Source organism: Rubricoccus marinus, assembly GCF_002257665.1.
Lineage (GTDB): Bacteria > Bacteroidota > Rhodothermia > Rhodothermales > Rubricoccaceae > Rubricoccus > Rubricoccus marinus.
The window spans coordinates 601,188-712,715 of record NZ_MQWB01000001.1 but is presented as its reverse complement, the minus strand read 5'-3'; the positions used below and the strand labels follow the sequence as shown (position 1 = coordinate 712,715).

Below are 111,528 nucleotides of genomic sequence, written 5' to 3'. Positions count from 1 at the left end.
ACGCCGTCGCGCGCGTGAGCACGCCATTAGCGCCAGAGCCGCTTCTGGACGTGCTGCACCGCATCGAGCGCGAGGCCGGGCGCGACCACCAGGCCGAGCCCTGGAGCCCGCGGCCGCTCGATCTCGACGTGCTCCTGTGGGGTGACCGCACCCTCGCGACCGACCGCCTCACGGTCCCACACCCTCGTCTTCGCCAGCGGCGCTTCGTACTCGCGCCGCTGGCCGACCTCGCGTGCGATCTTGCCGTCCCCGGAACGGGCCGGACCGTTCAGCAGCTCCTCGCCGAGACGCCCGACGACGCCCGCGCCGAGCGCTCGCCAGAGGCGCTTTCTGCCCCCGCCTCTGGCGCGCCTGACACGCCGGCGTCACCGGCGCTGCGCCATTCTCCCCTCCCGCCCCCTGCTGGTTCTATGTCCCTGGCCCTCCCCGACCACCTCCGCTACATCGCGGTCGAAGGCGTGATTGGCGCCGGGAAGAGCACGCTGGCGCGGATGCTGGCCGAGAAAACGGACGCCCGGATGGTGCTCGAATCGTTCGAGGACAACCCGTTCCTGGAGCGGTTCTACAGCGACCCGGAGCGGTGGGCGTTTCAGACGCAGCTCACGTTCCTCGCGAGCCGCTTCCGGCAGCAGAAGGCGCTCGCCACGCGCGACCTGTTCCAGACGAGCGTCGTCTCGGACTACACGTTCGACAAGGACCGCATTTTTGCGCGCGTCACGCTAGACGGCGACGAGCACCAGCTCTACGAGAGCCTGTTCTCGCTCATGGAGCCTACGATCCCCGCGCCGGACCTCGTGGTATACCTCCGCTCGTCCGTGGACCGCCTGATGCACAACGTGGCGCTCCGCGGCCGCTCCTACGAGGCGCAGATGGACCCCGCCTACCTCGCGGAGCTGACCGACGCGTACGACCGCTACTTCTTCCACTACACCCGGAGCCCGCTGCTGATCGTTAACGCGACGCAGATCGACTTCGTGAAGGAGCCCAGCCACTTCGAGGAACTGATCCGCGCGATCCGCCAAATGCGCGGCGGCACGACGTATTTCAACCCGCCGGGCGAGATGCAGCTCTCGTTCTAGGGACTGGGGACTGGGAGCTGCGCGTTCGCGGCCTCTTGCGCCCGGCGCACCATCCTCGCGAGCAGCACTCGCATGGGCCTCTGGCGCCAGAGGCGTGCTACGCCAGGGGCCAGTCGCAGGCGGGGACGCCGGGGCGCTCGCCGTCCAAGAGCGCATCCAGCAGTCCGAAGAGTTCGCGGCGGCGGCGCTCGCGCGGGAACGTGTCCGCGATGTGGGCGCGGGCGCGCCGCCGCAGAGCCTCTGGCGCGGCGAGGGCCTCGCGGACCGCCGCAGCGATGGCGAGCGGATCCGGGTCATCCACGATCCAGCCCGCATCGCCGATGGCGTCCGGGATGCCGAAAACGTTGCTGCCGACAGGCGCACACCCGCAGAGCATGGCCTCGCAGAGCACGTTCGGCATCCCTTCGGCGCGGGAGAGTTGGAGGTAGACCGAGGCCTGCCCGTACACCGCGGCCAGCATCTCGCGAGGGAGCGCGCGGATAAACTCAACGTTGGCCGGCGGGTGGTACCGCTCGCGCACCGCCGCCTCGTCCATCCGCATCCCGACGACCTGAAACGGCACGTCGGGCATCGCGCGGGCAACCTCGATCAACACGTCCAGACCCTTGCGCAGAAACGTCGTGTGCGAGTCCACGGTCGCGACGGAGAGCACGGACGGCTTCCGGTCTATTGCGCCGAGCGGCCACGCGTCCGGGTCGTAGCCCGTCGGGACAACAGTGCATTTCGTCTGCAAGCGCGGCACGTGGACCGCGACACCCTGCGCCTCGGCGCCAGAGGCGCGGAGAAAGGTGTTCTGGGACCGGACCAGAGAGCCCGAGACCGGGAAGAGCGCGTCTGCAGCACCCAGCACGCGCTTCGCCAGAGGTCCGCGCCAGGACGAGGCGAAAACGCCGTAGCCAAGGTCCGGAAGGTCCATCGCGTCGTAGCCGCCCATGGCGAGCGCGAGCGGGATCGGGCGCCTCTGGCGCACCAGAGGCCAGATGTGGTAGTCCGCGAACCAGCCGTAGAGGAGGTCGGCGGTCGCGGCCTCGGCGGCGGTCCAGGCGCTGAGGCGCGCCATGCCGCGGACGAGCGCGGCGGCCTTGCCGAGTGAGCCTCTGGCGACATCGACGCCGAACTCGTGGCTGCGCACATCGTAGCGCTCGGCGAGGAGCGAGAGGTCGTCGCGGACGAACGAGGTCGGCTGGAGGTACGAAAAAAGGATCCGGGGGCGTCGCATGATGGGAAGCTAGCGAGCGCCGTCGCGGACCAAGGCCGCCACCTCCCCCGCCTGCGCCCGCCGCGAGAGAGTCCCCAGCGCCTCTGGCGCCGCGCCCGCCAGGGGCGATCCGGCTTCCCACGCGCGGTAGTGCTCCCGCACGACCTCGGCAGCGCCTCTGGCGTCGTCGCGCGCGACGAGCGTGCCGCCGCCGGTCTCACGCAAGAGGCGGTCTGCGTCGGCGCCCACCGGGCCGAGCGCGAGGACGGGTCGCGTGCTCGCGAGGTACTCGTAGAGCTTGCCCGTCAGGATGCCTTCGTCCTTGCGCACCGGCTCGATGGAGAGCACGAGCAGCCCCGCGCGGGCCATCGCGCGGACCGCCTCGTCGTGCGGAACCACCGGCGTGCGGTCCACGATCTCCGTCAGGCCGTGCGCCGCCAGCGACGCCTCCACCACACCATCTACGCGACCGACGAGGCGAACGCGCAGCTTCGGGACCTCGCCTCTGGCGCGGAGGTCGGCGATCGCGCGCCAGAGGCCTTCCGGGTTGCGCGGGCCGTAGAGGCTGCCCACGTGCGCGATCTCGAACGCGTCGGTGCGCACCGGCTCGTCCACGTCCGCAAAGTCGGCGGGATCGAAGCCGTTCTGGATGATCTCGACGGAGTCCGATCCCAGCCCGCCCTGTTCTTCCAGATCGCGCCCCCACGTCGGGCTGACGGTGATCACGCGGTCGGCCTCGCGCAGCACGCGGCGCTCCAGCGCATGATCCAGCCGCCGCGCCAGAGGCGTCATGGGGAGCTCGTCGTAGAACGTGATGCCCGTCCACGGATCGCGAAAGTCCGCAATCCACTGGATGCCGAGCGCCTGCCTCTGGCGGCGAAGGCGGAGCCCGACGAGGTGCGCCGAGTGCGGCGGACCGGAGGTCAGCATGGCGCCGACGTCGCCTCTGGCGAGGCGCTCACGAGCGGCGCGGACGGCGAAAGGCACCCAGCCGACGCGGGCGTCTGGCAGGAACACGTTCGCGCGCGCCCACAGCCCCAGCTTTTTCCCCCACGAGTCCGTATCCGCCACGCTGCCGACGGCGACGGCCTCTTTCCGGCTCGTGCCCGTAATGGCGCCGTACAGCCCGAACGGGTCCAGCGCCTTCGTCCGGATCACCTCCACGCCCGGGGGCACGTCGGTCTCCAGCGTGGGGTCGAGGCTGGGGTACGCCCCGGCCTCGACGGTGAGCACGATGGGCTCCACGCCGTACTCGCGGAGGTACTTCGTGTACTTCAGCGTCCGCTGGACGCCCGCGCCGCCCGAGGGCGGGAAGTAGTAAGTGACGAGGAGGAGTTTCAGAGCGGGTGGGGAGCGGTCGGAGGCAGGCCTCTGGCGCCAGAGGCTAGTCCTCGGTGCCGTGGCCTCGGCGGTACCACAGGAGCCCGCTGAGCGCGATCACGCCGAGGTACGTCAGCAGCGTCGCGATCCAGGCGATCGTGACGCCCTGCTTGTGCGATTCGGGGCGGAACCGCATCGTCACGACGTGGCGGCCTTCAGGCAGCGGGACGCCGCGGAGGAGGTAGTTCGCACGCACGATGGGGGCCTCCCGAGAGTCCACCGTCGCCGTCCAGCCCGCCGGGTAATAGATCTCGTTGACGACGAGCAGGCTCGGCGCGTCGGCCGCGACGGTCCACACGATCTCGTCGGGTGAGAAGCGCACGAGCGAGACGCCCGGCGCCAGAGGCCGCGCCCCGAGCGAGTCCATCGCGGTGTCGACGGCCAAGGAGTCCGCCAAGAGCGAGTCGGCCGCTGGCGCCAGAGGCATCCGTCCGCCCGCGAGGGCGAACCCGTCGGGCAGCGGCTCGTGGAGCAGCGCCGTCTGGCGGAGGTCGACTTCGCCGGAGCGGATCCGCGCGATCATCGCCGGATCGTCCTCGATCACCTCGGCGTCCTGCACCAGGAAGGCACGCGGCAACGCGTCCGGGTTCTCCGCCACGACGAGGCCTGTGGCCGGGTCTTGGAACAGCGGCGTCGTGCTGGGTAGCGCCCCGCCGGGCAGGACTACGTAGCGCGCCGCTAGCAGGTCGATCGCCGTCTCGTTCAGCCCCGTCGAGTCGTCGGGCAACAGGCGGTCGAAGTAGTCTTGGATCAGCGCGAGCTTGGCGCCGTGGTAGCCGCCGACGGACTCGTAGAAAGCCGAGGAGTACGCGTTCTGAGACGGGTTCGGGGGCAGTACGCGGAACGTGCCGGGACCGCCGGCTTCGATCACGCGCTCCTCGATAAACCGGTCCGCGTCTCCCTCCGGGACCGCCACGGCGAGGTCGGACCGCCGCCGGAGCGCGTCCACGTCCTCGTTGAAGTACCGCCGCCCGACGCCCCACAGGTCAATCGTCACGAGAAGCGCGAGCCCGGTGAGGGCCGCCCACGATGGGATCTTGCCCCAGAGACGCGCCGCGACGAGCGTGAGGGCGAACGCCAGAAGCAAGAGCGCCCGCCACGCGTCGCCCGTGAGCATCTCGGCGCGTTCGGAGCGCGTCTGCGAAAGGATCTGCCCGATCTGCTGTCGCACCGCCGGGTCCTGCGTGTCCAGCCCCTGCTGAGCCGCCATCTGCTCGATCTGCACTCCCTCGCCCTCTTTCTCTAGGGAAAGCAGGCTCGGCCCCGCCACCGCCAGAAGCCCAAGGATCACCGCGAAGGCGCCGGCCGTCGCCAGGGCGGTTCTCCGCTTGCGCGTCTCGGCCTCTGGCGTCGCCTCGCGCCGCTGCACGTAGTAGGCGCCCCAGCCCGACAAAAGCGCGAGGAGCAGCGCCGTGGCTGCAAGCCACGTTTCCGGCACGCGGAACGAGCTGAAGAGAGGGAGGAGCTCAAAGGCCGGGCGGTTGAGCAGCGAGAAGTTCTCCCCCAGCGCGAAGAGGATCGTCAGCACGCCCGCCCCCGTGAAGGCGAAAACCGAGCGCCGCGCGACCCCGGCGATGCCCAACACGGCGAGGAAGAGAACCACCGGCCCGACGTAGTGCGGCCCGGACGTGAACACTTTGGGTCCCCAGTACGTCGGGCTCGCACCGCCGTAGGCGCCCGAGACCAGCAGCGTCAACGTCTCCCCCACGCCCTGGCTCCAGTTCATCGCGTACTGCCACGCGAGGCCGCCGCCCGGACCCGCGGAGCGCGTCGTGAAAGCTTTGTACTCCCACTGCACGAGGTATGGGTGTGCCACCATGAGAAGCGCCAGAACCGAGCCTGCGAGCAGGAACAGCGTTGACAGGCCGTACGCTTTGAGCTGCCCGGTTTTGACGTCGGCGATGCCCTCCGCCACCCACCATATAGCCGCGATGATGACGACGTAGTAGGTGATCTGCACGTGCCCCGCGCGCAGGTTCACGGCCGCCGCAATCGCGAACAAGCCTGTCAGGAGCGCCGCCAGCTGCCAGCCGGACCCCGCAGGCCTTCGGATCAGCGCCCCGAACGCGAGCAGGAGCCACGGCGCCCACGCCAGCGCGATAAACTTCGAGTTGTGCCCCGCCACGAGGATGATGGGCAGGTACGTCGAGAGCCCGTACCCCACGGCCCCGATCACGCCCGCCAGAGGCGTTCGCGTGAGGAACACTACGAGGGCGTACGCGCCGAAGAGCAGCACGACGAGGTGCGCCAGAGGCCACAGCCCCACCTTCCGAAGCGCGCTCGGAATGGAGTCCACGCTGGGCGGGCCGGCGGTGTCGTGGATGAGGTAGGCCGGCATCCCCGCAAACACGTTCGGGGTCCAGAGCGCCCGTTTGCCGCCGGTTTCCTCCCAGTCCAAGAGTGCTTCGGCAGTCGCTCGCCACCGAACGGTGTCATCGCCCGCGAGCTTCTTGCCGCCGAACGTCGCCGGCGCCGTAAAGCCCAGCGCTACGATGAGCAAAAAGCCGAGGCTGATGGCGTGGCGCCCCCACGCGGGCAGGTTCTCCCACCACGTCTTCTCGCCCAGCGTAGGTCCCACATGGCGCACGCGGCCCCGCTTGCGCCACTCCTTGTTCCCCTCCAACGGAGCGGGTTTGTTCGTTTTGCTGGTGGGCGTGCTACGGGTGGACTTCGCCATGACGGGGCGCGCCTCTGGCGGCGCGATTCAAGAGGGGGTGTCGGCGCCAGAAGCTCGGGGTCTCCGCGCACCGGTGCGAAGATACCCGTCCTCTCCCCTCCTCCCACGCCAGAGGCCTCTGGCGCTACCCGCGCGCGGTCCGAGCCGGCGCGTCCGTCTGCGACGCGGACCACAACGGCGCGAGGCGGCCGGAGACGTCGCGCGTGAGGTACCGCACGGCGCGGACGCCCTCTGGCGCGTTCGTCCCGATCACGAAAAGCTGGAGGTTGGGCGGCGCCAGGGAGCACACCGGCTCTACGATGCCGTCGCCCTGGGCGCAAGGCGGTGCCGCAGCAAGCGTTTCCACGAACGCGCTCGGCACCACGAAAAGCGTGTCGCCGGCCGCTTGCGCCGAGAGGGGCGGGACGCGCTCAGCCTCGTAGTCGCTGAACTCCGCGCGCAAGACCACCTCTGACTGGGACGTAGAGGACACGCCCGGCGTCTGCGCGCCGAGGCCAACCCACACGTTCTGCGCGACGCCGCCCTCTTCTAGTTCAAACACGACCGTCAACGTGTCCGATGGCTCGGGATCCGCGCGCAGGATCAGCGTGTCCTCCACGAACTCATAGTCGGGGAAATTGCAATCGAAGCCACCGCATGCCGCCAGAGGCATTGCAAGGGCGAGAAGGGCGGTCGGGATGGCGAAGCGGTTCATGAGCAGAGGGTGCGTGTATGCGGGGTACGGACGTTGCCGGGCAGGTGCTGCACGCCTCTGGCGCGAAAGAGACCTCGGCCTTCCATTCCTGCTATTCGCCAGAGGCCGGCACGAGAGGCGCGACGGCCTCCATCTCCGCGCGGATCCACGCCTCAACACGCTCTGAGAGCGCGACGGCATCTCGGCGCGTCATTCCCTCGGTCGAAATAGGCTCTCCCAACACGAGACGGACTTCTCCTGAGCTGGAATACAGGCCCTTCTCGTCCAGCACGCCCGCGTTGCCGATGATAGCGACCGGCACGACCGGCACGCCAGACTCGATGGCGAGCACGAACGGGCCGCGCATGAACGGCAGCAGGCCGTGCCGCCAGGACCGCCCACCCTCGGGGAAGAGCAAAACGGAGGCGCCCCCACGAATCCTTTCCGCGCACTCCTGCAAACTCGCGAGCGCCTTTTTAGGCCCGCTGCGGTCGATGAACAGGCACGCGGTCCGCTCCAGCACCCATCCGACGAACGGCCACGACCGGAGGCTCTTCTTGGCGCCGAACACGAACGGGACAGGAATCCCCGCCGAGAGGACCGGCACGTCCATCGAGTTCTGGTGGTTGCTCACAAACACCACCGGCTCCGGCACGGCTACGCGGACGTCCACACGCAAGCGGATCCCACACATCCCGAGGATGAAGCGCGCCCATGGATCCATCCACGTCCGGAACGTCTTCGCACCCGGCTTGAACGCCGAATGGATCACGACGCACGGGCTCATGGTGGCCGTAAAAAACCCCATGACCGCCAGAAGCCATCCGAAGTGTGCCCGGTGGGCGAACGAAGGCGTGAGGTCCGTCCGCACGAGGCTCGGCCTCTGGCGGGACGGCGGCGTGGGCACGACGGTGCTGGACATGCCGCCAAGATACCGGCGGGTTCTCACTTTGCCGCGTCGCGCGCGAGGAACCTCAGCAGGCCTCTAAGCCGCCGCCTTTCGGGCCATACGCACGTGACGGATCAACGCCGTTGCCGTTGCCAACCCCTTCTGGGGCACGCCACCGAACGCGAGGACCACGGGCCCTTCGAAACCGGCCTGACAGAGCGGGATCAATCCCGACGCCTCTGGCGCGGCTTCCGCAAACGCCTCGTCGGCTTCGATGCCCGCCAGAGGGGTGCCCACGAGTGCCTTCGCGCTCGCCAGAGGCTCCTCGCCGGCCTCTCGCGAGGCCGCGACCGACCACCAGCCGACCACCGACGGGTGACCGATGGAACCGACGAGATCCGCGAGCGCCTCCGCGCTCGCCGCCTCGCCTTCGTTGCGGACCGCGAGCGTCAGGCCGTACCCTGCCGCCACGTCTCCCGCTCGCTTCAGCACGCCAGACGCCTGAGACACCTCTCGCGGCGCGGCTCCCATCGGTCCGACGATGACGGTCCGGGTGCGCATCCGAGTGCAAAACGGCGCGAGTGCGGCGAGCGCTTCCAGATCATCCAATCCTGCCGCCGGCGCGGTCGCGTCGCCCTCAAACAGCCCGGGGTCTACCGCCTCCAGCGGCATCTCGGCGTCTTCCAGCAGGCGGCGGAGTTGCGCCTCGTTGACGTGAGGCACCCGCTGCCTGCCGACGGTGCGGAGCACGACGGCTTCGAAGCCCCAGAGCAGCGCCGAGTCGAGCGCTCGGCGGGGATCGGCGGAAACCGTATCGGTGAGGAGAGTGGGGAGCATGGAGCGAGCCTCTGGCGCCAGAGGCGAGTCGGTTACCGTGTGTACACCGAGGGAGAAGGGGTCGCGGCGAGCGAGAGCACCTCGTAGAGGCGTGCCGCGAGAGTGGCCGCGTTGGCCTCTGGCGCGAGGGCCTGAACCGGGCGTCCCGCGAGGGAATCCGGACCGGCGGTGCCGACGCGGAGGACAGACAAGACGGCCTCGCGATTCCAGAGCCGAAGCGGGGCCCGTACGTCGTCTCCGAGCACGACCAAGACGGAGCGGGCCGGGATCTGCGTGTACGCGCCAGAGGCCACGAGCATCCGTGACGCCTCGATCAGCGCGAGGTCCGAGACGCCATCGCGAGAGGCCGCCACCACGATGAGCGAATCCTTGTGGAGCGGCCCGCGCCCAGGAATCCACCCCGCCAGGGTTCGTCCGTCCACGCCTACGACGAACCGCCCGCTCTTGCCGGGCACGCGTGCGTCCGCCAGAGGCGCCACGCCAGAGGCGGCCAGGGCGTCTGCTGCGATCTGGGTTCGGGCCGCGTCACTTCCAGCCTCCGCAAGCGCCTCCGAGAGGTCGTCGAGGCGACGCAAGTCGGGCGTCAGCAGCTCCCCCGGACGTGCGCTCGGCAGCGGCAGACCGCCTCCGAAACATCCCGCCAGAGGCAGAAGGCATGCGACGAGGAGCGCCCAAACCAAGGGGGGCCGCCTGACTACTGCCAGACGGCCCCCTTGCCGGACGGTGGGGTCCAGTTGAATCACTGCGGGATCATTCGAAGCCGACAGAGAGACCGAAGGTCAGGCCGAAGGTCGGCTTAGGACCGTTCGCGCCGTCGATCGGCAGGCCGTACACGTTGTACTCGTCCTGCAGACCGCCCTTCACGTAGAGGGAGGCGGGAAGGCTCGGCGGCTTGACGCGGAGGTACGGGGAGAGCGTGCTGACGTAACCACCGATGTTCTCGGTCGTGCCTGCGGTGCCTGCACCGTTGCGGTCAACCGGCTGACGGTCGCGAGCGACGATCTGGGCTGCAACGCCGACCTCTGCGAAGGAGACCCGCAGGCCCGTTCCGAGGACGAAGTTCCAGACGCCGTCGCCCTCCTCGCCGAAGAGGTCTTCGTTGTTGCCGTCAGGGCCCGTCGAGTTGTTGCACGGAGCGGGGTACACGTCGCAGTTCTCGAGGATGATGTACCGGTCGATGCCACCGAAGACGCGGAAGCCGCGAGCCGGGTAATCGAAGTCGACGCCGAGCTGGATCGCGTCACGGTTGTCGGAGCGCGAGATGTCGATCGGGAGACCGTTCTCGTTGAACTCCTGGTCGTCACCGAGGTCGAGCATGTAGCCGCCGTGGATGCCGAGAACCTTGCCGCGAGCAGATGCGAAGATCTTGACGTTCTGAACGCTGAAATCGCTCGAGAGCTCGTCACCGGTCTGAGAGAACGGGCCAGCCGTGCCGGAGATCGTGTTCTTCGCGCCCGTCAGGACACCGCCGACGCCGACGCTGAACTTCGAGAAGCTGATCGGGTTGATCTGGAGGCCAACCGCAGCGCGCTGCGAGTTGATCTCGGCGTCTCCACCGATGATGGCGCCACCGCCAACGCTCGGCTCCTGAGCCTCGCCTGCGGTGTCGTAGATCTCGTCAGCACCGCCGAAGCCGTACTCGATCCAGAACTTGATGGGGGAGGCAGCCGAGGGGCGACCGAGAGCGTACGTGTCAACGGTGGGGGACAACTCAGCGTTATCACCGACGATCAAGACGGACTCCTGAGCGTCGGCCTTTTTGCTCTTGGTCCCGTCCTTGTCACCGTCCCCACCTGTGGGGTTAGCAGACAGGAGGGATCCGGCCAGAAGGCCGACGAGTGCAACATTCAGCATGGAAGGGGGCCTCTTAAGGAGGGTGCGGGTGAGGAAGTGCAGTAGGAAAGGTAGGAAACGCGCTAGAGCGGGGGCAACAGCGCGATATGTGCGCCGTGCTAATTCCGTGGCACGCTTCCGATCCCAACCCACGGCCCGGACCGGAGTTCCGAGAAGGGATGCCGAATTGGGACCTCAGAGAGCCTCTGGCGCGGGCCTAGATTGCCCTCCCGTCCCCGACTCGCCCCATGCCATCCGCTCCTGCTCCCCTCCCCGCCAGCCTCCCGCCAGAGGCTGACGCGTTGCTCCAGCGGGAACGCGCGCTTCTTACGGACCTCGGCGCGCTCCTCGATCGCGCGGGGGCCTCTGGCGACGAACAACGCCGCTTGGCAGACCTTGCGAGCGGCCTCGGCGAGTTGTTCCTGTTCGTCGTCGCGGGGGAGTTCAACGCAGGGAAATCCACGCTCGTTAACGCCCTGTTTGGGAAGCGCGTGATGGAAGAGGGCCCCGTCCCCACGACAGACAAGATCACGGTCCTGCGGCACGGGGACACGGAGGAGACGCATCGCCGGAGCGAGTTCGTCACCGAGCGCCGCCTACCCGCTCCGTTTCTGCAGCACCTCGCGCTCGTGGACACGCCGGGCACGAACTCCATCATCAAGGAGCACCAAGCCCTGACCGAGGACTTCGTGCCCCGCGCCGACCTGGTGCTGTTCGTGACGAGCGTGGAGCGTCCGCTGAGCGAAAGCGAGCGCCAGTTCCTGGAGTATGTCCGCGAGACCTGGGGGCGACGCCTCGTCGTCGCCGTCAACAAATCCGACCTGGCCTCTGGCGAGGAGGCGCTTCAGCAAGTCCTCGCGCACGTGCGCGACGGGCTCACGGCCATGATGGGCCAGGCGCCGATCACCTTTCCCGTCGCCGCGCGGAAGGCGTTGGAGGCCAAGCTGGAATCGCCAGAGGCCCCGCAAACGCACCCCTCATGGGACGAGAGCCGCTTTGGCGCGTTCGAGCGGTTTATCCGCGAGACGCTGACCGCTGACGCCCGCCTCTCGCTCAAGCTTTCTGCCCCGCTGGACGCCACGCGCGCGCTCCTGAGCCGCGCCCGCCAGAGGCTGGACGAGCGGCACGCTCACTTGGAAGAGGACGCGGCAGCGCTCGGCGCGTTGCAGGAGCGGTTCGCCCAGGCCGAGAGCACGATGGCCGAGGTCGTCGGCGGCTCCGTTAGCGAGGTGGACCGGCAGCTTCTGGAGATGGAGAAGCGCGGCGCCCGCTTTTTAGACGACACCATCCGCGTGAGCAAGATCGGCCTCTTGCGCGATCGCGCCGCGTTCCAGGACGAGTTCAACCGGCAGGTAGTCCGCGATGCCGAAAAGGGCATCGAGGCACGCATCGGCGAAAGTGCCGACGGCCTCTTGCGCCACGCGCACGACCTCTGGCGCGACGTCTACAACCGGCTCTCGGCGCTCCGCCAGAGAAACGAAACGACGGCCGGCGACTCCTTCATCCACGACAGAGACGCCATCCTGCGCGACGCCGTCCGCGAGACCCGGCGCGCGCTCGACACCATCGACCTCGACGAGGAAGCGCGGCGCATCCTCGAAAACGCCCGCTCGGCGCTGACCGTTGGGGGCATGACCGCGGCGGGGATCGGCGCGATCGGCGTGGCGCTCATCTTCGCGACGGTCCTGGACGTGACCGGGGGCATTCTCGCCACGGGCGCCATCGCGACGCTGGGCTTCGTGGTCCTGCCCATGCAGCGCCGCCGCGCCGTCAAGGACTTCACAGACCGCGTTTCCGCCTTACGGGAAGAGATCGGCCGCGTGCTCAGGACCGAACTCGGGCAGGAGGCCGACAAAGCAGTAGGCCGCGTCCGCGCCCTCGTCGAGCCATTGGACACCCTCGTGGCCGAGCAACGCGAGGCTGCCCGTACCGACCGCGCCGAGGCCGACCGCCTGGAAGCCGAGGCCGATGCCATCGGCGCCGAGGTGGCGCGCCGCTACGGCGCCGCCGAAGGCGTGTAGCCTCTGGCGGTTCTCCGGATCAAGTCCGGATTCCGCCTCTGGCGCCAGAGGCCTACGCCAACAGAAAGCGCCCCGGCCCTCGTGAGAGAGCCGGGGCGCGGACCCGTCGCCAGAGGCGGGGCTTAGCGGCGGTCGCGGGCGTCGACTTCGATGGGGCCCATCGTGTCGAGGTCCTCCATGCGGTCACCGGCGCCGTCGTTGAGACGGTTGAGGCGCTGGCGGACGCGGTCGCGGGCATCCTCGAGGATCTCCCCGTCGCGGCTCGGGGCACGCATCCGGGTGCGGAGGTCGTCCATGACCTCAGCCTGGAGCACGACAACGAGTTCCTTCTGCGTCTCCTGACGAGACGTGTAGCCGAAGATGAAGCTCAGGATCGGGATGTCCTTGAGGATCGGCACACCCTTACGGGAATACGTCTCGTCGGTCGAGGTCAGGCCACCGATGGCCGTCATCTCACCGTCGAGCAGCATCACCTCGGTCTGCACGTCGTTCTTGAACACGCCGACGCTGCCGTTGATGATGCGAGAGTTGCTCTTCTCCACCTTGACGTCGAGGTGGATGAACTCGATCTCCTGACCGTCGACCTCCTCCACGATCAGCGTAGGCGTCACGTCGATGATGGTACCGGTGGAAATGAACTGCGTGAGCGTGTTGCCCTGGAAGTCCCGCGTGTTGATCGGGATGTCCTCACCGGACTGCATCTTGCCCTGGATGCCGCTGCGCACGGTCACGCTTGGCGACGCGAGAGTCTGGCCGTAGCCGTTCTCCTCGAAGTAGCGGAACAGGCTCGCAAGCTGGCTCAGTGGCACGCGGTCGGAGCTGGCCTGGATAAAGCCGTCCAGCGCGTCGAAGAACGAACCAGCGTCGAGGAAGAAGGTCACGCCAGAGCTTTCACCCTGGGTGCCACCACCCGTGTTACCGCCTGTCGAGGCGCCGCTCTCAGCAGACGCCTCTCCAAAGATGGAGGCCCAGTTGGTGCCCACCTCGCGGGACTTGTTGCGGTTGAGTTCGAACACGATGGCCGAGATGTGGATCTCACGCTCTTGTGCCGAGACAGATGCTGCGTTCGAACCTCCGCCAACGGCGCGAGGCCCGGCGTCGATCTGCGTGATCGTCTGCTGGTCCGACGTCGTCGCGACGATCGTCTGGTCGATGATGACCGCAGGCTCCTCGATGATGAAGTAGCCCTCCGTCTCGCGGAAGTCGAGGTTCTGGCGGTCCAGGACGAGCTCGAACGCGTCAACGAAGTGGACGCCGTTGAGCGAGACGCCGATCGGATCCTCGCGGTCCTCGGGGTCCACCACGCTCTTCCCCGTTACACGGCGGAAGACGGGGTTGACGAGGCTGATGAACTCGTCCATCGGCATCCCAGCAGGGAACGAGACGAGCTCGTCTGGCGGGATGTAGGCGCGGACGGTGCGGGTTTGGGCGTTGGCGGCGGGCGCGGCACCGTAGGTGGCGGCGAGGCCAGCGGCGGCCACGAGGGCCACCATCGCGTATCGAGATACGGAGCGCGAGAGGCGGGTCGGGGTCATGGGTTCGCCCAGGAGGCGGTCGGGGGTGTACAAGTATCGGCGGGTGGGGCAGCGCCCTAAACCGGAGCGGTCACCTTGTGCGCCAGAGGCCAAGCGCGTGGCCTCTGGCGCCGGAGGCGCTTAGTCGTCGGAAGGCTGCGGCGTGCGCGGGATCTCCGCGCTCTGGTACAGCGAGTGCCCCTCGGCCTCTGGCGTGCCCGGGGCGGGCGGAGCGGCTTCGAGGACCGGGCCGGCGGCGGGGCCGCGGCGCAGCGAGGCGTCGCCGAGGGCCTGGCGGTACCGGGCGCCCGTGTTGAGGTCGACTTCCACGCGTTCGCGGATGCCCCCCTTGTTGAGGCTGATCACGACCCGCGCGGTGCGCGCGTCGATCGAGCTGATGCGTCCGAGGTAGACGCGGTCGCCCGTGCGGAGCTGCCGCATCTCGCCCTCCCGCATAAAGACGGCCGTTCCGCCGATCACGGCTGAGAGGCTGTCCGACTCCACGTCCACGAGGTCGTCCGAGTTGGGCGGAAGCGTCTCGAGGATGTAGGGATAGAACGGGTTCGTCGCAGCGCGGCGCGGCGGGTAGGCTGCGGCCGGGAGAGCGGTTACGCTGTCGGGCGCGGAGATCTGGCTGTGGGCGCCGTAGAAGGCGTCGACTTCCATCGAGAACTCGGCGAGGACCACCTGGCGCTCTACGTCGCCGTCGGTCACGGTCGTGACCAGCTTCTTGACGTTGAGGTCGCGGATGCGGTACATCCCGCGGTTGTTCTCCACGTGCCAGATAAACGAGAAGAGGCTCTCGAAGTAGGCCTGCCCGTTGACCGAGTACGTGTAGTAGCTCGACGTGCCGCCCTGGGTCTGGCCTGAAAGCGAGAGGTCGAACGTGCGGAAGCCGCGGGAGGACAGCGCGTTGAGGTACGCCACCACGTCGGCAGACGACAGCGACGACGGGAGCACCTTGTAGCGGGTGTTCCAGCGCTGCAGCGCGAGCGCGGCGTCTTCGTCCGCCATCGCTTGCTCGGCGATCAGGGTTTCTACCTCCGCCTTCCGGTTCTCGATGGCCTCGATCTCTTCGTCGAGCGCCTCGATCTCGGCGGGCTGCTGTTTCTGCGTGATATAGTACCCGGACCCTGCGGCGACCGCGAGGAAGGCCGCTAGGATGAGCGTGTTGAGGACTTCGTTACTCATGACCGTTGGGGTCCAGGGTTAGTTGTTGTCGGGGGTGGTGGGCGCGGGCTCGCCAGAGGCCTCTGGCGGGGCGGCTTGCGCGGCCACGGGCGCCGCGGCGTCCAGACCCGCGAGGGCGTCCAGAGCTGGCGGCACGGGCTCGCCGAGTTGTGCCCGGAGGTACTTGGCCGTCTGCGGCAACTCGATCGGCGAGGGCATATCGAGGCGGAACTCGTAGACCGGATAGCCGCGGGTGTCCTGGTACGTCACCTGTTCGATGACCGCGTCCAAGCGCTGCGCGAGGCTGACGACCCGGGCGCGGGACGTCGCGAAGCCGTGAAGCGCCACGGAGGCGCCGTTGGGCTGCCAGTCCTCGAACCAGACGCCGCCAGAGGCGCTGACGGCGCGCGAGGTGCGCACTAGCTCCTGCGTCCAGCGGTCGGTCCCGTAGAGCAGGGAGTCCATCGCCGCAAGCGCGCTGGTGATCTCCATCTGCGCCTGGCGCAGGCTGTCGATCCGCATCTGGAGCTCCGGAACGGCCATGGTGGCCTCTGGCGGGTACTCCGCCAGCGTCTGCTCCCGCTCGGCGATGTCGCTCGCCTGGGTGAAGTAGAGGCCGATAAAGAAGACGACGCTCAGGAAGAGCAGCACGCCTACAACGAGGGTGTGCCAGCCAAACGTGAGGTCCATCCGGCGCTTCTTCTTGCGAAGCGCCTTGGGCAGGAGGTTGGCGTCTGGGAAATAGCTGTTCTTCCCGCCGAGGATGGACAGCGCGGCGCCAGCGGCCTCCACGGACTCCGCTCCTAGGACCTTCGGGTCCTCGTCCGCGCCAGGGGCCTCTGGCGAGATCACGCCGAGGTCTCCGAGGAGCGCGCCGAGCGACTCGACGCGGGCGTCCGGGTAGAACGCGGAGAAGCCCTGCACCAGGTCATCCTGCCGCTCGTCTGCGAGCACGACCACGTTGTGGACCGTCCCGACGCCCTGGACGTCCTGCTGGAGCAGCACGCGCGAGCAGATCGTGTCCGGGCCGTCGTAGGCCGTCACGCTCTGCATGGGCTCCATGTGGTGGAGCTCGCCGCCGGAAAGCAGGAGCACAAGCGTGTCCTCGGCGCCCACGCGCACAACGGCGGTGTTCTCGTGAGGCTCGGAGGGGCACGCGAGGGCCGCCAAGCCCATCAGGAGCGGCACCTCGGCCTCGATGGTCTTGAACGCCGTCCGACGGTGCTTGGACTGCTCGCGGAGCATCGAGATCGCCGGCACGACGGGGTCCGTCGGCTGCGGGATGATCGCGAGGTAGCGAGGCCGGCCCTCCCGCTTCGTCATCGGCACGAACGCCACGCGGTCGGTGTCGATCTCGCGGCCGGGCTGAGACGGCGGGAGAAGCGAGACGAGCTTGTCCCGCTTTACCGTCACGGGCGCTGTCTCTTCGCCCTTCTTGCTCTTCTTGGCCTTCTTCGCCTTCTTGTCTGCCGGGACGAGCACTTCGAAGTACTCGACATCCGGCGGAGCGATGCCGAAGGCAAGCGCTGGCTTGTCGTAGCCGCTCTGCGCGAGCTCTTCCAGCATGTCGCGCAGCTCGAACACGATGGGCTGGGCCGCCGCTCTCGGCTGCCCGATGGCGCCCATGTCGATGCCTACGTCACCCGGCGTAGCGATCCCGTCGAACTCGCCCGTGAAGTCGAGTTCCTGGCCGCTGCCGAAGCGGACCGAGCCGTCGTCGAGCCCCGCGCCGTCGAGGTCGGCGATGCCCACGTCCGAAGGCGTCATCGCGCCAGAGGTGTCCTCCGCGTTCTGGTTCCGGACGCGCGAAAGCGTCTGAAGCGCCGAGTAGTTCCCGCTCCCCTCGCTCTTGAGCAACACGCCGTAGACGTGCGTCGGCGTCACGTTGATGCCGAGCACGATCTGCTGCGTCCCGCGCGAGCGAGAAGACTTACCTGCCGCTTTGCGGGCGCGTCGGCGCCGCGGGCGCGCGACGGGGGCCGCGACGAGGGCGTCGCCCTCCTCTACCGGCATCTCGGCTACGGCCTCTGGCGAAACGGCCTCTACGGAAGCCGCGTCCTCGAAGTACGAGTCCGCGCCTCCGGCGAAGCTGGCGGCTTCAAGCGCGGGCTCGAAGTCCTCGTCGGAAAACGCGCCGCCGAAGAAGTCGCTCGCGCCAGGGGCCGTGCTCTCGTGCGAGGAGCCGTCTCCGATACCCCCCGTGAACGGGTTGGTGTCGTCGGGATCGCCCTCGAAGGGGTTGGGTGGAAGGGGCGTGTCGCTCATGGGTCGGGGGGGTGCGGGGCGTTCAGCCCCGGTCGGATCGGGCAGCGGAGGGTTGCCTCTGGCGCCAGAGGCGCAGAGTCAGAGGGTGGCTCAGCCGCCGCGGACGAGCTGCTGGAAGCGGCGCTTGTTGTTCGAGTACTGGAGCCCGGTGTCGGGCGTGATCTTGCGCTCCCGGACGAGGCGGAAGAGGTCCTGCTCCAGGGTGATCATCCCCTGCTTGGTCCCCTCCCACATCATCTGGTAGATCTCGTTGGTGTTGCCGTTCTGGATGGCGGCCTTGACCGACGCGGTCACCCAGAGCACCTCTTTTGTGAGCACGCGGCCGCCACCGATCTTCGGGGGCAGCTTTTGCGAGACGACGCAGCGGAGCACGTCGCCGAGGCGGATGCGGACGCGCTCCTGCTCGGCCTGCGGGTACTCCGCGACCATGCGGTCCAGGCTTTCGACCGCGCTCGCGGTGTGGAGCGTGGAGAAGACTTTGTGACCCGTATCGGAGGCCTCAATCGCGGAGTCGATCGTCTCCGGGTCCCGCATCTCGCCGATCATGATGATGTCCGGGTCCTGCCGGAGCGCCTGCGAGACGCCCATCTTGAACGAGGGGCAGTCCGGCCCCACCTCGCGGTGGCGGATAATGCAGCGGTCCGGCGCGTGGACGTATTCGATCGGCTTGGCCACGATGACGATGTGCCCGTCGAAGTCGTGGTTGTTCGCGTCGATGATGGCGTCCAGCGTGGTGCTTTTGCCCGAGCCGGTCACGCCGGTGATAAGCGTCAGCCCGTCGCGGACGTGCTGGAACATCAGGCCGCGCTCCACGAGCGGGTGGAAGCCGAGCCCTTTGAGCGGGCGCACGTCCTCCGCGATCGCGCGGAGGCAGAGCCCGATGTGCTGGTTGTCGTAGTAGCAGGTCGCGCGGAAACGGCGGCGCGTGCCGTCCGGCATATCCAGCTGGTACGAGAAGTCCGCCGACTGCACCTTAAACAGGTCCTCCTGCTGCCGCTTGGAGAGCAGGTTCAGGACCAGAATGTCGACCTCGTCGTGCGAGCGGATACCCAGCTCGAAGTGAGGCGTCTTCTCGCCATCGCAGCGGTACCACACGCGGCCGACGCAGGCCGGGCCACCGGTGTCCATGTCGCTGGCGCCCATCTCGTGCATCCGCTCCACGTACTGGTCCATGAAGTCCCGCATCTGCTCGCGGTGCTCCACAGAGAGCCGGTCGATCTGCTCGACGAAGTAGCGGAGCCGGTCTTCGCCGATAAACAGACGCGGCGCTCCCTTGGAGATCTCGCGGATGTAGGACGGGATCCGGAAAAAGCCTTCCGCGTCGCGCTCCATCGGCTCCGGCGCCCGTTGCGGGGCGGGCGTGGCCACTGGCGCCGCGGGCGTCATCCATGCCGGGGCGCTGGTACCGCCAAGGGCGCCAGAAAGGGGAGCAAACGTCGGGGTTGCGGACACTGGAACGGAGGAAGGTGGGAAGCGGGCTTCCAAGGACTGCGCCAAGGCACCACTCTGGTGCGCGAGGCGGTCCGCGGTATCGTCCGGTCCGTTTTGCGGGCATGCGGGCGCGCCGCTGGCGCTACGATTGGTAACGCACGGTTCCCATATGCCCCCTCATTCAAGCCGCCGCCAGAGGCCGCCTCCTCGCATTAAAGCCTCTGGCGCGGCGCGTTTACGCACCGCCACGCCAGCAGAAACCGCCCCTTCGCCAGAGGCCTCTGGCGGGAGGCCAGAAACCACAGCGCCCCCTCCCGAACCGTTCCGGGAGGGGGCGCCAGAGGCCTGGGCCTCAGGGCTCAGCCGTTGCCGCAGACGAGGACGTCATCGTGGCGGGGCTTGTGGCCGTTGCGCCAGCCGTTCCGGCTGATGCAGAGCAGTTGCTCGTTGGCGGGGTTGCCCGGCGGGCGGTGAAGGATGCCCACCTTGCCCTGCTGGAGCTTTTTGCTGCTGCACGGGCAGTCGTAGACGTCGTCTTCCTCTTCCTCGACTTCGTCCGGGCATGTGCCCCGCGTATCGCCGTGGTTGAGGTGAGACTGAACCTGAGACTCCACGACCGTCCGTTGCTGGCCATCGTGGCACAGGAGCACTTCCTCTTCGATCGGGCAGACCCCTTGCGTATCGCCGTGCTGGAGGTGCCCGGAGAGCGCCGAGGCGAGGACCGTCATCTCGCTTCCGTAGTGGCAGACTTCGTACTCGCGCTCCGGGCACGCGCCTTCGGTTGCCCCAGCGTTGAGGTAGGACTGGAGCACGCTGGCCCCAACCATCCGCTGCTCGCCGCCATCACAGATCTGGATCTGCGGCTCTGGAGGCATGCCGTCCGGGTTCGTGATGCCGCAGTCGCTCCGCTCCTCGTACATCGCGTACCAGAGCGAATCCCGAGCGGCCTGCGAGCGCAGGGCAGAGATGCCCAACTCGATCACCTGATCGGAGTAGTCGGGGCGGTTGCCGTAGTCCCGCAGAGCGCGGTATCCCATGCTGTTGCGGTCCGGCCAGCCCTTGCCGTCGTATCCCAGGCGCTTGAGGGCCTGAAGGCTACGCTGCGGATCGGACGAGTTGGGGCGGTCCCAATCGCTCCGCTCCAGATCCTCCCAGCCGATCCGCCACCTCTGGCGATCACGCGGGTTCTGCTCCACCATGCCCCAGATTCCCTCTTCCATCTTGGTGATGTCGCGGGCCGGGATGTCCAAAGCGTAGTGGAGGTGATCGTAGCGCTTGTTCCGCCCGACATCACTCGGGTTGAACTTGTCGTTGAGCACGTACGACAGAGCCTGACACGTCGAGGCCGACGTCGAGAACTTGCCAGAGCAGTTCGTGTCCACCCCGATAAAGAAGTTGAGCTGCGTGCCAGCCTGCACGTAGATCGAGACCGGGGGGCGCACGCCGTCGCGGTTGTGGCCTGCGGCGAAGATCATCCGGGTGCCGACAAACTCGTCGCCTCGGTACTCGTCCATATAGATGGCGGAGCAGTACCCGGCCTGAGATTCCAGGAAGCTCGTGTCCAGCACGCCGTCCTCACGGACCTCCAGGACTCGGATCTGGAACGTGTCCCACATGGTGTAGCTCTCCCCTGTGTAGCGCTTCTCCCCTTTCGAGTCCGTCTCCCACACGCCTCCGTAGTACCCCGTCGAGGTCACCTTCAGGGTATGTCCCGTAAGGGTCTCCGCTCGAACGGCGAACATGCCGCCTCTGGCGGTACCGTTATAGAGGCCGTCGGCCTTCTCATCGGCCATGTCCACTGCGTTGGCCCCTGCGTCTAGCGAGTTCGGGTACTCCCGCGCGATGCCCATCGCCACGTTAAAGGCCGAACGAGAGATCTCGCGCGCGAGGACCTCTTCTTCGTACTCCACCTGGTCCTTGCGGGACTCTCGCTCGGTGACTTGATTGTTGAAGCCCGCGCGCGCCAGGAGGAACCCTGCGCCGAGGACAATGATGAGAAGTGCCTTTCCCATGGGTGGGGGGGTCTGTAGTAATCGAGGAGCAGGTGTCTGGAGCGGTCACCTTGCGAATGCGTGCGTGTGCAACCACACGCCAGGGGAACTGAGGATCAGGTCGAGACTTTGGGCGGCTCCCAGTAGGGGCGCACCTTGAGCGTAGTGGACCAGTAGATCTCGCGGATGTAGTTCTCCGGGTCTAGAATCCACTCCGGCACGACAGAGAACTTGACGAAGATGTAGTCCCCGCTCTCGACGTTGACCGTCCCATCGCTGTGCCGAGCAGGCCGCCCGTCGCGCTCCAGCATCTCGATGTTGAAGCTGGACAGCGTGCCAATCGTCCACCGGTCTGCGCGCCACTTGGTCTCTATCGGGTCCGGTGCGACGCCATTGTTTACGTAGGTCTCTGACACGTCCCGCTCCAGCTTCATCAGCTGCCGGCTCACGCGCTGGCCGCTGGCGTCGCGCAGGTTTGCGCGCTCTGTGGGCACGAGCCGGTATCGCGTGTGCAATCGGGCCGTATCCCCCACGGCGACGTTGACGCCGCTTGGGAAGGAGCAGCCGGATACGCAGGTGGAATCGCTGTAGAAGTGGAACGTGCTGGTGTTGCCCAGCGAATCTGTCGTCGGCGGCTTAAAGCGGAAGCGGTTGCGCCCGAGGTTCTTGCCCAGGTCCAAGATGTCCCGCTCAATCCAGTGCCCGAAAACGAGCGTTTTGGCCTTCACGCTGTGCGTGGCCACCTGCTCCACGCTCGCGTGGGAGGACCGGTGCTGCGCCACCATCAGGATGAGGATGACCGCGCTGCCGATGATGATCGAGCTGAGGTGGTCGAAGATGGAGATCATAGGGGTCGGCGCCAGAGGCGCTCAGATGGTTCGCGCCCGGTTCAGTCCTCGATGGTGCCAGAGCCCGTCGAACACGGGCTTCCTTCCAAACCAATGGCGCCGCACTCGGCCTCCATGTTGGCGTCCGCGCGGACGGGGTCATAAGAGACCACGCGGTGCAGCGTGAGCATGTCGCTGGACGCCCGAGCTGAGTGCGGGCTTCGGACCGTGAGTTCGACGCGCTTGTGGAGCGTAGGGGCATCGGAGGGCGTCTCCGTTCCCGGGTCGGTGACGTACTCCACGTTGACGTCCGCCGTAAACGTCAGCCGGCGACCGTCGGACAGCCGGGCGTAGATCGGGGCGTCTCGGATCCCGTCCAGGTCGTCTACGTCGTCGCACTTCGGCGTTTTGTACGGCTCCATCAGGTCGCACTCCCCTTCGTCCGAGTAGCGCCCAAACTCGTCGGACTCACCACCGGTGAACGTCGAGGACCCCTGCGGGATCACACCCGCCTGGAACACCTTCACAGGTGTGGAGGACTCGTCGAATGAGCGCCCGGAGATCATCTCCATCACGTGCTGCGCCGTGCCGGCCGCCGCGAGTTCGACCTCGTCGTGGATCGTGGCCTTGTAGGACTGCTGGCGAAGCCGCTGCTGGTTGAACGAGATCAACGTCGCGAGCGTCAGCGCAAGGAGGCCGAGCATGGATTGGGGCATAACCGAGTGGGGAAGGCGGTGCGTGAGCTTACCCGGCTATCGGCACGGCCTCCCCCCTAACCCGAATGGTCGGCGGGTTTTGCAACCCTACCGTGCCCACCAGACGGACCTGCAGCCCCCTCGGCTTAAGCGGGCGCCCGCGGCGGTCCTACGCGGCGGCTCCCGAACTGGCATGCCGAAAATGGGTCCATTCCTGTGCCTCTGGCGTGCCGCCATCTTTAGACGCCGATCCCGTCGCCACAGCGCGACGCGACGCCCGACAGGTCTCATCCTGGTTCTCCTGCAGACGGGGGCCTTCCAGAGCCTAAGCGTGTGTGTCTCCAAAGCCTCTGGCGCCAGAGGCTCCCGGACCTCCTCCCACGCGGAGACGCGCCCGCCACGGCTGGCCCGTGGTAGACTCCCAGCGGACTCACCCACCACATGGTTATGCCCGACGCACCCGCCCCGTTTGAAGGTCTCGGCGTCTTCTACCTCGGCAAAGAAGTCGTCCCCGCCTCTGGCGCCCCCGAACCCAGCCCCGGGAAGTCCCTGGGCGCCCCCGTCCTCTACGACTCCACCGACCTGACGACGCACGCCTTTATCGTGGGGATGACGGGCAGCGGCAAGACCGGACTGGGCGTTGGGCTGATCGAGGAGGCCGCGCTGGACGGCATCCCAGTGATCGCCATCGACCCGAAGGGAGACCTGGGCAACCTCACGCTGACGTTCCCGGACCTCTCGCCGGAGTCGTTCCGGCCGTGGATCGATGAGGGCGAGGCCACGCGCGAGGGCGTCACGCCAGAGGCTCTCGCGGAGCAGAAAGCAGGCCTCTGGCGCAGCGGACTGGAAGCGTGGGGGCAGAACGCCGGCCGCGTCGCGCGGCTCCAAGACGCCGCCGACGTGACGATCTACACGCCGGGCTCGGACGCGGGCGTGCAGGTGAGCGTGCTCGGCTCGTTGGACCCGCCTCCGCCAGAGGCCCGAAGCGGCGAGGCCTCGGTGGAGCGCGTGGATGCGACCGTCGGGGGGCTCCTCACTCTCCTGGGCGTGGAGGCGGACGCGATGAGCAGCCCCGAGCACGTCTTCCTCGCGAAAGTGATTGGTGACGCATGGGCAGCGGGTACGGCGCTCACGCTTGCCGACCTGATCGGCGCGCTCCAGAGCCCCCCCTTCGAGGCCATCGGCGTGATGGCGGTGGACGACTTCTTCCCCGCCCGCTCCAGAACCGCGCTCGCGATGAAGCTCAACGGGCTCCTGGCGTCGCCGGGTTTTGCGGCGTGGGCGCAGGGCGAGCCGCTGGATGCTGACCGGCTGTTCTACGGCGCCAGCGGCAAGCCGCAGGTGTCGGTCATGAGCATCGCGCACCTGGGCGACGAGGAGCGGATGTTCTTCGTGACGCGGTTGCTGGGCGAGGTCCTCGCGTGGATGCGCCGCCAGCCGGGGACGGGCTCGCTGCGGGCCATCCTCTACATGGACGAGATCTTCGGCTACCTCCCCCCCACTGCCAACCCCGCCAGCAAGCAACTCTTGCTCACGCTGCTCAAGCAGGCCCGCGCTTTCGGCCTCGGGATCGTCCTCGCGACGCAGAACCCGGTGGACATGGACTACAAGGCGCTCTCCAACTGCGGGACGTGGTTCGTGGGGCGCCTCCAGACCGAGCGCGACAAGGACCGCCTCCTGGACGGCCTGGAAGGCGCCGCCTCTGGCGGGTTCAACCGCGCCGAAGTCGACGCGCTGCTTTCGGGCATCGGCAAGCGCCGGTTTCTCCTCCACAACGTGCACGAGTCCGCACCGGTCGTGATGGAGACGCGGTGGGTGCTCAACTACCTCGCGGGTCCCCTCACGCGGACGCAGATCGGCACACTCATGGCGGAGCAAAAGGAAGGAAGGAAAGAGGAAGGGGCCTCTGGCGGGATGGCGGCAGCGGCACCAGAGGCGGCGCCGGTCGCGTCTCCCCACCCCCAGGCCCCCTCCGCGCCAGAGGCCTCTGGCGCCAGCGGTCCGCCCTCCGTCGACGTGCCGCAGGTCTACCTCGCGGGCTCCGCGCCGGATGAGTACGTGCCCATGCTCCTCGCGCGCGCCGAGATCCCCTTTGAGCGCAAGAGCCTCGACATCGAGCACACCGAGCGCGTCACGCTGCTGACGGAGATTGCCGGCGGCGAGCCGCAGTGGAACGCCGCCGAGATGCTGACGGAGCGGCCCGCCACACAGTCCGCGCCAGAGGCGGGGGCGGCCTTCGCCGCGCTGCCCGAGGGCGTGGACGCGAGTGGCTTCGCGCGGTGGGAGAAAAGCCTGAAGAAGTGGCTCCAGCAGGAGCGCCCGCTGACGGTATACACGAGCAAAAGCTTAAAGGCGTCCTCCCGCCCAGGCGAGGATGAGCGTGCCTTCCGCATCCGGCTTCAGACGATCGCGCACGAAGCTCGCGACGAGCAAAAGGCCGCGCTGCGTAAGAAGTACCAGTCCAAGCTCGACGCGCTGGAGAAGCGGATGCGTTCCGCGCAAGACGCGATCGACCGGGAGCAGTCGCAGGCGTCGCAGCGCAAGACGGACACGTTCGTCCGCATCGGCACCACCCTGCTGGGCGCCTTTCTCGGCAACCGCTCCGCACGCTCCACGATGAGCGCGGTCGGCGTCACGGCGCGCTCCGCCGGGCGGATGTCGAAGGAGAAGGCCGACGTGGCCCGCGCCGAGCAAAAGCACGCCGACCTCCAGAACGACTACGCGGAGTTGGAGACGCAGCTCCAGCGCGAGATGGACGGCATCGACCTCTCGCTCGATCCCACGACGGAAGCGCTGGACACGACCGAGGTCACGGCCACACAAACCTCCATGCACGTCGCCGAGATGGCGCTCGCGTGGGCCCCCTACCGCCGCGACGCCGACGGCCGCCGCGTCCGCGCCTAGCCTCTGGCGCCACCACTGCTCTCCCCTCTGGATTCCCGCGTTCGCGGCAATAACGGACTGAAACGGGCGACGCTCGCGCCTCAGCTATGAACCGAATCGCCCTTATCGGCACTGGCCTGATCGGCGGCTCTCTTGGGCTCGCCATCCGCGCGCGCCATCCCGAGACCGAGGTCGCCTGCTTTGACGCCTCTGGCGACGAGGCCGCGCTCGCCCTCGCCAGAGGCGCCGCGACCCATATCGCGCCGAGCGCGCGAGAGGCCGCCTCTGGCGCTGAGCTGGTGGTCCTCGCCGTCCCGACGGGCGCCGTGGCAGAGGTGCTGCGAGAGATCGCGCCCGTGCTCGCACCGGGCACCGTCGTGACCGATGTCGCCTCGGTCAAGGGACCAGTCGTGCGCGCCGCGCGCGAGGTCTTGCCGCCCCAGGTCACGTTTGTCGGCGGGCACCCGATGGCGGGCGCGGAAAAGGGCGGCATGGCGCACGCCGACGCGCTGCTGTTCGAGAACGCCGTGTACGTTCTCACGCCAGAGGCCCCTGGCGAGGCGGAGGGCGCTGCACAAACGCAGGGCGTCGGGTACACGCTCCCAATCCCACCCTCGCCGTTTGACCGTTGCCCCATTCCGCCAGAGGCTCTGTGGCTCGTGGAGGCCGCCGGCGCTCGCGCGGTGCGGATGGACGCCGACCGGCACGACGCGGTCGTCGCGTCCGTCAGCCACCTGCCGCAGCTCTTGGCGGTCGCGCTCGTGCAGCACGCGGCGCAGACCGGCGACGACGCGCTCGCCCTGGCGGCGGGCGGCTTCCGCGACATGACGCGCATCGCGTCCTCCCCCTTCGGGATGTGGGGCGACATCCTCGGCGCCAACCGCGACGCCGTGCTGGGCGCGCTCGACGCCTTCGCCAGAGGCCTTGGCGACCTGCGCGCGGCGGTCAGTGCGGGCGCGACACCAGACCTGCGCGAGGCGTTCGGGCAGGCCGCTGGCGTGCGCGATGCCATCCCGAGCCACTCCAAGGGTTTTCTCGCGCCTCTGGCGGAGGTGACGCTGTGGGCCGAGGACCGCGTCGGCTTCCTCGCGGGCGTGACGGGCGCGCTCTCCGACGCCGGGCTCAACATCAAGGACATGGAGCTGCTGCGCGTGCGCGAGGGCGCGGGCGGCGCCTTCCGCCTCGCCTTTGCCGACGGCGCGACGGCGGACGCGGCTATCGGCGTGCTCCGCGCCAGAGGCCTGCGCGCCGAGCGGAGGTAACGGACAGCCGGACGGCAGAGCGACACGGCTGGGCCGAGGGACTCGTGCGGCCGCCTCGCGGTAGAATTGCCTCACGCCCCTCCGCCTCTGGCGCCCGATCCGATGCGTTACCTCCTGTTGATCCTCCTCCTCACCACAGGCTGCAGCACGCTCCGCTCCGGCCTGGAGATCGAGCCCGGAGCGACGTTCGTCCTCGGCGGCGAGCAGCGCGGCGCGTTCACCGTCGAGATCCTGAACACCGGCGAGGCCGCCGTCTCGGTCTCCGAGGTCCGCGCCTCTGGCGACACGCTGCGCGTCGCGAGCGTCGCCCCGGGCGAAAGCGCGAGCGCCCGCTTCGCCAGAGGCTCGGCGGCGCTGCTCGCCAACGCGGGCCCGCGTCCGGCCTCGCTGGACGTGACCGTGACGGGCGACACCAACCTCGGGATGCGCTACACAGAATGACGATCCGCCACGCCCGCCCCTCGGACCTCCCCGCGCTTGTCGAGATCCTCAACGCGGCCATCGCGCAACGGCAGAACGCGCTCCTGGCGCCGGTCTCCGCCGGCGACCGCGCGGGGTGGCTGGACGCGCACCCGCCAGAGGCCTACCCGCTTTGGGTCGCCTCTGGCGCGATGCCCTCTGGCGAGCTGGCCGAGGGCGAGACGCGCGAGGTCGCGGGCTGGTGCTCGCTCTCGCCGTGGCGCTCGGGCCGGGGCGCGCTCGCGGCGACAGCCGAGATCAGCGTGTACATCGCGCCGGGGCGCCAGAGGCAGGGCGTCGGGACCGCCCTCCTGCGCCACGCGATTCGGCACGCGCCAGAGGTCGGGATCCGCACGCTGCTCGCCATCGGGCTGGAGACGAACGCGGCCAGCCTCGCGCTTTTCACCTGCGAAGGCTTCGCGCGCTGGGGCGCGCTGCCGGACGTGGCGCAGTTCGGGAGCGAGCGGGTCGGGCAGTGGATCCTCGGCCGGAGTGTGGCGCCGTGAGGCCTCTGGCGCGAGAGGCTGAACCCCGCGCCCCGTTGGTCCGTAGGGCGGCGGTCCTCCCCCTCCCGGCATGAAGCTTCTCCTCCGCTGGCTCGCCAGCGCCCTCGCGCTCCTCCTCGTCGCCTACCTGCTGCCCGGCATCACGGTCGCCAGTTGGGGCGCCGCGTTTGTCGGCGCGCTCGTGATCGGCCTGGTCAACGCCATCATCGGCCCGATCGTCAAGCTGCTCACCACGCCGATCCGCTGGCTCACGCTGGGCCTGTTCACGCTCGTCATCAACGCCGTGCTGTTCTGGCTCGCCGCCGAATTCGTGCCCGGCTTCGACGCCTCTGGCGCGGTCGACGTGTTCCTCGGCGCGCTGCTCTACGGCATCGCGGCAAGTGTTCTCCAGAGCCTCTTCGGCGCGAAGAAGAAGTAGCCTCTGGCGCCAGAGGCCCGGCGTACCCGCTACCAGCGGCGCTTTAGGCGCTCGTGCGTGCCCTCGCGCAGGCGGCGGACCGTGTCGGCCGCGCGAGAGGCCCGCGTCTCAGCGCGCTTGGCGCTGGTGACGGTGTAAGCGATGCCGCGCTGGAGGCCCGGCGTGAGGCCGTCCCAGACGGCTCTGGCCTCCGCGTCCGTGGCGAGCGCCGCTTCCAGTTCGTCCCCGAGGTCAATCCGGTCGGGCTCGGGATCGGCGCTGAGCTCGACCTCGACAAGGGCGCCCTGCTCCAAGTCCAGCGCCTTCATGCGTGCCTTGCTGAGCGCGAGAAACTGGAAGCCGTCGGTTTTGCTCGTGTGGAGCGCCTGCCGGAACGGCTCGCCGTTGATCGTCCCAATCATGCGCCGCGTCGGCGCGTCGCTCAGCGCCTCGGCCACGCTGTCGGGGAGCGGAAGCTTGTGCGGCGTCATGCCGCCGCGCGTGAGCAACACGGGCGCGAGAAAGGCGTGGTCGAACTCCATGCCCGGACTAACCCCCGCGCCGCGCGCGGTTCCGCCAGAGGCCTCTGGCGCGTCTCAGGCGTCCGGTCCGCGCAAGGGGAGGTCGCCTCTGGCGGCACGGAGCGTGACGAGCGTGAGCTCGGGCCGGCAGTTGATCCGCACCGGCGCGCCCGAGAAGCCGATGCCGCGCGTGACGTAGAGCCGGTTCCCCGCCGCGCCCAGGCTGTCCAGCGCCCAGCCGTCCGCGATGACCTCGCCCTCGCGCACGATGTCCAGCCACGAATCTGACCGCCCCGGGATGAGGCGAATCTGACCTCCGTGGGTGTGCCCCGCGAGCGCCAGCGGCGCCTCGCCCGCGCGCAGCTCGCGGTAGGACTCCGGATTATGCATCAGCACCAGCCGCGCGGCCTCTGGCGGCACGCCCGCCATCGCCGACGCGGGCTCGCTTTTCTCCGCCCACACGGACCCGATGCCCGCCACCCAGAGCGTGTCGCCGCCTCGCGCCAGAGGCACCGCCTCGTTTTCGAGAAGCGTCGCGCCAGCGGCCCGGAGCTCGGCGGTGAGGTAGGACAGCGTGGCTTCGTCCACCTCGCTGCTTTGGTCCATGAGCGAGTAGTCGTGGTTGCCGAGCACGGCGACAAACGGGATGCCTGCCTCCTGGAAGGCCCGCACGATGCCGACGGCGCGGTCCACCTCGGACGAGTCCGGGCTGTACACGAAGTCCCCGGCGAAGAGCGCCGCCGAGACGCCTCTGGCGATGGCGGTCTCCACGGCCTCTTGCGCCATCGCCACGTTGCCGCCCCACATCCCGACCTGGAAGTCCGAGAGCAGCGCCACCGTTTGCCCGTCCCACGACGGCGGGAGAAAGGGGACCTCGGCCTCCACCTCGGCCTCGTCGAGCAGGAACCGCGGCTCGATCACGGTGCCCCAGAGGACGAGCCCCGCCAGCAGGGCGAGAAGGGAGTAGAGTGCGTACTTCATCGCCAGAGGCTACACAAAGACCGGCCGCACCCCGAAGGCTGCGGCCGGAAGATCGAACGCGGAGTGCGATCACGTGGTGCGGCGGCGGACGGTGCCGTAGCCCTCCATCTCGCTGTAGCGCGTAAACGTGGGGCCGTCCTCGTTGACGTGGTAATCGCCGGTGACGTAGATCGCGCCGTCGCCGATGGAGATGTCCGCGGCGGGGTACTGCTTGCCGTCGCTGACTTCGATCATCGTGACGCGCTCAGCGTCGGTGTCGACGATCATGTCGGTAACAGTGGCGCCGGTGTCGGAGCCGTCTTGGTCAAGCACGCGGAAGCCGCGTACGTCTTGAGTGTCTTCGAACTGGAGTTCCCAGTCGGATGTGTTGGAGAGGGCAACGAGTGCCATAGTAGAGGGGGAGGTAAAGTCAGAAGGGAACGCCAGAGGCCAAGCGGAGGCAAGCCTCTGGCGGTAGAGGGGAGCGCGTAAGCGCTATTCGATGGTCGTGTCGTCGACCTCGACCTGGTCCAGTTCGGCGCCGTCGATGTCGAGGGCGGTGGCTCGGACGTAAGGGCTGCCGCCCGTCGCGCCAGAGGAGCCGACGTCCCACGCGGACGCCTCATCGGCGGTCAGCATCTGAACGGTCCCAACGAGTTCGACCATCTGGCCGGGGTTCACGTCATAGCGCCCTTCGACGCCCTGGACGCCCGGCGTCATCTCCTCTTCGAGGTAGACGAGCATGGTCTGATCGCTTCCATCGGGGGAGACGGTGAACGTCTTGTCGCCCGTGACTTCCATCACGCGCAGGCCGGTAAAGGTGACGTTCTCACCGACGTACTGCGAGACGTCGTCCGCAGCGAGAAACATCGCGGCGGTCAGCGGTCCCGTCGCGTCAGGCGCGTCGATGGGCTCGGCCGGCTCCAGGGGAGTCACGGCTTCCACCTCAGCGGTCTCGACGGTGTCCGGATCGTCTATCGCCTGGAAAATGAAGAACGCGACGGCGGCGAGGGCGAGAAGGCCGAGCAACCACGGGAGCCAAGCGGCGCCGGATTCGGTCTTTTCTACTGGAATGTTGGCCATGAGACTAAGAGAGGGTTGTGTGAGAAAGGAGACCGCGAGGTGCGGCCCGGGTCCAGCGCCAGAGGCGCCCGGAAAACGTCCGCGCTCAGTTGCGCGGCAGTGGGTTGAGAAGTGCTGCAGCCACCCTTGCGGTGAATAGATATCAGGGCAAGTTGGGTGGTAGCCGCTCTCTACCAACCGGTCAGTATTGCCTATGGTCCAAGAATTCCAGATTCACACACCGTTAGGGCATCTCTGCCGGCGAAACGTCGTCTACACACGCGCTCCGCCAGAGGCGCCGCTCTGCCTCTTGCGCCCGGTATCTTCCCGCCCGCACCGCACGCCCCCGACATGGCCGACACCCAGACTGCTGATCCTCTTGCGCACTACCCCGAGTGGGCGCGCAACCTCGCCCGCCGGTACTTCACCAAGACGATCAACCAGTTCGTGCTCCACGGCAACGTGCGGGACTTGGTGCGCACGATCGACGAGAAGGACCAGACGGCTTACGTGCCGCTACGGCAGTTCCTCTCCGAAGACCTGTTCGCGGGCCGCGATGTCGTCTTGTTCTACGACCGCTCCCACGGCATCCACTTCGCGGACCCGGCCTCCCGCGCCGACTTCAACCGGGCGCTCAGCGGATACGACACCATCTTCGGCACGGAGTACGCCAAGAAGATGCCCAAGGACCCGGCGCGCGTCTTTGCCCTGCTGGACAACTACATCCGCCTGCGGCTCGCCGACGGCAAGCGCATCGCGGTCGTCGTCGACTACGCCGAAACCATCATCCCGATGACCGAGGCGGCGAGCTACTCCGCCGAGGACCGGACGGCGCTGGTCTACCTCCAGAAGTGGTCCCACGACCCCATCCTGCTGGAAGCCGACTTCTCGCTCGTGCTCATCACGGAGAACCTGACCGACCTCAACCGGCAGTTTATCCAGAGCCCCTACAACGCCGAGTTAGAGATCACTCTGCCCGACGCCGATCAGCGCAGCAGCTTCTTGGACTCGTTCCTCGGCACCGGCGGCCGGCGCCAGAGGTACGAAGCCCTCTCCGACGTGCCCCCCGTGGCGCTCTCGCAGAACACGGCCGGCCTGGGCTACGTGCAGCTCCGCACGATCCTGGCGGACGTGATCGAGAACGAGCGCCGCATGACGTTCGAGGCGCTGAGCGAGAAGAAAAAGGAGCTCATCGAGGCCGAGGCCTATGGCTTGCTGGAGTTCGTGGAAACGGACTACACGCTCAAGATGGTCGCCGGTCACAGCGAGGCCAAGGCGCACCTCCGCGCCGCCGCCGATGCCATCCGCAAGGGCCGCCCCGACGTGATGCCGATGGGCTACCTCGTGAGCGGCCCCGTTGGCACGGGCAAGACGTTCCTGATCACCACCTTCGCGGGCGAGATCGGGATTCCGATGGTCAAGCTCAAGAACTTCCGTTCGCAGTGGCAGGGCGTGACCGAGGGCAACCTGGAGAAGATCCTGACGCTGCTCCGCGCGATGAACCCCGTCGCGGTCATGATCGACGAGGCCGACGCCGCGCTCGGCGACCGCAGCGCCTCTGGCGACAGCGGCGTGTCCAGCCGCGTGTTCGGCCAGATCGCGCAGGCGATGAGCGACACCCGCTTCCGTGGCAAGATCATCTGGTTCCTCGTGACGGCCCGGCCGGACCTCATGCCGGTCGACCTCAAGCGGCAGGGTCGCGCCGAGGAGCACATCGGCCTCTTCTATCCGTCCACGCGCGAGGACCGCGTGGAGCTGCTGGAGGTCATGATGAAGAAAACCGGCGTCAGAGTCGCCCTGTCCGACGTGCCCGACGCCCTGCTCGATGGGGAACGGACCTATTCCGGCGCCGACATGGAGGCGCTTCTCACGCGCGCCAAGTTCAGGGCCACCACGGACCTCGCCGAGTTCCTCGCGGCCGACAACGGCGACGCCGCTGCGGCGACGCCAGCGGCCGAGGCCTCTGGCGCGGAGCCGACCGATAACGCGGCGCCCGGCGGCGACGGGGCAGCGCCAGAGGCGGCGCCCGCCGAGCCGGCCCCGAAAAAACCCTCCCCCGCCGAAGCAGAAGAGGGCACGGTCTCAGGCGAGGTGCTCGCAGCCGTCGTGGAAGACTTCGTGCCTCCCACCTACCCGCTGCAGGTAGAGCTTCAAAACCTCGTGGCAGTCATGGAGTGCACAAGCCGCTCGATGCTGCCGGAGCGTTTCCGCGGGCTGGATCGCGAAGCGACCGTCCGGCGCATCGAAGAACTGAAGCGGCTCATCGGCGAACGATGAGCTACTTCTTCTTGGCCTTGGCGCGAGTCTTCTTCTCCAACTCGTAGAGCTCCATGTACTTCGAGTAGCCGACGAGTACGGCCACCGGCTCGTTGTTTTTCTGGATCATGATGCCAGTTTCAAGGCCGGCAGCCTGATCGATAAGGGCGGACGTTCGTGACCGCAATTCGGTCACGGTGGCGATAGCCTCAATTCCGCGTGTGCTGTACATCTCTGGAGAGTGGTTGTGTGAAAGGCGGGAGGTTGTGTGAAGGCCAAGCGGACAGGAGTGGTGGTTTGTCCGTTGGCACAAGCAAAGGTACACCACTGCGCTAGTTCGTTCTATACTCTCGACATGCGTCTCTGCCGAGTCACCGGATCCGTCGTCGCGTCCCAGAAGAGCGACCAGCTACATGCCCGCAAGCTTCTGCTCGTCGCGCCTCTGGCGGCAGACGGCTCCCTGCTAGACGGCGCGGCAGAGGACGTCGCGCTCGACCCCGGCCTGAGCGCGGGCGTGGGGGACGCCGTCCTCGTGGCCAAAGAGGGCGCCGTCGTGGCGCAGCTCCTCGACGCCGACGCCCCCCCGGAGGCCCTTCCGACGCCCGCGAACGTGGTCATCATCGCGGTCGTGGACGAGTGGGAAGCCGACGGGCAGCTGGCGCGGTAACGCCCTCGAAGCCTCTGGCGCCTGCGCGCGTTCTGCCCGCAGGCCTCTGGCGCCAGAGGCCCGCCGCTTTTCACCGCGCGTCCGGACACCCCACCGCGGCTCCTGAGTATCCTCGCTCAGTTCCACTACCCACCCCCTTCTTCCATGGCGACCTACGACGTCATCGTCATCGGTTCGGGCCCCGGCGGCTACGAGACCGCGATCCGCGCCCACCAACTCGGCCTTTCCGTGGCCATCGTCGAGAAAGACAAGCTCGGCGGCGTGTGCCTCAACGTCGGGTGCATCCCGACCAAAGCCCTCCTCAAGAGCGCCGAGGTGGCGAGCATGATGAGCCACATCGAGGACTACGGGTTCTCGGCCACAGGCCCGACGCCCACGCCCGATTGGGGCGAGGTCGTCAAGCGTTCGCGCGGGGTGGCGAACAAGATGAACGGCGGCGTCGGCTTCCTGATGAAGAAGAACAAGGTCGATGTCCACATGGGCAAGGCGACCCTTCTCGGCGGCGGCAAGGTCAAGGTGGAGCCCTCCACCGACATGGACGGCAAGGAGGTCGGCCAGGCCGAGACCCTTGAGGGCAAGCACATCATCATCGCGACCGGCGCCCGCGCCCGCGAGATCCCGCCGCTGCCGCTCGACGGCAAAAAGGTCATCGCCTACCGCGAGGCCATGATGCAGACCGAGCGCCCGGAGAAGATGGTCATCGTCGGCGCCGGCGCCATCGGCGTCGAGTTCGCGTACGTGTACCACAACATGGGGACCGAGGTCACCATCATCGAGGTGCAGGACCGCCTGGTGCCCGTCGAGGACCGCGACGTGTCCAAAGAGCTCACGCGCGCCTACAAGAAGATGGGCGTCAAGGTGATGACGGATGCCCAGGTCCAGAGCGTCGACACCTCTGGCGACGGCTGCGTGGTCACGGTCAAGACCAAGAAGGGTGAGGAGACGATCGAGTGCGATCAGGTGCTCTCCGCCGTCGGCGTCGTGGGCAACACCGAGGGCTTTGGCCTGGACGACATCGGCGTGAAGCACGAGCGCGGCCAGATCGCGGTCGACGAGTTCTACCGCACCAACGTGCCCAACGTCTACGCCATCGGCGACGTGGTCGGCGGCCCGTGGCTGGCACACGTGGCGAGCCACGAGGGCGTCGTCTGCGTCGAGGCCATCGCGCATGCCGAGGGCAAGCTGGACCACGCTCCGCACGCCATCGACTACAACAACGTCCCCGGCTGCACCTACTGCTTGCCCGAGGTGGCGAGCGTCGGCTACACCGAGGAGGCCGCGAAGGAGGCCGGCTACGACGTGCTCGTCGGCAAATTCCCCTTCGCCGCCAGCGGCAAGGCCGCAGCCATCGGCGACCAGACCGGCTTCGTGAAGGTCATCGTGGACAAGAAGTACGGCGAGGTGCTCGGAGGCCACATCATCGGCCGCAACGCGACCGAGATGATCGCCGAGATCGTGACGGCGCGCGCGCTGGAGACGACGGCGCACGAGGTCGCCGAGGCCATGCACCCGCATCCGACGCTGAGCGAGGCGGTCATGGAGGCCTTCCGCGACGCGCACGGCTGGGCCATCAACGCCTAAACCGACCGGCGCCTCTGGCGCTTGTTGCTCCCGCCAGAGGCCTCTGGCGGCGATCCGCCCCCGAATGCCTCGCGCGTTCGGGGGCGGTCTCGTTTGCCGCTGGCGCCAGCGGCGAACCACGACGCCGGAGGCCGGGTAGAACGGCTCCACTCTCCCCCTCCCCTCCCATGTCCGACATGTCCCGCAGCGAAGCCGTTTCCAAGCTCGCCGACATCATCTCCGACCATCGCTTCGCGATGCTCACCACCATCGACACCGACGGCGCACCGTGGAACCGCCCTATGGGCCTCCAGGACCCCGGCGAGTTCGACGGCACGCTCTACCTCTTCACCGGCAAGGACAGCGAGAAGGTGGCTCACATCGAGCGCAACCCAAAGGTCAGCGTCGCCTTTTCCAAGCCCGATGACCAGGAGTACGTCACCATGACGGGCACGGCCCGCGTCACGCACGACATGGCGAAGATCAAGGAGCACTGGTCGCCCTCGGTCCGCGCGTGGTTTCCAGATGGCCCGGACGACGAGAACCTCCGCCTGATCGAGGTCGACGTGGACCGCGCGGAGTACTGGGACTCCCCCGCCTCCGTCGTCGCGCACGTGTACAGCCTCGCGAAAGCGATGATCACCGGCGAGCCCGCCGACGACGTGGGCGAAAACGAGAAGGTCAGCCTGTAGCCTCTGGCGCCCGGATCTCGCCAGAGGCTCGCCGCGGCCTCTGGCGGAAACGACAACGCCCCGCTCAACCGTTGAGCGGGGCGTTCTGCTGGGGTGCGGCGCTCGCGCCAGAGGCGATCGGGCTACTCCGCGAGCAGGCGGATGTCGCCGAAGTACGCCGTCGCGCTCTTGCCGGTGTTGTCAGCATCGGTCATGATGGCGATGCCGTTGATCTTGGGCGGCTCCTCGCCGAACGCGGCGCGGTAGTCCTCCAGCACGTTGCGCTGGGCAGTCTGCCACACGCCCGCTTTGGCGGCGCCACTCTCGACCGGCACCATCTGAACCCAGTCCGTGTAGGCATTCGGGACGATCTGCGTCTCGCTGTCCTTGTTGGCCCAGATGTAGTTGAGCGCGCGAACGGGGATGTCGTCGTAGCCGAGGGCGCGGAGCGCGCGGTACTTCAGGCGGTCACCGAAGGAGAGGTCCGAGGGGTCGTAATCGAACGTGACGTAGATGCGCGCGGGGTAGTCGTCGCCGCCTTTACGGCGGACGTCGCCGCCGGGGATCATGCCGTCCACTTTCCACCGCCAGGACATCACGGGGAAGTCGTTCAGGTCTGCCTCGACGCGGCGGATCAGGCCGGAGGCGGAATCGTTGGCCTCGGCTTTGACCACAACGTCGCCGCCGTCCTCGATCAGTGTATAGGTCGTCTCACCGGCGTCGCCCAGCGTGAGCGGTTCCCAGCCGTTGATCTCGCCTCCCGCCTGCATGCCGGTAAAGGCCGCGACGATGAAGTCGGACTGCGAGGCGGTAAAGCCGACCAAGAGAAACGGAAGCGCGAGGAGGAGAAAGCGTCGGGTCGTCATCGGAGTGCAGGGATGGGGACTCTACAACGGTCCTCCTGCGCACCTGACTCCTCAGAGACCCCGACCCTGCCGTGGGATCCGGCAGAGAGAACGGGTCCGCATGCGTCCTACATCGCGGCGAGCCACTCCGCATCGTAGGCGGCGAGCAGGCGTTCCAGTCCGTCTCGGAAGGCCTCTTGCGTGCCGTCCGCCCGGCGGCGCATCCAGAAGCCCACGGCCGTATTGGCCTCGTACATCGCCCCGAAGTGCCACTCTCCCGGCCCGGCGATGTCTCGCGCGAGCGCCTCGTTGCGGTCGCTAAAGACGGTCATCGTAAAACCGGGGTAGTACTCCGTCCGCGCCATCTCCGGCACGACGCCAGAGGCGAGGTACTCCGCGTAGGCCTCTGGCGCGCCGGCGGGCGCACGGTCCGGGTAGCCCTCGGAGGCTAGGTTCTGGTACACGCTCCAGTAGACCCGCGCGAGTTGCTGGAACCGCGCCCGGTAGACCGGCGCCAGAAGCGCGCGGACCGTCGCGTCGTTCTCACCCACGATGGAGTTGTCGACGGCCCACTCGACGAACTCGGGGTTGTAGTGGCCAAAGTCGTCGCTCAGGAGGTCGACCGAGAGGCCGCTGGCGTCGAGGCTATGCGGGCCGCTGGTGTAGACCGAGCCGCTGTACCGAGCGAGCAGCGTGCGGAGCGGGATCCGCGTGTTCGTGGTGCACGCGAGGCCTCTGGCGCCGTACGTGCTGACGTAGCCCGACATGAACCCGTCGCAGGCGTCGTAGCTCGCCGTTTCGGTGCCCGAGAGCGCCGCCCACACGTCGGCGAAGGCCGGGGGCGAGTCGGCTGGCGGGGTGCTGCATCCCGCCAGAGGCAGGAGGAGGAACGTGCAAACGGCGAGGGCGAAACGCATGGGGACGGAAGCGGTGAGGCCGGAAGAGTACGCTACGCTCCCTTTCCGTTTGTGGTCCCCCGGGCCCATCGCACCTAGCGCCACGACAGCTTCCGCACGGCCTCTGAGCTAGAGACGCACGACGCGGACCAGTCCGCTATCGCCAGAGGATGCCTCCATCCGTACGAGGTATAGTCCCGGCGCGGCGTCGGCGCGCCACGTGAGTGTGCGCTCGCCAGAGGCCGGTCCGTCGTGGAGGACGGCGACCTCGCGGCCGAGCACGTCGGAAACCGTGACGCGGGCGCTCCGGCCGGCTTCGGCCTGGAGCCGCACGCGCACGTCGCCAGAGGCCGGGTTCGCGCTCGCGAGCGCGATCCGCACGGCGGCCTCGGGCTCGGGCTCGGTTCCCGGCGTGCTGACGTGCTGCACGAAGTAGAGCCGGTCGTTGATCTCGTCGATGGCGGTGATGTCCAGCACGCCGTCGCCGTCGCGGTCGTGGAGGACGGCGCAAGAGCCCGCGCCGTCAATGGCGAGCCTCTGGCGCTCGGTAAAGCCGCCCGCGCCGTCGCCGGCATAGACCACGAAGTCGCCGGAGTTGTAGTTGCTGGAGACGAGGTCGAGGTCGCCGTCGCCGTCCAGGTCGCCGAGATCCACGGCGATCGTGAACGTGCCGGAGGGCAGCGAGGCGCCGGCCCGCAGCGTCGCGCCGTCGCTGAGCACGACGTCGACCACGTCGTCGTAGGAACCGGCCGAGACCACGTCGACGTCGCCGTCGCCGTCGAGGTCGCCTGCGGCGAGCATCCACGGCGCGCCAGAGGTGGTGACGCGGTCCGCGACGGTGAAGCCGCCTGCGCCGTCGCCGAGCATGAGAATCACCTCGCGCGAGTTGATGGCGCCGACGAAGAGGTCCAGGATGCCGTCGCCGTTGGCATCGCCAGAGGCCAGGGCCGTGGCGCCTCTTCCGCCGGGATCGAGCGTGACGGGAGCGCTGAACGTGCCATCGCCGCGGCCCATGAACAGGCTCATGTTGTGGGTGTCGCGGTTGGTCGTTACAACGTCGTCGTGGCCGTCTCCGTCCGCGTCCACCACCGCGATTCCGCGCACGGCGTTGCCCGTGGTGGGATACGAGGCGACGCTGGAGAACGCGCCTTCACCGTCGCCCATGAGCACGCTCAACATGTCGTTGTTGCCGTTGCCCACCACCAGGTCAATCGCGCCATCGTGGTCGAGATCTGCGCCCTCGCTGGGACTGGGCCAGTTGCCGTTGGGGAGCGCATGGACCGTGAACTCGCCATAGCCGCCGCTCCCGTCGTTGAGGAACACGCGCACGTCGGCGGGAAGCTCGTTGGGGACCGCGAGGTCCGAGTCCCCGTCGCCGTCCAGATCGCCGGCGTAGGCGCCGTAGGAGATGATGCTGCCCTCGCCGGGCTGGCGGATGTCAATCCACTCCCCCACTGCGTAGGTGTCCGAGCGGTAGCCGGCGCGCGTCCAGAACTGCGCCTCGAAGCCGCTGGCGAGCGCCACGCCGCCAGAGGTGACCTCTCGCGAGACCGAGACCGTGACGGTTTCGCCCGCCATAAACGGCCGCGAGGGCGAGAAGCGCACGCGGCGACGGCCGTTTTCCAGTTGGAGCGTGCCTCTGGCGACGCCGGACCACCGTCCGAACACGCGGACGGACGCCTCGCTGATGGTGGCCGCGTCCAGCGCCCGGTCAAAGGTGACCACGATGTCCGCGTCGCGCTCCGCGACCACGAGGCCAGGGCTGGGCGAGAGGGACGCGACCTGGGGCGCCTGCGCCATCGCGCCAGAGGCGAACAGGACGGCGAGGACGGGGGAGAGAAAACGCATGGTGGGGCGGTGGGGACCGGCGCGGTATCAGCACGAGTCCGGCCACTCTAAACGGCGACGGTTTGAGCGCCGAGGTTGGCGCGAGATCGTCACAGGAGCGCGGTAGCGCGCCAGGACCACTCGGCCTCTGGCGCGGCGCCGGGACGCCAGAGGCGGGATCAGCGCGCGAACGTGCGGGCGGTGATCTCGGGGGAGACGGTAAACGCGCTGAGCACCGTGGTGGTGAGCAGGAGGTCGTCCACGCGCTGCTCGGTCTGGAAGGGCACGAGGAGGCCGTCCGCCTCGCGGTAGTCGGAAAAGATGTAAGCGTAGTAACCGGGTCCGGCTGCGCTGGCCTGGATGGACTCGATGCGCAGCGGGCGCCGGTCCTGGCTCATCACGAGGTCGTAGAGGGCCTCCACGCCAGGGGCGCGGAAGCGGAGGACCGGGAGCCCGCCGGGCCGGTCGGCGACGCGGTTGATGGCGAGGTCCTCGCGGCGCATGATCACGTACGGCACGCTGAAGAGGAGCTGGGAGCGGACGCTAGAGGCCATTCCGTCGGGCGCCGGCCGGCTCTCCCCAGAGATCGCGAAGCCGACGCGGTCCCCATCAATCTGCACGAGGACGCTTCCGACCGGGGTGAACTGCTCCACCCGCACGCCGTCCGCACCGCGGACGACCGAGATGCTCTCCACGCTCACATCGCCCATCACCAGCGAGTTCACCTGTGTGTCGCCAGCCGTGGAGTACGCCTCCACGGAATCCCACGCGGCCACGCCGCCGAGCGCGTCCAGCATCTCGGCCATCAGCTCGCGTCCAGCCAAGAGGCCCATCGGCGGGCGGGCCTCTGGCGCGGGCCCTTCGGGCGTAGCGGCCTGCTGCGCGCTCGCGCCAGAGGCGAGCAGCAGGAGCGCGAGGGCGGAAGAGCGAGCGAGAGCGGTCATGGGGAGCGGCGGCTTCTGGCGGGAAGGTCGCACCGCCAGGGGCTACTCGGCGGCCTCGGCGTCTTCGTCTTCTGCCATCTCAAAAAGCGCGACGGTGGTGTCGACGCGGACCTCGCTGCTGGGGAGGCCCATCGCGCCCGCGCCGCCGGGCATCGGGATCATCCCGTGTGAGGTCGGCACGGGGAGGTCGAACGTCATGCCGTCGGGCAGGGCGCCCTCGGGGAGTTCCCAGCGGAACGCGTAGCCGTCGTTGCCGCGGCGTTCCATGTGTAGGACCGGAAGCGAGGGCTGGCGCAGGTAGACCTCCGCCAGAGGCCTCAAATCGATGGCGGTCTCCTGCTGGAACGTTGCGACCACGTCCTCGGTGGACACCCACCGGAAGTCAGCGGCCGGGTCGCCAGCGGCCAGCGCCGCCTCGGTGCCCTGGGGGTAGAGGATGGTGCCGAGCGCGCGGAAAAACGCGGGGTCGTCGGCCATCGCGAAGCGGAGCGTGTGGAGGAACCACGAGCCCTTGAAGTAGATGTCGCCGTTGAAGCCCCCGTCCGGGAGGTTGTACATCTGCGACGTGGTGCGCGGCTCGCGCGGGGCCACAGGCTGCACGTTGCGGAGGTTGCCGCGCACGCCGGCGATGTAGCCGAGGTAGGCCTCTCGCGCGAGAGCCTCGTTGCCGGTCTCGCGCCGCGCGATGTCCTCGGCGTAGAGCGCCTCGGCGTAGTTGGCGAACGACTCGTGGACCCAGAAATCGCGCCAGTCCGGAGCCGTCCCGAGGTTGGCGAACCACTCGTGGGCGAGTTCGTGGAAATGCAGCCAGTCGAAGCCGTACGCGTTGTCCTCAAAGGTGGAGCCGTAAGCGATCAGGCTCTGGTGCTCCATGCCGAGGTAGGGCGTGTGGAGGACGTGGTAGCCGTCCTCGCGCGAGCCATACGGCCCGAACGTGCGCTCCATGAACCCGACGGCGTCCAAAAAGCCCGGAAGTTGCTTCTCGGCGTCTGCCCGCCGCTCCGGAAGCACGTAAAACGTCACAGGCATGGTGTAGCCGAGCGGGCTGCTGTACGTGTCCGTGACCTCCACGTAGGGCCCCACGCCGAACGAGACGCCGTAGTTGTTAATGGGCGTCGTGACCATCCACGTCTCGCTGGCCGTCCCGTCACCGTTGACCTCGCGCCCGACGTGCTGCCCGTTCGAGATCGCGCGAAGGGCCTCTGGCGCCGTGAGGCGGATCGTCATGCTATCGGCCTCGTCACTGGGGTGATCCTTTGTCGGCCACCAGAGGTCGGCGCCCTCGCCCTGGCAGCTCACGGCCACCCAGGGCTCGCCAGAGGCCGTCTGCTCCCACGAGAAGCCGCCGTCCCACGGCGGGCGCGGCGCCACGCGCGGGCTCCCGCCGTAGTCCACGCGCACGAGGATAGCCTCCCCAGGCTGGAACGTGCGGCCCAGCGCGATGCGGACCTGGCCCGGAAGCCGCTCCCACGTCAGAGGCTGGTCGCTGCCCTCGCCGCAGTTCTCGATGCCGTCGAGAAGGATGCACACGGGCGCGACCACGCCAGAAGCCGTCAGCGCGTCGTCCAGGTCCAGGCGGATGTGGGTGGTCGGCGCGACGGTCCGAGCGCTCATCGTGAGCGAGCCCTCAATGGTCCGGGCCTCTGGCGAGATCGCGAGGTCCAGCGCATAGGTGGACACGTCGAATGCCGCCTGCTCCGGGTGCAGCGGCTTGCCAGAATCGTTGCCAGAATTTCCGAACTGGGCGGCCGCTGGCGCGGCGACGAGAAGCGCGAGGAGGACCGAGAGGCGTGACATGGGCGCGAGGAGGGTGCGTTCTAAGCTAGGCGCTCAATCCGCGGGCGTCCGCCACTGGCTCCGCCGCCAGGCTCTAGGGAAAGTCCGGGTAGCGAGAACGACAGGGCGCTCCTCATTCTTTAGTTTCCACGCTCGCATTCCCACAATGGCACCCGGGTTTGTCCTACAAGGAATCGCGAAGCCGGCCCCTACTCTTTGTTTTAGAAACCCAGGGCCTAATGGACACAATATCAACGGGAAACCATATCCTCAGAGCCCGTGTCATTAGGGAGACCCCCGCGCCCTCGATGCCCTCCCCCTCTGACGACATCATCCTGGTCCCTGAGCACCGGTATGCCCTTGCGCGCCCTCGCGGAGTCGTCGGTGTTGGGGAAATTGAACGGGTAGGACGGACGGTCGCATTCCACGAGGAGTGGCGGCCGGGCTTTACGGAGGTGTGGGACATGACGGCCAGCGAGGGGGCGAACATCATGCCGACGGATATCTCTCGGCTAAACCGCTTGGAGGACGAGACCCGCACGCAGCTTGAGGGGTCGCGCACGATCGTGATCACGCCGCGGTCACTCGAACTGTACTCGGTCCAGTTCTACGCGCGCCTGATGAGGCCCCGCGGCCGCGACGTTGTGGGCGTGCGCACACGAGAGGAGGCGGCCGAGATTCTCGGCGTGGACGAGTTGGCGATGCCGCCCTACGACGAGGGCTCCTGACGCCAGAGGCCCCTCGGCTCCAGAGCCTGCGGGCCCTAGAGGCTTCTGGCGCTACGTGCGCCGCTCCAAGGCCTTGGCTTCGTCCCAGAGCGCGTCCATCTCGTCCAGCGTCGCGGCCTCTGGCGTGCGGCCCTCTCGGGCGAGCCCGCGCTCGACGTGCGAGAACCGGCTGGAAAACGTGCCGACGGTCCGGCGCAGCGCGTTCTCTGGAGAGATCCCGCGCATCCGCGCGTAGTTGGTAACGGCGAACAGCAGGTCCCCGATCTCGGCTTCGAGCCGGTCGGCGTCGTGCTCCGGATTGCCACTGGCGCCAGAGGCCTCGTGCACCTCCGCCAGTTCCTCCTCCACCTTGGCCCACGCGCCTCTGGCGTCGGGAAAGTCGAAGCCGACAAGTGCGGCTTTTTCCTGGACGCGCTCGGCGCGGAGCAGGGCCGGGAGTGCCTGCGGCACACCATCCAGTGCGCTCGGGGTTTCGTCGGCGCCAGAGGCCTCGCGCTCGGCGCGCTTGATGGCCTCCCAGTTTTGGAGCACCTCGCCGGTGCTGCTCACCGCCAGAGGCTGGCCGTCTGCGCCTTTGAACACGTGCGGGTGGCGGCGGACGAGCTTCTGCATCTCGCCCTCCATTACGTCGCGGAGCGTGAACGTGCCGTTGGTCTCGGCGATGTGCGCGTGGAAGAGAACGTGGAGGAAGAGATCGCCGAGTTCCTTTTTCAGCTCTTGCGTGTCCCCATCGTCGATGGCCTGGACTACCTCGAAGGCTTCCTCGATGGTGAGCTGCTTGACCGAGTCGTGCGTTTGCTCGCGGTCCCACGGGCAGTCCCGCCGGAGGCGATGGACGATGGCGACGAAGTCCGCAAAAAGGTCGGCGTGAGCGGCGTCGCGGTCGGCGTCGGTTAGGCCGAGCGTTTCGCGGTCGATGGGAACGGGCGGAAGCACAGGAGCAGCGGGAGAGCGGACCGGAAGATCGCCGCGTCGTCGGCGTCTCGCGCCGGGGCAGGTTTCATGTCCAAACAGGGGTGGCGGCGGCCCGGCCTCTGGCGCCAGAGGCGACCGGTATTTCTCGCTCGCTCCCTGTGACAGAGGGTTGACACCGAATGTGGATATTTTCCACCAACGCCGGTTAGACACGGCCTCGTGTTGTGTCTAGACTGCCGCTCTGCCGGAGGCGTACTCGGGCGGGATTCAAGAGAACGGCTGGCCGCTTGCGGACCAGCGGAACGTGCACAACAGCCGCCCGAACGGGCATTTATACCATGGCACGTGGCATCAACAAAGTCATCCTCGTCGGCAACCTCGGGTCAGACCCCGAGCTTCGCTACACCGGCAGCGGCACGGCCGTCTGCAACTTCTCCCTCGCGACGAGTGAGTCCTACAAGGACCGCGACGGCAACCAGGTAGAAAACACGGAGTGGCACCGCATCGTGGCGTGGGCCCGCCTTGCGGAGATCTGCGGCGAGTACCTCAAAAAGGGCCGCCAGGTCTACATCGAGGGCCAGCTCCAGACCCGCCAGTGGGAGGACAAGGACGGCAACACCCGGTACACCACCGAGGTCAAGGCGCGCGAGATGCAGATGCTCGGCGGCCGCGACGATAGCAGCGGTGGTGGCGGAGGCAACTACGGCGATAGCAACGACAGCTACGACCAGAGCCCCCGTCCGCAGCGCCAGTCCTCTGGCGGCGGCCAGCGTCAGAGCGCCCCGTCCTCTGGCGGCGGCGACAACTACGACTTCACGCCCGACGACGATCTCCCCTTCTAGATCGGCCCGGCTCGCGAGTCTCGGCGGCGGCTTCCCACGGGAGGCCGCCGCTTTCGTGTTCTAGGGCAGCGTCGTACTCGCCAGAGGCCCGGTCCCGCGCCTCCAACGCGGCAGTGACGGCGCGGGCCAGCTTGCCGTAGAGCACGAGGCTCGGCCCGGTTTCCAGAATAAACCGCGTGCCGAAGATCATCGCGGGAGCCGTATCCACGAACGCCGCCCAGGGGATGCACACGGGCGGGTGGCCGACCCGGAAGAGGAACGATGGACGGAGAAACAGGCCCTCTGGCGTCGCGACGGCGTTGAGCGCGTTGCTGTAGTTCACCGCGCCGACCCGCCCTGACTGCCAGGACACCTTGTAGCCTCTGGCGGGCCACCGCTCGGCCGGGTACGCCTCCGCCAGGGGCCTCCAGCCGGTCTTCCCAATGAGGCCAATGACCACCATCCAGAACAGCGGGAAGGCCACGAAAAACGCCAGAGGCAGGAGGATCGCGAGGGCCGCGCCGCTCATGCGGGCTGGAGCTCTTTGAGTTCGCCCACGATGGCCTTGATGCTGGCTTTGGCGTCTCCGAAGAGCATCTGCGTGTTGTCCAGGAAGAAGAGCGGGTTCTGGACGCCCGCATAGCCCGTGCTCATGCTGCGCTTGAGGACGACGACTTGCTGCGCCTCATCCACGTTGAGGATCGGCATGCCGTAAATCGGGCTCGACTCGTCGCTCCGCGCGGCGGGGTTGACCACGTCATTTGCACCCACAACGAGGACGACATCGGTCTGGGGGAAGTCCGGGTTGGCGTCGTCCATCTCGATCAGGTGATCGTACGGCACGTTGGCCTCGGCGAGGAGCACGTTCATGTGGCCCGGCATCCGGCCCGCGACGGGGTGGATCGCGTAGACGACCTCGACGCCAGAGGCCGCGAGCATGTCGGCCATCTCGCGCACCTCGTGCTGCGCCTGCGCGACCGCGAGGCCGTAGCCCGGCACGACGACGACGCGCTGCGCGTAGCTCATCATCACGGCCACGTCGTCGGGCGTGGTGCGGCGTACGGGCTTCTCCTCCGCGTCGCCGCTGGCGCCAGAGGCCGCGGCGGCGTCGGCGCCGAAGCCGCCCAGGAGCACGTTGCCGAGCGAGCGGTTCATGGCCTCGCACATGATGCGAGTCAGGATGAGGCCGCTGGCGCCGACGAGCGCGCCGGAGACGACGAGGGCGACGTTGCCCAGCACGAAGCCTGTGGCCGCGGCGGCGAGCCCCGAAGACGCATTGAGCAGCGCGACGACGACCGGCATATCCGCCCCACCGATGGGCAGCACGAGGACGACGCCGAGCGCGAGCGCGAGGATGGACAGACCGCCCAAAAACAGCACAGCCTCGTCCATCCGGCTCGATTCCCCCGCGGTCCCGATCAGGAGCACGATGGAGGCGATCACACCCACCGCGATCAGCAGCGACACCAGGCGGATGCCCGGGAACGAGCCGAGCGAGCGGCCCCGCAGCTTGCCGTACGCCACGAACGAGCCCGAGAGCGTGACCAAGCCGATCAGGACGGAGAGGGCGACGATGAACAGGTCGCCCGCCCCCATATCGGGGACGAACGAGACCGTCTCGCCGCTGGCGGCGATCTCCCGCATCTGCGTGCCGCTACCACGGAGCATCTCGGCGCCCGCGACGAGCGCGCTGGCCGCGCCGCCAAAGCCGTTGAACGCCGCGACGAGCTCGGGCATCGAGGTCATCTCGGTCTTGCGCGCCAGCCAGACGCCGATGATGCCGCCCACGAGGAGCCCGGCCACGAGTTCGACCGGGTTGAGGATCTGGTTCTCCAGAAGCGCCGCCACGACGGCGATCAGCATGCCGCCAGAGGCCAGCCGGTTGCCCGCCCGCGCCGTGCGCGGCGAACCCAGCCGCTTGAGCCCCACGATGAACAGGCAGGACGCGACGAGGTAGGCGAGGGTGGTGAGGACGGTCATGCCTTCACCCCGTTCGAGGCCTCTGGCGCCGAGGCGACGGCCTCTGGCGCGGGGACGCGCGGCTTGAACATCTCCAACATCCGGTCGGTCACGAGAAAGCCGCCGACGACGTTGATCGTCGCGAGGACGAGCGCCGCGAAGCCGACCCACTTCGCCAGAGGCGAGCCGGTCTCCCCCATCACAAGGATCGCGCCGACGATGGTGATGCCGCTGATGGCGTTGGAGCCCGACATAAGCGGGGTGTGCAGCGTCGCGGGCACCTTGGAGATGAGCTCGAACCCGAGAAACGAGGCGAGCACGAAGACGACGAGGAGCGAGAGGTCCATGTTTGGGGGTTCCCAGTTCCGGGCTGGTGGAGCGTGTCGGCGTCAGAGGCCTCTGGCGCCAGAGGCGGCTAGGCGGGCGCGAGCGCGGCGAGCACGCGCGGGTGGACAATCTCGCCGTCCCGGGCCACGACGGCGCCCGCGACGATCTCGTCCTCGGGGTCGAGGTTGAGGGTCCCCTCGTCGTCTAGGAACTCCAGGAGGAAGGCGGCGACGGTGCGGCCGTACATCTCGCTCGCGTGGGTCGGCATCTCGGCCGCGAGGTTGGTCGGGCCGAGAACGGTCACGCCAGAGGCCACGATTTCCTCGTCGGCGCGCGTGGCCTCGACGTTGCCGCCATTCGCGGCGGCAAGGTCCACGATGACAGAGCCGGGGCGCATGCCGGCCACGCCTCTGGCGGTGATGAGGACCGGCGCGGCGCGTCCGGGGATGAGAGCCGTCGTGATCACGACGTGGTAGTCGGGGAGGACCTTTGCGAGGGCCTCGACCTGGCGGGCCGCTTCGTCCTCGGCGAGGGCTTTCGCGTAGCCGCCCGCGTCCTCCTGATCGGCGGTCTCCATGTCCAACTCGACAAAGCTGGCGCCGACGGACTCGACCTGCTCGCGCGCGGCGGCGCGCACGTCGTATCCGGCCGTGATGGCGCCCAGGCGGCGGGCCGTCGCGAGGGCCTGAAGGCCTGCCACGCCCGCGCCGATCACGAGCACGCGCGCAGGCCGGACCGTTCCGGCAGCGGTCGTGAGGAGCGGGAAGAACTGCGGCAGCCGGAACGCCGCGAGCAACGCCGCGCGGTAGCCCGAAACCGTGCTCATGGCCGAGAGCGCGTCCATGCGCTGCGCGCGGGAGGTGCGCGGCACCATCTCCATCGCTACGGCCGTCGCGCCTCTGGCGGCGAGCGCTTCGACAGCCGTGGTGTCGTCCAACGGACGCAAGAGGCCGAGCACGACGGCGCCAGAGGCCAACCCGTCGAGGCCGCTGGCGTCTAGACCAGAGACGGTGCAAACGGCGCCAGAGGCGAGGGCTTCGGCACGGTCCACGATGTGGCACCCGGCGGCCTCGAAGTCGGCGTCGGAGATGAAGGCGCGTTCCCCTGCCCCTTGCTCTACGCGGACCTCGCAGCCTTTGCGGACGAGCCGCCGGGCGGCATCGGACGCGAGGGCGACGCGCGCCTCGCCGGGTGCGGTCTCGCGGGGGACGCCAATCGTGAGGGCCATGAGCTGCGCTGGAAGGGTAGGCGACGGTACCACATCATACAGGTCCCGCGCAAATGTTCAGCCGCTGGCGCTCGGGCGTCAGTCCAACCCGGCCCTTGCTTATCGCGAGCGAGGCATGCCGAACGCGGCGAGCCTTGCCCTATAGTCTCGCGGCGTGGCCATCGCCAGAAGTCCCGGCCTCTGGCGCCAGAGGCAGCCGCATCGTGAACGTCGTTCCCGTCGCCTGGCCCTCGGTTTCCGTCTCGAAGGCGATGCTCCCGCCAGCGGCCTCCACGGCGCGCTTGACGACGGCGAGGCCCAGCCCCATGCCGCTGGACTTGGTGGAGAACGACGGCTGAAAGATCTTCTCGCGGGCCTCTGGCGGGACGCCCATGCCTGTGTCGGCGACTTCCGCGATGGCCCACTCGGTTCCGTCCGGCGCGGTCTGGTGGCGCGTGCGGAGGATGATGCGGCCCGGGCGCGTCTGGTCGTCGCGGTGGGGCATCGCCTGGTGGGCGTTCGTGAGCAGGTTGACGAACGCGCGGCGCAGCTCCTCTCGGTCCGCGACCGTCGCCAGAGGCTGGTCTGCGAGGTCTGTCTGGAGCGTGGCGCGGGCCGTCTCGCCCATGGCCTCGGTCTCGAAAAGAGCCGCGGCGTCGCGCGCGATCTCGCTCAGGTCCAACGGCTCCGGGTTGCGCAGCGGGAGCCGCGCAAAGTCCGAGAACTCGCTGGCGATGTGGCGGAGGCTCTCGATCTGCTCGACGAGCATCTCGGTCGTGCGCTCGAACGCCCCGGCAAACTTCCGGGCCTCTGGCGGATCGTCCTCGCCGGGCGCGCGGAAGATGTGGCGCAGGTGCTGCACGCTGAGCTTCATCGGCGTGAGCGGGTTCTTGATTTCGTGCGCCACCTGCTTCGCCATCTCGCGCCACGCCAGCTCGCGTTCCTGCTCGGCGAGCTTGCGGCGGCTGTCCGCCAGTTGCGCCTGCATCGCGTTGAACGTCTCCACGAGTTCGCCCACCTCGTCACGGGTCTCGACCGGGATGGGCTCCTCGCTCCGCCCTTCCCCGACCGCGCGCAAGCCTTGCTGCAAGCGGCCGAACGGCCGCGTGAGCTGTCCCGCCAGAAGCGCCGCACCCGCCACGATCGCCACCAGGAGCACGAGAAGGCCGCCGAACAGGTACGTCACCATGCGCGCCTGCCCGGCCTCGATGGCCGCCTGCTCCGGCAGCGTCGGCACGGCGGCAGCGCCGACGGGATTGCCGAGCGAGTCCGGAAGCGCCTTGTAGCCGGTCGTGTAGGCAAAGCCACCGTCGGCCGTCCCGATCCGGCTCTCGGCGAAGGCGAACGGGCGGCCCTGGACGTAGAGCGCGTCGTACACCTCGGCGGGCAGGCGCGGCTCAATCAGGCGCTGGTTCACAAGTTGGCGGCGCGAGGACGCGAGCAGGTCCGCGCCGCCGTAGAGGTGCACGTCGAAGCCGAGCGACGCCGAGATGGCGTCGGGCCGGGCGCGCGTGAGCAGCGCGCCCGTCGGTGTGCCCGGGTCGGAATCGGCCGAGAGCGCCGCCTCCACGCGACCGAGCCTCTGGCGCAAGAGGTCGCGCACGGCCTGCTGGTTCTGCTCCTCGATCACGCGTTGCCCCACGAGGCCTGTTAGCGCCACACTCGCGAGGCCGACGAACAGAAAGCGGTTGAGAACCTTGTCGCGGAAGCGCGTGCGCGGCGCGGGCAACAGGCCCATGCGGCGCCGGATGGGCACGCCGACGGCGTACAGGATCGCGGCAACGCCCAGGCCCGCGAGCGTGAGGCGGAGCAGGACGAGCAAGACGTCGAGCGGATCGCCGCCGGCGACGCGGGCGGAGACGACATCGCGCGTGCCGCTGCCCACGCGGACGTAGAACGCGCGGACGGTCTCGCCGTCGGCTTTTTCGTTGAGCAGCGCGGCCCCTGCGCCGGATTCCAGCGCGTCGTAGATGGTCTCGGGGAGCTTGAACGGGGCTTCGTCACCGCCTCTGGCGCGGACGCCGTCGTCGTACTCCGCGTAGGCGACGGCCTCGTCGTCCAGGCCGAACAGGTTGGCGGGCGCGAGCACGCGCGGAAACGGCGTCTCGGCGGCGAAGCGCGCCGGACGGGGCGTGGCGCGGACGTAGATCCACGCGCGGGGCTCCTCGCCAGAGGCTTCGCCACTAGCCGACGCCAGAGGCCCGATGCCCGCGTAGCGCGGCAGGCCGCGGCGGTCCGGCGAGGGCGCGCTGCCTACGAAGAAGCCGCCCTCGTCGCGCTCCAGGTACCGATCTCGCATGTTCGCAAACGCCAGCGGGTCGGCGCTCGGCGCGGGGGGCGCGCCGCCCTCGGCAAAGCCGCCGAGCGTGTCGCCGGTAGGGCTGATAAAGCGGAGCTCGGCGGCAACGTCGGCGAGCGAGCCTAGCAGCGAGCTCTGGACGAGCCCAGCGGCGAGATCTCCCAGCGACTGCCGCGTGGAGTCCAGCGTCGCGAGCGCCACGTCGGTCGTGTCCAGGACGGCCTCTGGCGCCAGAGGCCCGGGCGCGACACGCGTGCCGCGGCGGCGGAGCGAGTCGGCCACGGCGACGGCGTCGAGCAAGGCCGGGCGGAGGGCGTCGTCGGCGCGGGCTTCGGCGAGGACCTGGTCCAACGCGTAGGTGACGCGCTCATCGCGGCCGCCGGCAAAGCTCCGCGCGGCGTCGGAGAGGAGGGCGTCGGTTCGTTCCCCTAGCGGTCCGGCCATGAACCCGTACGCGACGGGCGCGAGCACGAACACGCCTGCGAGCAGCCCTCGGAACGTCAGCGGCCAGCCCCATCGGTCCACCCGCCCGCCGAGTGCCAGGCCCAGCCCCGCCCCCGCCAGCGCGAGCGCGACGCCAGAGGCCGCCGCCATCGCGCCCAGCCAAACGACGGGTAGCGCGCCCGCGAGGACCGCGAGAGCGGCCACGGCGAACGCCTCGCCTCTGGCGAACGCCCGCGTCATCAACACGGCCCCGGCAATGGCGCACATCACGGCCGCTGCGACCGAGACGACCGACCCCATCGCGAGCGCAAGGAGGCCATCAATGATGGGGCCGGTGCGGTCCGCGTAGCCCAGTTGCGGCGCGTCCAAAACCGCGCTCCGCGCCACGAACCCGACCGCGCTCGCGCCCAGCCCGCTCACGGCGCCTACCGCCAGCATGCGCCCGAGGCCTCTGGCGCCGAACCGCGCCGGACTCGCGCCAGAGGCCGCGCGCCGGAGCGCGTGGGCGAGGATCGCGACGGCGAGGACGATACCGAACAGCGCCGTCAGCGCGAAGTCGCCGGGAGACCTCACGAGGCCCCAGCCGAAGTCGGAGGCGAGGATCAGCGGGTCGAACAGCGGCGGCGTCTCGCGGCCATTGCCGAGCCAGCGCACGGGCACGTCCAGGTGCAGCAGCGCGTAGCGGCTCGCCGTCAGCGCCACGGCGAAGCCTGTGAGGACGGTCGCGCTCCGGCGCCAGAGGCGCGGGGTGTCGCCGCGAGCAGCGCTGCGCAGTACGTAGGCGAAAAGCCCGCCGAGGCCGCAGAGGAGCCAGCCCAGCAAGAGCACGGCCCAGAACGCCATCGCGTTGCGGAAGCGCGCGCGCACGCCGTCGGTCAACGCTGAGGCCGTCGGGACGGGCACGCGCACCCACCCGATGGTGCGGCCCGCGATCCCCGCCAGAGGCTGCGCGCCCGGCCGGGGCGGCGACGCGCGGCCGGAGATGAGCACCTCGAACGGGCCGTCGATGCCATCACGCCACTCGTCGGCGATGTCGTAGTCCTGGAGAAAGCGGTTGCGAACGGGGACGGCCGCTTGCGCGAGGCGCACGACGCGCACGGCGCCGCGAAGCGTGTCGCGCACAACGACGGGCGCCCAGACCGTGAGCGCCCGGCGCTCAGCGGGGTCCGGCACGGCCAGGGAGAGCAACGTGTCCGGCGTTGCGCGCACGCCGAGCCGGAACGTGTCCCCGTTCCACGCCACGAGCTTGAGCCCCGGACGGTACACCTCGACCGACGTAAACGGCGGCAACGCGCGCGCCAGAAGCGCACCCAGCGCCTCGCCGGGGTCACCGGACACGGCCGCCTCTGGCGCTGTAAGAGCGGCCCGGACCTCCGGGAGCGCAGCCACGGTGACGGCCTCGCGCTGCATCGAGGCCACGAGCGAGGACGCGCGGGCCCTGACGGCGCCGACGGTCCGTTCCTGCGCCACTCGTGCGGCGCGATCCCCTCCAGAACGGGCCACGACGGCGGCTTCGAGCGCCCACGTAAGCGGGATCAGCAGCGCGAGCCCCAGCGCGACGATTCCAAAGACCGCCGCGCGCCTCTGGCGGACGGAAGTCGAGGAGTCCGGGGAAGCGGGGGCGTCGGTCACGTCGGAAGCTACGCGGACGGCTCAGGGCCTCTGGCGCCAGAGGCGGGACGTCTGCGGGTTCTCCGCCGAGGCGGTGTGCCGAGCGTCCTCAGGGCCTAGAGCCCCGGACGGAACGCGGCCCCGCGGTCGATGCGGATCCCGACGAGCTCCCAGCGGCGGCCCTCCACGCGATGCACCACGCGGACGCTCAGAGGCGACCCTCCATCGCGCGTCCAGTAGCGGCCGATGGCCGTCCGCCCATCGTCCGACGAGGACTGCTCACCAAAGGCGACGCGGGACGGCGGGTAGCGCCGGAAAAAGTCCTTGAGCACGTGCGTGGCCTGCCCCTGGCGGTACATGCCGCCCTCGCCGAACACGACGACCTCGACGCGAGAGGCCGCGTCGACGAGCGCGCCTTCGGAATCGCCCTCTTCGAGGGCACGGGAGACGCGCTCCAGCGCCTCGTCGGCCTGGGCAAGGGACGGGGACGCCACGAACGAGACGCTCGCGAGTGCGATCGCACACACGAGCGAGAAACGGAAGATCGAATGGGGTACGCTCACAGAATAGGGGACGTGGCGACGGGGTCGGACGTCGGAGGCACAGCAAAAGGTAGGCCGCAGATCGCGCCGTGCGCAATGTGGCTGCACGGCACGTTTGGGCCGCTGGCGCCGGTCTCCATATCGGACAGGGTGTCCCGTGCCGTGCTCAGCCTGCGAAACGGCGCAACCACGCCGGGTAGCCCATCGCGTGCTCCTCGTTGAGGCTTGGCGCCGTGCGGAGCCACAGCCGGGCGCTCTCGCGAAGCGCCATCCACCGCGCGCGCGGGCTCGCGCCAGAGGCCTCCAGGCAGACGGACCACCACGCCTCGCCGCGGGCGTCGAGTTCGCTGAGTTCGAGGGCGCACCGGGCGTGCCGGCCCAGCAAGACCACCGGCCTCTGGCGCCGCGATTTCGCCACGTCGATCCAGCCTTCGCCCGGCACCGTACCGGCCGATCCCAGCGTCCACTTCCGCCACGCCTCGACGCCGCCGCGCGCGCCCGGCGCCAAAGGCCGCGTGCCGAACGCGCCGACGCGCTGCTTGGCCTGGACGGTCCCCTCTCGGATCTTGAGGCCCAGATCGTCGCTCTCCGCTGGCACGAGGTAGCGGTCCGTCCGCGTCTCGTCCGCGACGTCGGGCCCGAGCGACGCGAACCACGCCCCGGCCTCTGGCGCCAGAGGCCCGCGGAAGAACCACCGGACCTCCAGGCTGTCCGTCACAGGCGCCAGTGGCCCCGTCACGCCAGCCGCACGACGGTCACGCCGTCGCCGCCCTGGTCCCACTCCGCCGCCTCGAAGCCGACGATGTCGCGCCGACGCGCGAGTTGGTTCTGGATGGCCTGCCGCAGCGCTCCTGTCCCCTTGCCGTGTAGGATCTCGACGCTGGGCAACCCGGCCGCGATGCCTTCGTCCACGAACCGCTCCACTTCTTGGAGCGCGTCTTCCACGCGCTGGCCGCGGAGGTCCACCTTGACGCGCGCCCGCGTGATGGGCAGCGGCTCGTGCGCGCCGCCGCCTTTGACGAACACCTTCTGCTCTTTGCGCCCGCCCACCTTGGTGAGCCGCTTCAGCTTGACGCGGCTTGTGAGCGCGCCCAGCGCGATCACCGCTTCCTTGCCGGTCAGCTCCAGCACCTCGCCAGAGGCGCCGTTGCCGTCGATCCGCACCTGGTCGCCTACTGCGATGGGACCGCTAGAGGCCGGCGCACCGGCGGCCTTCGCGCCAGAGGCGGGGCCGAGCAGGGCGCCGCCCGGAGTACTCGGCGCGCGGCGTTTGCGGCGCTTGTCCACGTTGCGCGAGCGCCGCTGGACGGTTTCCTTCGTCTCGGCGAGCCTCTGGCGAGCGAGTTGCGTGGCCTCCTTCTCGGCCTCGGCCTCCTTGATCTCCCGGACGGCGCGCTCCACGGCGGCGTTGGCGTCGCGCAGGATGGAGTCGGCGTCGGCGAGAGCGGCGGCCTTGATGGCGTCGCGCTCGGCGCGGTGTTTCTCCAGGCGCTGCTCGTAGTCCGCGCGGACGCGGTTGGCCTCCTTGAGTTGGATCTCTGCCTCGGCGCGGGTCCGCTCGGCCTCCTCGGCCCGGGACTCCGCCTCGGCGAGCAAGTCTTCGAGCCGCGCCGCGCTCTCGCCCACCTTGGCGCGCGCCTCGTCGATCACCGGTCCGTCCAGCCCCACGCGCCGCGCGATCTCGAAGGCGTACGACGAGCCCGGAATGCCGGTCTGGAACCGGTACGTCGGCTCCAGCCTCTGGCGCGAGAACTCCATGCTCGCGTTCTCAGCCCCGGGCGTGTCGTGCGCGAATGCTTTGAGCGCGCCGACGTGCGTCGTCGCGACGGTCATCGCGCGGCGCTGCGTGAGGCGGCGCAGCACGGACTCCGCGATCGCGCCGCCCTCGGCCGGATCCGTCCCCGTTCCCGCCTCGTCGATAAGCACGAGCGAGCGCTCGTCGGCCTCCTCCAGCACCCGCCGCATCGTCTGCAGGTGGCTCGTAAACGTCGAGAGGTCGTCCTCGATGGACTGCCGGTCGCCTACGTCCACGAAGATCCGCGTCGGCAGCACGAGCCGCGTGCCAGGCGCGGCGGGGACCGGGAGGCCACAGGCCCCCATGAGCGCGAACAGGCCAACCGTCTTCAGCGCGACGGATTTGCCGCCCGCGTTCGGTCCCGTCACCACAAGCGTGACGTGCTCGTCGCCCAGGCTCAGGTCCAGCGGCACCACGTCGCGGGCCGCTCGCGCGGCAGGCTCCCCTGCCGCTTCCGAGCCTCTGGCGCCAGAGGCCTCCTTCCCTCCCCGCCCCTCGCCAGAGGCCACGTGTAGCATCAGCACCGGATTTCGCGCGCCGACAAGCCGCATCGCGCCCGCGCTGGCGACCTCTGGCACGATGGCGCCCAGGTCGTGCGCGAGCCGTCCCGCTGCGTGCGCCGCGTCCAGCGTGGCAAGAGCCTCCAGGCTCCGCTCGATCTCAGGACGGTGGTGGCGCAGGTGCGCGCTCACCTCCGCCAGGATCCGCTCGATCTCGTAGCCTCTGGCGACCTGAAGCTCACGGATCTCGTTGTTGATCTCGACGGCCGCCGCGGGCTCCACGAACACGGTCTGCCCCGTGCTGGAAACGTCTTGTACGAAGCCCTTGATCTTGCGCTTCGCCTCGGCGCGGACCGGAATCACCGCGCGCCCGCCGCGGATCGTCGGTTGGTCCTCGGTCGCCCAGCCCTGGGCGGTCGCCTCGCGAAGCGCTCGTTGGACGGCGCTGCGCACCTGCCCCTCGGCGTTCTGGATCGCGCGCGCCAAGCGCGAAAGCTCGGGGCTCGCGTCGTCCCGCACCTCCCCATTCTCATCGATCGTGCGGAAGATGCGGTCCTCCAGCGCTTTGATGACCACCACGCGTTGCCCGATCTGCCAGAGCGCGGGCGCATGCCTCTGGCGTCCGTGCAAATCGTCGTGGAGCGCGCGGAGCGTTTCGAGCGTGTGGCGTACGTCAGCCAGTTCCTCGCCCGAGACGCGTGAGCCTTTGGGGCCGAGTCGACGCAACGTCGCGCGGATGTCGGCCGTCTCGCGGACGGGCACGGGCGAGCCGCTGGCGACGGCGCTCTGCATCTCTCCTGCTCGCGCCAGAGGCGCCGCCACAGCGTCCACGTCGGCAACAGGCTGGAGCGCCTCCAGCTTCTCGCGGCCGTACGGCGTGCGCGCGTGCGCCAGAAGCCGGGCGCGGATCGTGTCGAAGCCCAGGCGCGCTTCGGCGTCGGCGGGGTGAAGCTGGATGGAGTCGGTCATCGCGGGAGCCTACGCGCGAACGGGCGCGCTGCTTCCGCCCCCACGTGAAACGTCGGTTTGGCCTCTGGCGCCGGCGGTGGGTGCAGCCGAACGCCCTGCGGAGACATAGCCACACAAAACGCCTCTGGCGCCCCCGCTTTCGCAGGTGTGCCAGAGGCGTCGGGCCCGCGCCAGAGGCCTCTGGCGCGGACAAGGTCGACCCGCCAGAGGCTACTCCTCCGGTCCGACGGTCGCGTGATCGCCGATGTTGAGCGTGCCGGCAAAGCCCCGCACGTGGGCGTTGTGGCCCACGAGCGACCCTTCGAGCGCTGTGCTGTCGATGGTTGAGTCGCCGAAGACGATCGTGTCGCGGACGGCGGACTCTGTGACCGTCGCGCCGCTGTGGATGGCGACGTACGGACCCACCACGGAGTCCTTGACCGTCGCGCCCTCGCCGATAAAAACCGGCTCGATGATTTGGCTGTTCTCGATCGTCCCCTCCTTCCGGTTCTCGCCCTCTTTGGCGAGCACGATGCGGGAGGTGTCGCGGATGGCGGGGATCGTGCCGCAGTCCAGCCACTCCGTCACGGCGGCCGTCTTGAACGTCGCGCCGTCCTTCAGCATCCGGTCCAGCGCGTCGGTGAGTTGGAACTCGTCGCCCTTACCCGTGATGTTGTTATCCATCAGGTACGCGATCTCGCGGCCCAGGCGCTCGCCCTCGCGGACGTAGTAGATGCCCACGATGGCCTCGTTGGAGATCGGCGTGTCCGGCTTCTCCACGAAGTCCGAGATCCGGTCGCCGTCCTTGACCACGACGCCAAAGCGCGAGGGGTCCTCGACCTCCATCACCCATACCACAGCGTCGGCGTCCAGGTCCGGCGCCGCGTCCATGACGAAAAGCGTGTCCGCGAAGACGAGCACGCACTCGCCGTCCAGCTTGTCGCCGGCCTGCGCGATGGCGTGAGCCGTACCCTTGGCGGTCTCCTGCACGCCAAACGAGGCCTCGATGCCGAACCGCGAGCAGATCTCCGAGAGCTCCGCCTTGACGCCGTCCCCGAAGTCAGGGCCGAGGATGAAGACCGCCTCCTCGAAGTCGCCGATGGCCTCGGCAAAGGTTTCGACGATGCGTTCCACCATCGTCCGGCCCACGACGGGCAGGAGCGGCTTCGGCGTAACGTGGGTGTGCGGGCGGAGGCGGGTGCCGCGACCAGCCATGGGGACGATGAGGCGCATTCTGAGAGAGCGAGCTAAAGGAGTAGGCGGGAAAGCTACGCGGGCCCTCCACGGCCCGGTTGAACCGCCCGTGACTTCCACGACCTCTGGCGCGGCCAGAGCCTCACAAACGGTCCGAAAGGGCGACACCGGTGTTCACTGTCTCGGACAGCTCCGCACGCCAGAGGCGCCCTCACGGCCCGTTTTCCACCCTCCCGACGCGCCGGGCATGGAACTTGAAAGGGGGGACACACAGTATCAGGCGCCACTCTTCCCACCGGTGCCCCTCACACCCACCGCGGTTCACGCCGCCCCACCATGACTCTCTCCCGACTCCGCCTCGCGGCCTTGCCGCTCGCGCTTCTCCTCGTTCTCGGCATCTCTCAGACCGGCTGCTCCGGGATGAACAACACCGGTAAGGGCGCCGTCGTCGGCGCAGGCTCCGGTGGAGTCATCGGCGCCGTGATCGGCCGCGCCACGGGCTCGACCGCCAGAGGCGCCATCATCGGTGCCGCCGTGGGCGGCGCAGCAGGCGCCGTGATCGGCCGCCAGATGGACCGCCAGGCCCGCGAGCTCGACAACGACCTCCCCGATGACGTCACGGTGACGCCGATCCCGAGCGAGGACGGCAACACGACCGCCATCGCGATCAACTTCAACAACGACCTGCTGTTCGACCTCGGCAAGTCCACGCTGAAGGCTGGCGTCCAGGCTGACCTCCGCGACCTCGCGGCCAGCCTCAACCGCTACCCCAACTACGACGTGACCATCGTCGGACACGCCTCTACGGACGGTGGTACGCAGTTGAACCAGAACCTCTCTGAGGCCCGCGCCCGCTCGGTCCGTGACTTCCTCGCCGTGCAGGGCGTTGCCAGCAACCGTCTGGAGAACTTCGGCCGTGGCGAGATGGAGCCGATCCCCGGCATCCCCGGCACGAGCCCGCAGAACCGCCGTGTAGAGATCGCCATCTACCCGAGCGAGCAGTTCCGTCAGAACATGGAGGACCCCTCCTACCGCGACGAGTACAGCCGTCAGAACGGCCTCAACTAAGGCCGATCTTTAGGCCCGCCTCTGGCGCGCCCGTTGTCAACCGCCCCCGGCCACCTCGGCCGGGGGCGGTTCTCGTTTGGGGGTGTGCGTCGGTACGTTCCCCCTTAATCCCACTCCCCAAACTCATGTCGACTGATAACCGCCAACCCACCCCTTTCGACGCCTCCAAGGAAATGACGCCAGAGGAGATGATGGCCTGGCAACAGATGCGCGTCAAGGAGACGTGGCAGGTATTCCGCGTCATGAGCGAGTTCGTGGAGGGCTACGAACGGATGGGCCAGTGCGGCCCCAGCGTGTCCGTGTTCGGCTCGGCACGGACGCCCCCAGACCACCCCTACTACGAGATGGGCGTCACCGTTGGCCGGAAGCTCTCCGAGCGCGGCTACGCGGTGATAACGGGGGGCGGCCCGGGGATCATGCAGGCGGCGAACCAGGGCGCGCAAGAGGCCGGCGGCGTCTCGATCGGCTTGAACATTGTGCTGCCACACGAGCAGAGCGCGAACCCGTACGTAGACGCCACGGGCTTGCTCAACTTCGACTTCTTCTTTGCGCGGAAGGTGATGTTCGTCAAGTACGCCCAGGGCTTCGTGGTCTTGCCGGGCGGCTTCGGCACGATGGACGAGTTGTTTGAGAGCCTCACCCTTATCCAGACGCACAAGACCGCGCGCTTCCCCGTCGTCCTGATGGGCACGGAGTACTGGAGCGGGCTGCTCGACTGGATCGACGGCACGCTCAAAGCGGGTGGCTTTATCTCGCCAGAGGACACGGACCTGTTTACCCTCACGGACGACCCCGACGAGGCGGTCGCAATCATCGACCGGTACAGTGAGCAGTCCGGGATCCTGCCCAACTTCTAGCGGCCTCTGGTGGCCGGGAGCCCCGCACCGCTCTCGCCAGAGGCGACAGGGCGGCGGTCTCCGTCGCCAAGGTGACGCGGTCCGTCGTGGCACCGCGGCACGGCCGTCTGGCATGGTGGACACTTTGCGGGTACGAAGGGGCGCAGATGTGCCGTTTCAGCACCGGCACGGTCTCTGTAGTTTCCCGGCTGTCCGCATCCGCCACACTCGACATCACCCCCCTCCCCATGACTCGTTTCCTTCCGCTCCTGGCGGCCCTCGCTTTTGCCGGTACCGCTTCGGCCCAAGATGCTCCTGCTGACTCCTCCGACATGATGGAGATGGAGATGATGGCCGACACCGTAGAGGTCGTCACGTTCGATCCCGACCGTTCCCGCATGCTCTCCATGCAAGCGGACTCCCTGTTCAAGGCCTCCGATTACGAGATGGCGCTTGAGCGCTATTCCGAGGGATACGAGCTCGACTCGACCTACGCCAAGAACCCGTTTGGGCAGGCCCGTTCGTACGTCCGCCTCAACAACCTGAAGGCCGCGATGGTCTCTTACCGCAAGGCGATTGAGCTCGCTGAGGGCGTGGAGGGCATGGGCAACATCTTCGACGCCGCTCGCGAAGAGCGCCGCGTGGTAGAGGCCCGCATCGAAGAGGAGCAGGGCGCGCAGGCCGTGAACGACAAGATCACCCGCGCAACTACCCTTCTGCAGGCCGAGCCGCTCTCGGAGAGCGCTGCGAACACGGCGTTCGAGCTCTTGGAGGATGTCCGCATGAACGCGGACTACGACTCCTCGCAGGTCGCGTTCTACTACGCCAAGGCGTTGAACGCTCTCGGGCGCTCGCAAGAGGCCACGCACTACGCGCAGCTGGCGGTTGACCAGAGCGAAGGCCAGCCGGACCGTTCGGCGTACTTCATTCAGCTCGGCCTCGCTCACATGGGCGCCGAGAACGAGGACGCCGCACGTGAGGCCTTCACGGCTGCCAAGGAGGGCTCTTGGGCCTCTTGGGCCGAGTACTACCTCAACGAGATGGAGAACGCCAACGCTGAGGCGGGCGGCTGATCTTCGCCTCGTCTAGAAAACGCGCGACGCCGCTCCGGGACATCCGGGGCGGCGTCGTCTGTTTCGGTCCGCGCCAAGGGCGCGTCGCGGCAGGCCTCTGGCGCCAGAGGCGCTATACCGTGTTGCGGCTGCCGAGGAACCAGATCGCGGCGAGGAGCAACAGCGGCACGACGAAGCTGACGATGGGCAGCCATTCGAGGCCAGTGCCGTAGCCCTCGGGCGTGGGCGCGAGGAGGAAAGCGAGGAGAGGCATAGCAGAAGCGGGGATAGCTTGCCGAAGCTACGCCGCCCGCCCGCCTCCGATCCCATGACCGACCGCCTCTCCCCCACAGCCCAGGTCGCCTCTGGCGCCATGCTCGCGCCCGACGTGGCCGTGGGTCACTTCTCCGTTGTCGCCAGAGGCGCGCGGATCGGGGCGGGGTGCACCATCGGACACCACGTGGTGATCCACGAGGACGTGGAGATCGGCGAGGGCGTGCGCGTGGACGACCACGCCGTGCTCGGCAAGCGGCCAATGCGGGCGGCCCGTAGCGCGACGACATCTGGCGCGCCGGACCTCGCGCCTCTGGCGATCGGCGCGGATAGCATCATTGGGACCGGGGCGGTGTTGTACCGCGGATGCGAGATCGGTAAGCGCGTGCTCGTGGCGGACTACGCGACGGTCCGCGAGCGCGTCGTGGTAGGAGCCGAAACCATCGTGGGGCGCGGCGTCGCCATCGAAAACGATTCTACTGTTGGCGCGCGATGCAAGCTGGAAACGAACGCGTACATCACCGCCTTCACGACCGTCGAAGACGACGTGTTCGTCGCGCCGGGCGTTCTCACGAGCAACGACGCCTTTATGGGCCGAACGGAAGAGCGCAAAGAGCGCTTCGGCGGCCCGACCGTCCGGCAGAGCGCGCGACTGGGCGTCGGCGCCGTGCTCCTACCGGGCGTGGAGGTGGCGCCAGAGGCCGTCGTCGGCGCGGGCGCGGTGCTCACGCGGGGCGCCTCTGGCGGGCGCGTGCACGTGGGTGTCCCCGCGAGGGAGACGCGCGACGTGGCGCCCGAGCAACTGCGCGAAAACGGGGGGTGAGACCGATCGCCTCCGCGGCGTGACCAAACCGTAGCCTCTGGCGTGGCGTCCGCAGCCGCAGCCTCGTAGTGCGGACGCCCCGTAGCTTCCCGCCATGCACGTACACACGCCAGAGGCGCCCGGACGCCCGCTCAGCATGGTGGACCTCAAGGCCGAGGTCGCCTCTATCCGCCCCGAACTCGACGCCGCCCTCGCGGGCATCTTGGACGCGACGGCGTTCGTCCGAGGCCCCATCGTGGCGGGCTTCGAGGCCGCGCTCGCGGCGTACGTCGCCGATCTGGACGCCCGCGCGCCAGAGGCCCACGTGATCGGCTGTGCGAACGGGACGGACGCGCTTCAGATCGCGCTCATGGCGCTCGGCGTAGGACCGGGCGACGAGGTCGTCTGCCCTTCGTTCACGTTCGTCGCGACGGCGGAGGCGGCGGCTTTGCTGGGCGCCGTCCCGGTCTTCGCGGACATCGACCCCGCCACGTTCAACCTCGCGCCAGAGGCCGTCGAGGCCGCGATCACGGACCGCACGAAGGCCGTGGTCCCGGTCCACCTGTTCGGGCAGATGGCGGACATGGCTGCGCTCCGGTCCGTCTGCGAGCCGCGCGGCATCCCGATTGTGGAGGACGCGGCGCAGGCCATCGGCGCCACGCGCGGCGGCGAGGCGGCGGGGCTGGCGGGCGACCTCGGGACGCTCTCCTTCTACCCGTCTAAAAACCTCGGCGCCTATGGCGACGGCGGCGCGGTCTACACCACGAGTGCGCCTCTGGCGGAGCGCGCGCGGCGCATCGCCAACCACGGCGCGGCGCGGAAGTACTTCCACACCGAGGTCGGCATCAACTCGCGCCTGGACGCCATGCAGGCCGCCATCCTGCGCGTCAAGCTGCGCCACCTGCCTGCGTGGACCACTGCGAGGCGCCTGGCCGCGGCGGTCTACGACGACCACTTCGCGCACCTCCCGGAGGTCACGCGCCCCCCTCGGGCCTCTGGCGCGCGGCACGTGTTTCACCAGTACACCCTGCGCGTGGCGGACCGCGACGCCGTCGCGGACGGGCTGCGCGAGCGGGGCATCCCAACGATGGTGTACTACCCGGTCCCACTCCACGAGATGCCGCCCTACGCAGCAGGCGCCAGAGGCCCGTTGCCTGAGACCGAGCGGGCCTGCCGCGAGGTGCTCTCGCTGCCGATGCACCCGCACCTCTCGCAGGACGACCTCGCGCGCGTCGCCCGTGCCGTCCGCGACCTCGTCACCCAGCCCGTACCCGCCTGATGTCGTCGTTCGCCTACACCGAGCCGCTCCGCCTGGCCCAGATCGGCGTGGGCTACTGGGGGCGCAACCTGCTCCGCAACGCCGCCGCCATGCCCGGCGCCGAAGTTGTCGCCGTGTGTGACCGCGACGAGGACGCGCGCGACGTCGCCGGCCGCCTCGCGCCAGAGGCCCGGCTGACGGGCGACCTTGACTCGGTTCTGGCGGACCCGTCCATCGAGGCCGTCATCGTGGCGACCGAGACGCCAACGCACGCGAGCATCGCGACGCGGGCGCTGGAAGCCGGCAAGCACGTGTTCGTGGAGAAGCCTCTGGCGCAGACCGAGGCCGAGGCGGAAGCCCTCGTGGCGCTGGCCGACGCGCGGGACCTGCGGCTGATGGTGGGCCACCTCTTGCGCTACCACCCGGCGTACCGGCACGTCGAGTCGCTCGTCCGCGCGGGCACGCTGGGGCAGATCCGCTACCTCTACAGCGTGCGCGTCAACCTCGGGATCGTGCGCGAGCACGAGAGCGCGTTCGACAGCCTCGCGCCGCACGACCTCGCGATCGCGCTCTCGCTCATTCCAGGCGAGCCCGTCTCCGTTTCCGCCAGAGGCCACGCGTACCTCCAGCCCGGCGGGCCGGAGGATGTCGTCTTCGCGAGCGTGACGTTCGAGGGCGGCGAGATCGCGCACCTCCACTGCTCGTGGCTGGACCCGCACAAGGTCCGCCGCACAACGGTCGTCGGCAGCGAGCAGATGGCGGTTATCGACGACATGGAGGCCGCCGAGCCCGTCCGCGTCTACGACAAGGGCGTGGGCACGCCCGCGAGCGAACGCGACGGAACGGTTCCCTACGCCGACGCGCTTTCGGTCCGTTCCGGCGACGTGCTCGTTCCGCGCATCGACCGGGCCGAGCCGCTGAGGCTCGAGGTCGAGGAGTTCGCCTCCGCGATCCGGCAGGGCCGCGCGCCGCGCTCGGACGGGCGCGAAGGCCTCGCCGTGGTCCGCATCCTGGAAGCCGCTCGGCGGTCCATCGGAGCGGGCGGGGCGCCCATCGACGTGCAGCGCGGCGCGTAGGTCGGCCTCTGGCGCCAGAGGCGCGCGGTCAGGCGCCCTGGTTGGCCTTCGCCTCGCGTTGCTGCCGCCGGCGCTCGATGCGCGCGCTGCGAAGCTGCCCGGCGCGGCGGAGCGCTTCGGGGTTGGTCAGCAGCGCCGCTACCCGCCGTGGCGACGGTAGGTAGCCGATGCTGCGCAAGAAGCTGTACACCACGCCGGAGCCGAGCGCGAACGTCAGCGCCGCCAGAGGCGCCGGGAAAGCCGCCATCGCGCATGCGCCGAGAGCGACGAACACGCTGAACCAGTACAGCACCCGCACCGCTTCGCCGGACGACATCTGGGCGGCCAGTCGGTGGTGGATGTGGTCATGGTCGGCAAAGAAGAGCGAGTGCCCCATCAGCTTCCGCCGCAACACGGACACAATCAGGTCCAGCAGCGGCAGCCCCATCACGACCGCCGGGATGATGAGTTGGAGCAGAGGGTCCTCGTGCGCCGAACCGCGGAGGCCGTAGGCCGCGAGTACGTACCCCAGGAACAGGCTCCCGCTGTCTCCCATGAAGACGCTCGCTGGCGAGCGGTTGTAGCGCAGGAAGCCCAGCAGCGCCCCGACGACCGACACCACGAGGACCAGGGAGCCCAAGTCCCCCCCAATGGCGTGGACCGCCGCGAGCCCCGCGAGGGCGATCGCAACGACGCCAGCGGCCAGCCCATCCATGCCGTCGATGAGGTTAACAGCGTTCATCATCCCCACCATCCACAGCGCCGTCAGCGCGAAGGAGGCGGCCATACCGACCCCGCCAGTGCCCAGCACTCCGTCCAGCACTTCGATTCGCAGGTTCGCGCTAAAGGTGAGCGCCACCACCAGAAGCTGAGCAACCAGCTTGACTTGAAAGCGCAGGTCTACGCGGTCGTCTACCAGCCCGAGAACCGACGCCAGCAAAGCCCCGACCAGCACGCGCCGCGCCGGGAGGGCCGGGATCGCACCCCATGCGTCCGGCCAGAACGCCGCGCCGAGCGCGATGGCGCCCACCCCCACGAACGCCGAAAACAGGATCGCGATGCCCCCCGCATTGGGCACCGGCGCCGTGTGGTTCTTCCGCCAGCGGTCTGGTACGTCTACCCAGCCCGCGCGAGTGCCGATACGCGCGACAACGGGCACCAGGAGGAACGCGGTCGCGAGGCTAGCCGCGAAGCCAATAAGGAGAGAAGCAAAGGCCATTCGGTGCCGCGAGAGGCGTCAGGGTCACAAGTTGGCGCGCAGTGGGCTCCAGACGTTACTGCCTCAGCCGTTGCCATCCAAGCGCGCTTCTGTCCAACATCGTGCCGGAGCCTGGGGCGATGCCTGAAAGACACCGAACCGTTAGGCCTCTGGCGCCCTCACCCCTCACGGCTCGCCGCCATCAACTCCCGGGCGACGGCCTCTACTCCGTCCTGCCAACGGAAGGCTCCCAGACCGTAGGCTCGGGCAACGTTCTCCATCGCGAGGCGGACCTCTGGCGGGCGCGCCGCAGGCGTCGGGTATTCCGAGCTCGGGATCGGCTGAACGCTCGCGACGGCGCTCTCGCCAGAGGCCCGCGCCTGGGCCACGACGGCCTCGGCCAACCCATACCACGACGTGGAGGGCGTTCCGGCCACGTGGAAGGTCCCGGCCTCGCCCCCGGATGCCAGGCCTCTCGCGAGCACGACTACCGCTTCTGCAAGGTGGCCCGCCCACGTCGGATGGCCCGTCTGGTCCGCGACCACGCGGAGTTCCTCTCGCTCGTGCGCCAAGCGCCACATCGTGCGGATGAAGTTGTGGCCTCTGGCGGAGAACACCCACGCCGTACGGACGATGGCGTGTCGCTCCAGCCTCTGGCGGACGGCCTCCTCCCCTGCCCACTTACTCTCGCCGTAGACGTTCAGCGGAGCGGGCGCATCGTCCTCTGTGTAAGGCGCGCCCTTGGCCCCGTCGAAGACGTAATCCGTCGAGAGGTGGACAAGCGCGGCGCCGTGGCGGGCGCAGGCTTCGGCCAGATGCGCGGGGCCATCGCGGTTGACGGCGAACGCCGCTTCGCGGTCGTTCTCGGCCCGGTCCACCGCGGTGTAAGCCGCCGCGTTGACAAGCGCCAGAGGCCCGGCGCCGCTGGCGTCCGCGACCGCTCGGTCCACGGCTTGGGCGTCGGTGATGTCGAGGTCCGCTCTCGCGAAGGCCCGTACGTCCATCTGCTTCTGGCGCGCGAGCGCCGCGACGGCGTGGCCGACCTGGCCGTTGGCTCCGGTAACGAGGATGCGCATGCCGGGAAAGATCGCACGCGCCGGGGCGCACGGCCGGTCCCCTACCGGCGCGAGGACGTCTGACTGGCATCGTGGTTTATCCTTCGGCCGTTCCGGCGCTTGCGGCTGGGACCGACTCCATCACACACTTCGAGCCCCGACGCGATGCGTACGGTCGTTTTGGTAGGGATGCGGCGAGCCGCCATCGAGAGCGCAGCGCGAATGGGCCTGCGCCCGATCCTCGTCGCGGAGACGCTCCCCAGCACTCGGCTCCGACCGGCCCACACCATCGAGGCGTCTTTCGACGCGCCGCCAGAGGCCTGGAAAACCCTCGCGGCGGACCTGAAGGGCGAAGGCATTGACGCGGTGGTGGCGCTCACGGAGCGGTCCGTCGTTCCCGCAGCGCATCTCCGCGCGGCGTTGGGCCTGGGCGGCCTCTCGCCAGAGGCGGCCCGCCTGTGCACCCACAAAGGCGCGATGAAACGGGCCATCCGGACTGCAGGACTCCCCTGTGCCGACTTCGTCGAAGCCAGCGAGGGATTGACTCGCGACGAGTTGGTCGAGCGCCTCGGTCTGCCTCTCGTCGTCAAACCGTGCGTCGGGTCAGGCGGACGCGGCGCGCGCATCGCTCGGGAGGCCTCGGAGGTGCCGGAGACTCTCGAAGACGGGTGGATGGCCGAGGCGTTCATCCACGGAACCGAGATGAGCGCCGAAGGGCTGGGCTGGGGCGGCCAGATGCGCGCGATGAACCCGACCCGCTACCTCGCGGTCGGCGAGGCGAGCGTTGTCCCTGCTCCTCTGGCGGCGCCAGAGGAACAGGCCGTCCGCGACCTTCACGGTGCGGCGTGGCGCGCGCTCGGCGTGGAGCGGGGGCTGACGCACATGGAGGCCTTCCTGACGCCGGAAGGCCCGGTCTTCGGGGAGTTGGCCGCGCGCCCCCCCGGTGGGCACCTGATGCGCCTGATGGCGCTCGCCTACGAGATGGACCCGTGGGAACTGGCCTTCCGCGTCGAGTGCGGCGAGCACGTCGAGCTTCCCCAGCCACGCCAGGCCGCGGCCGTCCAGATTCTCCATCCGGGCGAGGGCATCGTCCGAGTGGCCTCTGGCGTGGAGACAGTGCGCGAGCTTCCAGGCGTCACGGAAGTCACCCTGCGCGTCCAACCCGGCGACCGCGTCGACCGACGTGAGGGGACGGGCCAGGAGGTCGGTCACCTGATCGTCACCGCGCCGACCGCACCGGAGGCCGAAGCGCGGCTGCGGGCGGCAAGCGAGGCTCTGCGCCTGGAGATCACTCCCGACCCGGGGCACGCCCCCCTCCCCGATGTCGGTCTGGATTGACCTCGGGCGCCCGAGTCCGTAGCTACCGGAAAGGGAGAGGAGCGCGCGCCGCCTCTCCGTATGTCTCCGTCCGCGCACCCTCGGCACGCGCTGGCCGAGCTCTCCATCCCTGTTTTTTAGATCGATGCGTTTTCTCTTCCCTCTCCTCGCGCTCGCAGTTGCACTCCCCCTCCACGCTCAAGACGCGCCAGAGGCCTCTGGCGTGGCCGCGGTCTACGATATCGTGGAGGAGCCGCCGGAGATCGTAGGTGGGCTGGCGGCGCTGACCGCGCGCGTGGTCTACCCCGACTCCGCACAGGCCGCCGGCATCGGGGGCGTGGTGTACGTGTCGGCCGTGGTCGACACGTCTGGCATCGCGCGGGAGGCGGTCGTACGACGGGCACCCGACCCCTCGCTCGGCGCTGCTGCCGTGGTAGCTCTCAACGGTCTGGAGTTCACGCCTGGACGAATCGGAGGGCTCCCCGTCCCGACGCGCGTCACAATGCCCATCCGTTTTGAGCCGCCACCGCTCGCTTCAGAGATCGAGAGTAGCCTCCACACTCCGGCTCAGCCCCTCGGCGGCTGGCAGCGGCTCCGGTCCAACGTCGAGTGGCCCATCGAAGCCATCGATGCAAGCGTCGAGGGTGTGATCACCGTTGCGATCGCTGTGGGCTCGGACGGAAAGGTGGCCGATGTAACGGTTGTGGAATCGAACGTGCTGCAGGACGGGGGCCAGCTAACGGCATGGGAGCCCAGCTTCACGGGCGGAGGCCGAGAGGGTCGCGCCCGCACCCGCCCCACGCTCTCTCAGGCCCGGCGAGCGCTCGAACGGGCCCTTATCCGGGCGGTGAACCACACCCAGTTCATTCCCGCCATCCGCGATGGCGAGGCTGTGAGCTCTACCGTTCCGTACGCTCTCGAGTTCATCCTTAACGACTGACGCCTTCGCTGCTGCGCTCTCCGGACATAAGGCCGAAGACACCGGACCGCTCTCGCGCACCGGTGCCTTGGCGACCGGCCCTAGCATCGACGTCTCGCGAGCCGTTTACACGTTGCCCTCACTTCCCGCCAGAGGCAGATCGCTGATCCCGAGGTCGCGCAGTAGCGGCAGGTTTTGGTCCTTTTCCGAGACCAGCGGGTCGGCCACAGGCCACGGGATGCCGAGGTCCGGGTCGTTCCAGATCACGCCGCCCTCGTCGCTCGCGTCGTAGCGCGCGGTGCAGGCGTAGACGAAGTCGGCCTCTGGCGAGACGACGCAGAAGCCGTGCGCGAGGCCGGGCGGGATCCAGAGCTGGCGGTGGGACTCGTCGTCCAGTTCGTGCGCCTCCCACTGCCCGAAGGTGGGCGAGCCGCGCCGCAGGTCCAGAACGACATCGTAGACCGAGCCTCTGGCGACGCGGACGAGCTTACCCTGGGGATTCTGGATCTGCGTGTGCAGCCCGCGCAGCGTACCCGCGCGGCTGCGGCTGTGGTTGGTCTGCACCCACTCTGTCGGCACGCCAGCGGCCTCGTAGCGCGACGCCTCGAAGGTCTCCAGGAAGAAGCCTCTGGCGTCGCCGTAGACGGCGGGCTCGATGAGGAGCACGCCGGGCAGGGTGGTGTCGCGAACGGTCACGGCGTTGAGGACCGCAGACCGCAGACCACAGACCACGGACGCGCGGACAGAACACGCCCGACCTCTGGCGCCAGAGGCTGCATGTCGTCCGTCGTCCGTCGTCCGTCGTCCAGGATCATACGTTGGGCGACCGCTCTACTCGCCAGAGGCCGGAATCAACCCGGCGGCCTCCAACTGACGAATCACCTCGGCGGCGGACTCTTCGACGGTCGCGTCGGTCGTGTTCAGCGTCATCTCCGGGTTCTCAGGCGCCTCGTACGGCGCGCTGATGCCGGTGAAGTTCTTGATCTCGCCAGCGTCCACCTTCGCGTAGAGGCCCTTAGGGTCGCGCGCCTTCGCGGTCTCCAGGTCTACATCGACAAACACCTCCAGGAAGCGGCCGTCGGGCATCAGCTCGCGCACCCAGTCGCGGTCGCCGCGGTAGGGCGAGACGAAGGTGCACAGCGTGAGCGCGCCGCTCTCCACGAAGAGACGGGCGACCTCGCCGACGCGGCGGATGTTCTCGGCGCGATCCGACGGGCTGAACCCGAGGTCGCCGCAGAGGCCGTGGCGCACCTGATCGCCGTCGAGCAGCATCGTCTTGATGCCTCTGGCGAAGAGCTGCTTCTCCACCTCGCGGGCGACGGTCGTCTTGCCCGAGCCGGAGAGGCCCGTGAACCAGAGAGCGGCCGCCTTGTGGGTCTGCTTCGCCTCGCGCTCCTCGCGCGGGATGTTGAGCCCCTCCCACGTCACGTTGGACGACTTCTTGCGCTCCATGCCCGCCAGCCGCTGCGCCGCTTCCGCGACACGGTCGGCGTCCTGGCCTTCGCCGCGGATCATGCCCGCTGCGACCGTCGTGTTGGAGTACGGGTCGATGAGGACGAACGCGCCGGTCTCCTTGTTGAGGCTGTAGCGGTCGTAGAACAGCGGCGACGCCGTGCTCACGAGCACGCGGCCGATCTCGTTGAGCGCGAGGCTCTCAGAGTCCATCCGGTGCAGCGTGTCGATGTCGACGCGGTAGCGGATGTCGTCGACGAACGCCTTGACCTCGCGGGTCGTGTGGCGCAGGATGTAGTGCCGGTCGCGCGCCAGAGGCTCCTCGCTCATCCAGCACATCATCGCCTCGATCTTGTTGCCTACGCTCGGCGTGTTGCCCGTCCGCACGAGCATGTCGCCGCGCGAGACGTCGATCTCGTCTTCGAGCGTGATTACGACCGCCTCGCCTGCGCGGGCCTCGGCCAGGTCGCCCTGGAACGTCGTGATCTCCTTGACCTTGCTCTTGGTGCCGGCGGGCAGCGCCATCACCTCCTCGCCGGGGCGGATCGCGCCAGAGGCGATCGTGCCCGCGAAGCCGCGGAAGCTCTGGTTGGGCCGGATAACCGTCTGGACCGGGAAGCGGAAGTCGCACAGGTTCTTGTCGCCCGCGACGTTGACGCTCTCCAGGTGGTGCAGGAACGTCGAGCCGCCGTACCACGGCATCTTGTCGCTGCGGTCGACCACGTTGTCGCCCACGAGCGCGCTGACGGGGATGAAGGTGATGTCCTTCACGTCCAGCTTCGCCGCGAAGTCGGTGTACTCGTCCACGATGTCCTCGAACACCTTCTCGGAGTAGCCCACGAGGTCCATCTTGTTGACGCACACGACCACGTGCGGCAGGCCGAGGAGCGCGGCGATAAAGCCGTGGCGCTTGCTCTGCGTCTGCACGCCTCTGGCGGCGTCGATCAGGATCACCGCGAGGTCGGCCGTGCTCGCGCCGGTGACCATGTTGCGGGTGTACTGGACGTGCCCCGGCGTGTCGGCGATGATGAACTTGCGCTTGGGCGTCGCGAAGTAGCGGTAAGCCACGTCGATCGTGATGCCCTGCTCGCGCTCGGCGCGGAGCCCGTCGGTCAGCAGCGCGAGGTTGGGGATGCTGTCGTCATCCGTCATCCCGCGCGACTTGCTCGCCTCCTCGACGGCGTCCATCTGGTCCTGGAAGATGGACTTGGTGTCGTACAGCAGGCGCCCGATAAGGGTGCTCTTGCCGTCGTCCACCGAGCCTGCGGTGGTAAACCGCAGGAGGTCCATCTCCAGGTAGTCGTCGCCTGCGTCGCCAGAGGCCTCTGGCGGGGTCGTTCCGTTCGTAGTCATTCCGGTCGTCTGAGTCTGAGGGACTAGGGGTTGGGTTCTAGGGACTGGCAGACGGGAGACGGCGATCGTGTTGCCAGTCCCCTATCCCCAGTCCCCACGTCCCTCTAGAAATAGCCTTGCTTTTTGCGGTCCTCCATGGCCGCCTCGGAGCGCTTGTCGTCGTGGCGCCCCCCGCGCTCGGTCTCGCGGGCGGCGGCGACCTCCTGGATGATCTCCGGGAGCGTGGCGGCCGTGCTGCTGACGGCACCCGTGCAGGTCGCGTCACCAATCGTGCGGAAGCGGATGGTCTGCTTGCGAAGCTCCTCACCGGGGAGCAGCTCCATGAAGTCGGTCTTGGCGAGGATCGTCCCGCGGCGCTCGAACACCTCGCGCTCGTGGGCGAAGTAGAGGTTCGGGATCGCGATGTCCTCCAGCGCGATGTACTGCCACACATCCATCTCCGTCCAGTTGGAGAGCGGGAAGACGCGGAAGTGCTCGCCGACGTTTTTGTGACCGTTGTAGAGGTGCCACAGCTCCGGGCGCTGGTTCTTCGGGTCCCACTGTCCGAAGCGGTCGCGGTGGGAGAAGAAGCGCTCCTTGGCGCGGGCCTTTTCCTCGTCGCGGCGGCCACCGCCAAAGGCAGCGTCGTACTGGTGCTCCTGGAGGGCATCGAGCAGCGGTACAATCTGGAGACCGTTGCGGGACGCCTCGGGGCCGGTCTCCTCCACCACGCGACCCTTATCGATGGCATCCTGCACGGACGCCACTTCGAGCCGGACACCCAACTCCTCAACGAGCCAGTCGCGGAATTCGATGGTCTCGTCGAAGTTGTGACCGGTGTCGACGTGCAGAAGCGGGAAGGGGATCGTGCCCGGGTGAAACGCCTTGCGCGCCAGGTGGGTCATCACGATGGAGTCCTTGCCGCCCGAGAACAGGAGCACGGGGCGCTCGAACTGCGAGGCTACCTCGCGCATGATGAAGATGGCCTCGGCTTCGAGAGCACGAAGGTGCGAGTCGCGGTAGGTCGTCTCGACGGTCGCCATATCGGCTGGGGGGTCGTCCGGAAGGTCTGCCAAGTCACCGGAGGTTGGTTCCTCTGGTGCGAGGACCAAGCTATACCCCAGGCCCGTATCGGATATGAGCTTCACCAACGCCTCGTATTAGCTCCTGGGGTCTCTAACGATGGTTTCCAGGCCTCCATAACCTCCCCACGCCTCGGTGCTAGAAGCCTAGAGCGCTATAGCCATACGAGTGAACAGACCGTAATGGTGACCACGGCCACGATGAGACTCACCGGCGCGCCAGCGCGCGTGAAGTCGGTGTACTTGTAGCCGCCCGCTGACATCACCATCAGGTTCGTTTGGTACCCGATGGGCGTCAGGAAGCTGGCCGCGCTGCCCACAGCCACAGCAATGCAGAAGCCGACCGGGTCTGCCCCGAGATCTGCCGCGACCGCTAACGCAACGGGCACCATTAATGCTGCTGAGGCCTTGTTCGTCACTAGTTCTGCCAGAAGGTTGCTTACAACGTAGACCGCGATGAGTGCGCCTACAGGTCCGCCCCACGCCCCAATGAGCTCCACGCCTCTGGCGGCGACACCTGCGAGCCCGGTCACCTCAACAGCGTGGCCGATCCCGAGCGCGGCCCCGATGACGAGCAGCACAGGACCATCCATCGCGCGGAGTACGCTAGGGCCACGCAGACACCCCGTGACCACCATCCCGAGCGCGGCGGCAAACGCAGCGGACGCCAGAGGCAGTAAGCCAAAGGCCACGAGCCCGATCATGCCAAACAGGATAGCGAGCGCGATAGGCGCCCGGCTCGTGATCGGGCGCAGCGTGTCGATCGGCGCGACGAGAGCGAAATCCTGCGACTGCACCGAGAGCCGGTTCTGGAGCGCCCCCTTGCCCTCGACCAGCAACAGGTCTCCCGCGCGAAGAAAGACGTTTCCGAGACCACCTTCTACCTGGCCATCACGCCGCCGGATAGCGAGAACGACGCCGCCGTACCGCTCCCGAAAATCGGCGCTCTTGAGTGTCTTGCCCTCCAGTCGAGATCCCGGCGCGACGACGACTTCGAAGAGCGGGAGATCCGCCTCTGAGCCGTCTCCAACCGTTGGCGCCTTCCGCAAGAGGCCGGGGCGCGCGAGTAGCGCGTCATGCGCCTGCGCGTCCCCTGCGAACTCCAGCACGTCTCCTGCCTCTAGTGGCGTCTCAGGGGAGGCACCAAAAACGGAATCTCCGCGCCGGATGCGCGAGAGGAAAGCGTCACCGAGCATACGGAGCCCGGCCTCCTCGACGGTTTGCCCCAGCCAAGAGGCCTCAGGCGAGACAAGGAGTTCGAATCGGTAATCCTGCCGGGGGGCGCCGCCGGCTCCATCCCGATTGGGCAGGAGACGGTGTCCGATAAGCGCGTAGTAGGCACCGACGGCGAGAACGGCCGGGACTCCGATGTACGTGAGGTCGAAGAAGGAGAAGCCATCGAGTCCCTCTGCCTGCATCAGGCCGTGCACTACGACGTTCGTGCTTGTGCCAATCAACGTGAGCCAGCCGCCAACAATCGCGGCCGTCGAAAGGGGGATGAGCAACTTGGAAGCTGGAATCCCTCTCTCTCGCGCCCACGCCTGAATGCGAGGAATCAGCATCGCCACGACCGGGGTGTTGTTCAGAACCCCTGAAAGCACTGCCGTCGGGACGAACAGCCGGACGACGGCCGCCCCCTTGCTCGCGCTCCGTGGGCGTAGAAGCCCGTCCACGAACCCAAGCGCTCCTGTCCGGTCAACACCAGCAGCGACGACGAAGAGGGCTCCAATCGCAATCACCGCCGGGTTGGCAAACCCCGCAAAAGCATCCTCTGGCGAAAGCACGCCCGCGATCAGCAGGAGCCCGAGCGAGCCAAGCAGGACGAGATCCGTCCGCGCCCACGACCGCACCAACCCCACGACCATCAGGACGAGAACGGCGAGCGTGTACCAGGCGGTCCAGCCGAGAGACAAAACGTTGCGGGGGAGGGAGGCGCAAGCCTACCGCTAGAGGTCGGTTCTCGCAGTGGCCTCGTGGAGAATCTGCCTCTGGCGCTGGAAGGAAGCGCGGTGAGGTCCCTGGCGAACACCTAATACCGGCGCCGAACAACTCTGATGCGCCAGAGGCTCTAAACCAGCCCGTCGAGCCACGCCTCCCACTCCAGGCTCGGGTCACCCCACGCCACCACGGGCGGGTTGAGCAGGTTGGCGCGGTTGTAGGGGAGCGCCTCGCCCTTGTGCTCGCCTTTGAGCGCGACGAGGCGACCGCCCGCGGCGTTCAACACGGCGTGCGCGGCGGCGGTGTCCCACTCCATCGTGGGGCCCGTGCGCGGGTAAAAGTCGGCGGCGCCCTCGGCGACGAGGCAGAACTTGAGCGACGAGCCCATGCTGGTCGCCTCCACCGCGCGTCCGTCCGCTTCGATGCGCTCGATGCACGCCGCGATCTCGGGTCCGGCGTGGTCGCGAGAGGCAACGACCGTTAGCGCAGCCTCTGGCGCCGGGCGCGTGCTCATCGTGCGGCGCGACCCGTTCTCCTCCTTGAAGGCGCCAGAGGCGTCCCCGAGATAGGTCACATTTTTGACCGGCACGTGGACCACACCCATCGTCGGCACGCCGCTTTCGATCAGCGCCACGTTGACCGTGAACTCGCCCGAGCCCTTAACGAACTCCTTGGTCCCGTCGAGCGGGTCGATGCACCAGAAGCGGGTCCAGCCGCTGCGGTCCACGTTCTGCGGGTCGCCCTCTTCGGAGAGGATCGGGATCTCGGGCGTCTCGGCCTCCAGGATCGCGACGATCGCGTGATGGCTGGCGAGGTCGGCCTGCGTCAGCGGCGAGTCGTCCGACTTGTACTCGGTCGGGATGGGTTGGCTGACAAAGGGCAGGATGGCGTCGCCGCCTGCGCGGGCGGCCTTAAGGGCGAGTTCGAGCATTGGGGAGAGGGATGGCCGCTGGCGCGGCGGGGTGCGGGTTGGAGGGATGCGGAGCCAGTGGGGTGGGCCCGTCGCCAGTGGCAGAATGGTATCCGCCTCTGGCGCCAGAGGCGCGGACTAGAGCGGCGCGACGTCTACGCCAGAGGCCTCTGACGCAGGCGTGTCTGCTACTGGCTACTCCCTACTGCCCCCCTCCTGCCAGCGCTAGGCCGCGACGGCGTCGCGGAAGTAGTCCAGCGTGCGCTTGAGCCCGTCGGCGCGGTCCACGCGGGGCTCCCAGCCGAGGATCTCGCGGGCGCGCGTGATGTCGGGCTGGCGGATCTTGGGGTCGTCGGCGGGAAGCTCCTTGTGGACGATCTCGGACGACGAGCCGGTCAGCGCGACGACCTCCTGTGCGAACTCCAGAATGGAGACCTCGTCCGGGTTGCCGATGTTGACCGGATCGTGCTCGCCGCTGGCGAGCAGGCGCCAGATGCCCTCGACGAGGTCATCGACGTACTGGAAGGAGCGCGTTTGGGAGCCGTCGCCGAAGACCGTGATGGGCTCGCCGCGGAGCGCCTGGCCCATGAACGCCGGGAGGGCGCGGCCGTCGTCGAGCCGCATGCGCGGGCCGTAGGTGTTGAAGATGCGCAGGATGCGCGTGTCGACGCCGTGGTAGCGGTGGTAGGCCATCGTGATGGCCTCGGCGAAGCGCTTGGCCTCGTCGTAGACGCCGCGGCTGCCGATGGGGTTGACGTTGCCCCAGTACGTCTCCGGCTGCGGGTGGATGAGCGGGTCGCCGTAGACCTCGCTCGTGCTCGCGATGAGGAACGTCGCACCCTTGGCCTTGGCGAGACCGAGCGCGTTGTGCGTGCCCAGCGAGCCCACCTTGAGCGTTTGGATGGGAAGCTCCAGGTAGTCGATCGGCGACGCCGGGCTCGCGAAGTGCAGCACGTTGTCGACCGGCCCTGCGAGAAAGATGTAGTTCGAAACGTCGTGCTTGACGAACTCGAACCGCTCGTGCCCCATCAGGTGCGCGATGTTGTCCGTGCTGCCTGTGATGAGGTTGTCCATGCAGACGACCTCGTGGCCCTCGGCGATAAACCGGTCACAGAGGTGAGAGCCGAGGAAGCCGGAGCCTCCGGTGATAAGCGTACGGGGCATAGGAGTGCTGCGTGGTGCGGGATGCGAAAGGGAGATCGGCTCAGGGTCCTGCGCGAGAACAGAGCCGATCCTCGGGACCGGACGATCAGGCGCGCAGGACGGAGCCTACGCGCACCCTTACGCAGTACGCGGTACGAACTAGGCGGTCGCGCCGCGCTCGACCGTTGCCGCCTCGTACGAGGGCCGGCCGATGGACGAGTAGGTAAAGCCGAGCTCGGCCATGCGCTTCGAGTCGAACACGTTGCGGCCGTCGAAGACGAGCGGCTGCTTCATGCTCTCGCGTACGCGATCCAGGTCGGGGCGGCGGAACTCCGGCCACTCGGTTGCGACGACGAGGGCGTCGGCGCCAGAGGCGGCGGCATAGGCGCTCTCGGAGTAGGTGAGGCTCCCAGGGCCTTCGAGCGGCGTGTGCTCAAAAGCGGCCTGCGTCGTCTCGACGGCCTCCGGGTCGAATGCTTGGACGGAGGCGCCTCTGGCGACGAGCTCGCGGATCACGACGTGGGCCGGAGCCTCGCGGACGTCGTCGGTGTGCGGCTTGAAGGCGAGCCCCCAGATGCCGATGGTTTTGCCCGTCAGGTCCTCGCCGCCGAGCGCAGCGGTGATGCGCGGGACGAGAACCGTTTTCTGGTCGTCGTTCACGTCGAGGACGGCCTGGAGCATGCGGAACTCGTAGCCCTCCTCTCGCGCCGTGCGGTGGAGCGCCTGCACGTCCTTCGGGAAGCAGGAGCCGCCAAAGCCGATCCCGGCGTAGAGGAACTTGGAGCCGATGCGGCTATCGGTCCCAATCCCGCGGCGGACCTTGTCCACGTCGGCGCCGACCAAGTCGCAGAGGTTCGCGATCTCGTTCATGAACGTGATCTTGGTCGCGAGCAGCGAGTTGGCCGCGTACTTCGTCATCTCGGCGCTCTCCTCGTCCATCACGATGATGGGGTTGCCGGAACGGACGAACGGCTCGTAGAGCCGCGTCATGATCTCGCCTGCGCGCTCGGAGTCGGTCCCGATCACGACGCGCTCGGGCTTCATGAAGTCCTCTACGGCGACGCCCTCGCGCAGGAATTCGGGGTTGCTCACCACGTCGAAGTGCTCGCCGGCCTTCAGGCCGTGCGCCTCGACGGCCTCGATCACGCGGCGGGCGGTGCCGACGGGGACCGTGCTCTTGTCGACGAGCACCTTGTAGCCCCAATCCGGGTTGGCGGCGAGCAGCTTGCCGATGTCGTCGGCGACGCCGAGCACGTACTGGAGGTCGGCGCTGCCGTCCTCGGCGGGCGGCGTGGGGAGCGCGAGGAAGACGACGTCGGCGGGCTCCAATGCCTCCGCGAGGTCGGTCGTAAACGAGAGGCGGTTCTCGCGGATGCCGCGGTCGAAATAGACCTCCAGGCCGGGCTCGTAGATGGTCACGGTCCCGCTCTGGAGCTTGGCGACCTTGGACTCGTCGATGTCGACGCAAATGACCTGGTTGCCCATTTCGGCGAAGCAGGTGCCTCCGACGAGGCCAACGTATCCGGTGCCGACGACTGCGATGTTCATGTTGCGGAAGGTTGGGGGCCGCGCCCGAGGCGCGAAAAGCGAGTGCAAGGAGAGCCTCTGGCGGCGCCAGAGGCGGCCAATCTCGGGCGGGTGCCCGGAACGCTGCGTTAAGGTCGCGCCCATTCGGGATCGGCAGACCCGCGCGACGGCTTGAATGGAGACTGCGCGAGGGGCCGCTGGCGCAGGTCGGCGGGGTACGGGGTACGGGGTACGGGGTACGGGGTACGGGAAGCAAGCCGGCCCGGGCCTCTGGCGCCAGAGGCCGGGCTCCGCTGCGTTCTGAGAGCTCCCTGAAGAGATGCGCCTGGAACGGCGATCTCTTCTGTCCCCCCTCCGAGGGGGACAGGGTCCGCGACCGTAGGGCGAGCGGACGCAGCGGGTCGCCACGGAGCGGTGCGGCCTCCGCCTCTGGCGCTAGAGGTGGAGGCCGCACCGCTTATCACGGCCTCGCACCGCTCGTCCCTTTCGCCGCGACGCCAGAGGCCCGGCGCGGTAGCCTCCTCCTGTCACCCGCCGACCCGATGCCGATCTCCTCCACCCGCCGCCGCCTCTACTGGGCCTGCCAGCTTCTCGGCTGGGCGCTGTTCCACGCGCTGTTCGTGGTCGTCGGCGTGGCCTCTGGCGGGCTGCCGTCCATCGGGCCCGGCCGCCTCGCGGCGTTTGTCGCCAGCGGCTTGGCGCTCAACATCGCCGCGACGCACGTGCTGCACCGGCTGTCCTCGCGATGGGCATGGCCCGACCGGCCCCTGGCGGCGCTGCTGCTGCGCGTTATCCCGACCGTGATCGCCCTGGGGGCGGCGGTGTCGGTTCTCAGCAACCTCGTCGTGGCGGGGAGCGACCTCCTTTTCGGGCCTCTGGCGCCCACGGCTCCGCCGCCCGTCCGCGTGGACGTGGTGACGGTCAGCGGCGCGGCGTTCAACGCCATCGTGTTCGGCGCGTGGGCCGTGGTCTACTACCTCGCGGTCTATGCCTTCCGCTTCCGCGACGCTGAGCGCGACCGGCTCGTCCTCCGCGCGAGCCTGGCCGAAGCGCGGCTCCAGGCGCTCGACCAGCAGCTCAACCCGCACTTCCTGTTCAACGCGCTCAACTCCATCCGCGCGCTCGTGCTGGACGAGCCGCACGAGGCCCGCCGCGCCGTCACGCTCCTCTCCAGCCTCTTGCGCCAGACCCTCAAGGCGGGCCGCGAGGCGACGCACACGCTGGAGGCCGAACTGGCTCTCGTCCGGCCGTACCTCGATCTCGAAGCCATCCGCTTCGGCGACCGGCTCCGCGTGTCGTGGGACGTTGCGCCAGAGGCCTCTGGCGCCGAGGTCCCGGCGCTCTTGCTGCTCACGCTCGTCGAGAACGCCGCCAAGCATGGCGTCGCGCGGTGCGAGGCGGGCGGCGAGATCGCCGTGCGCGCCCATGCCTCTGGCGACGTGCTCACGCTCGACGTCACCAACCCCGCTGCGCCTCGGGCTTCCGCGCCAGAGGTCGCAGGCGGGACTGGGACGGGCCTCGCCAACGCCCGCGAGCGCCTCGCTCTCCTCTACGGCTCCGCCGCCGATCTCTCCCTCTCCCACGACGCCGACCGGGTCACCGCCCGCGCCCGCCTCCCCTTCCGCTCCGATGCCTGAGACCCTCCGCGCCCTGATCGTAGACGACGAGCCTCTGGCGCGGCGCGAGATGCGCGCGCTCCTGGGGGATCACCCCCGCGTAGAGATCGTCGCCGAAGCCGGCAGCGCCGACGAGGCCGACGCCGCACTCGCCCGCCTGGCCGCCTCTGGCGAGGCACCCGACGTGGTCTTCCTCGACATCCAGATGCCCGGCCGGACCGGCTTCGAATGGCTCGCGGGCCTGGACGCCGCGCCCCAGGTCGTCTTTGTGACCGCCTACGACGAGCACGCCCTGGAGGCCTTCCGGGTCAGCGCGCTGGACTACCTGCTCAAGCCCGTCGAGCCCGCCCGTATGGCCGAGGCCGTCGCCCGCCTCTCGCGGCGCGACGCTACGCCAGAGGCCTCTGGCGCCGCCACCTCGCCAGAGGCGCCGCTCGGTCCCGATTCCCGCGTGTTCGTCAAGGACGGCGCCCGGATGCACCTCGTCCGCCTGGGCGACGTGCGGCTGTTCGAGTCGGTCGGCAACTACACCCGCTTCGTGTTCACCGGCGCTGATGGGCGCGAAGAGTCGCCGCTCGTGCTCCGCTCGCTGGGTGCGCTCGAAGACCGCCTGGACCCCGCACACTTCGCCCGCGCCAACCGCGCGCAACTCGTCGGACTGGCGCACATCGCGCGGATCGATGACGCCCTCAACGGCGGCCTTCTGGTCCGCCTGACCGACGGCACCGAGGTCGAGTTCTCGCGCCGCCGCGCGGCCGCCCTGCGAGACCGGCTCAGCCTCTAACCAAGGCCCCAACACCCCCGGGTCAGGAAGCGGAATCCCGCCTTCCCTGCCATCGCTCTGCCTTTTTCACACCCCACACCCCCGCTCCCATGAAAGCCATCCTCCTCGCTCTCGCCTTCATCCTCGCCCTCCCGGCCGCCGCGCAGTCCTCGCCAGAGGCCTCTGGCGCCACAGACCCCGCGCTCCGCTCCGAGCTGCTGAGTATGTACGAGGCCGACCAGGCCATCCGCCAGAGGCTGATCGAAGCCGGCATCGCCGAGCCCGACAGCGCGCTCCTCGCCGAAATGGTCGCGACCGACGCGGCGCACCTCGCGCGCGTTGTCGAGATCGTGGATGTGCACGGCTGGCCCGGCGCGGCGCTCGTGGGGATGGACGGCAGCAACGCCGCGTTCATGATCCTCCAGCACGGCGACACCGCCACGCAGGAGCGGCTTCTCCCGCTCGTCGAGGCCGCCTACCGTTCGGGCGACCTCCACGGCCAGAGCTACGCGCTCCTCCTCGACCGCGTGCTCGTCGGCAAGGGCGAACCGCAGGTGTATGGCACGCAGGCCGGGTTTGGCGCCGAGGGCGAGATCCTCGTGTCGCCTCTGGCGGACCCGGAGACCGTGGACGCGCGCCGCGCCGAGGTCGGCCTGCCGCCGCTGGCGGAGTACCTCGCGATGCTGGAGAGTTTTTACTTCCCCGAGGCCACCGGCACGGAATAGCGGCTGCGGGTGGCCGCGCGCGAGGCCTCTGTCGACGCACGAGCGCCAGAGGCCCGCTCCCTATCTTGGCCGTCCCCTCTGACCGCCCCCTTATGTCCCTCTACGCCGTGATCATGGCCGGCGGCGTCGGTAGCCGCTTCTGGCCGCGCAGCCGCCGCGCCACGCCCAAGCAGTTCCTCGACGTCCTCGGCCCCACCTCGCTGATCCAGAACACCGCCGCCCGGCTCCAGGGCCTCGTCGAGCCCGAGCGGATCTTTGTCGTCACCCACGCCGACTACGTAGAGCAGACGCAGGAGCACCTTCCCTTTGTCCCGGCCGAGAACATCCTCGCCGAGCCGATCGCGAAGAACACCGCGCCGTGCATCGCCTTTGCCGCCGCGCGCCTGCACGGCCTGGACCCGGACGCGACGATGCTGATCCTCCCCGCGGATCACCTCGTCCAAAACGTCAAGCGCTTCCAAGAGGTCGTTCGCGAAGCCGTCCGCCGCGCCGAGACGCCAGAGGCGGACGGGGCCTCTGGCGCGTTCCCACTCGTCACCATCGGCGTCCGCCCTACGCACCCCGAGACGGGCTACGGCTACATCCAGTACGACGCCGACGGCGAGACCGATGGCGTAAGCGACGACGGCCCCGCGGCCACGCCAGAGGCGCACCGCGTGATGACGTTCGCCGAAAAGCCTGACCTCGCGACTGCTGAGCGGTTCGTCGAAGCCGGCGACTTCCTCTGGAACTCCGGCATGTTCATCTGGCGAGCCGACGCCATCCTTGCCGAGATGGAGGAACACCTCCCCGAGATCCACGCCCTGTTCGCGCCTCTGGCGAGCAGCCCTGCGCAAGAGGCCATCACGCGCGCCTACGAGCGGACGCCCAAGGTCAGCATCGACGTGGGCATCATGGAAAAGGCCCGCCACGTGTGGGTCGTCCCCGGCGCGTTCGGCTGGAGCGATGTCGGCGATTGGCGCGCAGTGCACGCCGTGGCCGAGAAGGACGAGGCGGGCAACGTGGCCGAGGGCGATGTGATCTTCCACCACACCAGCCGGTCCTACGCCAAAGCGGGCCCGGGCCGGATGTTGGTCCTCGTGGGTTTACAGGACGCGGTCGTGGTGGACGCGGAGGACGCGGTCCTCGTCTGCCACCGAGAGAGTGCGCAGCGCGTCAAGGACGTAGTGGACTACCTCGGCGTGCACGGACTGGATCACCTCACGTGAGCCTCTGGCGGAGTGCAGGCTCTGGCGCCAGAGGCGCTAGCTCAGGCCGTCAATCGGACGGCAGCGTGATGGACCCGTCGATGGCGCTGTAGGACTCCGCAATACGGTTGCCCTCGACGCGGACGTACGCGCCGACGCCGCGAGACGCGGAACTCACGCCGACGATCTCGAGCGTTGTGCCAGTCGCGCTGAGAATGGCGTGTTCGGTAGCGTACACGTTTCCTTCTACCCCCATGACCTCAAATCCGCCGTCCGCGAGAGGCGCGTAGGAGCCGTTTCCGCCGCCGCCATGAACGGTCGCTCGGGCGCGCCAACTCACGGCGTCCATCGCGAGGCGGACGTTTCGGTTCAGAACGTCATCAGCTTGGTTCTGACGGTTCGAGCCCTCAAACACCTGCAATCCGACGACGACAGCGAGGCCGACGATGACGAGTCCGAGAACGAGAAGAAATAGCTGTTGCTGTCCCATGAGTGCAAGGGGTGATGCCCGGCGGAATTGACTCTGTTTACAGATCGGCCCCCAACTGCTAGCAGTTGGGGGCCGGAAAGGCTGAACACCAAGTGTGCTCGTACTGCCCCTTTGGTCCTACTGACCGTCAGGGAAGACCGCCGTGCTGATGTCATCAGCGTCCGTACCCACAACCGTCACGACGACTTCAGCATCGCTGCTGCCGCTAGCACCGGTGATGGTGATACCCGTGCAGGCAGTGTTTGCGAGCGTGTACGTACCATTCACGTTCGTAGCGTCAACGCCGAGGAGAGCGAGAGTAATAGGGGTGTCGTCATCGGCGGCACCGTTCGAGCAGAAGTTGCCCTCACCACCGCCGAATGCCTGAGGCTTGAGCGCCCAGGCCTGGGCGTCAGATGCGATGCGGATGCCGTCATTGGTCATCGCGTCGATGTTGGATTTCTGCTGGTTCTCGCCAAATGCCTGGATGCCGACGACGACCGCGAGGCCGACGATGACGATGCCGAGGACGAGGAGGAGGAGCTGCTGCTGGCCCATGATATTGGGGGTGTATTGGTTGGAGCGTGGCGCCCCGGAGTGAAGGGCCCAGAGTGGACCCGGATTCAATCTGGGCGCCGTGGGGTGGCGTCCCGTTCGTGATGAGGCCTCTTGCCAGAGCCGTGCCGAAGGAGGCCTCTGGCGCGTGCCACCCCGACATCAGCGGTATAAACAGTCCAAAGGGTGCGTTTTCCTGCGCTTGCGGCCCTTCCGAATGCCCACGCATGCCCGAATGCCCGTCAGAGGGCGCAGAACTGGGCCTCTGGCGACCGTTCCGATTCGAAACGGGTGGGGTGTCTCTTCCTCCACATCCGAAACAAAACGGCGCGCTTGGCCGTGGAGAGCGCTCCCCTCTCCCCCACACGCCCATGAGCTCCCGCCCTTCCCTGAAAGACGTCCAAGATGAGGCGTCCCGCCTCGCCGATACCGCCAAGGACCGCGCCGCTGTCGCCGTCGAAGAGGTCAAGGTGGCCTCCAACCAGATCGTCGACAAGGTGCGCGAGCTGATTGAAGAAGGCAACGTGCGTCGCATCTCGCTCCGCAAGGGGGAGAAGACGCTCTTCGAGATTCCCCTCACCGTCGGGGCCGGCTTTGGCGCCGCGGCACTCCTTCTCAACCCGATGCTCGCTGCCGTGGGCGCCGCCGCCGCCCTCGTGGCCGACGTGACGTTGGAGGTCGAGCGCGACCCCGAGGCCGTCGCCGCGCAAGAGGCCGAAAAGGCTCGCGCGACCGCCGCAGGCGAGGACGTGCACAACGTGAACACGCCAGAGGCCTCTGGCGAGGAGTCCGACGACTCTGGTGCCGCGCCGAAGACGATGGGCCGCCCCGCCGACGAGGAGTGAGCCGACCGCTGCCTGCTTCGAAGGACCCCGCCGCGTCGTTCCCTGCCGTTCCGCCTCCGCCAGAGGCGTTGCGCGCAGAATTGAACGCGCTCGTCGGGCGCTACGAGCGGACAGCATTTATAGGAGACGATCCCGTCTCCATCCCGCACGCGTTCGAGAGCCCGGCCGACCGAGAGGTGGCCGGGCTTTTTGCGGCCGTTCTCGCGTGGGGACGCCGCAACATCATGCTCGCCAAGCTGGCGGAGCTGATGGAACGCATGGACTACGCCCCTGCGCGGTTCGTGCGCACGTTTGACGCCTCTCGCGACGGCCACAGGCTGGACGGCTTCAAGCACCGCACGTTCACCTCTGGCGACGCGGTCGCGCTCACGCTCGCGCTCCAAGCCGTTCTCAAGCGCTACGGTTCTATCGAGTCCCTCGCGCTTGCGCACCTCCCGCGAGAGGCTCCGCACATCGGCCCAGCGCTGCAAGGCTTGTCCCAGACGCTTATGACCATCGTTCCGGGCACGCCGACGCGGCTGAAGAAGCACCTCGCGCGGCCAGAGACGGGCAGCGCCTGCAAGCGCCTCTCGATGTACATGCGCTGGATGGTGCGGCCCGGCCCCGTTGACTTCGGCCTCTGGCGCGGCATCGCGCCGTCGCAGTTGCTTCTCCCCTTAGATGTGCACACTGGGCGGCAAGCCCGCCGGCTTGGCTTGCTTCAGCGCTCGTACGACGATTGGCGCGCGGCGCTTGAGCTCACCGCCGCCTGCCGCGCGATGGACCCCAGCGATCCCTGCCGCTACGACTACGCCTTATTCGGCCTCGGCGCGTACGACGGACAACCGATGCCCGACACAGACAACTCTCCTCTGGCGCCAGAGGCTTAGACCTCCGCTCCGACGCCGCGATACGACTGCTGGAGGTAGAGCAGTGGGTCGCCCTCGCGCCCGGGCACGATCTCTTCCACGCGACCGACAACCAGCGTGTGGTCTCCGATCTCCACGCGCGCGTGCGGTCGGCAGAGAAGAATCCCGAGCGTGCCGTCCAAGAGAGGCAGGCCGCGCGAAGTGGGCCAGTGCGCAATGTCTTCCAGCTGGTCCTCTAGATCTGGAATGGCGAAGCGGGCGGCTGTGTCCGCCTGCTCCGACGCGAGGAGGTGGACCGCAAAGCTCGGCGCCGTCTCTAGCGCTTCGTGGAAGCGCGTGCCGTGCGTCACGTTAAACGTCACGAGCGGCGGCGCGAGGCTCGCGCTCGCGAACGAGCCGATCGTGGCCCCCCGCGCGCCTCTGGCGCCGACGCAGGTCACCACCACGACCGGCGAGGCCCATTGGCGGAGCGTTTCGCGCAGGCTCTCCCCGTCAGCGGGGACAGAGCCGGGCCGCTCGGCGGCCTGATCGGTCGGGGCGGGGTCGTGGGGCGTGGCGTCCATGCCCCCCTGTACCGCCCGATGCGCGGCGGGGATTCCGCCGCGCCAGAGGCCTCTGGCGTGACCAGGGCCGTTCCGCCAGAGGCTAGCCCGCGAAGGCGTCTTTCACGCGCGAGAAGAAGGAGCGCTTCTCGCGGCTCTCTGGCTTGGGCGTCATCTCGGGCTCCAAACGGAGCTGCTCTAACGCTTCCGTAAGCGCCGGCGAGAGGGTTTGGGGCGTCCACACGTGGACGTGGACCATCTGGTCTCCCTTGCGGCCGCCGCCGATCTCGGGGAGGCCCCGTCCGCGCATCCGGAGAACGCGCCCGCTCTGGATACCGGGATCGATGCGGAGCTTGGCGCGGCCGCGGAGGGTGGGCACGTCCACCTCGGTGCCGAGCGCGGCATCGGGGAACGAGAGGTGCAGGTCGTGGAGCACATCGAGGCCGTCGCGGGCGAAGTCCTCGTGGGGCGTTTCGTTGATCTCGACGCGGAGGTTGCCGGGTGCGCCGCCACGGACGCCCGCGTTGCCGGCCCCACGGATCTGGAGGTAGTGCCCGCCCGAGACGCCCGCAGGCACTTCGACCGTGATCGTCTCCTCGCCCTTGGTGCGGCCCTCTCCCTCACAGACCGAGCACTTGTCTACGACGATCCGGCCCTCACCCGCACACGTGGGGCACGGCTGGACGTTGACGAACTGGCCGAGAATGGAGTTGGTGACGGTGCGGACCTCGCCTTGGCCGGCGCACGTGGGGCACGTTTCGAACCCCGCGTCTCCGTTTTCGGCACCCGACCCATCGCACACCTCGCAGGCGATGAACTTGCGCAGCTTGAGCTGGCGCTCCACGCCTTCGGCGATCTCTTCGAGCGTGAGTTCCAGCCGGACGCGGAGGTCCGAGCCCGGACGGCCCTGGCCGCGACGGCGCCGGGCGCCTCCGAAGCCGCCCCCACTGAAGCGCGGGTCCTGCCCGAAGATGTCGGAGAAGGCGGAGAAGATGTCCGAGATGTCGTTAAATCCCGCGCCTCCGCCAGAGGCCGCGCCGCCGAGTCCCTGGCGGCCAAACCGGTCGTAACGGGCGCGTTTGTCGGCATCGGAGAGGACTTCGTACGCCTCGGCCGCCTCCTTGAAGCGGCGCTCTGCCTCGGCGTCGCCCGGGTTGCGGTCCGGGTGCGACTCCATCGCGCGCTTGCGGTAGGCCTTCTTGATGGCCTCTGGCGACGCGTCGCGCTCGACGCCTAGGATCTCGTAAAAGTCAGTGGTCTCGGTAGCCATAGGGGTGCGCCAGAGGCGCGAGGCGGAGGTCGGCGCTATCCGGCGACGATGACGCGCGCGTGGCGCAGAATGCGGTCGCCGATGCGGTATCCGGGCTGGATTTCCGCAAGAACGGTGCCCGAAGGCGTGTCGGCGTCGGGAGCGGGCTGCTGCATCATCGCCTCGTGGAGGTCCTCGCTGAACGGCTGCCCGGTGGCCTCGATGCGCTCGACGCACATCTTCTCCAGCGTGCTGCCGTACTTCTTGAACACGAGCTCGATGCCCTCGGCGAGTGCTTCGAACGCTGGCGACGTGCCCTCGCCGTCCTGCTTGCCCTGCCGCCGCGAGGCGTCGAGCGAGCGGCGGAGATCGTCGTAGATCTCCAGGAAGGGGACCAAAATGGAATCGCGGGCGCGGGCCTCATCGGCGCTGCGCTGCTCGTCGGTCCGGCGGCGGTAGTTCTGGAACTCGGCGGCGCGGCGGAGGAGTTGGTCCTGGAGCGACTTGTTCTCCTCGCGGAGGCGCTCCATTTCGGTGGCCTGCTCGGCCAGCTCGTCCACGGCGTTTACGGCCACGTCGGCGGGGTCGTCCTGTTTCATCTGGTTGCGTACGTCGTCTCGGACCGATGCGCCGGGGCCGTCCTGTTGCGCCCCGGCGGGGGGCGTTCCAGCGGGCTGCGCCTCTGGCGCCAGAGGCCCGGAGGTCGGGACGTTGGGGTCGGTCGGCATCCGAGGTGAGGTTAGTCGGGGGAATCGGTGAGGAGGCCCGCGACGTGCTCCACGAGGGCGACGGCGCGGGGGTAGTCCATGCGGGTGGGGCCGATCACGGCCACGGCGCCTCTGGCGCCGCCCTGCCGGTACGGCGCGGCAACGATGGAGTAGGCACCGCTGGAGTGCTCGGTCTCGCGGCCGATGAGGACCACGGCTTTCTCGGGCGCGGAGGGGTCCACGAGCGCCGGCGTTTCGAGCAGGTGCACGACCACGTCCTCACTCTCGGCCAGTTCGACGACCTCGCGGACGGTCTCGGGCGCGGAGAACTCGGGCTGGCTCACAATGTGCTGCGCGCCGCTGATCGACGCGCGCCGCTCGGGGGACGGGTCGCGGAAAAGGTCGGGCGCCTCGCGCAGGACCACGCGGACGACGCCGGTCTGGTCGCCAGAGGCGAGGTCGTGGAGGCGGTCGGCGCCGGTCTGGCGGATCTCGTCTAGCGTGAGGCCGCTCAGTCGCTCGTTGAGGCGCTGCACCACGCGGTCCAGGTGGTTCGTATCGACCGGGATCTCGACCTCGGCCTGCACGGTCCGGGCGAAGCCGCCGCGGATGGCGAGTACGAAGAGGACGCGGTGCGAGGAGAGCGGCACGACTTCGAGGCGGTCCAACACGCCCGTCGAGAGACGCGGCGTAAGGACAACGCCGAGGAGCTGCGCGAGCCGGCCGAGCAAGCGGCTGGAGTCCCGCGCGACGGCCTCCAGGTCACCCAGGCGCCGCGTGACGGTGTCGCGCAAGAGGTCGGCGTCGCGCGAGGAGAGGCCGCGCACGTCCATCAGCTCATCCACGTACAGCCGGTAGCCTTGCTGCGTGGGCACGCGGCCGGACGACGTGTGCGGGTGCCCGAGGAAACCCGCTTCCTCCAGCGTCCGCATCGTGTTGCGGAGCGAGGCGCTGGACAGCTCGAAGTCGTCCGCGAGGGCCTTGGAGCCGATGGGCGACGCGCTCTGGATAAACCGCTGCACGATCCGACCGAGCACGTCCCGCTCGCGCTCGGAGAGGCCGAACGGATTCCCGCCGCGCAGCGAGGCGCGGTCAGAGGCAGAAGGGGTGTGGAGCGGCTGGGGCATCGGGTCCTCGCAGTCGTGAGGGCTGAACATATCGGCCAAACGACGCTGTGGCCCAAACAACGACAACACGCGGCCGCAGTTGTGAACGGCATGCGCAGGCGCGCACGTTTGGCACCTTTTTGACCGAGGGCCTCTGGCGGAGCCGCTGGCGAGCGGTCCACAGCAGGTCGGCCTCTGGCGAAACCAACACCGAGGGCCTGCCGGATATTTTGCGACCTCGCCTCCGCCCCTTAGCTCCTACACCGCTCTTCGTGCCGACCGTCGATCCGTTTGTCACGACCCGTTTCGCGGACTCGCGCGCAAGCCTCTTTCCCGCGACGCTGCTCGCCTGCATGGCGACAGCACTGGGTGGCGTCATGGTCCTCACACCGAGCGTTTTCGTTAGCGAGCCGCCGCACATCGGGCGAACGATCTCAAGCCCAACACAAGCTTTCCTCTTCGGGCTCCTGATCCTTATCGCGACAGCTCTCGCGTACCGTGCGAAGTACCGGTGGGCGCTCGCGCACCACCCCGCGGTCACCCTCACCCCCGAGGGGATGTACCTCGCAGCCGCAGGCACCACGAAACGGCTCGCCTGGCCGTCCGTGCTGGAAACACAGGTCCAATGGAAGGACGGCGCAGAAACGCTAACGGTGCGGACGGAATCTGAGACCTTCGATGTCCCACACACGCGCGTCTCAGGAGACCTCAAGCGCGTGGCCGAGGCGATCGCAGTCTACCGAGCGGCCCACGCGCCAGAGGCCTCTGGCGCCTGAGGCGCTACTCGCCGTACATCGCCGTCATCACCTTGCCGGAGCGCGTGATGGTCCCGCGGTACATGCCCTCCGTGTTGAACGGGAGGCCCGCTTCGCCAGAGGCGTCCAGCACGATGACGCCGCCGGTCCCGCCGGCCTCGGTCAGCGTGGTGTTGATCACGTGGTCGGCGGCCTCGGCGCAGGTCTCGCCGAGGTACTTCGCACGCGCCGCGATGTCGTGCGCGATAGCGAGGCGGATGAAGTACTCGCCGTGGCCGGTCGCGCTCACGCCGCAGGTCTCGTCCATGGCGTAGGTCCCCGCGCCGATGATGGGGCTGTCGCCGACGCGGCCCCAGCGCTTGTTGGTCATGCCGCCCGTGGACGTGCCGGCCGCGAGGTGCCCGCCGTTGTCCAGCGCGACGGCGCCGACGGTCCCTTTCATCTGCCAGTCCTCGGGCGCGATCCATGCGGGCGTGCCCGCCTCTGGCGCCAGAGGCACGCCGTTGGCGCCGGTGGCGTCGTTCATGGCCTCGCGCTCACGCTGCTGCACGCGGTCCAGCGCGGCGCGGCGGCTCGCGGTGTGGAAGTACGTGTTGGGCACGGTTTCGAGGCCCTGCTGCAGCGCGAACTCCTCGGCGCCTTCGGCGGTCAGGAGCACGTGCGGGCTGTTCTCCATCACGGCCCGCGCGAGCGAGATCGGGTGGCGCACGTGCTGCGTGTTGGACGAGGCCCCGGCCATGCCCGTCGCGCCGTCCATGATGGACGCGTCGTGGCGGACCGTCCCGTCGGCGGCGAAGACGCCGCCGCGGCCGGAGTTGAACTGCGGGTCCTCTTCCATGAGGTGGATCGCGGCGACCACGGCGTCCAGCGCCGGGCGCCCCGCTTCGATCTCGGCGTGGCCCGCCCTCAGCGCCGCCTCCAGCGAGGCGCGAATCGAGGCCTCTTGCGCGTCGGTCATGTTGGCCTTCGTGATGGTCCCGGCGCCGCCGTGGATGACGAGCACGACGGGGTCCTCTGGCGCGTCCTGCGCTCCGGCGGGAGACGCCAGAGGCACGAGGGAGAAGAGGCAAAGGAGAGAGAGGAACCGGCACATAGCAGAGCGGGGTAGTACGTTCGTCGTCAAGATACCCGGCTCCCCCTGGTGCTCCACACGTTCCGCCGTTCGTCTCGCCTCGCCACGCTGCTGGTCCTCGCGCTCGTCGCAGGCCCCGCCGCGAGCGCGCTGTGCCCGCACGCGGAGCCGCTGGCGCCAGAGGCCGAGACGCACGAAGCGGCGATGGACCACGGCGCGATGGACATGGCGCCCGCGCCAGAGGCCGCACCGTGTCACGACGAGCCCCCGGCGCCTGAGCCGGAGCCTGACGCCGACTGCCTCTCCGCCTGCTGCGCCGCCGACGCCCCCGCGCCGGTCGTGCCCACGCTGACGGTTGACGCGCCTCCAAGTGTGCCGCTGGCAGCGGTCTCCGAAGCGCCTCTGGCGACCGACGAGGCGCCAGCCCCGACGCCCGAGCCCGCCCCTCCGCCAGAGGCCCGGCTCCGCGTCCACCTGTTGCTCGGTCGGTTCCTGACCTGAGGGCTCCGCGCGTCGCCGTGACGCGTCGTTCCGCCGCGCCCGTACGCGGCGCTGGTCGTCCGGGCACGTCGCCCGGCCCTGCTCTGCGGTCGCCTCTGGCGTCCGCCTGCCCTCAGGATCATGTCCCGCTTTCTGCTCGCGCTCGGCGTTCTCGCCGGGTGCGCCGCGCCGCCCGCCCTATTGGAGTCGGCGCCTCCCGCCTCGCCAGAGGCCTTCGTCTCGCTCGCACCTCTGGCGCGGGCGCCCCAGCCCGTCCTCCCCGCCCCGCTGCGTCGATCTGCCTCTGGCGCGATGCCGGCGGATCACGCCGCGATGGGCCACGCCCCGGCGGACCACGCTGCAGCCGGCCACGCCCCGATGCCGCCAGAGGCCTCTGGCGACACCGCCGCCGCGCCGTCCGCTCTGGGAGACGCGCTCGACGCCTACCTCGCCATCCAGAGCGCCCTCGCTCGCGGCGCCTTCGAGGGTGTCGCCGATCACGCGCTGGCCTTTGCCGACGCGTGGAGCTTTGCCGCTGAGGAGGCGCCAGAGGCGGACCCGCACTTCTGGCACATGCGCAGCGCCGAGGTCGATGCGGTGGAAACGCACGCGTTCGTGCTTGCGGACGCCGAAGACCTGGACGCGGCGCGAGAGGCTTTTGGCGCGCTTAGCGCCCCGTTCGTCGCCCTCGTCGAGGCGCACGGCGCGCCTGCGGGCTACGGCCTCTCGCGGTTCTCCTGCGGCATGCGCTCCGACCTCCCCGAGGGCGGCGTGTGGCTCCAGCGCGGGACCGAAACGCAGAACCCGTACTTCGGGTCTCGGATGCTGGCCTGCGGCACGCGCGGCGCCGCCGTCCCCGCCCGCGCGGACGACATGAGGATGGGCCCGCCAGAGGCCGCCCCCGCCTCTGGCGCGATGCCCGCGCCCGCGATGAGCCACGAGACGATGGATCACAGCGGATGACGACTCTCAGCTCCTCCACGTCCCTTCCTGACACGCCTCCCCCTACAGCGTCATTCCCGCGGACGCGGGAATCCAGAGTACCGGGCGATCCCACGAGCCGATCCGCAGTGCCGCAGACGCGCGCCGGGTGCTGCTCCTCGCAGTCCTCGGTTTCCCTGACCGGCTCGAGCGCGCGAGGGCCTCTGGCGCTCGCCATCCTGGATACCCGCCTGCGCGGGAATGACGGTCGGGGGAGCGAGAGCAACCCGGGTCCTCCTTTCGGCGCCGCCCTTCTCCCAGACCAGAGGGAGGGGTGCAGAGCGCCTCGCCACGGCTATGCCTCACGGCTCCGGCGCCAGAGGCCGGGCTTCCGCTCCGGCGGCGTCGCGGGCTTGCTCCTCCTCGCCCTTCTTGCGAGCGGCTGCGCGGGTGTCCGGCCGCACGAGGCCGAAGCGGACCTCCGCACCACGCTCGACGGCCGCGCCGAGGCGCCCGTCCTCTGGCGAATGGACGCCGACGCCGACCGCGAGGCCGACGCCGCGGTCGAGCGGCTTCTGGCGGACTCGCTCTCGGCCGACGAGGCGGTCCAGATCGCGCTCCTGAACAACCGGCGGCTCCAGGCCACCTACGAAGACCTCGGCGTCGCCCAGGCCTCGCTTGTCCAGGCCGGCCTGCTCGGCAACCCCGTGTTCGGCGGACGCGCGCTGTGGGGGCTGGACGAGGGCGGCGCGCCCGACCTCGGCTTCAACGTCGCCTTCGAGTTTCTGGACGTGCTCTGGATCCCGATGCGCCGGCGCGTCGCCCGCAGCGAGTACGGCGCCGCGCGCGTCCGCGTGGCCGAGGCCGTGCTCGACCTCGCGGCACGCACCCGAAGCGCCTACACGCGCGCCCAGGCCGACCGCCTCCGCCTGTCGTTCCAGACCGAGATCACCGCCCGCGCCGAGGCCGCCTACACCGCCGCGCTCCTCTTGCGCGAAGCCGGGACGATCCCCGCCGCCGACGTGCTCGCCGAGCAGGCCCGCTACGAAGGGACCCGGCTGGACCTCGTCCTGGCCGAACAGGCCGCGATGGAATCGCGCGAGAGACTGACCCGCACGATGGGGCTCTCCGCCAGCGACTACCGGCTGGGTGGCCGCCTGATGCCGGTCCCGGACGACGAGCCTCTGGCGCAACCCGTCTCGCCAGAGGCAGACACACCAGAGGCCTCTGGCGAAACGCTCGACGTGGCCGCGCTCGAAGCGCGCGCGCTCGAGTCCAGCCTCGCGCTCCAGGCCGCCCGCTACGACGCCGAGGCCGTCGCCGGGCGCCTCGGACTCGCCAGAGGCGCTGCGATCCTGCCCGACCTCGAACTCGGCGGCGAACTCGAACGCGAGGACGGCGAGTGGGAAGCCGGCCCCGAGGCCGAGATCGTGCTCCCCCTGTTCGACCAGGGCCAGGCCCGCCGCGCCGCCCTCCACGCCGAGCTCCGCCGCGCCCGCGCCGACTACGCCGCGACGGCCGTCGACGTGCGCTCGGCCACGCGCGTGCTCGCCTCCCGGCTGGGCGCCACGCGCCGCGTCGCGCTCCAGTACCAACGCGTGCTCCTGGCGCTCCGCGCCGACCTCACGGCCCAGACCCTCCGCCAGTACAACGCCATGCAGACCGGCGTTTTCGGCCTGCTCCTCGCGCAAGAGGCCGAGGCCGACGCTGCCCGACGCTACGCCGACGCCCTCGCGGCCTACTGGGACGCCCGGACCGACCTCGACGCCCTCCTCGCCGGCCGGATGCCCGACCTCGGCGCCTCCGCCCTGCCCTCCGCCTCTGGCGCCATGCCCGCGCCCGAGGCGGGCCATTGACCCGCACCGCTATGAACCGACGCGACCTCCTCGCCTCTGGCGCCGCCGCGATTGGCGGCTTCGCCCTCGGCGGCCGCCGCGCCGCCGCGCTCCCGGTCCGCTGGGACCCCGAAGCCGCCGCCGACTCCCTCACCGCCCGCGACACCACCCTCGCGCCAGAGGCGGCGCCCACCTCCGCGACCACGCCAGAGGCCTCTGGCGCCCGGCCGGCTTTCCAGTCCCCAGCCCCCAATCCCCAGTCCCTCGCCACGAAGTGGCAGGGCGACCGCCCCGCCCGCGTCTACACCCCCAACGGCTCCTCCATCACCGGGCGCCGCGCCGACGACGGTGCGTGGGTCTACCACCTGACCGTGGGCGAGGTGGAGCACACGTTCGCGCCCGGCCTGACCGCCACCTGCTGGGGCTACAACGGCGAGGTCCACGGCCCCACATTCGAAGGCGTCGAGGGCGACGACGTGCGGATCTACGTCACGAACAACCTGTCCACGCCAACGACGGTCCACTGGCACGGCGTCTTCCTGCCAAGCGGGATGGACGGCGTGGGCGGTCTCAGCCAACCCGTGATCGGGCCGGGCGAGACGTTCCTCTACGCGTTCCCGCTCAAGCAGAACGGGACGTTCATGTACCACGCCCATCACGACGAGATGACGCAGATCGCGCTCGGCCTGACGGGCATGTTCATCGTGCACCCGAAGGCCTCTGGCGCCAGAGGCGTGGACCGCGACATCGCGATCATGCTCCACGAGTGGTACGTGGAGCCGGGCACGAGCCGCCCGGACCCCAACGTGATGAGCGACTTCAACCTGCTCACCATGAACGGGCAGGCCTACCCCGGGACCGCCCCGCTCGTCGTGGGTCACAACGACCGCGTGCGGATCCGCTTCGGCAACCTCTCGCCGATGGACCACCACCCCATCCACGTCCACGGCCACGCGTGGAAAACGGTCGCGACCGATGGCGGCCCGATCCCCGCCAGCGCCCAGTGGCCCGAGAGCACCGTCCTCGTGCCCGTCGGCGCGACCCGCACCGTCGAGTTCGTGGCCGACGCGCTCGGCGACTGGGCGCTGCACTGCCACATGACGCACCACGTGATGAACCAGATGGGCCACGACGTGCCCAACACGACCGGCGTCGACAGCCGCAGGCTGGACCGCGCCGTGCAGCCTCTGGCGCCCGGCTACGCCACGATGGGCGAGGCCGGGATGGACGAGCACGGCCGCCACATCGAAATGGGCCACATGTCCGTTCCGGACAACTCCATCCCGATGGTGGGCCAACAGGGCCCCTTCGGATACATCACCATGGGTGGGATGTACACCAACCTGAAAGTCCGCCCCACCCCCGTCGCCTACGACGCCGACCCCGGCTGGTGGGACCACCCCGCCGGGACCGTCGCCCGCCGCGTAGGTGCCGAAGCCGCCGCCCGCGACGGCATCACGCTCTAAACGGCATCGCGCTCAACCCCGCCCGGCCTCTAGCGCCAGAGGCCTTCCCTAGCTTTCGTTCTCAACCCCCAACACCATGACGTCCTCTTTCCGCCTTCTGGCCCTCGCCGCGCTTCTCCCCCTGGCGGCCTGCCAGCCCGACGACGCGCCCGAGCCCGTCGACACCGCCACGCCGGCCACGCCAGCGGCCACCGCCGACACGCCCATCGTGCCGACCTCCGCCGACGGCCCGCTCGTGACCGTCTACAAATCGCCGACCTGCGGCTGCTGCTCGCTCTGGGGCGAGTACCTGGAGAAAGAGGGCTTCCAGGTCGTCAACCGCGACGTGCAGAACATGGCCGCCGTCAAAGACAGCCTCGGCGTCCCTGCGGACCTCGGCTCGTGCCACACCGCGACCGTCGAGGGCTACGTCATCGAGGGCCACGTCCCCGCCGAGCCCATCCGCCAACTCCTCGCCGAGAAGCCCGACGCCAGAGGCCTGAGCGTCCCCGGCATGCCCCTCGGCTCGCCCGGCATGGAGCAGGGCGACCTCCGCCAGCCCTACAACGTGCTGATCCTCGACAAGACCGGCGAGGCCTCGGTCTACGCGTCCATCGAGGGCTCCACGCCGACGCAGGGATGACCATCGGCGCCCTCGCCGAGGCCTCTGGCGTCTCGGTGGACACGATCCGCTTTTACGAGAAGCGGGGCCTGTTGCCCGCCCCGCCGCGCACGTCGGGCGGCTTCCGCGACTACGGTCCGGAGGCCGCCGGGCGGCTCTCGGCTATCGCGCGGGCCAAGGCGCTCGGCTTCACGCTCGCCGAGACCGCCGCCATCCTCTCGTGGAACGCCTCGCCCCAGGCCGACGCCGCGGCCGTCCGCGACGCCGCGCGAGACAGGCTCCGCGAGACCGAAGCGCAAATCGCCGACCTGGAGCGCCAGAGGCACAAGCTGGCGCGGCTCGTCAACGCCTGCGGCGGCGAGGACACGGCGCGCGAGGACTGCCCCATCCTGAACGAGATCGCGGGCTAACCCCGCCAGAGGCCTCTGGCGCGGCGCGCATGGACCGCCTAATGAACCCCAGGATGTTGTCATCGCGAGCGAAGCGCGGCGATCTCGTGCCGCCGAGCGCTGAGTGACGAGATCGCCGCGTCGCTGCGCTCCTCGCGATGACACCTGTTTTGGTAGGGCGGCGCCTCTGGCGACCTCGCCCTCGCGGGAACTCTAGAGCGGGGTCCAACCCGTAGCTCTCCTAAGTCCCCTCTTCCTCTCATGAAAGGCTCCTCCTACGTCCGCTTTTTCGCCATGATCATCACCTCCACGCTGGTGATGCTCGCGCTTATGTACTCCACCGTCTACGCCGCCGATCACATCTGGTGGAGCAGTACGAAAGCGTTCATGGCCGTCTACATGGGCGCCGCGATGGCGGTCGTGATGCTGGCGTTCATGCTCGGGATGTACACGGACGCGAAGAAGAACGTCGCCATCTTCGCCGGAGCAGCCCTCCTCTTCGCGGGCGGGCTGTGGCTCGCGCGGAGCCAGCAGACCGTTGAGGACGTGGCGTGGATGAAGGCGATGATCCCGCACCACTCCATCGCCATCCTCACCAGCACGCGCGCCGAGATCCGCGACCCGCGCGTGCGCCAGCTCGCCGACGAGATCATTGAGGCGCAGCGGCGCGAGATCGCCGAGATGGAGGCGCTGATCGCGGAGTTGGAGGGCCAGTAGCCTCTGGCGCCAGAGGCGCGCGTGAACCCTGCACGTTGCCCGGGGGTTGAGCGCCAATGGACCCACGCATCGTCAGCTTTGTGCTCCTCGGGATCGGGCTCTGGGGCGCCGTCGCGCTTCAGCCGTGGCTGCGGCGCCTGCCCATCTCCCTGCCGATGCTGTACGTCGGGCTGGGATGGGCCGCGTTCGCGCTCCCGCTCGGGCTGCCCCTCCTCGATCCCGTCGGGAACGAGGCGCACACGCTCGCGGCAGAGTACCTCACGGAGTTTATCGTGATCGTCTCGCTCGCCGGTGCGGGCCTCGCCATCGACCGCCCGTTCGGGCGCGGGTGGCGCGACGTGTGGCCGCTCCTGGCGGTGACGATGCCGCTCTCGATCCTCGCCGTCTCCCTTCTCGGCTGGGCGTGGCTCGGCCTCGCGCCAGCGGCCGCGCTTCTCCTCGCCGCGTCGCTCTCCCCCACCGACCCTGTCCTCGCGCGCAGCGTGCAGGTCGGCCCGCCCGGCGAGAATGAGCGCGACGATGTCCGCTTCGGGCTCACCGTCGAGGCCGGCCTCAACGACGGCCTCGCGTTCCCTTTTACCTACCTCGCGATCGCCGCCGCGGGCGCCAGCGGCCTCGGCCCGTGGCTCGCCGAGTGGGCGGCGGTGGACGTCCTCTGGCGCGTCGGCGCGGGCCTCGTGGTCGGCGTTGCCGTGGGCCGGTTTGGCGGCTGGTGGGTGTTCGACCGTTCGACCGAGACCGGCGACGACAACCACGCCGACGACGAATCGGAGGGCGGGACCAACGAGGGGCTCGTCGTGATGGGGACGCTTCTGGCGGCCTACGGCCTGGCCGAGATGGCCGAGGGATACGGCTTCCTGGCCGTTTTCGCGGGCGCCGTGGCCGCGCGCCAGAGGGAATCCGCGAGCGACTACCACGAGCGCTCGCACCACTTTATCGACCAGATCGAGCAGGTCGTCTTGGTGGGCATGCTGCTGGGCTTCGGCGGCCTCCTGGCCTCTGGCGTGCTCGCGGCGCTGACGTGGCCGGCCGCGTTCGTAGGGCTGGCGGTGATCCTTGTCGTGCGGCCTCTGGCGGGGATCGTGGCGCAGGTGGGGTGCGGTCTGCCGTGGGCGGGGCGCTGGGCCGTCGCGTTCCTGGGCATCCGGGGCATGGGCACGCTCTACTACCTCGCCTACGGCCAGAGCCACGCGGACTTCGAGGGCATGGACGTGCTCTGGGCGACCGCCTCATTCGCGATCCTCGTCTCCATCGTGCTTCACGGCCTCACCGCCGGGCCCGTGATGAGGTGGCTGGAAGCGCACGACGCCAACGTCATCCCCGAAGCGGAGCGTGTGGTGTGGCCCGGAGAGGAACCGGGCGGCTAGCATCTCGGACGCGCGCCCTCGCGCCTGTACCCGATCGGCCCGTGCACGCCAGAGGCCCTCTCGCCATCGCGTAGCACGCGGGGGCTGCGCACCGCACTATCCTACGCCATGCGCGCATTCCTTCTGCCTCTGGCGCTGGCCCTCCTCGCCGGCTGCGCCGATCCGACGTCCACCTCCGGCGACTCGCCAGAGGCTACGAGTCCTGCCGTGACGGAGATCAGCGTCCCAGCGGGCGCGGACAGCGGGCGCCCCCGCCTGAGTGCCACGCCCGGCGGTACGCCGCTCCTCTCGTGGACCGAGCCCGACACCACGCGCGGTGCGGACGGCCACGCGCTTCGCTACAGCTTCTGGCGCGATGCCGCTTGGTCTACGCCCGAGACCGCCGCCAGCGGCGATGACTGGTTCGTCAACTGGGCCGACACCCCCGGCGTGATCCCCATTAGCGAGTCGCTTCTGCTCGCGCACACGCTGCCGATGCACCCCCGCGGCGACTCCCCGTACGCCTACGACGCCGCCGCGAGCGTCGGCAACGGTCGCGTGTGGACGCCAGCGGCGCTCCTCCACGACGACGGCATGCCCGCCGAGCACGGCTTCGTTTCCGTCGCACCTCTGGCGAACAGCAGCGCCGGCGTGGTCTGGCTTGACGGCCGCGCGCAGTCCGGCGGCCACGACGGCGATCACGCGGGCGCGATGTCGCTCCGCTACGCCATGCTGACCGCCTCTGGCGAGCGCCGAGGCGACGCCGTGCTCGACGTGCGCACCTGCGACTGCTGCCCGACCGCGATCGTCTCCACTCCTGAGGGCCCACTCGTCGCCTACCGCGACCGCAGCGAAGCGGAGGTCCGAGACGTCGCCGTGGTTCGGATGGTAGACGGCGCGTGGACCTCGCCCATCGTTCCCCACGCCGACGGATGGACCATCAACGGGTGCCCCGTCAACGGCCCGGCGCTGAGCGCCAGAGGCGCCTCCGTCGCGCTCGCGTGGTTTACCGCCGCGGGCGACAGCGCCCGCGTGCGCCTCGCGTTCTCGCGCGATTCCGGCGCGACGTGGGGTGAGGCCGCCACGCTGGACCGAAGCGCGCCGCTCGGGCGCGTCGGTGTCGCTTTTATCGCCTCTGGCGACGCCGCCGTGAGCTGGCTCGGCACCTCAGGCGACGAGGCAGTTTTGTTTGTGCAGCGCGTCTCCCCCTCTGGCGCCGCGCGAGACGCCGTCGAGGTCGCGCGCATGGACGGCTCGCGCGCCAGCGGCATCCCCCGGATCGTCGCCGCAGGCGACGGCGTCCTCGTCGCGTGGACGGACCCATCCGCAGCGGTCCCGCTCCGCACCGCCCGCGTTCAGCTCTAGGCCTCTGGCGCCAGAGGCCGTTCCTCTTTCCACATCGCCCTCATGTCTGACTACACCTTCTCCCGCACCCTCGACGCCGACTTCGCCACCGCCGATGCCCGCACCCGCGAGGCGCTCGCCGACGCCGGCTTCGGCGTCCTCACCGAGATCGACATGGCGGCCACGTTCAAAAAGAAGCTGGACGTGGACATCCCCGCCTACCGCATCCTCGGCGCGTGCAACCCGCCTCTGGCGCACAAAGCCGTCCAGGCCGAGCCGCGCATCGGCGCGATGCTGCCGTGCAACGTCATCCTCCGCGATGTGGGCGAGGGCAAGACGGAGGTCTCGGCGGTAGACCCGGTCGCGAGCATGGCCGCCATCGAGAACGACGCGCTCGGCGCCGTCGCGCAGGAGGTCCGCCAGAGGCTTCAGGACGTGATCGTCGCGCTGTAGCCTCTGGCGGAGCGTCGCCATTGCGCCAAAGCCGGCAGAGCGCATTGCAGCCGCTGGCGCCAGAGGATATCCAGCCCTCACCTACGACGTCCCCTCTCCCCCTGGGAGAGGGACAGGGTGAGGGCCATCCCGAGAGCCAACCCATGGGCCGACTCGATCCCCTTCACTTCCGGAGAGAGCTACGAAAGCAGCAAACCAAGGCCGAACGCAAGCTCTGGACGATCCTGCGAGACCGCCGCCTCGCCTCGCTCAAATTCCGCCGGCAGCACCCGCTGCAGGGGTACATCGTCGATTTCTACTGCCACCGCGCTCGCCTCGCCCTAGAACTGGACGGCTCTGTTCATGACGACCCGGCCCGCGCCAGCTACGACGCAGAACGCCAGAGGCGCATCGAAGCCTCTGGCGTGACGGTCCTCCGGTTCGCGAACGCCGATGCGTTCGAGCAGCCTGAAGCCACCGTTGCGGCGATCCTCGGTGCGGCGGCTTCGCATGCGCTCCCTCACCCTGTCCCTCTCCCGGAGGGAGAGGGGACGTCGTAGGTCAGAATGGGAACGGGCCAAGCCTCTGGCGCCAGAAGAGAGCCCCGGCGCCAGAGGCTGTGGCCTAGCTCTTCGCGGCCTCTGGCGCGTTGCCGCCGTCCTCGGGAAGGCCGCGGACGGGCGCATCCAGCTTCGTCGCGCCAGAGGGCTCAGCCTTGCGGAGCGTGTCCATGTCGATCACGTGGCGAAAGCGAATGTCCTCGTCGATCACGCGGCGGAACGCCTCGTTGATCTCGTCCATTGCGATGGTCTTGATCTCCGGGCGGATGCCGTGCTCGGCGCAGAAATCCAGGACCTCTTGCGTCTGCTCCACGCCGCCGATAAGTGAGCCGGTCATGGTCCGCCGCTGGAACAGCATGGGCATGAACGCGACCGTCGTGGGGATGAAGTTGCCCACGAAGTGCAGCACGCCGTCGTGCGCGACGAGGTTGAGGTACGCCTCCACGTCGTGCGCGTAGGGGATCGTGGAGAGGATGAGCTCGAACGACGCCTGCGCCTTGCCGAGCGCCGGGATGTCTGACATCACGATCACCTCGTCGGCGCCGAGCGCCTTGATGTCGTCGGTTTTGCCGGGGCTCGTGGTGAGCGCGGTGACGTGGGCGCCCATCGCCTTCGCGATCTGGATCGCCATGTGGCCCAGCCCGCCGACGCCCGCGACGGCCATCCGGGTGTCCTTGCCCACCTTGTGCTGCCGGAGCGGCGCGTACGTCGTGACGCCCGCACACAGGATCGGCGCGGCCTCGGCCGGGTCGATGGCGTCGGGGATGCGGAGGACGAACTCCTCGCGGCAGACGATGTCGGTGGAGTAGCCGCCGTAGGTGTTCGTGCCGTCGGGCTTGGTCGGGCCGTTGTAGGTCAGCGTCGCGCCGCGGGGGCCCGTGCAGTACTGCTCCTCGCCGGCTTTGCAGGGCTCGCAGGTCTGGCACGAGTTGACCATGCAGCCCACGCCCACGATGTCGCCCTCGGCGAACGCCGTCACGCCATCGCCGACCGACGTGACGCGCCCGACGACCTCGTGGCCCGGGACGCACGGCCAGACCGTGTTGCCCCAGTCGTCGTGGCACTGGTGAACGTCGGAGTGGCACACGCCGCAATGCGTGACCTCGATTGCGACCTCGCCTGCGCGGACGTCCGGGCGCTCGAACTGGACGGGGGCGAGAGGGGTTTGGGGGTCGGCGGTGCCGTATCCGGTGACCGTCATGGGGAGAGGGGAAGTGAGAGAGGACGCTTCCTACCCGCCTCTGGCGCGAGCGGTTCGCCAGAGGCCACCCCAAACGCGCCTCCCCCTACGCAAAACGCCTCTGGCGGGACGGACCCGCCAGAGGCGTTGAGACCTGACGCGACGGGCACGGAGGCCCGCCGCCAGAGGTGCTTAGAGGCTCGGCCCGTCGAGGTTGGGCTTGAGCACGAACAGGCCGTTCTGGCTGTCGTTCGCGATCACGAGGCCGCTGTCGAAGTACGGGAAGTTGCTCCACTGCCCGCCGAACTGGACGTCCTGGCCCTGCGGGAACGTGTCGAAGAACGCCGCCTCCGTCAGCGTGCCCTCAGCAACCTTGGAGACGTCGATGATGCGGAGACCCGCCTTGTAGTTGCTCTGGTACGAGAAGTCGCCCAGGATGTAGTTGTTGTGGTCGATCACCGTGAGGCCGGAGTCCCACTCGTACGCGAACGAGGGGTTGTCGAGGTCCTCGAAGTCGAACACGAGCGTGCGCTGCGTGGGCGAGTTGCCGCTGATCTCATCCAGCTCGTCGTTGAGCAGGAAATAGCGCTGGTCCTCGGTCAGCCATCCCTGGTGGGAGTAGGCGTGACGCGGGTAGTTCGCCATCGAGATGATGGTCACGTTGCTCTTGTCCGAGACATCGAAGATGGTCACGACGTCCTCGTTGGCGGCGAAGCAGAGCTGCTTGCCGGTGTAGTCCGCGTCGGGGCCGTCGTACACGAGGCACTGCGCGTCGTGCGTGTAGCCGGGGCCGGAGCGGGGCGCGACATCGCGCTCAGCGTCCGAGAAGCACGTCGAGAACTTCGGGTTCTGCGGGTCGCGCACGTCCACGGCGTGGAAGCCCTTGGGGCCGCAAGAGGCCGGGAGCGTCGTGCCGACGCCGTTGGAGACCGCGCCGACGCCGTAGACGAAGCCGCTCTCCTCATCCATCACGATGTTGTGGGAGCTGCCGAAGCCTTCGTAGAGCGCGTCGGGCTCGAACGTCCGCGCGGGGTCTGCGGAGAGGCCGCGGAGGCGCGTGAGGTCGAAGATCTGCATCCCGTGGCCGGGCGCCTCGCTGCCGACGAAGACGTGGTCCGCGTAGGTCTTGAGGTCGCGCCACACGGAAGCCTCCGTCGTGGTCGGCATCTTGCCGAGGTTGAGGGGCGATGCGGGGTTCTCCAGGCTAACGAAGACCGTCCCGTCGTCCATGCCGACGAGGGCGTACTCGATGCCGGTCTCGCTGTCGGTCCAGCCCCAGATGTCGTTGCCGCGGCCAGATCCCATCTCCTCAACGGAGATGTGGGAGACGAGGTCGACGGAGCCGCAGTCGTACTCCCCGGCTTTACCGTTGTCGCACTCCGCCATGGGCTCGTAGGAAGCCTGGGTTGGTGCGGTCGGCGCCGGTGGCGGCGGAGGTGTCATGTCCCCCATATCGCGGGTGCCGCTGCAGCCGAACAGGCCGACGGTGAGGAGGGACGAGAGTAGAATCTTGCGCATGTAGGAGGGTAGTCTGGGGGTCGACATGGAAACTAGGCGCCGCCTCTGGCGCCGGCTCGGTTCCCAACGCCGTACGGCCGAAAAGGGTTGCAGTCCGGCCTTTAGGGCATCGGGAAAGGGGGAACGCACACGTGCCGCACATCCGTACCCTCCACTTCTCAGCCGCCACGCGCCGTTCTCATGCCCCTCCGCCAGAGGCTCCTCCTTCTCCTCTTGCTGGCAGTCGCTGGCTGCATCCCATCGCGAGGCGTCGTGGAGTCCGTCGCCCGCCGGAGCCCGAGCGCGGTGTTCTCGGTCCCGGCCTCTGGCGACTCGCTGATCGCGATCACGTTCGACGATGGACCGGAGCCCGGCCACACCGACGCGGTCCTGGATCTCCTGGCCGAGCACGGCGCCAGAGGCACGTTTTTCCTCATGGGCGAGCGCGTAAAGGCCAACCCCACGCTCACGCGCCGGATCGCGGACGAGGGGCACGAGGTGGCGAACCACGGATGGGGACCGATGGCGGGCATCCTGCTCTCCGAGTCCCAACTGCGCCGCAGCATCGCCCGGACCGACCGCCTCTTGCGGGCCTTTGGCGAGCCGCGGTGGTACCGGCCCTCGACGGGGTTCTACGATGGGCGTGCGCTCAGAGCCGCCGAGGCGGAGGGCTACCGGATCGCGCTGGGCTCCATCTATTCCAACGACCCGCAACTCACGTTTGTCGGCGTGCAGGCACGGCACATCCTGCGCGAGGTGCGCTCGGGTGACGTGATCGTGCTGCACGACGGCATCGGCGACCGGACAAAGGCGCCGGAAATCCTGCGTCGCGTGCTCCCGGAGCTCGCGCGCCGCGGCTACCGCATCGTGCCGCTCTCGGAACTGGTGGACGCCTCTGGCGCGGAGGGCGGCTCGCCAGAGGCACCGGGCGAAGCCTCTGGCGACAGGAGCCGTTCGTAGAGCGCATCTACCTGTGCGTGCAGTTCGGCCACAGGCCCGCCGTTTTCGAGAACGGAATTAGCGCGGCGTCGCATCTCGGCCGGGTCCATCTGTCGGGCCATGCGGGTGCGGACGGCCTCCGGCGTGGCGCCGTCGCGGGCCGTCGCCCGTTGGATGCGGACCGCCTCTGGCGCGTCGACAACGGCCACGTGGTCGAGGATCTGGTCGGCGCCGGTCTCGAAGATGAGCGCGGCTTCGTAGACGAGCAGGCGGACGCCAGAGGCCCGGGCGCTTTCGATGGCGGCGAGCATCGCGCGGCGTACGGCGGGGTGCACGATGGCGTTGAGCGCCGCGAGTTCAACCTCGTCGCCGAACACACGAGAGGCGAGGTGGGCGCGGTCCAGCGTGCCGTCCTCGCGGTAGGCTTCGGCGCCGAACCGCTGGCGCACGGCGTCGCGCACGGCGGGGTCCTCCACCATGAGCCGCTTTGCCACGTCGTCTGCAAAGACGATGCGGACGCCGGGCTTTTCCGCGAGCCGTGCGGCCGCCGCTGTTTTGCCGGATCCGATGCCGCCGGTGAGGCCGAGAGTGGTCATGGGAACGAGGGAGGAGGAGTGGGAAGATCGCGGTTGGGTGGGCCTCTTGCGCCTGGATGATGCGTACGGCGTGATGCGGAAGGGGAGCCCGGTGGCCCTTGGAAGGTCGGCTCCTCGTTGGGGTGTGTTGCCTCGCCTCTGGCGGAACCCAAATCTCGGCGTCCCCCCTCTCACCCTCCGTTCTCCCGTCCGATTCACGGTCTTTCAGCGCGTCCCGTAGCACATTTCGCCAGAGGCCGCGTTGGACAGCTTCTCCCCCCTGCTCATGGACTCGACTTCGCTCCGGCTCCGCACGCCCGGCCCTCTGTACCGCGTTTTCGGCGTGGTGGTATCCGTTTGGATCACCGTCGTTCTCGTACTGGGCATCACGGGAGATGTCTCGAACCTCCCCATTCTGGAGCACACGGCGCGGAACCTGTATTTCCACGTCCCGATGTGGTTCGTGCTCTACCTCGCGAGCCTTGTCGGCGCGTGGCACTCGTGGCGCTACCTCCGGACGCGCGAGCGGCTGCACGACGTCCGCGCCGAGCAGGCGTGGATCGTGGCGACCGGCTTCGGCGTCGTCGCGCTGGTCACCGGCGTGGTATGGGCTCGGTTCACGTGGTACCAGGGCACGGGGCTGTGGTGGAGCCCGGAGCCGCGGCAGAACCTCGTGGCGGTGCAGCTTCTCATTACAGGCGCCTACTTCGTGCTACGCGGTTCGGTGGACGAGCCGCGCATGAGAGGCCGCCTCTCGGCGGTCTACGCCCTTTTCGCGACCGCTCTCCTGCCTTACCTCACGTACGTCCTTCCCCGCCAGATGCAGAGCCTGCATCCCGGCGCCGAAGGCAACCCGGCCTTTAGCGAGATGGACATCGCGCCGCAGATGCGCTGGGTGTTCTACGCCAGCAGCATCGGGTTCCTGCTCCTCGCGTGGTGGATCTACACCATCCGCGTACGCGCTGCTGCGGCCGACCTCCGCCTTCAGGCTTCCCAGGCCGCCTCCGACTGATGCAAGCCGACACCACCATCGCCGTTCTCGACACCGCCGCGGTGCAGGCCGTTCAGGCGGTCCAGCCTATCGAGCGGGTCATGCTCGCGGAGAACAAGCTCCCCGTCGTGCTCGCCGTCGTGCTCGTCGTGTGGGTCGGTATCCTGTTGCTCCTCTGGCGGACCGAACGCCGCCTCGCGCGCGTTGAAGCTGAACTGGACCGCCGCGACGCCTGACCCCTTTGGCCTCTGGCGCCAGAGGCCCCTCTTCCCCACGCCCCCGCGTGCTATGAAGCCCAAGACCATCATCCTCCTCGCGCTGATCGGCGTGTTCGGGTTCTTCGTCGTGAAGAGCTTTGGCGACACGTTGCAAGGCTACGAGACGTTTACCGAGGCCTCCACCAGCGGCCGCGACGCCCACGTGGCGGGCACCTGGCTGCCGACGCAGCCCGTCGCGTACGACCCGGGCGCCAACACTTTCACGTTCACGATGGCGGACGAGGACGGCACCACGCGCCGCGTGATCTACGCGAACCCCAAGCCGGCTAACTTCGAGGACGCCGAAAAGGTGGTCGTGGAGGGCCGCATGGAAGGCGAGGTGTTCATGGCCGACAACATCCTCGTGAAGTGCCCCTCGAAGTACAACGAGGGCAACGAGTTCGAACAGGCGGAGCCCGGCGAGGCCCCGACCACCACCGCATCCCTGTGAAGCGCTTCTTCTTGGCCGTAACGGCGCTCGCGGGCGTCGGCATGATCCTCTCGCGCCAGACCGGCTCCCGCCCCGAGGTGGATGCCGCCGACTCGCCCCTGGCGCCGTGCGGCCCCTACGCCAACTGCGCGCGGCTCAGCCGCTCCATTCCCGCCGACGCCTCTACGGTCCGCCGCGTGGCCGAAGCCGCCGTCCGCACCGACCGGAGCCTTCTCTCCGGCCGCGCCGATGAGATCTCGCTCACCGCCGGCGGTCTGCGCGCGACGTACCGCACGGGCCCGTTCGTGGACGACCTCGCGCTCGAAGTCACGCCGGGCGCCTCTGGCGAGGCGTCCATCCTCCACCTCCGCAGCGCGAGCCGTGTGGGACGTAGCGACCTCGGCACGAACCAGCGGCGCCTGGACCGGCTTGTAGCGGACGTTCTGGCCCGCGTCGGCGCGAGTTAGCTCAGCGGACGCCTCTGGCGCCAGAGGCGCTCGGTAGAGAGCGGTTCACAGACATTCCGCCGCCAGAGGCTGAGCGCGGCCTGTGTCTCGCCCTATCTTGGGGCACGCTGCGCCCGTAGCTCAGTTGGATAGAGCGTTGGTTTCCGGTACCAAAGGTCAGAGGTTCGAATCCTCTCGGGCGTACGAGTAAAGCCCCTCCGCCGATCTGGTGGAGGGGCTTTTTTTGTGGCCCGACCGGCGCGTAAGCAGGCGGACCTTGCAGCCCAAACGGGCCTCTGGCGCCAGAGGCCCACTCGTGTCGTCTAACGGACGCGCACCAGGCGCTCCGTCACCGTCTCTGTCTCGGACTGCACCCGGACGACGTAGATGCCCGGCGCGAGGTCGCCGCCAACTCGCAGCGTGACGTCGCCAGAGGCCGGGCCGTCGTAGAGCACGCCGGCCTCGCGGCCGAGAGCGTCGTACAGCGTGGCGCGGATGGTCTCCGGCGCATCCACCCGGACGCGGAGGGCCGTCGCGTCCCGGAAGGGGTTGGGCCCGGCGAACTCGATGCCGAGGCCAGACGCCAGAGGCCCGCTCTCATTCGGCGTGTCGACAAGGGTTGCGCACGCGGGCGCGAGGCTCCAGCCGATGTCCTGCATGAGCGCGCACGTGAGAGGGCCGGGGTCCTGGAACGCCTCGCCCTGCGCGATCTGCGGCGTCATCAGCGCGTTGATGTCACCCTGGCGGATGACCACCTCGTCCCAGTGTGAATACGATGAGCCCAGGTCGAACGTGGCGGGAGCCCAGATGGGCGGGCGCTGGTTGCCGTAGATCGCGAACGTGGTGGGCGAGTCGTAGAAGAGGTTCCGAGGATCGTTCGGGCTCTGACTCCCGCTCTGGAAAAGGACGCCGAGCGCGAGGGAGGGGTTGGCGTACGTCTCCCGATCAAGAATGGAATTGCCCTCACCGTCTTCCATAAAGCGGTCGAAGACGATGGGGAAGCGGGCCGCCCCGAGGCCGTAGCACCCGAAGCCGTCAGTGCCGTTGCACTCTGCCGTTCCCTCCCCGTCATCGACCGTGCCGCTCCCCGCGAAGCCGAGACCGTGACCGATCTCGTGCATCACGACCGACACGAAGTCGATCTGCTGGCGCGGTGGGTTGCCATCCGTTCCGAAATACCAGTCGCTGCGGCTGCTCGAAAACCGGGCAACGATGTCATCCGGCCCGCACGGGCCGCCGGGGCTGTACTGATCCACGCCCGTGAGCGCGTCCGCGAGAGCTGCAGGGTACCACGTGTTCGGGACGGGCAGCGCCCCCCCTGCGTGGATGCAGCCCGCGCCTGCAGAGCCCAGAACGCGGGCCGGCAACGTCTCAAAGCTCGCCGCGATCTTGATCGGGACCGGGCTGGTGATGTGCGCTGCCCAGATGTCGACGGCGAACTGGAATGCGGCCTGCGCCTGCGGAGTGAACCCCGTGTAGTCCACCTCGAACGTGGCCCCTCCCCCGTTCTTCAGCGGCGCCGTCTCACGCAGGCGGTTGACGCCCTCGTAGATGTCGTCGGGCTCCGGCGCCGGCAGTTCGCAGAACGTCGAGGACGGGACGGCGGAGATCAGGGGTGCGTCCTGGCCTCTGGCGGGCGCGGCGGCAACGAGCACAGCAACGGAGAAGAAAAGCAGAGCTCGCATGGCAGCAAACGTGTGTGATGCGGGATGAACACGCCAGAGGCGCGAGGGTGCCCCTACTCGGCGCGGTCCAGACGACCGAGAGCGGCTTTGGCCCGCTGTTCCAGGGACTTGTGGTAATCGAATTCCTCCTCGTTCTCCAACGCGCGCTCGTACGCCTCTCGCGCGGCGTCTATGTCGCCAGCGGCCTCGTGGACCTCGCCCGCGTGGTAGACGGCCCACGGGCCCCACTTCGCCAGAGGATCGCCAGGGCGGGCGATGGCGAAGCCGTAGTGGCGGAGCGCCTCGCGGTCGTTGCCGAGGGCCTGGTAGGCGCGGCCGGTGCGGTACGCAGCCTCGGCACGAAGCGTCTCATCCGCGTCGGAATCGCCGAAGACGGGTTGTAGCACCTCGATCGCGTCCTCGTTGCGCCCGCCATCATAGGCCGTGGCGCCGAGAATCACGGCGCGCTCGGAGGCGGTGAACGGGTGAGCCAGGCGACGCTCAGCCTCGCGCTCGGCCTGCTGGTCGCTGTCGTTGTCGCGCGTAGCACGGACACGACGGTAGTGCTTCTCAGCTGTCCGGCGGTCGCCTGTGAGTTCGTATGCCAGACCGGCGTGCAGCGTCGCCTGGGCGACGAGCGCGCGGCCGGGAGCGGCCCGCAGGTAGCTCTCGAACAGCTCGGCGGCTTCCTCGAAGCGATCCTGGCGGTACAGCGTCAGTCCGAGGTGGTAGTCGACGTACGGGAGCGGGCTGGCCTCTGGCGTCGCCATCAGGGCTGCGGCGCGGCGCAACTCGCGCTCGGCGCCAGGGGCGTCGCGGGTTTCGAGGAGCATCGTGCCGTAGAGGTACGCCAAGAGCACGCTCTGGGGGTTGGCCGCTGCGACGGCTCCCAACGCTTCCGTGCCGCCCGCGCCGCGCTCGTTGAGCGCCGCGTCCACAAGCGCGAGGAGGATGACGGCCTCTGGCGTCGCGATCTCTGCCTCGTCGATCGCCGCCTGGATGGCGTCGATGCCGTCGGGGACGGTGCCCTTAAAGCCAAGCAGCGCGGCCACCCACTTGTACTCGCTCGGAACCGAGCCGGCCGCCACCAAGCACGCACCGCGACCGAGGTAGGACTCGGCAAAGGGCTCGGCGGCGTCGCGGGTGTTCTCCTTGAACCGGCCACAGGCGCCGTGGAACGCGCGGCCGGTCCGTGCAAAGGACTCCTGCCGCAGGTACATCAGCGCGCGTTGCAACTCGCGCTCCCCTTCCAGGTGCGTTCGCCAGAGGCCGCGCGGCATGTCGATCAACACACCTTCCAGCGAGTCGTTCAGCGCGAAGAACCGCTGTGGGAACGGGGGACGCTCCATCACGAGCGCCTCCCACAGCGCCGTTTTAGCGAGGCCGTACGCGCCCGCCGGCGAACCGGGCTCCATCTCGCCCAACCGCGCAAAGCCGCGCTTGGCCTCCTCGAGCCTCCAGTCCACCAGCGCTTGGTGCGACTCGGCGAAAAGGCGCGCGCCTTCCTCCGTTCGCACCAGCCGGTCCCCGTCGGCCTCTGGCGTGGCTTGCGCGCGTGCGCCAGAGGCGAGGAGGGCAGCAATGGCTAGCGCAAGGGCCGCCTGAGAAAAGAAGCCTCTGGCGCGAGCCGAGGCGCGCCAGAGGCTAGAGAGACGGTTCGGCGGGTGTGGGGGCACTAGATCATGCCCGCCTCGCGGCGGGTGGGGACAAGGTCTGCGGTTTCGCCAACGCTGCGGAGGCGGTCGCCCTTCCCGCTCTGGTCGGGCGGAAACAGCTGCCCTTCGCTCGCGGCGACAACGCTGGCAACGGTTGCGTCGCCGGTCACGTTGGTTACTGTGCGACACATGTCTAGAATACGATCCACACCCAGGATTAGTGCGATGCCCGCGGCGGGAACGCCGACGGCTTCGAGGATGATGACGAGCATGATGATGCCCGCTCCCGGTACGGCGGCCGTCCCGATGCTCGCGAGGACGGCCGTGAGCACGATGGTCACTTGCGCGGCGAAGCCCAGTTCGAGCGCGAATGCCTGCGCGATAAACAGCGTCGCAACGGCCTGATAGAGCGCCGTGCCGTCCATGTTGATCGTCGCCCCGAGGGGTAGCACGAAGCTGGAGATCTCCTCACTCACGCCCAGTTCCTCCTCGCATCGTTCCATGGTCACGGGCAGCGTGGCGCCAGAGGACGAGGTGGAAAACGCGACGAGCTGTGCAGGCGCGATGCCCGCGAGGAAGGTCTTGAGCCCAAGCGGCGTGAACAGCTTGAGCAGTGTCGGGTAGACCACGAACGTGTGGATCCCCAGCCCCAGCAGCACCACGGCCATGTACTTCCCGAGCCCGCCCAGCAGTTCGAGGATGACCGAGGGGTCGTCTCCCGCGGTGCTCACGATCGTGTCTGCCAAGAGCGCGAACACGCCGATCGGCGCAAGCAGCATCACGATGTCGACGAGCTTGATCACGACGTCGTTCAGCCCTTCGAAAAAGGCCAGGACGGGCGCGGCGCGCTCCCGCGGGATCTGCACCAGCCCGATGCCGAAGAGGATCGCGATGACGACGACCTGAAGCATGCTCCCGTTGTTGGAGAACGACGCGAAGGCGTTGTCCGAAACAGCGTCCACCAGGAACTGGAGCGGTCCGCGGTCGCGGATCCCTGCCTCGTCGATGCTCGCCACGCGGCTTTCGGCGTCGCCTCCAAAGGCGCTCACGAGGTCCTCGCGCAGCTCGGGCGAGAACGCGTTACCGGGCTGGACCACGTCCGCCAAGAGCACGCCGATGGTGACCGCGATGGCGGTCGTCAGCAGGTAGATCCCGATCGTCTTGCCACCAATGCGCGAGAGCTTCCGCAGGTCGCTCAGCGAGGCCACGCCCGTGATCAGGCTCGCGAGAACGAGCGGGACCGCGATCAGCTTCAGCGCCGTGATAAAGATGGTCCCGAACGGCTTGATCCAGTTCGTGGTAAAGCTGCCCCACCCGTTTTGCGCGGCGAGGACGCCGTAGAGCAGGCCGAGCAGCAGACCCAGGATGATCTGCCAGTGGAGCTTGCGGTACCAGGGGGTGGCGGCGGCCACGGTCGGGGTTTCCATAAGGGGGTGTGTGGGAGGGGGACACGAAGGTAACGGAGGCGCGGTGCGATTCGGGCCTCTGGCGTGCGCCTCGGTTCTGGGAATCAAGTCCGTCCCCACCTCTGACGCCAGAGGCCCGCACGTCTCAGCCCCAGGACAGCAGCGCCGCTAGAGGCAGCGCCCCGCCAACGAGCGTGCAGGCGAGGTTCACGCGGTCGTTCGTCATCCACCGCCAGCCTCTGGCGAGCGGAAGCGCGGCGCCGCCGCGCGTGGGAGCCTCGGTGAGCGAGCCGTCGGGCAGGCGGAAGCGGGCCTGGACCGTCGCCCCCAGCGCGCTGTCCACCCACGCCGCGAGCACGCCGCCGCCGAGCGCGAGAGCCGCGCCGGAGGGCACGACGCCAGAGGCCGCTCCAAACGAGGCCTCTAGCGCGAACGCCCATGCCGAGGCCACGACGAGCGTGGCGCCCGCGATGCCGCCG

104 protein-coding genes and 1 tRNA gene (2 of these 105 running past the window's edge) are annotated in these 111,528 nt (G+C 68.9%); 45 read left to right on the top strand and 60 right to left on the bottom strand.

The window, feature by feature from the left end; genetic code table 11:
- Positions 1–1,079, top strand: the 3' portion of a protein-coding gene (folK, locus tag BSZ36_RS02790; RefSeq protein WP_094545789.1) for a 2-amino-4-hydroxy-6-hydroxymethyldihydropteridine diphosphokinase. It extends 286 nt beyond the left edge of the window; the window shows 1,079 of its 1,365 coding nt (coding positions 287–1,365); its start codon lies beyond the left edge, outside the window; it ends in the stop codon at positions 1,077–1,079.
- Between the two features lie 97 nt (positions 1,080–1,176).
- On the opposite strand, the gene BSZ36_RS02785 is transcribed toward folK, so the two are convergent.
- The 8 genes from BSZ36_RS02785 to BSZ36_RS02750 form a co-directional block, all read right to left on the bottom strand.
- Entirely contained in the window at positions 1,177–2,298 is a 1,122-nt protein-coding gene (locus BSZ36_RS02785) for a glycosyltransferase family 4 protein (RefSeq protein WP_094545787.1), read from the bottom strand.
- A gap of 9 nt (positions 2,299–2,307) precedes the next feature.
- Positions 2,308–3,510, bottom strand: coding sequence for a glycosyltransferase (locus BSZ36_RS02780; protein WP_245837457.1), 1,203 nt, complete (start codon positions 3,508–3,510; stop codon positions 2,308–2,310).
- A 151-nt stretch (positions 3,511–3,661) separates the two neighbouring features.
- Positions 3,662–6,334: a YfhO family protein gene (locus tag BSZ36_RS02775; RefSeq protein ID WP_094545782.1), complete on the bottom strand. Its 2,673-nt coding sequence runs from the start codon at positions 6,332–6,334 to the stop codon at positions 3,662–3,664.
- A gap of 124 nt (positions 6,335–6,458) precedes the next feature.
- Entirely contained in the window at positions 6,459–7,028 is a 570-nt protein-coding gene (locus BSZ36_RS02770) for a hypothetical protein (protein ID WP_094545780.1), read from the bottom strand.
- Positions 7,029–7,119: 91 nt separating this feature from the next.
- The gene (locus BSZ36_RS02765) at positions 7,120–7,929 is read right to left on the bottom strand and encodes a lysophospholipid acyltransferase family protein (protein WP_094545778.1); all 810 of its coding nucleotides are present in this window, start codon (positions 7,927–7,929) and stop codon (positions 7,120–7,122) included.
- Positions 7,930–7,992: 63 nt separating this feature from the next.
- Positions 7,993–8,733, bottom strand: a complete 741-nt coding sequence (locus tag BSZ36_RS02760) for an apurinic/apyrimidinic endonuclease family protein (protein ID WP_094545776.1) — start codon at positions 8,731–8,733, stop codon at positions 7,993–7,995.
- A 32-nt stretch (positions 8,734–8,765) separates the two neighbouring features.
- Positions 8,766–9,308, bottom strand: a complete 543-nt coding sequence (locus tag BSZ36_RS02755) for a hypothetical protein (protein WP_094545774.1) — start codon at positions 9,306–9,308, stop codon at positions 8,766–8,768.
- A gap of 175 nt (positions 9,309–9,483) precedes the next feature.
- Positions 9,484–10,587: a hypothetical protein gene (locus BSZ36_RS02750; protein WP_094545772.1), complete on the bottom strand. Its 1,104-nt coding sequence runs from the start codon at positions 10,585–10,587 to the stop codon at positions 9,484–9,486.
- A gap of 227 nt (positions 10,588–10,814) precedes the next feature.
- Here BSZ36_RS02750 and BSZ36_RS02745 point away from each other — a divergent pair, with 227 nt between their 5' ends.
- Positions 10,815–12,587, top strand: a complete 1,773-nt coding sequence (locus tag BSZ36_RS02745; RefSeq protein ID WP_094545770.1) for a dynamin family protein — start codon at positions 10,815–10,817, stop codon at positions 12,585–12,587.
- 122 nt (positions 12,588–12,709) lie between these two features.
- Here the strand turns inward: BSZ36_RS02745 and BSZ36_RS02740 are convergent, their stop codons facing one another.
- The 7 genes from BSZ36_RS02740 to BSZ36_RS02710 all read right to left on the bottom strand — a co-directional run bounded on the left by BSZ36_RS02740 (position 12,710) and on the right by BSZ36_RS02710 (position 22,489).
- Positions 12,710–14,122 carry a type II secretion system protein GspD gene (locus BSZ36_RS02740; RefSeq protein WP_094545768.1) on the bottom strand — a complete coding sequence of 471 codons (1,413 nt, stop codon included), beginning with the start codon at positions 14,120–14,122 and terminating at the stop codon, positions 12,710–12,712.
- 120 nt (positions 14,123–14,242) lie between these two features.
- Positions 14,243–15,292 carry an ABC transporter C-terminal domain-containing protein gene (locus BSZ36_RS02735; protein ID WP_094545766.1) on the bottom strand — a complete coding sequence of 350 codons (1,050 nt, stop codon included), beginning with the start codon at positions 15,290–15,292 and terminating at the stop codon, positions 14,243–14,245.
- Between the two features lie 18 nt (positions 15,293–15,310).
- On the bottom strand, positions 15,311–17,536 hold the full coding sequence (locus BSZ36_RS02730; RefSeq protein ID WP_094545764.1) for a PilN domain-containing protein: 2,226 nt from the start codon (positions 17,534–17,536) through the stop codon (positions 15,311–15,313).
- 90 nt (positions 17,537–17,626) lie between these two features.
- Positions 17,627–18,922 carry a type IV pilus twitching motility protein PilT gene (locus tag BSZ36_RS02725; protein ID WP_094545762.1) on the bottom strand — a complete coding sequence of 432 codons (1,296 nt, stop codon included), beginning with the start codon at positions 18,920–18,922 and terminating at the stop codon, positions 17,627–17,629.
- Positions 18,923–19,326: 404 nt separating this feature from the next.
- Positions 19,327–20,979 (bottom strand): hypothetical protein, encoded by a 1,653-nt coding sequence (locus BSZ36_RS02720; protein WP_094545761.1) that lies wholly within the window; start codon positions 20,977–20,979, stop codon positions 19,327–19,329.
- 95 nt (positions 20,980–21,074) lie between these two features.
- Positions 21,075–21,806 (bottom strand): hypothetical protein, encoded by a 732-nt coding sequence (locus tag BSZ36_RS02715; protein ID WP_094545759.1) that lies wholly within the window; start codon positions 21,804–21,806, stop codon positions 21,075–21,077.
- Positions 21,807–21,847: 41 nt separating this feature from the next.
- Positions 21,848–22,489: a hypothetical protein gene (locus BSZ36_RS02710; protein ID WP_094545757.1), complete on the bottom strand. Its 642-nt coding sequence runs from the start codon at positions 22,487–22,489 to the stop codon at positions 21,848–21,850.
- Between the two features lie 438 nt (positions 22,490–22,927).
- On the opposite strand from BSZ36_RS02710, the gene BSZ36_RS02705 reads away from it, so the two are divergent.
- From BSZ36_RS02705 to BSZ36_RS02685, 5 genes are all read left to right on the top strand, one after another.
- Positions 22,928–25,384: an ATP-binding protein gene (locus BSZ36_RS02705; protein WP_218827535.1), complete on the top strand. Its 2,457-nt coding sequence runs from the start codon at positions 22,928–22,930 to the stop codon at positions 25,382–25,384.
- Between the two features lie 86 nt (positions 25,385–25,470).
- On the top strand, positions 25,471–26,625 hold the full coding sequence (locus BSZ36_RS02700; RefSeq protein WP_094545753.1) for a prephenate dehydrogenase: 1,155 nt from the start codon (positions 25,471–25,473) through the stop codon (positions 26,623–26,625).
- 102 nt (positions 26,626–26,727) lie between these two features.
- The gene (locus BSZ36_RS02695) at positions 26,728–27,066 is read left to right on the top strand and encodes a hypothetical protein (RefSeq protein WP_094545751.1); all 339 of its coding nucleotides are present in this window, start codon (positions 26,728–26,730) and stop codon (positions 27,064–27,066) included.
- Entirely contained in the window at positions 27,063–27,590 is a 528-nt protein-coding gene (locus BSZ36_RS02690) for a GNAT family N-acetyltransferase (RefSeq protein WP_094545749.1), read from the top strand. Before BSZ36_RS02695 ends, BSZ36_RS02690 begins: the two co-directional genes overlap by 4 nt.
- 70 nt (positions 27,591–27,660) lie before the next feature.
- Positions 27,661–28,008 (top strand): phage holin family protein, encoded by a 348-nt coding sequence (locus tag BSZ36_RS02685; RefSeq protein WP_094545747.1) that lies wholly within the window; start codon positions 27,661–27,663, stop codon positions 28,006–28,008.
- A gap of 29 nt (positions 28,009–28,037) precedes the next feature.
- On the opposite strand, the gene BSZ36_RS02680 is transcribed toward BSZ36_RS02685, so the two are convergent.
- From BSZ36_RS02680 to BSZ36_RS02665, 4 genes are all read right to left on the bottom strand, one after another.
- Positions 28,038–28,529 (bottom strand): YdeI/OmpD-associated family protein, encoded by a 492-nt coding sequence (locus BSZ36_RS02680; RefSeq protein WP_094545744.1) that lies wholly within the window; start codon positions 28,527–28,529, stop codon positions 28,038–28,040.
- Between the two features lie 54 nt (positions 28,530–28,583).
- Entirely contained in the window at positions 28,584–29,489 is a 906-nt protein-coding gene (locus BSZ36_RS02675; protein ID WP_094545742.1) for a metallophosphoesterase, read from the bottom strand.
- Between the two features lie 69 nt (positions 29,490–29,558).
- A complete protein-coding gene (locus BSZ36_RS02670; RefSeq protein ID WP_094545740.1) occupies positions 29,559–29,879 on the bottom strand; it encodes a PRC-barrel domain-containing protein in 321 nt (106 codons plus the stop codon).
- Positions 29,880–29,963: 84 nt separating this feature from the next.
- Complete coding sequence (locus tag BSZ36_RS02665) at positions 29,964–30,551, bottom strand: hypothetical protein (protein ID WP_094545738.1); 588 nt, start codon at positions 30,549–30,551, stop codon at positions 29,964–29,966.
- A gap of 330 nt (positions 30,552–30,881) precedes the next feature.
- On the opposite strand from BSZ36_RS02665, the gene BSZ36_RS02660 reads away from it, so the two are divergent.
- On the top strand, positions 30,882–32,807 hold the full coding sequence (locus tag BSZ36_RS02660) for an ATP-binding protein (RefSeq protein WP_094545736.1): 1,926 nt from the start codon (positions 30,882–30,884) through the stop codon (positions 32,805–32,807).
- Position 32,808: 1 nt separating this feature from the next.
- Here BSZ36_RS02660 and BSZ36_RS02655 read toward each other — a convergent pair whose 3' ends face one another.
- Positions 32,809–33,018 (bottom strand): type II toxin-antitoxin system Phd/YefM family antitoxin, encoded by a 210-nt coding sequence (locus tag BSZ36_RS02655; protein WP_094545734.1) that lies wholly within the window; start codon positions 33,016–33,018, stop codon positions 32,809–32,811.
- Positions 33,019–33,141: 123 nt separating this feature from the next.
- On the opposite strand from BSZ36_RS02655, the gene BSZ36_RS02650 reads away from it, so the two are divergent.
- The 3 genes from BSZ36_RS02650 (at position 33,142) to BSZ36_RS02640 (ending at position 35,705) form a co-directional block, all read left to right on the top strand.
- Positions 33,142–33,453, top strand: coding sequence for a EutN/CcmL family microcompartment protein (locus BSZ36_RS02650; protein ID WP_094545732.1), 312 nt, complete (start codon positions 33,142–33,144; stop codon positions 33,451–33,453).
- Positions 33,454–33,597: 144 nt separating this feature from the next.
- Positions 33,598–35,034 (top strand): dihydrolipoyl dehydrogenase, encoded by a 1,437-nt coding sequence (lpdA, locus tag BSZ36_RS02645; RefSeq protein ID WP_094545730.1) that lies wholly within the window; start codon positions 33,598–33,600, stop codon positions 35,032–35,034.
- A gap of 167 nt (positions 35,035–35,201) precedes the next feature.
- Positions 35,202–35,705, top strand: coding sequence for a pyridoxamine 5'-phosphate oxidase family protein (locus BSZ36_RS02640; protein ID WP_094545728.1), 504 nt, complete (start codon positions 35,202–35,204; stop codon positions 35,703–35,705).
- Between the two features lie 122 nt (positions 35,706–35,827).
- Here the strand turns inward: BSZ36_RS02640 and BSZ36_RS02635 are convergent, their stop codons facing one another.
- From BSZ36_RS02635 to BSZ36_RS02615, 5 genes are all read right to left on the bottom strand, one after another.
- Positions 35,828–36,550 carry a DUF3047 domain-containing protein gene (locus BSZ36_RS02635; RefSeq protein WP_218827533.1) on the bottom strand — a complete coding sequence of 241 codons (723 nt, stop codon included), beginning with the start codon at positions 36,548–36,550 and terminating at the stop codon, positions 35,828–35,830.
- Between the two features lie 107 nt (positions 36,551–36,657).
- On the bottom strand, positions 36,658–37,446 hold the full coding sequence (locus tag BSZ36_RS02630; RefSeq protein WP_094545726.1) for a hypothetical protein: 789 nt from the start codon (positions 37,444–37,446) through the stop codon (positions 36,658–36,660).
- A 108-nt stretch (positions 37,447–37,554) separates the two neighbouring features.
- Positions 37,555–39,273: an FG-GAP-like repeat-containing protein gene (locus tag BSZ36_RS02625; RefSeq protein WP_094545724.1), complete on the bottom strand. Its 1,719-nt coding sequence runs from the start codon at positions 39,271–39,273 to the stop codon at positions 37,555–37,557.
- A 158-nt stretch (positions 39,274–39,431) separates the two neighbouring features.
- Positions 39,432–40,196, bottom strand: a complete 765-nt coding sequence (locus tag BSZ36_RS02620) for a hypothetical protein (RefSeq protein ID WP_094545722.1) — start codon at positions 40,194–40,196, stop codon at positions 39,432–39,434.
- Positions 40,197–40,238: 42 nt separating this feature from the next.
- On the bottom strand, positions 40,239–41,993 hold the full coding sequence (locus tag BSZ36_RS02615) for a M1 family metallopeptidase (protein ID WP_094545720.1): 1,755 nt from the start codon (positions 41,991–41,993) through the stop codon (positions 40,239–40,241).
- A gap of 287 nt (positions 41,994–42,280) precedes the next feature.
- Here BSZ36_RS02615 and BSZ36_RS02610 point away from each other — a divergent pair, with 287 nt between their 5' ends.
- A complete protein-coding gene (locus BSZ36_RS02610; protein ID WP_143536729.1) occupies positions 42,281–42,700 on the top strand; it encodes a hypothetical protein in 420 nt (139 codons plus the stop codon).
- 51 nt (positions 42,701–42,751) lie between these two features.
- On the opposite strand, the gene mazG is transcribed toward BSZ36_RS02610, so the two are convergent.
- Positions 42,752–43,636 carry a nucleoside triphosphate pyrophosphohydrolase gene (gene mazG / locus BSZ36_RS02605; RefSeq protein ID WP_218827532.1) on the bottom strand — a complete coding sequence of 295 codons (885 nt, stop codon included), beginning with the start codon at positions 43,634–43,636 and terminating at the stop codon, positions 42,752–42,754.
- 317 nt (positions 43,637–43,953) lie between these two features.
- Between mazG and BSZ36_RS02600 the strand changes: the two genes are divergently transcribed.
- Positions 43,954–44,457 (top strand): single-stranded DNA-binding protein, encoded by a 504-nt coding sequence (locus tag BSZ36_RS02600; RefSeq protein WP_094545714.1) that lies wholly within the window; start codon positions 43,954–43,956, stop codon positions 44,455–44,457.
- Here BSZ36_RS02600 and BSZ36_RS02595 read toward each other — a convergent pair.
- The 9 genes from BSZ36_RS02595 to BSZ36_RS02560 form a co-directional block, all read right to left on the bottom strand.
- Positions 44,429–44,965 carry a hypothetical protein gene (locus BSZ36_RS02595; protein WP_094545712.1) on the bottom strand — a complete coding sequence of 179 codons (537 nt, stop codon included), beginning with the start codon at positions 44,963–44,965 and terminating at the stop codon, positions 44,429–44,431. The two genes, BSZ36_RS02600 and BSZ36_RS02595, sit on opposite strands and share 29 nt — an antisense overlap.
- On the bottom strand, positions 44,962–46,416 hold the full coding sequence (locus BSZ36_RS02590; protein WP_094545710.1) for an NAD(P)(+) transhydrogenase (Re/Si-specific) subunit beta: 1,455 nt from the start codon (positions 46,414–46,416) through the stop codon (positions 44,962–44,964). Before BSZ36_RS02590 ends, BSZ36_RS02595 begins: the two co-directional genes overlap by 4 nt.
- On the bottom strand, positions 46,413–46,742 hold the full coding sequence (locus BSZ36_RS02585) for an NAD(P) transhydrogenase subunit alpha part 2 (protein ID WP_094545708.1): 330 nt from the start codon (positions 46,740–46,742) through the stop codon (positions 46,413–46,415). Before BSZ36_RS02585 ends, BSZ36_RS02590 begins: the two co-directional genes overlap by 4 nt.
- Before the next feature lie 68 nt (positions 46,743–46,810).
- On the bottom strand, positions 46,811–47,950 hold the full coding sequence (locus BSZ36_RS02580; protein ID WP_094545706.1) for an NAD(P) transhydrogenase subunit alpha: 1,140 nt from the start codon (positions 47,948–47,950) through the stop codon (positions 46,811–46,813).
- A gap of 139 nt (positions 47,951–48,089) precedes the next feature.
- Positions 48,090–52,304, bottom strand: coding sequence for an ATP-binding protein (locus tag BSZ36_RS02575; protein ID WP_094545704.1), 4,215 nt, complete (start codon positions 52,302–52,304; stop codon positions 48,090–48,092).
- A 95-nt stretch (positions 52,305–52,399) separates the two neighbouring features.
- Positions 52,400–52,810, bottom strand: coding sequence for a DUF4783 domain-containing protein (locus BSZ36_RS19200; protein WP_218827531.1), 411 nt, complete (start codon positions 52,808–52,810; stop codon positions 52,400–52,402).
- A gap of 181 nt (positions 52,811–52,991) precedes the next feature.
- Positions 52,992–53,543 carry a hypothetical protein gene (locus BSZ36_RS19195; protein ID WP_179270981.1) on the bottom strand — a complete coding sequence of 184 codons (552 nt, stop codon included), beginning with the start codon at positions 53,541–53,543 and terminating at the stop codon, positions 52,992–52,994.
- Positions 53,544–53,560: 17 nt separating this feature from the next.
- Positions 53,561–56,089 carry an endonuclease MutS2 gene (locus BSZ36_RS02565; protein WP_094545701.1) on the bottom strand — a complete coding sequence of 843 codons (2,529 nt, stop codon included), beginning with the start codon at positions 56,087–56,089 and terminating at the stop codon, positions 53,561–53,563.
- Positions 56,090–56,299: 210 nt separating this feature from the next.
- Positions 56,300–57,301, bottom strand: coding sequence for a sugar phosphate nucleotidyltransferase (locus tag BSZ36_RS02560; RefSeq protein ID WP_094545699.1), 1,002 nt, complete (start codon positions 57,299–57,301; stop codon positions 56,300–56,302).
- Between the two features lie 297 nt (positions 57,302–57,598).
- Between BSZ36_RS02560 and BSZ36_RS02555 the strand changes: the two genes are divergently transcribed.
- From BSZ36_RS02555 to BSZ36_RS02545, 3 genes are all read left to right on the top strand, one after another.
- Positions 57,599–58,330 (top strand): YiaD family glycine zipper/OmpA-like lipoprotein, encoded by a 732-nt coding sequence (locus tag BSZ36_RS02555; protein ID WP_094545697.1) that lies wholly within the window; start codon positions 57,599–57,601, stop codon positions 58,328–58,330.
- Positions 58,331–58,455: 125 nt separating this feature from the next.
- Entirely contained in the window at positions 58,456–59,187 is a 732-nt protein-coding gene (locus BSZ36_RS02550) for an LOG family protein (RefSeq protein WP_094545695.1), read from the top strand.
- A 227-nt stretch (positions 59,188–59,414) separates the two neighbouring features.
- Positions 59,415–60,239 (top strand): tetratricopeptide repeat protein, encoded by an 825-nt coding sequence (locus BSZ36_RS02545; RefSeq protein WP_143536728.1) that lies wholly within the window; start codon positions 59,415–59,417, stop codon positions 60,237–60,239.
- A gap of 112 nt (positions 60,240–60,351) precedes the next feature.
- Here the strand turns inward: BSZ36_RS02545 and BSZ36_RS19190 are convergent, their stop codons facing one another.
- Entirely contained in the window at positions 60,352–60,492 is a 141-nt protein-coding gene (locus BSZ36_RS19190) for a hypothetical protein (protein WP_179270980.1), read from the bottom strand.
- A gap of 54 nt (positions 60,493–60,546) precedes the next feature.
- Here BSZ36_RS19190 and BSZ36_RS02540 point away from each other — a divergent pair, with 54 nt between their 5' ends.
- From BSZ36_RS02540 to BSZ36_RS02530, 3 genes are all read left to right on the top strand, one after another.
- Entirely contained in the window at positions 60,547–61,314 is a 768-nt protein-coding gene (locus tag BSZ36_RS02540) for an acyltransferase (protein WP_218827530.1), read from the top strand.
- A 94-nt stretch (positions 61,315–61,408) separates the two neighbouring features.
- Positions 61,409–62,572: a DegT/DnrJ/EryC1/StrS family aminotransferase gene (locus BSZ36_RS02535; protein WP_218827529.1), complete on the top strand. Its 1,164-nt coding sequence runs from the start codon at positions 61,409–61,411 to the stop codon at positions 62,570–62,572.
- A complete protein-coding gene (locus tag BSZ36_RS02530; protein WP_094545691.1) occupies positions 62,572–63,627 on the top strand; it encodes a Gfo/Idh/MocA family protein in 1,056 nt (351 codons plus the stop codon). The genes BSZ36_RS02535 and BSZ36_RS02530 overlap by 1 nt, the downstream gene beginning before the upstream one ends.
- Positions 63,628–63,655: 28 nt before the next feature.
- Here the strand turns inward: BSZ36_RS02530 and BSZ36_RS02525 are convergent, their stop codons facing one another.
- Positions 63,656–64,825 carry an MraY family glycosyltransferase gene (locus BSZ36_RS02525; RefSeq protein WP_094545689.1) on the bottom strand — a complete coding sequence of 390 codons (1,170 nt, stop codon included), beginning with the start codon at positions 64,823–64,825 and terminating at the stop codon, positions 63,656–63,658.
- 158 nt (positions 64,826–64,983) lie between these two features.
- Complete coding sequence (gene rfbD / locus BSZ36_RS02520) at positions 64,984–65,880, bottom strand: dTDP-4-dehydrorhamnose reductase (protein WP_094545687.1); 897 nt, start codon at positions 65,878–65,880, stop codon at positions 64,984–64,986.
- Between the two features lie 144 nt (positions 65,881–66,024).
- Here rfbD and BSZ36_RS02515 point away from each other — a divergent pair, with 144 nt between their 5' ends.
- On the top strand, positions 66,025–67,197 hold the full coding sequence (locus BSZ36_RS02515; RefSeq protein WP_094545685.1) for an ATP-grasp domain-containing protein: 1,173 nt from the start codon (positions 66,025–66,027) through the stop codon (positions 67,195–67,197).
- Between the two features lie 124 nt (positions 67,198–67,321).
- A complete protein-coding gene (locus tag BSZ36_RS02510; protein ID WP_094545683.1) occupies positions 67,322–68,116 on the top strand; it encodes a TonB family protein in 795 nt (264 codons plus the stop codon).
- A gap of 105 nt (positions 68,117–68,221) precedes the next feature.
- On the opposite strand, the gene rfbC is transcribed toward BSZ36_RS02510, so the two are convergent.
- The 7 genes from rfbC to BSZ36_RS02475 all read right to left on the bottom strand — a co-directional run bounded on the left by rfbC (position 68,222) and on the right by BSZ36_RS02475 (position 77,500).
- The gene (gene rfbC, locus BSZ36_RS02505) at positions 68,222–68,791 is read right to left on the bottom strand and encodes a dTDP-4-dehydrorhamnose 3,5-epimerase (RefSeq protein WP_094551120.1); all 570 of its coding nucleotides are present in this window, start codon (positions 68,789–68,791) and stop codon (positions 68,222–68,224) included.
- A 135-nt stretch (positions 68,792–68,926) separates the two neighbouring features.
- On the bottom strand, positions 68,927–70,900 hold the full coding sequence (gene cysN / locus BSZ36_RS02500) for a sulfate adenylyltransferase subunit CysN (protein WP_094545681.1): 1,974 nt from the start codon (positions 70,898–70,900) through the stop codon (positions 68,927–68,929).
- Between the two features lie 104 nt (positions 70,901–71,004).
- Entirely contained in the window at positions 71,005–71,922 is a 918-nt protein-coding gene (gene cysD / locus BSZ36_RS02495; protein WP_094545679.1) for a sulfate adenylyltransferase subunit CysD, read from the bottom strand.
- A gap of 194 nt (positions 71,923–72,116) precedes the next feature.
- Positions 72,117–73,874 (bottom strand): SLC13 family permease, encoded by a 1,758-nt coding sequence (locus BSZ36_RS02490; RefSeq protein WP_218827528.1) that lies wholly within the window; start codon positions 73,872–73,874, stop codon positions 72,117–72,119.
- A 155-nt stretch (positions 73,875–74,029) separates the two neighbouring features.
- Positions 74,030–74,830 (bottom strand): 3'(2'),5'-bisphosphate nucleotidase CysQ, encoded by an 801-nt coding sequence (gene cysQ / locus BSZ36_RS02485; protein ID WP_094545677.1) that lies wholly within the window; start codon positions 74,828–74,830, stop codon positions 74,030–74,032.
- 204 nt (positions 74,831–75,034) lie between these two features.
- A complete protein-coding gene (locus BSZ36_RS02480) occupies positions 75,035–75,973 on the bottom strand; it encodes a UDP-glucuronic acid decarboxylase family protein (RefSeq protein ID WP_094545675.1) in 939 nt (312 codons plus the stop codon).
- Between the two features lie 138 nt (positions 75,974–76,111).
- Complete coding sequence (locus tag BSZ36_RS02475) at positions 76,112–77,500, bottom strand: UDP-glucose dehydrogenase family protein (protein WP_094551115.1); 1,389 nt, start codon at positions 77,498–77,500, stop codon at positions 76,112–76,114.
- Between the two features lie 521 nt (positions 77,501–78,021).
- On the opposite strand from BSZ36_RS02475, the gene BSZ36_RS02470 reads away from it, so the two are divergent.
- From BSZ36_RS02470 to BSZ36_RS02455, 4 genes are all read left to right on the top strand, one after another.
- Complete coding sequence (locus tag BSZ36_RS02470) at positions 78,022–79,116, top strand: sensor histidine kinase (RefSeq protein ID WP_094545673.1); 1,095 nt, start codon at positions 78,022–78,024, stop codon at positions 79,114–79,116.
- Positions 79,109–79,879, top strand: a complete 771-nt coding sequence (locus tag BSZ36_RS02465) for a LytR/AlgR family response regulator transcription factor (RefSeq protein ID WP_094545671.1) — start codon at positions 79,109–79,111, stop codon at positions 79,877–79,879. Before BSZ36_RS02470 ends, BSZ36_RS02465 begins: the two co-directional genes overlap by 8 nt.
- An 89-nt stretch (positions 79,880–79,968) precedes the next feature.
- The gene (locus BSZ36_RS02460) at positions 79,969–80,583 is read left to right on the top strand and encodes a DUF6624 domain-containing protein (RefSeq protein ID WP_094545669.1); all 615 of its coding nucleotides are present in this window, start codon (positions 79,969–79,971) and stop codon (positions 80,581–80,583) included.
- Positions 80,584–80,675: 92 nt separating this feature from the next.
- Positions 80,676–81,791, top strand: a complete 1,116-nt coding sequence (locus BSZ36_RS02455; RefSeq protein WP_094545667.1) for a mannose-1-phosphate guanylyltransferase — start codon at positions 80,676–80,678, stop codon at positions 81,789–81,791.
- A gap of 49 nt (positions 81,792–81,840) precedes the next feature.
- On the opposite strand, the gene BSZ36_RS02450 is transcribed toward BSZ36_RS02455, so the two are convergent.
- Entirely contained in the window at positions 81,841–82,260 is a 420-nt protein-coding gene (locus tag BSZ36_RS02450) for a hypothetical protein (protein WP_094545665.1), read from the bottom strand.
- A 117-nt stretch (positions 82,261–82,377) separates the two neighbouring features.
- On the bottom strand, positions 82,378–82,797 hold the full coding sequence (locus tag BSZ36_RS02445) for a hypothetical protein (RefSeq protein ID WP_094545663.1): 420 nt from the start codon (positions 82,795–82,797) through the stop codon (positions 82,378–82,380).
- 368 nt (positions 82,798–83,165) lie between these two features.
- Here BSZ36_RS02445 and BSZ36_RS19185 point away from each other — a divergent pair, with 368 nt between their 5' ends.
- Both BSZ36_RS19185 and BSZ36_RS02435 read left to right on the top strand, forming a co-directional pair.
- Positions 83,166–83,639: a DUF4342 domain-containing protein gene (locus tag BSZ36_RS19185; RefSeq protein WP_179270979.1), complete on the top strand. Its 474-nt coding sequence runs from the start codon at positions 83,166–83,168 to the stop codon at positions 83,637–83,639.
- Entirely contained in the window at positions 83,636–84,508 is an 873-nt protein-coding gene (locus BSZ36_RS02435) for a TIGR02757 family protein (protein ID WP_218827527.1), read from the top strand. The genes BSZ36_RS19185 and BSZ36_RS02435 overlap by 4 nt, the downstream gene beginning before the upstream one ends.
- Here BSZ36_RS02435 and BSZ36_RS02430 read toward each other — a convergent pair.
- The 4 genes from BSZ36_RS02430 to hrcA all read right to left on the bottom strand — a co-directional run bounded on the left by BSZ36_RS02430 (position 84,505) and on the right by hrcA (position 88,112).
- Positions 84,505–85,050: a flavin reductase family protein gene (locus BSZ36_RS02430; RefSeq protein WP_094545657.1), complete on the bottom strand. Its 546-nt coding sequence runs from the start codon at positions 85,048–85,050 to the stop codon at positions 84,505–84,507. The genes BSZ36_RS02435 and BSZ36_RS02430 overlap by 4 nt on opposite strands.
- 82 nt (positions 85,051–85,132) lie before the next feature.
- Positions 85,133–86,299, bottom strand: a complete 1,167-nt coding sequence (dnaJ, locus tag BSZ36_RS02425; protein WP_094545655.1) for a molecular chaperone DnaJ — start codon at positions 86,297–86,299, stop codon at positions 85,133–85,135.
- A 35-nt stretch (positions 86,300–86,334) separates the two neighbouring features.
- Complete coding sequence (locus tag BSZ36_RS02420) at positions 86,335–87,006, bottom strand: nucleotide exchange factor GrpE (RefSeq protein WP_094545653.1); 672 nt, start codon at positions 87,004–87,006, stop codon at positions 86,335–86,337.
- Between the two features lie 11 nt (positions 87,007–87,017).
- Complete coding sequence (gene hrcA, locus BSZ36_RS02415; RefSeq protein WP_179270978.1) at positions 87,018–88,112, bottom strand: heat-inducible transcriptional repressor HrcA; 1,095 nt, start codon at positions 88,110–88,112, stop codon at positions 87,018–87,020.
- 251 nt (positions 88,113–88,363) lie between these two features.
- Between hrcA and BSZ36_RS02410 the strand changes: the two genes are divergently transcribed.
- Complete coding sequence (locus tag BSZ36_RS02410) at positions 88,364–88,867, top strand: hypothetical protein (protein WP_094545649.1); 504 nt, start codon at positions 88,364–88,366, stop codon at positions 88,865–88,867.
- Positions 88,868–88,871: 4 nt separating this feature from the next.
- Here BSZ36_RS02410 and BSZ36_RS02405 read toward each other — a convergent pair whose 3' ends face one another.
- On the bottom strand, positions 88,872–89,939 hold the full coding sequence (locus BSZ36_RS02405) for an isoaspartyl peptidase/L-asparaginase family protein (RefSeq protein WP_094545647.1): 1,068 nt from the start codon (positions 89,937–89,939) through the stop codon (positions 88,872–88,874).
- Between the two features lie 48 nt (positions 89,940–89,987).
- Between BSZ36_RS02405 and BSZ36_RS02400 the strand changes: the two genes are divergently transcribed.
- The 11 genes from BSZ36_RS02400 (at position 89,988) to BSZ36_RS02350 (ending at position 100,009) form a co-directional block, all read left to right on the top strand.
- Complete coding sequence (locus tag BSZ36_RS02400; RefSeq protein WP_094545645.1) at positions 89,988–90,419, top strand: hypothetical protein; 432 nt, start codon at positions 89,988–89,990, stop codon at positions 90,417–90,419.
- Between the two features lie 120 nt (positions 90,420–90,539).
- The gene (locus BSZ36_RS02395; RefSeq protein ID WP_094545642.1) at positions 90,540–91,361 is read left to right on the top strand and encodes a DUF3347 domain-containing protein; all 822 of its coding nucleotides are present in this window, start codon (positions 90,540–90,542) and stop codon (positions 91,359–91,361) included.
- A 371-nt stretch (positions 91,362–91,732) separates the two neighbouring features.
- Positions 91,733–93,175, top strand: a complete 1,443-nt coding sequence (locus BSZ36_RS02390) for a TolC family protein (protein WP_179270977.1) — start codon at positions 91,733–91,735, stop codon at positions 93,173–93,175.
- A gap of 11 nt (positions 93,176–93,186) precedes the next feature.
- Positions 93,187–94,620: a multicopper oxidase family protein gene (locus BSZ36_RS02385; protein ID WP_143536726.1), complete on the top strand. Its 1,434-nt coding sequence runs from the start codon at positions 93,187–93,189 to the stop codon at positions 94,618–94,620.
- 76 nt (positions 94,621–94,696) lie between these two features.
- On the top strand, positions 94,697–95,242 hold the full coding sequence (locus BSZ36_RS02380; protein ID WP_094545637.1) for a DUF411 domain-containing protein: 546 nt from the start codon (positions 94,697–94,699) through the stop codon (positions 95,240–95,242).
- A complete protein-coding gene (locus BSZ36_RS02375; protein ID WP_094545634.1) occupies positions 95,239–95,631 on the top strand; it encodes a heavy metal-responsive transcriptional regulator in 393 nt (130 codons plus the stop codon). The genes BSZ36_RS02380 and BSZ36_RS02375 overlap by 4 nt, the downstream gene beginning before the upstream one ends.
- Before the next feature lie 240 nt (positions 95,632–95,871).
- A complete protein-coding gene (locus BSZ36_RS02370; protein WP_094545631.1) occupies positions 95,872–96,327 on the top strand; it encodes a DUF305 domain-containing protein in 456 nt (151 codons plus the stop codon).
- A 56-nt stretch (positions 96,328–96,383) separates the two neighbouring features.
- Positions 96,384–97,694: a cation:proton antiporter gene (locus tag BSZ36_RS02365; protein WP_094545628.1), complete on the top strand. Its 1,311-nt coding sequence runs from the start codon at positions 96,384–96,386 to the stop codon at positions 97,692–97,694.
- A gap of 108 nt (positions 97,695–97,802) precedes the next feature.
- Positions 97,803–99,038: a sialidase family protein gene (locus BSZ36_RS02360; protein WP_094545625.1), complete on the top strand. Its 1,236-nt coding sequence runs from the start codon at positions 97,803–97,805 to the stop codon at positions 99,036–99,038.
- A gap of 42 nt (positions 99,039–99,080) precedes the next feature.
- Positions 99,081–99,470, top strand: a complete 390-nt coding sequence (locus BSZ36_RS02355; protein ID WP_094545622.1) for a DUF302 domain-containing protein — start codon at positions 99,081–99,083, stop codon at positions 99,468–99,470.
- Positions 99,471–99,613: 143 nt separating this feature from the next.
- A complete protein-coding gene (locus BSZ36_RS02350; RefSeq protein ID WP_094545619.1) occupies positions 99,614–100,009 on the top strand; it encodes an endonuclease domain-containing protein in 396 nt (131 codons plus the stop codon).
- Between the two features lie 64 nt (positions 100,010–100,073).
- On the opposite strand, the gene BSZ36_RS02345 is transcribed toward BSZ36_RS02350, so the two are convergent.
- The 3 genes from BSZ36_RS02345 to BSZ36_RS02340 are packed head-to-tail and all read right to left on the bottom strand — an operon-like array spanning position 100,074 to position 102,707.
- Positions 100,074–101,210 (bottom strand): NAD(P)-dependent alcohol dehydrogenase, encoded by a 1,137-nt coding sequence (locus BSZ36_RS02345; protein ID WP_094545616.1) that lies wholly within the window; start codon positions 101,208–101,210, stop codon positions 100,074–100,076.
- A complete protein-coding gene (locus BSZ36_RS19645; RefSeq protein WP_218827526.1) occupies positions 101,207–101,359 on the bottom strand; it encodes a hypothetical protein in 153 nt (50 codons plus the stop codon). Before BSZ36_RS19645 ends, BSZ36_RS02345 begins: the two co-directional genes overlap by 4 nt.
- 22 nt (positions 101,360–101,381) lie before the next feature.
- Complete coding sequence (locus tag BSZ36_RS02340) at positions 101,382–102,707, bottom strand: choice-of-anchor B family protein (RefSeq protein ID WP_179270976.1); 1,326 nt, start codon at positions 102,705–102,707, stop codon at positions 101,382–101,384.
- Positions 102,708–102,887: 180 nt separating this feature from the next.
- On the opposite strand from BSZ36_RS02340, the gene BSZ36_RS02335 reads away from it, so the two are divergent.
- On the top strand, positions 102,888–103,646 hold the full coding sequence (locus tag BSZ36_RS02335; RefSeq protein ID WP_094545611.1) for a polysaccharide deacetylase family protein: 759 nt from the start codon (positions 102,888–102,890) through the stop codon (positions 103,644–103,646).
- Here BSZ36_RS02335 and coaE read toward each other — a convergent pair.
- On the bottom strand, positions 103,544–104,221 hold the full coding sequence (gene coaE / locus BSZ36_RS02330; RefSeq protein ID WP_094545608.1) for a dephospho-CoA kinase: 678 nt from the start codon (positions 104,219–104,221) through the stop codon (positions 103,544–103,546). The two genes, BSZ36_RS02335 and coaE, sit on opposite strands and share 103 nt — an antisense overlap.
- 265 nt (positions 104,222–104,486) lie before the next feature.
- Between coaE and ccsA the strand changes: the two genes are divergently transcribed.
- The 5 genes from ccsA (at position 104,487) to BSZ36_RS02305 (ending at position 106,528) form a co-directional block, all read left to right on the top strand.
- Positions 104,487–105,212, top strand: coding sequence for a cytochrome c biogenesis protein CcsA (gene ccsA, locus BSZ36_RS02325; protein ID WP_094545605.1), 726 nt, complete (start codon positions 104,487–104,489; stop codon positions 105,210–105,212).
- Positions 105,212–105,427, top strand: coding sequence for a CcmD family protein (locus BSZ36_RS02320; RefSeq protein ID WP_094545602.1), 216 nt, complete (start codon positions 105,212–105,214; stop codon positions 105,425–105,427). Before ccsA ends, BSZ36_RS02320 begins: the two co-directional genes overlap by 1 nt.
- 52 nt (positions 105,428–105,479) lie before the next feature.
- On the top strand, positions 105,480–105,899 hold the full coding sequence (locus BSZ36_RS02315) for a cytochrome c maturation protein CcmE domain-containing protein (RefSeq protein WP_094545599.1): 420 nt from the start codon (positions 105,480–105,482) through the stop codon (positions 105,897–105,899).
- Positions 105,896–106,345 (top strand): DUF1499 domain-containing protein, encoded by a 450-nt coding sequence (locus BSZ36_RS02310; RefSeq protein WP_094545596.1) that lies wholly within the window; start codon positions 105,896–105,898, stop codon positions 106,343–106,345. The genes BSZ36_RS02315 and BSZ36_RS02310 overlap by 4 nt, the downstream gene beginning before the upstream one ends.
- 109 nt (positions 106,346–106,454) lie before the next feature.
- Positions 106,455–106,528: transfer RNA gene (locus tag BSZ36_RS02305), tRNA-Arg, on the top strand.
- A gap of 119 nt (positions 106,529–106,647) precedes the next feature.
- Here the strand turns inward: BSZ36_RS02305 and BSZ36_RS02300 are convergent.
- The 4 genes from BSZ36_RS02300 to BSZ36_RS02285 all read right to left on the bottom strand — a co-directional run.
- Complete coding sequence (locus BSZ36_RS02300; RefSeq protein WP_094545593.1) at positions 106,648–108,009, bottom strand: T9SS type A sorting domain-containing protein; 1,362 nt, start codon at positions 108,007–108,009, stop codon at positions 106,648–106,650.
- A 53-nt stretch (positions 108,010–108,062) separates the two neighbouring features.
- Entirely contained in the window at positions 108,063–109,664 is a 1,602-nt protein-coding gene (locus BSZ36_RS02295; protein ID WP_094545590.1) for a tetratricopeptide repeat protein, read from the bottom strand.
- The gene (locus tag BSZ36_RS02290; RefSeq protein WP_094545588.1) at positions 109,664–111,070 is read right to left on the bottom strand and encodes a dicarboxylate/amino acid:cation symporter; all 1,407 of its coding nucleotides are present in this window, start codon (positions 111,068–111,070) and stop codon (positions 109,664–109,666) included. Before BSZ36_RS02290 ends, BSZ36_RS02295 begins: the two co-directional genes overlap by 1 nt.
- Positions 111,071–111,194: 124 nt before the next feature.
- Positions 111,195–111,528, bottom strand: the 3' portion of a protein-coding gene (locus tag BSZ36_RS02285; RefSeq protein ID WP_094545585.1) for a DUF92 domain-containing protein. The gene runs 1,196 nt beyond the window's last position; only the last 334 of its 1,530 coding nucleotides appear in the window; its start codon lies beyond the right edge, outside the window — the gene reads right to left on this strand; the stop codon is at positions 111,195–111,197.

What these genes read in the sequence shown, in the direction of transcription:
- BSZ36_RS02785 (WP_094545787.1), bottom strand. Translation starts at nt 2,298, where the DNA reads ATGCGACGCCCCCGGATCCTTTTTTCGTACCTCCAGCCGACCTCGTTC.
- BSZ36_RS02775 (WP_094545782.1), bottom strand. Translation starts at nt 6,334, where the DNA reads ATGGCGAAGTCCACCCGTAGCACGCCCACCAGCAAAACGAACAAACCC.
- BSZ36_RS02770 (WP_094545780.1), bottom strand. Translation starts at nt 7,028, where the DNA reads ATGAACCGCTTCGCCATCCCGACCGCCCTTCTCGCCCTTGCAATGCCT.
- BSZ36_RS02765 (WP_094545778.1), bottom strand. Translation starts at nt 7,929, where the DNA reads ATGTCCAGCACCGTCGTGCCCACGCCGCCGTCCCGCCAGAGGCCGAGC.
- BSZ36_RS02760 (WP_094545776.1), bottom strand. Translation starts at nt 8,733, where the DNA reads ATGCTCCCCACTCTCCTCACCGATACGGTTTCCGCCGATCCCCGCCGA.
- BSZ36_RS02750 (WP_094545772.1), bottom strand. Translation starts at nt 10,587, where the DNA reads ATGCTGAATGTTGCACTCGTCGGCCTTCTGGCCGGATCCCTCCTGTCT.
- BSZ36_RS02745 (WP_094545770.1), top strand. Translation starts at nt 10,815, where the DNA reads ATGCCATCCGCTCCTGCTCCCCTCCCCGCCAGCCTCCCGCCAGAGGCT.
- BSZ36_RS02740 (WP_094545768.1), bottom strand. Translation starts at nt 14,122, where the DNA reads ATGACCCCGACCCGCCTCTCGCGCTCCGTATCTCGATACGCGATGGTG.
- BSZ36_RS02735 (WP_094545766.1), bottom strand. Translation starts at nt 15,292, where the DNA reads ATGAGTAACGAAGTCCTCAACACGCTCATCCTAGCGGCCTTCCTCGCG.
- BSZ36_RS02730 (WP_094545764.1), bottom strand. Translation starts at nt 17,536, where the DNA reads ATGAGCGACACGCCCCTTCCACCCAACCCCTTCGAGGGCGATCCCGAC.
- BSZ36_RS02725 (WP_094545762.1), bottom strand. Translation starts at nt 18,922, where the DNA reads ATGACGCCCGCGGCGCCAGTGGCCACGCCCGCCCCGCAACGGGCGCCG.
- BSZ36_RS02720 (WP_094545761.1), bottom strand. Translation starts at nt 20,979, where the DNA reads ATGGGAAAGGCACTTCTCATCATTGTCCTCGGCGCAGGGTTCCTCCTG.
- BSZ36_RS02715 (WP_094545759.1), bottom strand. Translation starts at nt 21,806, where the DNA reads ATGATCTCCATCTTCGACCACCTCAGCTCGATCATCATCGGCAGCGCG.
- BSZ36_RS02710 (WP_094545757.1), bottom strand. Translation starts at nt 22,489, where the DNA reads ATGCTCGGCCTCCTTGCGCTGACGCTCGCGACGTTGATCTCGTTCAAC.
- BSZ36_RS02705 (WP_218827535.1), top strand. Translation starts at nt 22,928, where the DNA reads ATGCCCGACGCACCCGCCCCGTTTGAAGGTCTCGGCGTCTTCTACCTC.
- BSZ36_RS02700 (WP_094545753.1), top strand. Translation starts at nt 25,471, where the DNA reads ATGAACCGAATCGCCCTTATCGGCACTGGCCTGATCGGCGGCTCTCTT.
- BSZ36_RS02695 (WP_094545751.1), top strand. Translation starts at nt 26,728, where the DNA reads ATGCGTTACCTCCTGTTGATCCTCCTCCTCACCACAGGCTGCAGCACG.
- BSZ36_RS02690 (WP_094545749.1), top strand. Translation starts at nt 27,063, where the DNA reads ATGACGATCCGCCACGCCCGCCCCTCGGACCTCCCCGCGCTTGTCGAG.
- BSZ36_RS02685 (WP_094545747.1), top strand. Translation starts at nt 27,661, where the DNA reads ATGAAGCTTCTCCTCCGCTGGCTCGCCAGCGCCCTCGCGCTCCTCCTC.
- BSZ36_RS02680 (WP_094545744.1), bottom strand. Translation starts at nt 28,529, where the DNA reads ATGGAGTTCGACCACGCCTTTCTCGCGCCCGTGTTGCTCACGCGCGGC.
- BSZ36_RS02675 (WP_094545742.1), bottom strand. Translation starts at nt 29,489, where the DNA reads ATGAAGTACGCACTCTACTCCCTTCTCGCCCTGCTGGCGGGGCTCGTC.
- BSZ36_RS02670 (WP_094545740.1), bottom strand. Translation starts at nt 29,879, where the DNA reads ATGGCACTCGTTGCCCTCTCCAACACATCCGACTGGGAACTCCAGTTC.
- BSZ36_RS02665 (WP_094545738.1), bottom strand. Translation starts at nt 30,551, where the DNA reads ATGGCCAACATTCCAGTAGAAAAGACCGAATCCGGCGCCGCTTGGCTC.
- BSZ36_RS02660 (WP_094545736.1), top strand. Translation starts at nt 30,882, where the DNA reads ATGGCCGACACCCAGACTGCTGATCCTCTTGCGCACTACCCCGAGTGG.
- BSZ36_RS02655 (WP_094545734.1), bottom strand. Translation starts at nt 33,018, where the DNA reads ATGTACAGCACACGCGGAATTGAGGCTATCGCCACCGTGACCGAATTG.
- BSZ36_RS02650 (WP_094545732.1), top strand. Translation starts at nt 33,142, where the DNA reads ATGCGTCTCTGCCGAGTCACCGGATCCGTCGTCGCGTCCCAGAAGAGC.
- lpdA (WP_094545730.1), top strand. Translation starts at nt 33,598, where the DNA reads ATGGCGACCTACGACGTCATCGTCATCGGTTCGGGCCCCGGCGGCTAC.
- BSZ36_RS02640 (WP_094545728.1), top strand. Translation starts at nt 35,202, where the DNA reads ATGTCCGACATGTCCCGCAGCGAAGCCGTTTCCAAGCTCGCCGACATC.
- BSZ36_RS02635 (WP_218827533.1), bottom strand. Translation starts at nt 36,550, where the DNA reads ATGACGACCCGACGCTTTCTCCTCCTCGCGCTTCCGTTTCTCTTGGTC.
- BSZ36_RS02630 (WP_094545726.1), bottom strand. Translation starts at nt 37,446, where the DNA reads ATGCGTTTCGCCCTCGCCGTTTGCACGTTCCTCCTCCTGCCTCTGGCG.
- BSZ36_RS02625 (WP_094545724.1), bottom strand. Translation starts at nt 39,273, where the DNA reads ATGCGTTTTCTCTCCCCCGTCCTCGCCGTCCTGTTCGCCTCTGGCGCG.
- BSZ36_RS02620 (WP_094545722.1), bottom strand. Translation starts at nt 40,196, where the DNA reads ATGACCGCTCTCGCTCGCTCTTCCGCCCTCGCGCTCCTGCTGCTCGCC.
- BSZ36_RS02615 (WP_094545720.1), bottom strand. Translation starts at nt 41,993, where the DNA reads ATGTCACGCCTCTCGGTCCTCCTCGCGCTTCTCGTCGCCGCGCCAGCG.
- BSZ36_RS02610 (WP_143536729.1), top strand. Translation starts at nt 42,281, where the DNA reads ATGCCCTCCCCCTCTGACGACATCATCCTGGTCCCTGAGCACCGGTAT.
- BSZ36_RS02600 (WP_094545714.1), top strand. Translation starts at nt 43,954, where the DNA reads ATGGCACGTGGCATCAACAAAGTCATCCTCGTCGGCAACCTCGGGTCA.
- BSZ36_RS02595 (WP_094545712.1), bottom strand. Translation starts at nt 44,965, where the DNA reads ATGAGCGGCGCGGCCCTCGCGATCCTCCTGCCTCTGGCGTTTTTCGTG.
- BSZ36_RS02590 (WP_094545710.1), bottom strand. Translation starts at nt 46,416, where the DNA reads ATGACCGTCCTCACCACCCTCGCCTACCTCGTCGCGTCCTGCCTGTTC.
- BSZ36_RS02585 (WP_094545708.1), bottom strand. Translation starts at nt 46,742, where the DNA reads ATGGACCTCTCGCTCCTCGTCGTCTTCGTGCTCGCCTCGTTTCTCGGG.
- BSZ36_RS02580 (WP_094545706.1), bottom strand. Translation starts at nt 47,950, where the DNA reads ATGGCCCTCACGATTGGCGTCCCCCGCGAGACCGCACCCGGCGAGGCG.
- BSZ36_RS02565 (WP_094545701.1), bottom strand. Translation starts at nt 56,089, where the DNA reads ATGACCGACTCCATCCAGCTTCACCCCGCCGACGCCGAAGCGCGCCTG.
- BSZ36_RS02560 (WP_094545699.1), bottom strand. Translation starts at nt 57,301, where the DNA reads ATGCGCCTCATCGTCCCCATGGCTGGTCGCGGCACCCGCCTCCGCCCG.
- BSZ36_RS02555 (WP_094545697.1), top strand. Translation starts at nt 57,599, where the DNA reads ATGACTCTCTCCCGACTCCGCCTCGCGGCCTTGCCGCTCGCGCTTCTC.
- BSZ36_RS02550 (WP_094545695.1), top strand. Translation starts at nt 58,456, where the DNA reads ATGTCGACTGATAACCGCCAACCCACCCCTTTCGACGCCTCCAAGGAA.
- BSZ36_RS02545 (WP_143536728.1), top strand. Translation starts at nt 59,415, where the DNA reads ATGACTCGTTTCCTTCCGCTCCTGGCGGCCCTCGCTTTTGCCGGTACC.
- BSZ36_RS19190 (WP_179270980.1), bottom strand. Translation starts at nt 60,492, where the DNA reads ATGCCTCTCCTCGCTTTCCTCCTCGCGCCCACGCCCGAGGGCTACGGC.
- BSZ36_RS02540 (WP_218827530.1), top strand. Translation starts at nt 60,547, where the DNA reads ATGACCGACCGCCTCTCCCCCACAGCCCAGGTCGCCTCTGGCGCCATG.
- BSZ36_RS02535 (WP_218827529.1), top strand. Translation starts at nt 61,409, where the DNA reads ATGCACGTACACACGCCAGAGGCGCCCGGACGCCCGCTCAGCATGGTG.
- BSZ36_RS02530 (WP_094545691.1), top strand. Translation starts at nt 62,572, where the DNA reads ATGTCGTCGTTCGCCTACACCGAGCCGCTCCGCCTGGCCCAGATCGGC.
- BSZ36_RS02525 (WP_094545689.1), bottom strand. Translation starts at nt 64,825, where the DNA reads ATGGCCTTTGCTTCTCTCCTTATTGGCTTCGCGGCTAGCCTCGCGACC.
- rfbD (WP_094545687.1), bottom strand. Translation starts at nt 65,880, where the DNA reads ATGCGCATCCTCGTTACCGGAGCCAACGGCCAGGTCGGCCACGCCGTC.
- BSZ36_RS02515 (WP_094545685.1), top strand. Translation starts at nt 66,025, where the DNA reads ATGCGTACGGTCGTTTTGGTAGGGATGCGGCGAGCCGCCATCGAGAGC.
- BSZ36_RS02510 (WP_094545683.1), top strand. Translation starts at nt 67,322, where the DNA reads ATGCGTTTTCTCTTCCCTCTCCTCGCGCTCGCAGTTGCACTCCCCCTC.
- cysN (WP_094545681.1), bottom strand. Translation starts at nt 70,900, where the DNA reads ATGACTACGAACGGAACGACCCCGCCAGAGGCCTCTGGCGACGCAGGC.
- cysD (WP_094545679.1), bottom strand. Translation starts at nt 71,922, where the DNA reads ATGGCGACCGTCGAGACGACCTACCGCGACTCGCACCTTCGTGCTCTC.
- cysQ (WP_094545677.1), bottom strand. Translation starts at nt 74,830, where the DNA reads ATGCTCGAACTCGCCCTTAAGGCCGCCCGCGCAGGCGGCGACGCCATC.
- BSZ36_RS02480 (WP_094545675.1), bottom strand. Translation starts at nt 75,973, where the DNA reads ATGCCCCGTACGCTTATCACCGGAGGCTCCGGCTTCCTCGGCTCTCAC.
- BSZ36_RS02475 (WP_094551115.1), bottom strand. Translation starts at nt 77,500, where the DNA reads ATGAACATCGCAGTCGTCGGCACCGGATACGTTGGCCTCGTCGGAGGC.
- BSZ36_RS02470 (WP_094545673.1), top strand. Translation starts at nt 78,022, where the DNA reads ATGCCGATCTCCTCCACCCGCCGCCGCCTCTACTGGGCCTGCCAGCTT.
- BSZ36_RS02465 (WP_094545671.1), top strand. Translation starts at nt 79,109, where the DNA reads ATGCCTGAGACCCTCCGCGCCCTGATCGTAGACGACGAGCCTCTGGCG.
- BSZ36_RS02460 (WP_094545669.1), top strand. Translation starts at nt 79,969, where the DNA reads ATGAAAGCCATCCTCCTCGCTCTCGCCTTCATCCTCGCCCTCCCGGCC.
- BSZ36_RS02455 (WP_094545667.1), top strand. Translation starts at nt 80,676, where the DNA reads ATGTCCCTCTACGCCGTGATCATGGCCGGCGGCGTCGGTAGCCGCTTC.
- BSZ36_RS02450 (WP_094545665.1), bottom strand. Translation starts at nt 82,260, where the DNA reads ATGGGACAGCAACAGCTATTTCTTCTCGTTCTCGGACTCGTCATCGTC.
- BSZ36_RS02445 (WP_094545663.1), bottom strand. Translation starts at nt 82,797, where the DNA reads ATGGGCCAGCAGCAGCTCCTCCTCCTCGTCCTCGGCATCGTCATCGTC.
- BSZ36_RS19185 (WP_179270979.1), top strand. Translation starts at nt 83,166, where the DNA reads ATGAGCTCCCGCCCTTCCCTGAAAGACGTCCAAGATGAGGCGTCCCGC.
- BSZ36_RS02430 (WP_094545657.1), bottom strand. Translation starts at nt 85,050, where the DNA reads ATGGACGCCACGCCCCACGACCCCGCCCCGACCGATCAGGCCGCCGAG.
- dnaJ (WP_094545655.1), bottom strand. Translation starts at nt 86,299, where the DNA reads ATGGCTACCGAGACCACTGACTTTTACGAGATCCTAGGCGTCGAGCGC.
- BSZ36_RS02420 (WP_094545653.1), bottom strand. Translation starts at nt 87,006, where the DNA reads ATGCCGACCGACCCCAACGTCCCGACCTCCGGGCCTCTGGCGCCAGAG.
- hrcA (WP_179270978.1), bottom strand. Translation starts at nt 88,112, where the DNA reads ATGCCCCAGCCGCTCCACACCCCTTCTGCCTCTGACCGCGCCTCGCTG.
- BSZ36_RS02405 (WP_094545647.1), bottom strand. Translation starts at nt 89,939, where the DNA reads ATGTGCCGGTTCCTCTCTCTCCTTTGCCTCTTCTCCCTCGTGCCTCTG.
- BSZ36_RS02395 (WP_094545642.1), top strand. Translation starts at nt 90,540, where the DNA reads ATGTCCCGCTTTCTGCTCGCGCTCGGCGTTCTCGCCGGGTGCGCCGCG.
- BSZ36_RS02385 (WP_143536726.1), top strand. Translation starts at nt 93,187, where the DNA reads ATGAACCGACGCGACCTCCTCGCCTCTGGCGCCGCCGCGATTGGCGGC.
- BSZ36_RS02380 (WP_094545637.1), top strand. Translation starts at nt 94,697, where the DNA reads ATGACGTCCTCTTTCCGCCTTCTGGCCCTCGCCGCGCTTCTCCCCCTG.
- BSZ36_RS02375 (WP_094545634.1), top strand. Translation starts at nt 95,239, where the DNA reads ATGACCATCGGCGCCCTCGCCGAGGCCTCTGGCGTCTCGGTGGACACG.
- BSZ36_RS02370 (WP_094545631.1), top strand. Translation starts at nt 95,872, where the DNA reads ATGAAAGGCTCCTCCTACGTCCGCTTTTTCGCCATGATCATCACCTCC.
- BSZ36_RS02365 (WP_094545628.1), top strand. Translation starts at nt 96,384, where the DNA reads ATGGACCCACGCATCGTCAGCTTTGTGCTCCTCGGGATCGGGCTCTGG.
- BSZ36_RS02360 (WP_094545625.1), top strand. Translation starts at nt 97,803, where the DNA reads ATGCGCGCATTCCTTCTGCCTCTGGCGCTGGCCCTCCTCGCCGGCTGC.
- BSZ36_RS02355 (WP_094545622.1), top strand. Translation starts at nt 99,081, where the DNA reads ATGTCTGACTACACCTTCTCCCGCACCCTCGACGCCGACTTCGCCACC.
- BSZ36_RS02350 (WP_094545619.1), top strand. Translation starts at nt 99,614, where the DNA reads ATGGGCCGACTCGATCCCCTTCACTTCCGGAGAGAGCTACGAAAGCAG.
- BSZ36_RS02345 (WP_094545616.1), bottom strand. Translation starts at nt 101,210, where the DNA reads ATGACGGTCACCGGATACGGCACCGCCGACCCCCAAACCCCTCTCGCC.
- BSZ36_RS02340 (WP_179270976.1), bottom strand. Translation starts at nt 102,707, where the DNA reads ATGCGCAAGATTCTACTCTCGTCCCTCCTCACCGTCGGCCTGTTCGGC.
- BSZ36_RS02335 (WP_094545611.1), top strand. Translation starts at nt 102,888, where the DNA reads ATGCCCCTCCGCCAGAGGCTCCTCCTTCTCCTCTTGCTGGCAGTCGCT.
- coaE (WP_094545608.1), bottom strand. Translation starts at nt 104,221, where the DNA reads ATGACCACTCTCGGCCTCACCGGCGGCATCGGATCCGGCAAAACAGCG.
- ccsA (WP_094545605.1), top strand. Translation starts at nt 104,487, where the DNA reads ATGGACTCGACTTCGCTCCGGCTCCGCACGCCCGGCCCTCTGTACCGC.
- BSZ36_RS02320 (WP_094545602.1), top strand. Translation starts at nt 105,212, where the DNA reads ATGCAAGCCGACACCACCATCGCCGTTCTCGACACCGCCGCGGTGCAG.
- BSZ36_RS02315 (WP_094545599.1), top strand. Translation starts at nt 105,480, where the DNA reads ATGAAGCCCAAGACCATCATCCTCCTCGCGCTGATCGGCGTGTTCGGG.
- BSZ36_RS02300 (WP_094545593.1), bottom strand. Translation starts at nt 108,009, where the DNA reads ATGCGAGCTCTGCTTTTCTTCTCCGTTGCTGTGCTCGTTGCCGCCGCG.
- BSZ36_RS02290 (WP_094545588.1), bottom strand. Translation starts at nt 111,070, where the DNA reads ATGGAAACCCCGACCGTGGCCGCCGCCACCCCCTGGTACCGCAAGCTC.